Raw genomic sequence first — 83,312 nt, forward strand, 5'->3', positions numbered from 1 at the left:
GAACGAAACGGGGCGGGGTGCGCAGCGTGCTGGCCATGTCAGGAACTCTTTGCGAAGTCGTGCGGCTGGATGGCGTAGCCGCGGTCGGCGTAGTGGCGCCAGCGCGAGCGGCCGACCTGGCGGTCGTTGCCTTCGTCGCTCACGATGTCGATGAGGCGCTCATAGCGCTCGAAGCCGGCCGGCACCTCGAGCCCGAGGTTCACCAGCATCTCGCGGTGCGGCAACGTCGCCACGTCGGCGCCGTCGGAAGAAAGAACGACGGGCGTGCGCGCCAGCACGTGGGCCGGCGCGTCACCGCGGCAATGCGCGACGAAGTCGACCGGCGAGAGCTGCCAGAGCGCGGCATCCACCACGTCGAGCGCGCGCGCGTCACCCACCACCACGACGCGCAGGCCGCGCGCATTGACGGCCTTGCGAACCAGCCGGCAGGCGTAGTTCAGCTTGTCGGGCGCGTTGTAGTGGAAGCCGATTTCCGTCACTTGGCGGACCGGGCCTTCCTGGCCGGCGCCTTGGCCTGCGCGTTAGCGGCGGCACGGCTCGTGAGGTACGACACCAGCAGCCCCACCGGCCGTCCGGTCGAACCCTTGGCCGCCCCGCTCTTCCAGGCCGTGCCCGCGATGTCGAGGTGGGCCCAGGCGAAGTCGCCGGCAAAGCGCTGCAGGAACTTGGCCGCGGTGATGGCACCGCCGGCACGCCCCGCGATGTTGGCCACGTCGGCGAAGTTGCTCTTGAGGCCCTCGGCGTAGTCGTCGTCGAGCGGCAGGCGCCAGCAGCGGTCCTGCGAGGCTTCGCCGGCGGTTTCAAGCGCGGCGGCCAGCGCTTCGTCGCTGGAGAACAGGCCGCTGCGCACGCCGCCCAGCGCCACCACGCAGGCGCCCGTCAACGTGGCGATGTCGATCACCGCGGCGGGATCGAATCTCTTGGCGTAGGTGAGCGCGTCGCACAGGATCAGGCGGCCCTCGGCGTCGGTGTTGAGCACCTCGATGGTCTGGCCGCTCATGCTGGTGACCACGTCGCCCGGCTTGACCGAGCGGCCGTCGTTCATGTTCTCGCACGACGGGATCAGGCCGACGACGTTGATCGCGGGCTGGATGTCGCCGAGCGCGCGGAAAGTGCCCAGCACGCTCGCGGCACCGCACATGTCGAACTTCATCTCGTCCATTTCGGCCGCCGGCTTGAGCGAGACGCCGCCGGTGTCGAAGGTGATGCCCTTGCCCACCAGCACCACGGGGGCCTGGTCCTTGGGGCCGCCCTGGTAGCGCAGCACGATGAAGCGCAGCGGCTCGGCCGAGCCCTGCGCCACGGCCATGAACGAGCCCATTCCGAGCTTCTCGACTTCCTTCGGGCCCAGCACCTCGCACTTGATCTTCGGCAGTTTGGCCAGGTCCTTGGCGGCCTCGCCCAGCAGCGTGGGCGTGGCGTGGTTGGCGGGGCGGTTGCCCCACTCCTTGGCCAGCTCGATGCCCAGCACGGTGGCACGGGCATCGTTGAAAGCGCCGGTAACAGCCGTTGCGTCATTCACGCCGACCGTCAGTTGCCGGATGCTGCGCGGCTCGGCCTTCGACTTGGTGGTGGTGTAGACATAGCTGGCGTCGGCCGCCGCCGTGACGGCGCAAGCCACCGCCGCGCCGTCCGCGGGCTGCGCAAACACCAGGACCACCCGCTTGGGCGCATGGGCCTTGGCCGCATTCACCGCCGCAGCGACGCCGCTGCGCACCGAGCCGGGCTTGCCGTCGCCGATGGCCGCGAGCACCACGCGGGCCGCCACGACGTCGTCCGGACGGTAAAGCGTGAGCAGTTTTCCCGCCTTGTCGGGCAGGTCTCCGGCCTTGCGGGCACTGGCTGCCAGCACGGAAAGCGGGTCTTTGGTGGCGAGGGGAGCGCTGCCGACGAGCACGATCAGGACATCGGATTTCTCGGCTGCAGCCTGGGCGACGGTGAGGGTCTTGAGTTGAAAGTCCATAATCCTTTTTTTCCTCGAACGATGTTATTCCATTCTTCCCTACGCAAGGAGCTGTCCCGCAGCTTCGGAGCGACCCTCGTGGTTCTGGTCACCATCGTGATGACCATGATGCTCATCCGTACCCTCGGGCTCGCGTCCAAGGGCAGTGTGAACCCGCAGGAGGTGTTCCTGGTCATGGCCTACACGGTGCTCGGCTACATGCCGACCATCCTGAGCCTGAGCCTGTTCATCGCCATCGTCGGCACGCTCTCGCGCATGTACCGCGACAGCGAAATGGTGATCTGGTTCTCCAGCGGCCGCGGCCTCATGGACTTCGTGCAGCCGCTGTTCCGCTTCGCCTGGCCGGTGCTGATCCTGATCGCGGTGATGGCGCTGGTCGGCTGGCCGTGGGCCAACTCGCAGACCATCGGCATGCGCAAGCAGTACGAGCAGCGCAGCGACATCGAGCGCGTGGCGCCCGGTGAATTCCGCGAATCCGCGGGCCGGGTGCGGGTGTTCTTCATCGACAAGGAAACGCCGGACAACTCCAAGGCCACCAACGTCTTCATCTGGTCGGTCGAGCGCAACATGCAGATCACCACCTCGGCGCGCAGCGGCAGCATCGAGAACATCGGCGATTCCCGCTACCTGCTGCTCAACAACGGGCAGCGCCTGGAACAGCCGATGGCCAACACCGGCCTGAAGATCAGCGAATTCAAGACGTACGGCACCCGCGCCGGCGGCAGCGACGGCCTCACGAACGACGCCACGCCCTCGCGCGCCCGCACCACGCTGTCGCTGCTGACCGACCCGAGCGACATGAGCAGGGGCGAACTCGCCTGGCGCATCGGCATGCTGCTGACGGCCATCAACTTCGTGCTGCTGGCGCTGAACGTCTCCAGCGCCAATCCGCGTGTCGGGCGCAGCGGCAACCTGCTGCTCGCGCTGTTCGCCTTCGTCATCTACTACAACATGCTCAACCTGGGCCAGAGCTGGATCAGCTCGGGCCGCTTCAGCATGGGCGGCTTCATGCTCGTGCTGCACGGCGGCGTGCTCCTCATCAACCTCGCGTGGTTGAGCGCGCGCCAGAACAACTGGGGCCGCCGCGCCAGGAAGGCCGGCGCCGCCGCGCCCGCGACCACACCCAAGATCGAACCCACCGCGTGAAAACGATACGACGCCTGATCTATGTGGAGGTACTGAAGTCCGTCGCGTTCGTGACGCTCGGCTTCCTGAGCCTCTTTTTCTTCTTCGACTTCGTCGATGAACTGCAGTCCATCGGCAAGCCGGACAGCCTGAACTACGGGCCCTTGCAGGCGCTGATCTACGTCGCCCTGCTGATCCCGAGCCACCTGTACGAGCTGCTGCCCATCACCGTGCTGATCGGCTCCATCTTCGTGATGGCGCGGCTCGCGCAGAGCTCGGAATACACCATCCTGCGCACCAGCGGCCTGGGCCCCTGGCGCGCGCTGCGCACACTGCTGCTGCTGGGCCTGAGCTTCGTGGTGCTGACCTTCGCGGTCGGCGACTACGTGGCGCCGAACTCGGAGCGCACCGGGCAACTGCTCAAGGCGCGCTACCAGGGCACCTATTCGCTGGCGGGCAATACCGGCGCGTGGCTCAAGGAAAAGCGTGGCGATGTCTCGTACGCGGTGAACGTGCTGGCCATCGACCGCGGCGGCGCGCTCAAGAGCCCGCGCATCTTCGAGTTCGACGACAAGGGCTACATCAAGACGCAGACGCTCGCGGCCTCCGCCCGCATCAGCGACGACGGCCACTGGATCCTCTCCGACGTCGACCAGCAGAAGTACGACACGCAGGGCTCGGCCGACCAGGCCCACATCGTCAGCACCAAGCTCCCCGAGCTGAACTGGCCGACCTCGCTGACCGCCGAGATGGTGTCGGTCGCCCTGCTGCGCCCCGACCGCATGAGCACGATCGACCTGTTCGACTACATCCGCCACCTCGACGCCAACGGCCAGACCGCCCAGCGCTACGAGATCGAGTTCTGGCGCAAGGTGTTCTACCCGCTGTCGTGCCTGGTGATGGTGGTGCTCGCCCTGCCCTTCGCCTACCTGCACTTCCGCCAGGCCGGCATCACGACCTACGTGTTCGGCGGCGTGATGATCGGCATCAGCTTCTTCCTGCTGAACAACGTGTTCGGCTACCTGGGCAACCTTGGCAACTGGTCTCCGTGGCTCACGGCGGCGGCGCCTGGGCTGATCTATTCGGTGATGTCGTTGACGGCATTCAGCTGGCTGGTGCTTCGGCGATGACGGCGCAGGCACGAGGAAGGCAGGTCCAGGGCATCGTGCTGCTGGCGCACGGCTCGCGGGACGAGCGCTGGCGCGAACCCATCGAGGCCGTGGCCGCGCGCGTGACCAGCCGCACGCCGGACGCGCTGGTCGCCTGCGCCTACATGGAGCTGGCCGCGCCCGATCTCCCCACCGCGGTGGCGGCCCTGGTGACCGCCGGCGCCACTTCCGTCCGGCTCGTTCCGCTGTTCCTGGGCATGGGCAAGCACGCCCGCGAAGACCTGCCGGTGCAGGTCGAGGCGCTGCGCCAGCGCTGGCCCGCCATCGACATCTCGCTGGCCCGGATCGTGGGCGAAGAGCCTGAACTGGTCGACCTGCTGGCCAAAATTGCTATCAAAAGCTGAATTCCGGCAATTTCGATAGATTCCGAAGGCATAATGAATTCCGCAATAAGACGGAATTTGATATGAATCTGCATCAGTTCAAGTTTGTTCAGGAAGCCGTGCGGCGCAACCTGAACCTCACCGAGGCGGCCAAGGCGCTCCACACCTCGCAGCCCGGTGTCTCCAAGGCCATCATCGAGCTCGAGGAAGAACTGGGCGTTGAAATCTTCGCGCGCCACGGCAAGCGGCTCAAGCGCGTGACCGAGCCGGGCCAGCATGTCATTGCCAGCATCGAGCTCATCATGCGCGAGGTGGGCAACCTCAAGCGCATCGGCGAGCAGTTCAGCGCGCAGGACAGCGGCACCCTTTCCATCGCCACCACCCACACCCAGGCGCGCTACGTGCTGCCGGTGCCCGTGGCCAACCTGCGCGAGGCCTACCCGAAGGTCAACGTGAGCCTGCACCAGGGCTCGCCCGACCAGGTGGCGCGCATGGTGATCGACGAGATCGCGGAAATCGGCATCGCCACCGAATCGCTCGACGGCTATGCCGAACTGGTGACGCTGCCCTGCTACGAATGGCAGCACGTGCTGGTGCTGCCCAAGGACCATCCGCTGGCGGCCAAGGAGCGCATCTCGCTCGAAGACCTGGCCAGCGAGCCGATCATCACCTACCACCCGTCGTTCACCGGCCGCACGCGCATCGACCACGCCTTCGCGCAGAAGAAGCTCACGCCGCGCATCGCGCTCGAAGCCATCGACTCCGACGTGATCAAGACCTACGTGCGCCTCGGCCTTGGCGTGGGCATCGTGGCCGAAATGGCGGTGCGGGACGAGTCGAACGCCGACCTCGTGGTGCGCCCCATGGGCCATGTGTTCGGCCAGAATATTGCCCGCGTCGCCTTCAAGCGCAGCGCCTACCTGCGCAACTTCGTCTTCAAGTTCGCCGAGCTGCTCTCCGACCGCCTCGACCGCAACCTGATCGCCAAAGCCCTAAGCGGCCACCAACAAGACTACGAGCTGTAAACAGGATCACCCCCAGGCTTCGCGCACTTCGTGTCGCTTCGCCATCCCCCTTCCGGGGGCAACACCAGCGGCCCGGCAAAGCCGGTTCCGCGGTGTTTCCGGAAGGGGCAGCGACGAGCAAGTGGCATGCTGAACAACAGTTGAAAAAAATCACGAACATCATGAGCACGTCCCCGCGCACGCCCGAAGTGGGCACCAAGCTGCCCTCCGTCGGCACCACCATCTTCACGGTCATGTCGACGCTGGCGGCCGAGAAGAACGCGGTCAACCTCGGCCAGGGCTTTCCGGATTTCAACTGCGACCCGAAGCTGCTCGAGGACGTGACGGCGGCCATGGCCGCCGGCCACAACCAGTACCCGCCGATGCCGGGCATTCCGGCGCTGCGCGAGGCCATCGCCGCCAAGATCTCTGCCCTCTACGGCCACGGCTACAGCGCGGCCACAGAGATCACCGTCACCGCCGGCGCCACGCAGGCCATCATCACGGCCATCCTGGCCGTGGTGCGCCCGGGCGACGAGGTGATCGTGCTGGAGCCCTGCTACGACAGCTACGTGCCCAACATCGAGCTGGCCGGCGGCAGCGTGGTGCGCGTGCCGCTCATCCCCGGCACCTTCCGCCCCGACTTCGACAAGATCGCCGCCGCGCTCACGCCGCGCACGCGCGCCATCATCATCAACACGCCGCACAACCCGAGCGCCACGGTCTGGACCGCGGCCGAGATGCGCAAGCTCGAGGAACTGCTCGCGCCCACCGACGTGTTCGTGATCAGCGACGAGGTCTACGAGCACATGGTGTTCGACGGCGCGCGCCACGAGAGCGTGGCGCGCTTCCCGGGCCTGGCGGCGCGCAGCTTCATCGTCAGCAGCTTCGGCAAGACCTACCACGTCACCGGCTGGAAGGTCGGCTTCGTGGCGGCGCCCGCGCCGCTGATGGCCGAGTTCCGCAAGGTGCACCAGTTCAACGTATTCACCGTGAACACGCCGATGCAGCATGCGCTCGCGCGCTACATGGCCGAGCCCGCGCCCTACCTCGAGCTGCCCGCCTTCTACCAGCGCAAGCGCGACCTGTTCGCCGCCGGCCTGGCCGAGAAAACCCGCTTCAGGCTGCTGCGCAGCGAGGGCAGCTACTTCCAGTGCGTGGACATCTCGGCGGTGAGCGAGCTTTCGGAGGCCGACTTTTGCCTCTGGCTCACGAGCGAGATCGGCGTGGCGGCGATCCCGCTGTCGGCGTTCTACGGCAACGGCTTCGACCAGCGCGTGGTGCGCTTCTGCTTCGCCAAGAAGGACGAGACGCTGCTCTCGGCCCTGGAGCGGCTCGCGCGACTCTGACGCCTGCAGAGCGCCGACAGCAGCGGTAGGACGTTGGCTGACCACCGAAGGGGCGGCTATCCGGCGCCCCGCGAGACATGGCGGGGTGAGCATGAAGGCTCATCACAACAACGCCCTGGAGAAAACATGTCGCTCTCGTTCATTCTGCTGATCGTCCTGATCCTGATACTGATTGGCGCGCTGCCGAGCTGGGGCTACAGCCGGTCCTGGGGCTATGGTCCCAGCGGCGGCGTAGGCCTGATCGTGCTGATCGTCGTCATCCTCGTGCTCATGGGACGCATATAGGCACGACCGGCCCATGAAGAAAAAGCCCGCATCCGCGGGTTTTTTTTCGTCCACCGCGACGCCCCTCGGCGCTCAGGCCTGCAGCTGCGCCCAGGCCTTGTCCAGCCGCTTCACGCTCACCGGCTGCGGCGTGCGCAGTTCCTGGGCGAAGAAGCTCACGCGCAGTTCCTCCAGCAGCCAGCGGAACTCGAGCATGCGGTCGTCCACCACGCCCTTGCGCTCGGCCACCAGGCGCCAGTAGCGCTGGTCTTGCGGCTTGAGTTCGGCGAGCTTCGCGGCGTCCCGCGCGGGGTCGGCGCGCAGCTTGTCGAGCCGCAGCACGATGGCCTTGAGGTAGCGCGCGAAGTGCTGCAACTGCGTCCACGGCGCATCGGCGATGAAGCGCTTGCCGACCAGCCGCTGCAGCTGCTGCGCAGCGTCCTGCACCGCGTCGGGCTGGATCTTCGTGTCCTTGATCTTGCGCGCCGCGGCGGCGTATTCGACGAGGATGGCCGAGGCCAGCCGCGCCACTTCGTTCGCGATCAGCGTGAGCCGGCCACGCCCTTCGTCGAGCCGCTTCCTGAACGCGAATTCGTCGGTCGGCAGCGGCTCCTGCAGGAAGGCACGGTCGATCGCCACGTCGATGATCTGGGTGCGCAGCTCCTCCGACGTGCCCAGCGGCATGTACGCCACCGACATCTTCTGCAGGTCCGGGATGTTCTTCTCGAGGTACTTGAGCGCGTCTTTCAGCTGCAGCGCGAACAGGCGACGCAGGCCGGCGCGGTGCTTGGCGGCGGCCACGGCCGGCTCGTCGAACACCTCGATGGTCACGGCGTCCCCTTCGTCGCGCAGCGCCGGGAAGCCGATCAGCGACTGCGAGCCGCGCCGCACTTCCATCAGTTCGGGCAGTTCGCCGAAGGTCCAGCCCGTGTAGCGCTGGCCGGCCGGCAACGCGGCGGCGGAGGGTGCGCTGGCAGCCTTGGCTGGGGCCCTGGAGCCCTGGTCCGGCGAGGCTGATTCTTTCTTGTCCGGCGACGCCTTCACGTTCAGCCCCGCCAGCGCCTGGAACGCGCCGCGCGCCTGCGCACCGAGTTCGGCCTTCAGCGCACCAAGATTGCGCCCCATGCCCAACTGCCGCCCGTGCTCGTCGATCACCCGCAGGTTCATGAACAGATGCGGCGGCAGCATGTCGAGCTTGAAGTCGGCGCGCTTGACGTCGATGCTGGTCATGTCGCGCACGCGCTTGAGCAGCACGTCGGTCAGCGAGCCGGTGCCGAACAGCTCCGGCGCGGACAACTCTTCCGCCAGCTTGCCGGCCGATTCGGGCAAAGGCACCAGCCGCGAACGCGGGCGCTGCGGCAGGCTCTTGAGCAGCGCCTGGATCTTGTCCTTGAGCATGCCCGTCACCAGCCACTCGCAGCGCTCCTCGCTCACCTGGTTGAGCACGAACAGCGGCACGCTGACCGTGAGGCCGTCCTTCGCGTCGCCCGGCTCGTGCAGGTAGCTCGCGGCGCAATCCACGCCGCCCAGGCGCAGCGTCGGCGGGAACGACTGGGTCGTGATGCCCGCCGCCTGATGGCGCATCAGCTCGTCGCGCGTCAGGTAAAGCAGGCGCGGCTGCTCCCTGGAGGCGTGGCGATACCAGTTCTCGAAGGTGATGCCGCTCGCCACGTCGGCGGGCAGCTGCGCGTCGTAGAAGGCGAAGATCAGCTCGTCGTCGACCAGCACGTCCTGCCGGCGCGACTTGTGCTCCAGTCCCTCGACCTCGCGCACCAGCTTGCGGTTGGCCGTGAGGAAAGGGAACTTGCTTTCCCACTGCCCGCCCACCAGCGCCTCGCGGATGAATATTTCGCGCGCCGCGACCGGATCGACCTTGGTGAAGTCGACGCGCCGCCCGCTGTAGACCACCAGGCCGTACAGCGTGGCGCGCTCCAGCGCCGAGACCTGCGCGCCCTTCTTCTCCCAGTGCGGGTCGAGCAGCTGCTTCTTCAGCAGATGCCCCGCCACCTGTTCGAGCCACTGCGGCTCGATGTTGGCAATGCCGCGCCCGAAGAGCCGCGTGGTCTCGACCAGTTCGGCCGCCACGATCCAGCGGCCCGGCTTCTTCTTCAGGTGCGCGCCAGGGTGCTTGTAGAACTTGATGCCGCGCGCGCCCAGGTACGCCTCGTCGTCCTCGAGCTTCCAGCCCACGTTGCCCAGCAGGCCGGCGAGCATCGACAGATGCAGCGGCTCGTAGCCCGCGGGCTCGGCGTTGAGGCGCCACTTGTGCTCGGTGACCACCGTGAGCAGCTGCGAGTGGATGTCGCGCCATTCGCGCACGCGGCGGATGTTGATGAAGTTCTGGCGCAACAGCTGCTCGTATTGGCGGTTGCTGAGCTTGTGGGTGTCGCCGTGGCCGCCGCGCACGTCGGCGATCCACTTCCACAGCCGCAGGTAGCCGCTGAACTCGCTTTTCTCGTCGTCGAATTTCGAGTGCGCCTGGTCGGCCTGCTGCTGCGCGTCCATCGGCCGGTCGCGCACGTCCTGCACGCTGAGGGCCGAGGCGATGATCAGCACTTCTTCGAGCGCACCGCGCGCGCGGGCTTCCAGGATCATGCGGCCCACGCGCGGGTCGAGCGGCAGCCGCGACAGCTCGGCGCCGGTGTGCGTGAGTTCGTTGGCGTCGTCGACCGCGCCGAGTTCGTTCAGCAGCTGGTAGCCGTCGGCAATCGCGCGCGGCGACGGCGCCTCGAGGAACGGAAAACGCGCCACGTCGCCCAGCCGCAGCGACTTCATCCGCAGGATGACGCCGGCCAGCGACGAACGCAGGATTTCCGGATCGGTGAAGCGCGGGCGGCCTTCGAAGTCTTTCTCGTCGTACAGGCGGATGCAGATGCCGTTCGCCACCCGCCCGCAGCGCCCCGCGCGCTGGTTGGCGGCGGCCTGACTGATCGGCTCGACCAGCAGCTGCTCGACCTTGCTGCGGAAGCTGTAGCGCTTGACGCGCGCGGTGCCGGTGTCGATCACGTAGCGGATGCCCGGCACCGTGAGCGAGGTCTCGGCCACGTTGGTGGCCAGCACGATGCGCCGCCCGTTGTGGCTTTCGAAGATGCGGTCCTGCTCGGGGCCCGACAGCCGCGCGAACAGCGGCAGCACCTCGGCGCTGCGGAACAGCGGCTGGTGGCTGACGTGGCGGCGCAGGTGGTCGGCGGCCTCGCGGATTTCACGCTCGCCGGGCAGGAAGACCAGGATGTCGCCCGCGTTGTGCGGGTCGCGCCAGAGCTCGTCGACCGCATCGGCGATGGCGTCGTTCAGGTCGTGCTCGCGCGACTCCTCGAACGGGCGGTAGCGCTGCTCCACCGGGAAGGTGCGGCCCGACACCATGATGGTCGGCGCCGGGCCCTTGGCCGAGGCGAAATGCTGGGCGAAGCGGTCGGCGTCGATGGTGGCCGAGGTGACGATCACCTTCAGGTCGGGCCGGCGCGGAAGAATCTCGCGCAGGTAGCCCAGCAGGAAGTCGATGTTCAGCGAGCGCTCGTGCGCCTCGTCGATGATGAGCGTGTCGTAGGCCTTCAGCAGCGGGTCGGTCTGCGTCTCGGCCAGCAAGATGCCGTCGGTCATGAGCTTGACCGAGGCATCGCGCGACAGGCGGTCCTGGAAGCGCACCTTGAAGCCGACCACGTCGCCCAGCGGCGTCTTCAGTTCTTCCGCGATGCGCTTGGCCACCGAACTGGCGGCAATGCGTCGCGGCTGCGTGTGGCCGATCAGCCGGCCCTTGCCGGGCTCGGCGTTGAGCTTGCCGCGCCCCAGGGCGAGCGCGATCTTGGGCAGCTGCGTGGTCTTGCCCGAGCCGGTTTCGCCGCACACGATCACGACCTGGTGCGCCGAGATGGCGGCCATGATCTCGTCGCGCCTGCCCGAGACAGGAAGCGATTCGGGGAATTCGATGCGAAGGGGTGTCGAGGTCGTCAAGGGGAAACAGTCGTCGGAACCGGCGCGGCGGGCAAACCGTCGATTATCGGTGCGAGCGGGGCGTGGCCGCCCGACTTCGGCCAGGTCAGGCAAACGCCTTTTCATGAATGCACAATCACGCCCCATGTCCACCGTCTTCAATTTCACCTTCGTGCCCTGGTTCCGCTCGGTCGCGCCCTACATCCACACGCATCGCGGTAAGACTTTCGTGGTCGGGCTGGCGGGTGAGGCGATCGCGGCGGGCAAGCTGCAGAACATCGCGCAAGACCTCGCGCTGATCCAGAGCATGGGCGTCAAGATCGTGCTGGTGCACGGCTTCCGCCCGCAGGTCAACGAGCAGCTCGCGGCCAAGGGCCACGAGGCAAAGTACTCGCACGGCATCCGCATCACCGACGAGGTGGCGCTCGACTCCGCCCAGGAAGCCGCCGGCCAGTTGCGCTACGAGATCGAGGCCGCCTTCAGCCAGGGCCTGCCGAACACGCCGATGGCCGGCTCGACGGTGCGCGTGATCTCCGGCAACTTCATCACCGCGCGCCCCGTGGGCGTGGTGGACGGCGTCGACTTCAAGCATTCGGGCCTGGTGCGCAAGGTGGACGCGGCGGGCATCCGCCGCACGCTCGACTTCGGCGCGATGGTGCTCATGTCGCCCTTCGGCTTCTCGCCCACCGGCGAGGCCTTCAACCTGACGATGGAAGAAGTCGCCACCAGCGTGGCCATCTCGCTGCAGGCCGACAAGCTGATCTTCCTGACGGAGATCCCGGGCATCCGCATGGACAGCGAGCTGCCAGAAAGCGAAGACAACCCCATCGACACCGAACTGCCGCTGGACGCCGCCGAAAAGCTGCTCGCCTCGCTGCCGCCGCCGCAGAAGCCGACGGACACGGCCTTCTACCTGCAGCACTGCGTGAAAGCCTGCAAGGCCGGCGTGGAGCGCAACCACATCCTGCCGTTCGCGCTCGACGGCTCGCTGCTGCTCGAGGTCTACGTGCACGACGGCGTCGGCACCATGGTGATCGACGAGAAGCTCGAAAGCCTGCGCGAGGCCACGGTGGACGACATCGGCGGCATCCTGCAGCTGATCGAGCCTTTCGAGCGCGACGGCACGCTGGTCAAGCGCGACCGCAACGAGATCGAGCGCGACGTCGGCCACTACACGGTGATCGAGCACGACGGCGTGATCTTCGGCTGCGCGGCGCTCTACCCCTACCCCGAGGAGCGCACCGCCGAGATGGCCGCGCTCACGGTGTCGCCGCATACGCAGTCGCAGGGCGACGGCGAACGCATCCTCAAGCGCATCGAGCACCGCGCCAAGGCCATGGGCCTGGACAGCATCTTCGTGCTCACCACGCGCACCATGCATTGGTTCCTCAAGCGCGGCTTCCAGCAGGTCAACCCCGACTGGCTGCCCGAGGCCCGCAAGCGCAAGTACAACTGGGACCGCAAGAGCCAGGTTCTTGTCAAGAAGATCTGACGCGAAGGAGACCCACGATGACGCTCGCCACCGCCCTGCTGTTCGCCATCGTGGCCTTCGCCGCCATCGCCACGCCCGGCCCCACGGTGCTGCTGGCGCTGAGCAACGGATCGCGGCACGGCGTGCGGCGCGCACTGCCGGGCATGCTCGGCGCGGTGCTTTCCGACTTCGTGCTGGTGGGCGCCGTGGCGCTCGGGCTGGGCGCGCTGCTGGCGGCGTCGGAGTTCTGGTTCTCGATGCTGAAGTGGGTCGGCGCGGCGTACCTGGCATGGCTGGGCCTGCGCATGCTGCGCTCCAAGGGCGGCTTGCACCTGCCCACGGCCGATGCCGCCGCATCGGTGACGGCGGGCGAAAGCCGCCGGATCTTCTTCAAGTCCTTCCTGGTGGCGGTGACCAACCCGAAGGGCTACATCTTCTGCTCGGCGCTGTTGCCGCAGTTCATCGATCCTTCGGCTGCGCAGGCACCGCAGTACCTGATCATTGCGCTGATATTCGCGGGCCTGGACATGGCCGTGATGCTGGCCTATGCCTTCGTCGGCGCCCGCGCGATCCGGCTTCTGACCGTGTCGGCCACCCGCTGGATCGACCGCGCCTGCGGCGGCATGCTGCTGGCGCTGGCCGGCTCGCTGGCCTTCTACCGGCGCAGCGCGGCCTGAGCGCCCCTGCCGCCCCCCCAATGTTCCCGCCTGGCCGGCCCTGCCGGCCAGGCATGTCTGCGCGTTTCTTTTTAACGGAGGAGAAGAAAGAATGAATCACTGGAACTGGAAAACTGCCCTGGGCGCGTCGCTCTTCGCGGCATCGGCACTGCTGGCCGGCTGCGGCGACAAGACGGCACCGGCCGACAGGACAGGCGCGGCCCCGCAGGCCAAAGCCGCGCCCGCCGACACCGAGCAGCAGCAGATCGAGAAATACAACATCTACGTCGACGTATCGAACAACCTGCGCACCTCCTTCCAGCAGGCGCGCGAGGAATACGTCGCGCAACAGGTTCCGCTGCTGCAGGCCAAGGCGCCGCTGACCAGCCTGCGCATCCAGAACGACATCCTGATCGACCGCTCGGCGAAGAAGCTCGACACCGCCGCGGCCATCGGCGCCCCGATGCCCGAGATCGATGAATCGGCCAAGGCGTTTTCCGCCGCGCTCAAGGTGCTTTCGCCGCTGAGCCGCGAGCTCAACAACTATGCCAACTCCAAGGGCTACCTTGCCGACAACGGCGACAAGGCCCGCCAGATGAACACCGACTACCTGGCCGCGCTCACCACCGTCGCGAAGGCCGAGGCCGCGTTCGACGACGGCCTGAGCGCCCGCGACCGGGCGCTGACCAAGGAGGCCTTCGAGAAGGCTCCGAAAGACACCGCCGCCTACTACCGCGCCGGGCTCATCTACCACGGCAAGCTCAACCACGCCGACGCCAATGCGTTGTTCGAATCGCCCAACGACCCCAAGGCGCTGGCTGCCTTCGAGGCTTCGCTGGCGCTGGTGGCGCAGTCGGCCGAGGGCTGGAGCAGGAAGATGGGCGAGCAGTCGGCCAAGAGCGGCAAGGTCTGCGACGGCGGCATGCTGAAGATCAACGAGTTCATCGGCCAGTCGCGCTCGATGGCCAAGGACATCAAGGACGGCGTGTTCAAGCGCAAGGAAAGCGGTGCGATGGCCCGGCTGCCGGCGCACATGCGCAGCTCCAGCATCGTCAACTCGGCCAACCGCTACAACCAGAACTTCGCCAACATGATCGGCCAGTTCAACCACCCGCTCTGCTGAAGCCCTGCCGGCCGCCATCGGCGGCCCGGGCTGTCGCCGATAATCCGGGCCATGAATCCCTTGCTCTCCAGGTTGCAGCCCTATCCCTTCGAGCGGCTGAAGCAACTGTTCGCGGGCGTCACGCCCAACCCCGAATTCCCCGCCATCAGCCTGGGAATCGGCGAACCCAAGCACGCCACGCCGGCGTTCATCAAGGAGGCGCTGAGCAACAGCCTGGGCGCGCTGGCGGCCTACCCGGCCACCGCCGGCGACCTGAAGCTGCGCACCGCCTTCACCGACTGGCTCCAGACCCGCTACAGCCTGGCGCTCGACCCGGCCACCCAGGTGCTGCCGGTCAACGGCTCGCGCGAGGCGCTGTTCTCGCTGGCCCAGACCGTGATCGACGCCACCGTGTCGCCGCAGCCGGTGGTGATCTCGCCCAATCCGTTCTATCAGATCTACGAGGGCGCGGCCCTGCTGTCGGGCGCCGAGCCGTACTACGCGCCGAGCATTCCCGCGCGCAATTTCGCGGTCGACTGGGACAGCGTGCCCGAAGCGGTCTGGGCACGCACCCAGCTGGTGTTCGTGTGCTCGCCGGGCAACCCGACCGGCGCGGTGATGTCGCTCGACGAATGGAAGAAGCTCTTCGCCCTGTCGGACCGCCACGGCTTCGTGATCGCGGCCGACGAGTGCTACAGCGAGATCTACTTCCGCGACGAGCCGCCGCTCAGCGGCCTGGAGGCCTCGGCGAAGCTGGGCCGGCCCGACTTCAGGAACCTGATCGCGCTGACCTCGCTTTCCAAGCGCAGCAACGTGCCCGGCCTGCGCAGCGGCTTCGTGGCCGGCGACGCGGCCATCATCAAGAAGTTCCTGCTCTACCGCACTTACCATGGCAGCGCCATGAGCGGCACCGTGGCGGCGGCCAGCATCGCCGCGTGGGGCGACGAGGCCCACGTGGTCGAGAACCGCGCCATGTACCGCGCCAAGTTCGCGGCCGTCACGCCGCTGCTCGAACCGGTGCTCGACGTGCGGCTGCCCGACGCCAGTTTCTACCTCTGGGCCGGCGTGCCCCAGGTGTGGGCTGGCGACGACGAAGCCTTCGCCCGTGCGCTCTACGCTCAATACAATGTCACGGTTCTGCCGGGCAGCTATCTGGCGCGCGACACCAGCCACAGCGCCAACCCCGGCCGGGGCCGCATCCGCATGGCGCTGGTGGCAGAGACGGCCGAATGCGTCGAGGCCGCCGAGCGCATCGTCCGCTTCTGCAACGACAACACGGCCGGCCGCCGCTGAACCGCGCCCCGGCTCCCATTTTTCACACGAGACCTTCTCCATGACCCAGCAACTGCAACAAATCATCGACGCCGCGTGGGAAGACCGCGCCAACATCTCGCCCTCCGCCTCGTCGGCCGAAGTGCGCGACGCCGTCGATCACGTCATCACCGAACTCAACAACGGCAAGCTGCGCGTGGCCACCCGCGAAGGCGTGGGCCAGTGGACCGTGCACCAGTGGATCAAGAAGGCCGTGCTGCTGTCGTTCCGCCTGAAGGACAACGAGCAGATCCAGGCCGGCTCGCTCGGCTTCTACGACAAGGTGCCGACCAAGTTCTCGCACCTGTCGGCCAGCGAGCTGAAGGAATCGGGCGTGCGCATCGTGCCGCCGGCCGTGGCCCGCCGCGGCAGCTACATCGCCAAGGGCGCGATCCTGATGCCCTCGTACGTGAACATCGGCGCCTACGTGGGCGAGGGCTCCATGGTCGACACCTGGGCCACCGTGGGTTCCTGCGCGCAGGTCGGTGCCAACGTGCACCTGTCGGGCGGCGTGGGCCTGGGCGGCGTGCTCGAGCCCCTGCAGGCCAACCCGACCATCATCGAGGACAACTGCTTCATCGGCGCGCGCTCCGAAGTGGTCGAAGGCGTGATCGTCGAAGAGAACTCGGTGCTCGGCATGGGCGTGTACATCGGCCAGAGCACCCCGATCTTCAACCGCGACACCGGCGAAATCTCCTACGGCCGCGTGCCGAGCGGCAGCGTGGTCATCAGCGGCAACCTGCCCAAGAAGACCAAGTCGGGCCAGGACTACAGCACCTACGCCGCGATCATCGTCAAGACGGTCGACGCGCAGACCCGCTCCAAGACCAGCCTGAACGACCTGCTGCGAGACTGACCGCTCCCCCGGAGCGAGCGCCTTTCCGCCTGAGAGAACAACAGCACCCGAGGAGAGAGACCGATGAACATGATGGAGCGAATCCTTCGCCTGATGGCCGAGCGCAGGGCCTCCGACATCTATCTGTCGGCCCACTCCCCGGTGCTGATCCGCATCAACGGCAACTGCGTGCCCATCAACGCGCAGGTGCTGCCGCCCACGGCGCCGCTGGCGCTGCTGTCCGAGGTGGCGCCTCCCGAGCGCATCCAGGAACTGGAGAGCACCGGCGAGCTCAACATGGCGCTGGCCCTCGAGGGCACCGGCAACTACCGCATCAGCGCCATGCGCCAGCGCGGCTCCTATGCGGTGGTGGTGCGCTACATCAGCCACACCATTCCGCGCTTTGCCGACCTGAACCTGCCCGACATCCTGAAGACGCTCATCATGGAACGCCGCGGGCTGATCCTGATGGTGGGCGCCACGGGCGCGGGCAAGACCACCACGCTGGCCTCGATGCTGGACTACCGCAACGAGAACGCCAGCGGCCACATCATCACGGTCGAAGAGCCGATCGAGTTCACCTTCACCAACAAGAAGTCGGTGGTCAACCAGCGCGACGTGGGCAGCGACACCGCCTCGCTGCATGTCGCGCTGAAGAACGCGCTGCGCCAGGCGCCCGACGTGATCCAGATCGGTGAAATCCGCGACCGCGAGACCATGACGGCCGCCATCGCCTACGCGCAGTCGGGCCACCTGTGCGTGGCCACGCTGCACGCCAGCAACAGCTACCGCGCGCTCAACCGCATCCTGGGCTTCTACCCGGTCGAGGTGCGCGCCACGCTGCTGGGCGACCTGGGCGGCGCGCTGCGCGCCGTGATCTCGCAGCGCCTGCTGCGCACCCAGGCCGGCAGCCGGGTGCCCGCGGTCGAGGTCATGCTCAACACCGCGCTGGTGGCCGAACTCATCGAAAAAGGCGACTTCTCCGGCGTCAAGGAAGCCATGGAGAAGTCGATGGCCGAGGGGTCGCAGACCTTCGAGGAAGACATCGCCCGCCTCATCACCGAAGAGCGCGTGACCCGCGAAGAAGGCCTGGCCCAGGCCGACTCGCCCACCAACCTGCTGTGGCGCCTGCAGAACCGCGCCGCGCCCAAGGCGGCGGCCGACGACCGCAGCCTGACCGACCAGGTCGACGAACCCACCTTCACGGACATCACGCTCGACGTCCGCTTCTAGTTTCAGCGCCCCTCCCTCCGCCCTCCGACATGTCCCGCACCCTCCAGCTCGCCGAACAACTCATCTCGCGTCCCTCGGTCACTCCCGACGACGCGGGCTGCCAGCAGATCCTCGGCGAACGGCTGGCGCAACTGGGCTTCACGCTGGAGACCATCGAGAGCGGCCCGGCGGACTTCCGCGTGACCAACCTCTGGGCCGTGCGCCGCCCGGCCAACGCCGCCGCCGCTACAAAGACGCTGGTGTTCGCCGGCCACACCGACGTGGTGCCCACCGGCCCCGTCGAGCAATGGACCAGCCACCCGTTCACGCCCACGCACCGCGACGGCAAGCTCTACGGCCGCGGCGCCTGCGACATGAAGACCTCGGTGGCCGCATTCGTCACCTCGATCGAAGAATTCCTGCAGGCCGTGCCGCAGCCCCGGCTCACCCTGGCCCTGCTGCTCACCAGCGATGAAGAAGGCCCCGGCGTCGACGGCACGGTCGTCGTCTGCAATGCGCTGGCCGCGCGCGGCGAGGTCATCGACTACTGCATCGTCGGCGAGCCCACGGCCGTGGAGCGCTGCGGCGACATGATCAAGAACGGCCGCCGCGGCACCATGAGCGGCAAGCTCACGGTCAAGGGCGTGCAGGGCCACATCGCCTACCCGCACCTGGCGAAGAACCCGGTGCACGCCGTGGCGCCCGCGCTGGCCGAGCTGGTGGCCATCAACGCCGCCGGCGGCTGGGACGCCGCGAGCAACCCCTACTTCCAGCCGACCAGCTGGCAGATCAGCAACTTCCACGCAGGCACCGGCGCGAGCAACGTGATCCCGGGCAGCGCGGTGATCGACTTCAACTTCCGCTTCTCGACCGAATCCACACCCGAGTCGCTGCAGCAGCGCGTGCAAGCCGTGCTCGACGCGCACCAGGTCGACTGCACCCTGGCCTGGACCATCGGCGGCCTGCCCTTCCTGACGACGCCGGGCGAACTCGTCACGGCCGTGCAGGGCGCCATCCGCGACGAGACCGGCATCGAGACCGAGCTGTCGACCAGCGGCGGCACCAGCGACGCGCGCTTCATCGCCAAGATCTGCAGGCAGGTGGTAGAACTCGGCCCGGTGAACGCCAGCATCCACAAGATCGACGAGCACATCGACGTGGCCGAGATCGAGACGCTGAAGAACATCTACGTGCGCACGCTGAAGCAGCTCGATGCTGCGCTTGCCGCCCTTGCCGCATGACCACCGTCATCGAGCTCATCGAATCGGGCGCTAACCAGCTCGAAGCCGCCGGCGTGGCTTTCGGCCACGGCACCGCCAACGCCTTCGACGAAGCCGCCTGGCTGGTGCTGTGGCGGCTGAAGCTGCCGCTGGACGACATCGACGCCGTGGCCGACAAACCCGTGTCGCCCGCCGACGCCGCCAAGGTGGCCGCGCTGATCGACGAGCGCATCGCCAGCCGCAAGCCCGCCGCCTACCTCACGAAAGAAGCGTGGCTGCAGGGCGTGCCCTTCTACGTGGACGAGCGCGCCATCGTGCCGCGCAGCTTCATCGCCGAGCTGATTGCCGACGGCAACATCGACTACTGGCTGGGCGAACACACCCGGCGCGTGCTCGACCTGTGCACCGGCAACGGCAGCCTGGCGGTGCTGGCCGCCCTCACCTATCCGGACGTGAGCGTGGACGCGGCCGACCTGTCGACCCCGGCGCTGGAGGTGGCGGCCATCAACGTCACCCGCCACCAGCTGGATGCGCGCATCACGCTGATCGAGTCGGACGGCTTGAAGAACCTGCCCGGACCCTACGACCTGGTGCTGTGCAACCCGCCCTACGTCAACAGCGCGAGCATGGCCGCGCTGCCCGCCGAATACCGCGCCGAGCCCGAACTGGCCCTGGCCGGCGGCGCAGACGGCATGGATTTCGTGCGCCAGCTGTTCGCCGACGCGCCTTCGCGCATGAGCGAGCAGGCGGTGCTGGTGCTGGAAATCGGCAACGAGCGCGACTACTTCGAGGCGGCGTTTCCGCAGCTCGAGGTGGTGTGGCTCGAAACCTCCGCAGGCGAAGACCAGGTGCTGCTCGTGACCCGCGCGGCCCTGGCGGCGCTCACCGCGCCATGAGGGCCGGTGCCGGCGTGCGTTAGCTGCGCCAGTCCACGCCCCTTCAGCCGCTTTCTCGCAGCAACTGGCTGCGAATACCCCTTTACCGGGCGATTCCCCCGCGCCCAAGCCCCTTTTCGACGAGCCGGAGGGGCCGGGCGGGATAATCGCCCCTACGGTTCTTTTTCATGATCACTCTCAAAAACGTCATTCTTCGCCGCAGCGCCAAGGTCCTGCTCGACGGCGCCACCGTCACCCTCAACCCCGGTGAAAAGGTCGGCCTGGTGGGGCGCAACGGCGCCGGCAAGTCGACCCTGTTCGCCCTGCTCAACGGCACGCTGCACGAAGACGGCGGCGATTTCTACGTGCCCAAGCAGTGGCGCATGGCCCAGGTGGCGCAGAACATGCCCGAGACGGACGAGTCGGCCACCGACTTCGTGGTCGGCGGCGACACCCGCCTCACCGAGCTGCGCGAGGCGCTCGCCACCATCGAGGCCGCCTACGCCGAGAACCCCGACGACGCCGACATCGGCATGCAGCTGGCCCACGCCTACACCGACCTGGCCGACGCCGGCGAGCACGACGCCGTGCCGCGCGCGCAGGCGCTGATCCTGGGCCTGGGCTTCAAGGCGCACGAGGTCGACGAGCCGGTCAACAGCTTCTCGGGCGGCTGGCGCATGCGCCTGCAGCTGGCCCGCGCGCTGATGTGCCCGAGCGACCTGCTGCTGCTCGACGAACCCACCAATCACCTGGACCTGGACGCCCTGGTCTGGCTCGAAGCCTGGCTGCAGAAGTACCCCGGCACCATGATCGTCATCAGCCACGACCGCGAGTTCCTCGACGCCGTGACCGACGTCACCCTGCACATCGCCAACGCCCAGCTCACGCGCTACGGCGGCAACTACAGCAAGTTCGAGGACATGCGCGCGCTGCAGATGGAGCAGCAGCAGCAGGCCTTCGTGAAGCAGCAGGACAAGATCGCCCACCTGCAGAAGTTCATCGACCGCTTCAAGGCCAAGGCCAGCAAGGCCAAGCAGGCGCAGAGCCGGGTCAAGGCGCTGGAGCGCATGGAGCGCGTGGCGCCGCTGCTGGCCGAAGCCGACTTCACCTTCGAGTTCAAGGAGCCCGGCAACATTCCCAACCCGATGCTGTCGATCACCAACGCGAGCTTCGGCTATGAGATCGAGAACGAAGAGCCCAAGACCATCCTGCGCGGCGTGAGCCGCTCGGTGCTGGCCGGGCAGCGCATCGGCATCCTGGGCGCCAACGGCCAGGGCAAGTCGACGCTGGTGAAGACCATCGCGCGCGAAATGGGCGCGCTGGCCGGCCAGGTGACCGAGGGCAAGGGCCTGAACATCGGCTACTTCGCGCAGCAGGAACTCGACGTGCTGCGCCCGCAGGACACCCCGCTCGAGCACATGGTGCGCATGGCGCGCGAGCTCGGCAGCAATGCCAAGGAAGCCACCGGCGAGCAGGCCCTGCGCGGCTTCCTGGGCAGCTTCAACTTCAGCGGCGACATGGTCAAGCAGCCCGTGGGCACCATGAGCGGCGGCGAAAAAGCCCGCCTCGTGCTCGCGATGATGGTGTGGCAGCGCCCCAACCTGCTGCTGCTGGACGAACCCACCAACCACCTGGACCTGGCCACCCGCGAGGCCCTGGCCGTGGCGCTGAACGAGTTCGAGGGCACGCTGATGCTGGTGAGCCACGACCGCGCGCTGCTGCGCTCGGTGTGCGACGAGTTCTGGCTGGTCGGCCGCGGCGTGGTCGGCGACTTCGACGGCGACCTGGACGACTACCAGCGCTACCTGCTCGACGAAGCCAAGCGCCTGCGCGAAGAAGCCAAGGTCGCCACGCGCGAGGCCGTCTCGGCCGCGGCTGCCGCAGCCGCTGCACCGGTGGCCGCACCCGCCGCGCCGCAGCAGCGCAAGCAGGACGCCCAGGAGCGCCAGCAGCGCAGCGACCAGGCCAAGCCGATCAAGCGCGAGATCGCCCAGATCGACGAACGCTTGGCCGCCGCCGGCACCGAGCGCGCCGCGCTCGAGGCTCGCATGAGCCAGCCGCTGCCTTCCGCCGAGATTGCCGAAGCCGGCAAGCGGCTGAAGGCACTGAACGACGAAATCGGCCGCCTCGAGGAGCGCTGGCTGGCCCTGTCGGACCAGCTCGAGGCGCTCGCGGCCTGACTCAACCTGGAACCTGAAAGGGGCACTGGATGCCGTCTGCCATCGAACTGGCCCGGGGTGACGAGAAGCTCGTCGCCGCCGTGCACCGCGCGCGCCGGCTGATCGGCCGCAAGGCCCTCATGGCGGCCGCGGCCAGCGCCGTGCCCCTGCCCGGCGTCGACTGGATGGCCGACGCGGCGCTGCTCTCGCGGCTGGTGCCGCAGATCAGCGCCGAGTTCGGCCTGTCGGTCACCCAGGTCGAACGGCTCGCGCCGCACCAGCGCGAGCGCATCCAGAAAGCCGCCACCACGGTGGGCGCGCTGCTGGTGGGGCGGCTGGTCACGCGCGACCTGCTGATCCGGCTGGCCAAGCATGCGGGCGTGCGCCTGACGGCCAAGCAGGCGACCAAATACGTTCCCATCGCCGGGCAGATCGTTTCGGCGGCGCTCGGCTATGCCGCGCTGCGCGCGCTGGGCGAGCAGCACATCAAGGACTGCGTGCGCGTCAGGGCCACTCTCGCCTTAACGCCGCCCGAACCGCACGCGAGCGCCTGAGCGCATCGCCGTCCAGCAGCACCATCGCGGCCTGCAGCGCACCGGCCAGGCCGAACACGCCCGCGCCCGAAAAGGCCGGCCTCGCGGCGCACAGCCCGTAGATCAAGGACAAGGCCGACAGCAGCGCCAGCAGCACGCACAACACGCGGTCGAGGCGCGGCCCCGACGGCAATGGAAGGCGGCGCACCGCTTCACTCGCCGGCCCGCTTGCGCGGCGTGTAGACCCGGGCCGGCTGCACGAGCTGGCCCGTCACCTCCTGCTCATAGACCTTCAACAGCGCCAGGTAGTGGCGCGACATCACGTCGCGCACCCGCCCGAGGCCGATCTTGCTGACCGTCGGCTGCGGAATACCTGTTCTCGCCTCGATCTGCTTCTGCGTGAGCCCCATGGCTCTCAGCGCCTGTACCAACTCGCGTGGTTTCACGGCAATTTCCTCCCTGTTTTTCATATTCTAAAGTCCATGCCGAATATTCATTTGAGCTTAAATCCCGGCGCATGGACAGCATTGCCAGCCGCGCCCTTGCAGCGCGCAAATTCGCGAAGATGACGCAGAAGCAGGCGGAAGCCGTGTCGGGCGTCAAGCAGTCGAGCATCTCGAAGATCGAGCGCGGCGACACCAGCCGTTCGATGAGCGTGCTCGCACTGGCGCGCGCCTACCGTGCCGACCCGAACTGGCTCGACACCGGCGACGGCCCCGCGCCCTGGGACGAAGACCAGGTCCGCCCCGCACGCGACCGGGCCAACGAGCCGCCCGGCCCTTACCGCGTGACCCGCACGCCGCCCGCGGGCCCTTCGTACAACCCGCGCACCCCGCAGACCGTGCCGCTCATCGAGTGGACGGATGCCGCACGCTGGGACAGCCGCGAAGTGTCGGACCAGCCCCGGGCCGAGCGCTGGATTCCGTGCATCGCCCACCACAGCCTGCAGACCTACGCGCTGCGCATGCGCGGCGACAGCATGACCGCGCCCAGCGGCCAACTCAAGAGCTACCCCGCCGAGTCGATCATCTTCGTCGACACCCAGCTCAGGACGCCGGCCGACGGCGAGCGCATCGTCGCCAGGCTGGAGGACACCGGCGAAGTCACCTGCAAGGTCTACAAGGAAGAAGACGGGCGCCGCTGGCTGCTGCCGCTGAACCCGAGGCACGAGCCCATACGCACCGCCTTCACCGTGCTGGGCACGGTCATCGGCAAGTGGGAAGACGAGGACTGACCGCGCTGGCCGCCCTGGCCGCCCTGGCCGCCCTGGCCGCGCTGACCGCGCTGACCGCACGAACGGCGGGCAAAAAAAAGCCCGCACGAAGGCGGGCTTCAAGGTGACCTGCTGGAGGAGGGAGGATCAGAGGATTGCAGGCCACAGGGAGAAACTTGAATATCGCTTGCGAACCTGCTTGCAACCTGACCTCGCCGGAATCTAATTGCCGGCTAATTCTTCTCCCGCGCCGCCTTACTTGGGCAGCAGCACCTTGTTCACGACGTGGATCACGCCGTTCGACTGGTAGACGTTGGGGATCGTCACCGTGGCGGTACCGCCCTTTTCGTCGGTGATCATGATCTTGCCGCCCTTTTCCTTGGCCACGAGCACGCCGCCGGCCACGGTCTTCAGCTCGGCGGAGCCCTTGCCGGCCTTGATTTCCTTCTTGAGCTCGGCCGCGTCGAGCTTGCCCGACACCACGTGGTAGGTCAGCACGCCGGTCAGCGCGTCCTTGTTCTCGGGCTTGAGCAGGGTGTCGACGGTGCCGGCCGGCAAGGCGGCGAAGGCCGCGTTAGTGGGAGCGAACACGGTGAACGGGCCCGGGCCCTTGAGCGTGTCGACCAGGCCCGCGGCCTTGACGGCGGCCACCAGCGTGGTGTGGTCCTTCGAATTGACGGCGTTGTCGATGATGTCCTTGGTCGGCAGCATCGGTGCACCGCCCACCATGACCGATGCCGCGATGGCCGAAACGGCACCGGCGGACATGGCGAATGCGAGAGTGACGGCTGCGAGACGATGAAGTTTGCGTTGCATGGAAATGCTCCAGGTTGTTGAATGGACCCCCGTGAAAATCGCGGCGGCTGCGATCAGTACGGCGCCATGTGCACAACAGATTCGGCCCCGGCGATAAAAAAGCCGGCCGCGTCCGCCCGCACTTGACGCCGCGCCGATGCATTTCGCGCCGGGTAATGCCAATTTCGTCGCGCCGGCCTCGCGGCATGAAGCGATTGCTGCGAGATTCACGAAAGAGTCAGGTCTCCCGGCGTTTCCGGGTGTACAACCGCTGCCCCATGCATATCCAAGAAAACAAAGCGTCGGAGGATCACCCCGTCGAGCCGCGCGCGGTTGCCGCCCCCCGGCTCGCCAGGTGGCCCGTTCAAGGTGCCCTGCTCGGCACCGCCCTGCTGCTGGGCGCCTGCGCGGTCGGCCCGGACTTCAAGACCCCGGAGCTGCCCGCCGCCGCCCAGGGGCCTGACTACACGCCCGCGCCGGTGCCCGCGCGCACGGCGCAGGCCGAAGGCCCGGCCGGCCAGGCACAGGAGCTGGTGGCCGGCCGCGACATTCCGGCCCAGTGGTGGGACGTGTTCCGCTCCGAGCCGCTCGACCGGCTGATCCGCGCATCGCTGGCGCAGAGCCCCACGCTCGCGTCGGCCCAGGCCGCGCTGCGCCAGGCCGAGGCCACCTACGAGGCCAGGACCGGCAGCCTGTGGCCGCAGGTCTCGGCCCAGCTCGGCGCGCAGCGCGAGCGCGCTTCCGAAATCACCAGCCAGGTGCCCGGCGGCCAGTTGCTCACGCTGTACAACGCCAGCGTCAACGTCTCCTACAACCTCGACGTGTTCGGCGGCACGCGCCGCCAGATAGAAGGCGCGCAGGCCGCCGTCGACACGCAGCGCTACCAGGTGGAGGCGGTGTACCTCACGCTCACCTCCAACCTGGTGACCACCGCCATCCGCGAAGCCTCTCTGCGCGCGCAGCTGCAGGCCGCGCGCGAAGTGCTGCAGGCGCAGACCGAGCAGCTCAACGTGATCGAAAAGCAGTTCGACACCGGCGCGATCCCCAAGTCGATCGTGCTGCAGCAGCGCACGCAGGTGGCGCAGACCCAGGCCACCCTGCCGCCCATCGAGAAGGCGCTGGCGCAAACCCGCCACCAGCTCGCGGTGTTCGCCGGCCGGCTGCCGTCCGAGGCGGGCCTGCCCGAATTCGACCTCGCCAGCCTCACGCTGCCGCAGGCGCTGCCGCTCTCGCTGCCCTCCGAACTCGCGCGCCAGCGGCCCGACGTGCGCGCCAGCGAAGCGCAGCTGCACCAGGCCAGCGCGGCGGTCGGCGTGGCCACCGCCAACCTCTTTCCGCAGATCCAGCTGAGCGCCAGCTACGGCAACAACGCGCTGCGCGCGCGCGACCTGTTCACCGGCCCGACCACGCTGTGGAGCATCGGCGCCGGGCTCACGCAGCCGATCTTCAACGGCGGTGCACTGCGCGCGCAGCAACGCGCCGCGGTGGCGGCCTACGACTCGGCGGCGGCGCAGTACCGCAACACCGTGCTCGGCGCCTTCCAGAACGTGGCCGACGCGCTGCGCGCGCTGGAGCTCGACGCCATCGCGCTGCAGAACCAGGCCGCGGCCGAATCGCTCGCCAGGCAGTCGCTCGACCTGTCGACCGCGCAGTTCCGCGCCGGCGCGGTGAGCTACGTCACGCTGCTCACCGCGCAGCAGGCCTGGCTGCAGACGCACACCGCGCTGGTGCAGGCGCAGGCCGCGCGCTATGCCGACACCGCCGCGCTCTTCCAGGCGCTGGGCGGCGGCTGGTGGAACCGCGCCGAGCTGGCCAACGCGACCCTGGCGCCGACCGTGCCCGCCACGCCCGCCGCGGCAACCGCGGCCCCGGTCCGCAACTGACCCCATCGACCCCGCGACGGCACCCCACTCCCCTGCCGCCGCGCCCAACCCCTCATCCATAACTCGAAGAGAAGCCTACCCATGACCCGGAGAATGATCATCATGATCGGCTGCGTGCTGCTGCTGGTCGCCGCGCTGGCGCTCGGCAAGTTCCTGCAGATCCGCGCGCTGATTGCGGCCGTGCCCAAGCCGGGTCCGCAGACCGTGTCGACCGCCGAAGTGCAGAAGCTGCAGTGGCAGTCGCAGTTCACCGCCGTCGGCACGCTCAACCCGGTGCGCGGCGCCGACCTGAGCACCGAAGTCGCGGGCCTGGTGCGCACCGTGCACTTCAAGTCGGGCCAGGACGTGAAGGCCGGCGCGCTGCTGGTCGAGCTCAATGCCGACTCCGACATCGCCCTGCTGCATTCCGCCGAAGCCGCCGCCGCGCAGGCCGCCACCGTGCTCAAGCGCGACCAGGCGCAGCTCGCGGTGCAGGCCGTGAGCCAGGCGCAGATCGACGCCGACACCAACGACCTGAAGGCCAAGCGCGCGCAGGTGGAGCAGCAGGCCGCCGTCGTGGCCAAGAAGTCGATCCGCGCGCCCTTCGCGGGCCGCCTGGGCATCAGCGGGCTCAACCCCGGCCAGTACGTGAACGCCGGCGACAAGCTGGTCACGCTGCAGACGCTGGACCCGATCTACGTCGACTTCACGCTGCCGCAGCAGCAGCTCGCAGGACTCGCGGTCGGCCAGGTGGTGAACCTCACGGTCGATACCTTCCCGGGCCAGGGCTTCAGCGGCAAGATCAACGCGATCAGCCCCAAGGTGGACGCCGCCACGCGCAACGTGCAGGTCGAGGCCACCATCGCCAACCCCAGGCAGGTGCTGCTGCCGGGCATGTTCGCGAACGTGAAGATCGACATCGGCGGCATGCAGGAATACCTGACGCTGCCCTCCACCGCCGTGACCTACAACCCCTACGGCTCGACCGTGTACGTGGTGAAGCCGGCCGATCCGCCCAAGGCCGGCGCACCAGGCACGCCCGGCACCCCGGCACCGGCGAGCGCCACCGACGCCTCCGGCAAGCCCCAGCTCGTGGCGCAGCAGATCTTCATCGAGACCGGCCCGACGCGCGGCGACCAGATCGCCATCGTCAAGGGGCTGCAAGCCGGCCAGGTGGTGGTGAGCAGCGGCCAGAACAAGCTGAAGAACGGCACGCCGGTCACGGTGGACAACAGCGTCAAGCCATCCAACGACCCGGCGCCGACGCCGCAGGAAAAGTGAGGCCCCGCGCATGAACTTCACCGACATCTTCATCCGCCGGCCGGTGCTGGCGATGGTGGTGAGCCTGCTGATCGTGGTGCTGGGGCTGCGTGCGCTGGCGGGCCTGCCCGTCAACCAGTACCCCAAGACCGAGAACGGCGTGGTCACCATCAGCACCGCCTACTACGGCGCGGACGCGGCCACGGTCGCGGGCTTCATCACGCAGCCGCTCGAAGCCGCCGTGTCGCAGGCGCAAGGCATCGACTACCTGTCGTCCTCGAGCAGCCTGGGCGTGTCGACCATCACCGCCACCCTGCGGCTGAACTACGACTCCAACCGCGCGCTGACCGAGATCAACACGCAGGTCAATTCCGTGCGCAACCAGCTGCCGCCGCAGGCGCAGCAGCCGGTGCTCACGGTGGCCACGGGCCAGACGACCGACGCGATGTACATCGGCTTCTACAGCGACACGCTGCCCAACAACAACGTGACCGACTTCCTGGTGCGCGTGGTGCAGCCCAAGCTGAACGCCATTGCGGGCGTGCAGACCGCGGAAATCCTGGGTGCGCGCACCTTCGCGCTGCGCGCCTGGCTGGACGCGCAGAAGATGGCCGCCTTCGGCGTGACCGCCACCGACGTGAGCGCGGCGCTCTCGGCCAACAACTACCTGGCCGCCGTCGGCCAGAGCAAGGGCCAGATGGTGAGCGTGCCGCTCACGGCCGGCACCTCGCTGCACAGCGTGGACGAGTTCAAGCAGCTGTCCATCAAGAGCAGCAACGGCGCCATCGTGCGGCTGCAGGACGTGGCCAACGTGACGCTGGGCTCGGAGAACTACGACTTCAACGTGGCGTTCAACGGCGTGCGCTCGGTGTTCATCGGCATCAAGGTAGCACCCGAGGCCAACATCCTGGACGTGGCCAAGCAGGTGCGCACCGTGTTCCCCGACCTGCAGTCGCAGCTGCCCTCGGGGCTGACGGGCAAGATCGTCTATGACTCGACCGACTTCATCAACACCTCCATCAGCGAAGTGATCAAGACGCTGGTCGAGGCGCTGGTGATCGTGACGGTGGTGATCTACCTGTTCCTTGGCAGCTTCCGCGCGGTGGTGGTGCCCGTTATTGCGATGCCGCTGTCGCTCATCGGCACCTTCTTCATCATGCTGGTGCTGGGCTACTCCATCAACCTGCTCACGCTGCTGGCGCTGGTGCTGGCGATCGGGCTGGTGGTGGACGACGCGATCATCGTGGTGGAGAACGTCGACCGGCACATGCGGGAGGGCAAGTCGCCCATGCAGGCCTCGCTGCTCGCGGCGCGGGAGCTGGGCGGGCCCATCCTGGCGATGACGGTGGTGCTGGTCGCGGTTTACGTGCCCATCGGCTTCCAGGGCGGGCTGACCGGCTCGCTCTTCACCGAGTTCGCGTTCACGCTCGCCGGCTCGGTGGTGGTGTCGGGCATCGTGGCGCTCACGCTGTCGCCGATGATGTGCTCGCGCTTCTTCAAGCCCGAGCAGGACAGCGGCAAGTTCGCGATGAAGATCGAGCACATCTTCGAGCGCGTGCACCACCGCTACCAGCTCATCCTGCGCAGCGTGCTCAAGACCTGGCCGGTGATGATCGTCATGGGCGTGATCCTGGTGGCGCTGCTGTTCGTGATGTTCAAGATGTCGAAGTCGGAGCTCGCGCCCGAGGAAGACCAGGGCATCGTGCTGTCGCAGGTCGTGGGCGCGCCCACGGCCACCATCAACCAGATGCAGACGTACGCCGACCAGATCTTCAAGGTCGCGCACGACACCCCCGAATACGCGCAGCTGTTCCAGCTCACCGGCGTGCCCAGCACCAACGCGGGCATTGCCGGCGTGCTGCTCAAGCCCTGGGACGAGCGCACGCGCAGCGCGCACGACATCCAGACCGACCTGCAGAAGCGCTGGAACGGCATTGCCGGCGCCAAGGTGGTGGCCTTCCAGTTCCCGGCGCTGCCGGGCGCCTCGGGCCTGCCGGTGCAGTTCGTCATCAAGACGACCGAGCCGTTCGAGAACCTCAACACCCTCGCGCAGCAGGTCATGGACAAGGCGCGCGCCGACGGCAAGTTCTACTACATCGACGCCGACCTGAAGATCGACCTGCCGCAGGCCACCGTTGTGGTCGACCGCGACAAGATCGCCACGCTGGGCATCACCCAGCAGGACGTGGGCAACGCGATGGGCGCGGCGCTGGGCGGCGGCTACGTCAACTACTTCTCGATCTCGGGGCGCTCCTACAAGGTGATTCCGCAGGTGCAGCAGGTCGACCGGCTCAACCCGTCGGATGTGCTCAACTTCTACATCAAGACGCCCAACGGCGTGGTGCCCGCGAGCACCGTGGCGAGCCTGAAGTACTCGGTGCAGCCGGAAACGGTCAACCACTTCCAGCAGCTCAACTCGGTGACCATCCAGGGCGTGCCCAGCGGCACCCAGGGCGAGACGCTGGAGTACCTGCGCGGCGTGGTGCAGCAGCTGGCGCCCAGCGGCTATTCGGTGGACTACTCGGGCCAGTCGCGCCAATTCGTGCAGGAGTCGGGCAACTTCGCCGTCACCTTCGTGTTCGCGCTGATCATCGTGTTCCTGGCGCTGTCGGCGCAGTTCGAGAGCTTCCGCGACCCGGTGGTGATCCTGGTGTCGGTGCCGCTCGCGCTCTTCGGCGCCATGATCTTCATCTTCTGGGGCTTCGCCTCGATGAACATCTACACGCAGGTGGGCCTGGTGACGCTGATGGGCCTCATCAGCAAGCACGGCATCCTGATCGTCGAAGTGGCCAACCGGCTGCAGAAGCAGGGCCTGAGCAAGCTCGACGCCATCGTCGAGGCGGCAGGCACCCGGCTGCGCCCGATCCTGATGACCACGGCCGCGATGGTGTTCGGCGTGCTGCCGCTGGTGATTGCCTCGGGCGCGGGCGCCGCCGGCCGCAAGGCGATGGGCATCGTGATCTTCAGCGGGCTGTCGATCGGCACGCTGTTCACGCTGTTCGTGGTGCCCGCGATGTACCTGGCCATCGCGGCGCGGCACCAGAAGGAAGACAAGGAAGACGAAAAGAAAGACACCGCCAATGGCGCGCCGGCACTGCCGGGCAGCGTGGCGCCGGAGGCCTGAGCGCCGGGCTCATCCAGTCATCCGGCATGAAGAAGCCCGCGGTCGAGAAGGCCGCGGGCTTTTTTTTGCTTCAGTCGCAGCGGTAGAACACCTCGCCCTCGGAAACGCGCCTGGCCGGGTCTTCCGCTCCCTGGTTGGCCAGGAAGCGCATCGGCGCGCCGAAGTTGCGGCAGTAGTTCTCGGCATCCTGCGCGGTCGGCGACTTGAAGACGCCGTTGCCGAGCGGTGTGTAGCGAGGCGCCGTGCGGGTGACGCAACCTGTGGCCAATGCCGCGGCCAGGACGAGGACGGAAAGAGAAATGGAGGTGCGCATCGGAAAGGTCGGTGGCCGCACGACGAGCCGGCCGGAGATGGGGAACGGGCGACTGTAGCCGCTTCCTCAGCTCGCGTAGCGCTTTTCGAGCGCGTCGAGCTCGGGCTTGCCCACCAGCCGCTGGCGCTCTGTGAAGGGCACGACCAGCGCCGGGTCTTCGTCCACGCGCCTGGTCTCGCGCAGCACCGTCAGCGCCTTCTGCATGCCGGCGACCGCGCCCTGCAGCGCCGCATTGGCGTACAGCACGATGCCGTAGCCCAGGCCGGCCAGTTCCTCGGCGCCGAAGATCGGCGTCTTGCCGCCGATCACCATGTTCATGAGCTGCGGCTTGTTCAGCCGCTTCGGCAGCGAGCGGATTTCGTCGGCCGTGGTCACGGCCTCCACGAACAGGATGTCGGCGCCGGCCTCGCTGAACTTCTGCGCACGCTCGATGGCGGCCTCGAAGCCCAGGGTGGCGGCTGCGTCGGTGCGGGCCATGATGAGCAGGTCGGCGTCGGTGCGCGCATCGACGGCGGCCTTGATCTTGTTCACCGCTTCCTCGGTGGAGATCACGTCCTTGCCCGAGAAATGGCCGCAGCGCTTGGGCGCGACCTGGTCCTCGAGCTGGATGCAGTCGGCGCCCGCGCGCTCGAGCACGCGCACCGTGTGGCGCACGTTGAGCGCATTGCCGAAGCCGGTGTCGGCATCGACGATCAGCGGCAGGCCGACCGCGTCGCGGATGCGCGCCGTGTGGTCGGCGATTTCGTGCAGGCCCATGAAGCCCTGGTCGGGCAGGCCGAACCACATGTTGGTGACGCCCGCGCCGGTGACGTAGATGGCTTCGAAGCCCAGGTCTTCGATCACGCGCGCCGACAGCGCGTTGAAGGCCCCCGGCACCAGCACGCCGCGGCGCGCCTCGGCCAGGGATCGGAGGGTCTTGCGAGTCGACATCGGTTTTTCCTGTGTATGAGTCGATGAAAAAGAAAGGTCAGATGGCGTCGCCGGGCACACGCACCCAGCCTTCCATCAGCACGCGGGCGCTGCGGCTCATGACGGCCTTGGTCACGCGCCATTCGCCGTCGACCATGCTTGCCTGCGCGCCCACGCGCAAGGTGCCCGAAGGGTGACCGAAGCGCACGGCCTCGCGGTCGCCGCCGCTGGCCGCAAGGTTCACCAGCGTGCCCGGAATGGCGGCGGCCGTGCCGATGGCCACGGCCGCAGTGCCCATCATGGCGTGGTGCAGCTTGCCCATGGACAGCGCGCGCACCAGCAGGTCGACATCGCCCGCGCTCACCTGCTTGCCGCTGGAGGCGGTGTAGCCGGCGGGCTTTGCCACGAACGCGACCTTGGGCGTGTGCTGCCGGCCGGCCGCTTCGCCGATGTGCCTGATGAGGCCCATGCGCACCGCGCCGTGGGCGCGGATGGCCTCGAACCTGGCCAGCGCGGCGGGGTCGCCGTTGATCGCGTCCTGCAGTTCGGTGCCGGTGTAGCCGATGGCTTCGGCGTTGACGAAGATGGTCGGGATGCCGGCGTTGATCATCGTTGCCCGCAGCGTGCCGACGCCCGGAACCTCCAGTTCGTCGACCAGCTGGCCGGTGGGGAACATCGCACCGCCAGCGCCCTCTTCTTCCGCCGCCGGGTCCATGAATTCGAGCTGCACTTCGGCCGCCGGGAAGGTCACGCCGTCGAGTTCGAAGCCGCCGGTTTCCTGAACCTCGCCTTCGGTCATGGGCACGCGCGCCACGATGGTCTTGCCGATGTTGGCCTGCCAGATGCGCACCACCGCCACGCCGTTGCGCGGAACCCGCTCTGCGTCGATCAGGCTGTTGCTGATGGCGAAGGGCCCGACGGCGGCCGAGAGGTTGCCGCAGTTGCCGCTCCAGTCGACGAAGGGCTGGTCGATCGACACCTGGCCGAACAGGTAGTCCACGTCGTGGCCCGGCCGCTCGCTCTTCGAGAGGATGACCGTCTTGCTCGTGCTCGATGTGGCGGCGCCCATGCCGTCGATCTGCTTGCCGTAGGGGTCGGGGCTGCCGATGACGCGCAGCAGCAGTGCGTCGCGCGCCTTGCCGGGCACCCGGGCCGCCTCGGGCAGGTCCTGCAGGCGGAAGAACACGCCCTTGCTGGTGCCGCCGCGCATGTAGGTGGCGGGAATCCTGATCTGTGGTGCGGAAGCCATGATGCGTGTGATTGTCGGTTCTGTCGGTTCAGGATGCCGCGGAGGCAGCCTTGGTCGAAGCCAGGAAGTCCTGGGCGAAGCGCTGCAGCACGCCGCCGGCTTCGTAGATCGACACTTCCTCGGCAGTGTCGAGTCGGCAGGTCATGGGCACATCGAGCCGTTGGCCGTTGCGGCGGTGGATGACGAGCAGGAGGTCGGCGCGCGGCTTGCGGTCGCCGCTCACGTCGTAGGTCTCTGTGCCGTCCAGGCCCAGCGTCAGGCGGTTGGTGCCGGGCTTGAACTCCAGCGGCAGCACGCCCATGCCGATCAGGTTGGTGCGGTGGATGCGCTCGAAGCCCTCCGCCGCAATGGCTTCCACGCCCGCCAGCCGCACGCCCTTGGCGGCCCAGTCGCGCGACGAGCCCTGGCCGTAGTCGGCCCCGGCCACGATGATGAGCGGCTGCTTGCGCTGCATGTAGGTCTCGATGGCCTCCCACATGCGCATGACCTGCCCTTCCGGCTCCACGCGCGCCAGCGAGCCGGCCCGCACCGCGCCGTCGGCATTGCGCACCATCTCGTTCCTGAGCGTGGGGTTGGCGAAGGTGGCGCGCTGCGCGGTGAGGTGGTCGCCGCGGTGGGTGGCGTAGGAATTGAAGTCTTCCTCGGGCAGGCCCATCCTGTGCAGGTACTCGCCGGCCGCGCTGTCCATCATGATCGCGTTGGACGGCGACAGGTGGTCGGTGGTGATGTTGTCCGGCAGCACCGCCAGCGGACGCATGCCGCTGAGCGTACGTTGGCCGGCCAGCGCGCCTTCCCAATAAGGCGGGCGGCGGATGTAGGTGGACGCGGCGCGCCAGTCGTACAGCGGCGTCACCTTCTCGCCGGTGTCGGGCCGAATGGCGAACATCGGTTCGTACACCTGGCGGAAGTGCTCAGGCTTGACGCTCGACTTCACGATGGCGTCGATCTCTTCGTCGGCCGGCCAGATGTCCTTCAGGCGAATCTCCTTGCCGTCGACCACCGTCAGCACGTCTTTCTCGATGTCGAAGCGCACCGTGCCGGCAATGGCGTAGGCCACCACCAGCGGCGGCGAGGCAAGGAACGCCTGCTTCGCATACGGGTGGATGCGGCCGTCGAAGTTGCGGTTGCCCGAGAGCACTGCCGTCGCATACAGGTCGCGCTCGACGATCTCCTGCTGGATGACGGGGTCGAGCGCGCCCGACATGCCGTTGCACGAGGTGCAGGCATAGGCCACCACGCCGAAGCCGAGCTTTTCCAGCTCGCCCATGAGGCCCGCTTCCTGCAGGTACAGCGTCACGGCCTTGGAGCCGGGCGCCAGCGACGACTTGACCCAGGGCTTGCGCGTGAGGCCGACGCGGTTGGCGTTGCGCGCCAGCAGGCCGGCGGCGATCACGTTGCGCGGGTTGCTGGTGTTGGTGCAGCTGGTGATGGCCGCGATGATCACCGCGCCGTCGGGCATGCGGCCCGGCTCGTCCTTCCACGGCGCGGCAATGCCACGGGCCGCGAGGTCGGCGGTGGCCACGCGCGCATGCGGGTTCGAAGGGCCGGCCATGTTGCGCACGACCGTGGAAAGGTCGAACTGCAGCACGCGTTCGTACTGCGCGTCTTTCAGCGCGTCGGCCCACAGGCCGGTGTGCCTGGCGTAGGTCTCGACCAGCCGCACCTGCTCGTCGGCACGGCCTGTGAGGCGCAGATAGTCGATGGTCTGCGGGTCGATGGCGAACATGGCCGCGGTGGCGCCGTATTCGGGCGCCATGTTCGAGATGGTCGCGCGGTCGCCGAGCGTGAGGCTCGAGGCGCCCTCGCCATGGAACTCCAGATATGCCCCCACCACCTTCGACTTGCGCAGGAACTCGGTCAGTGCCAGCACCACGTCGGTGGCCGTGATGCCCGGCTGCGGCCGGCCCGAGAGCTTCACGCCGACGATGACGGGCAGGCGCATCCACGAGGCGCGGCCCAGCATCACGTTCTCGGCCTCCAGGCCGCCCACGCCGATGGCGACAACGCCCAGCGCATCGACGTGCGGCGTGTGGCTGTCGGTGCCGACCAGCGTGTCGGGGAAGGCCACGCCGTCCTGCGCATGCACCACGGGCGACATCCGCTCCAGGTTGATCTGATGCATGATCCCGTTCCCCGGCGGTATCACCTCCATGTTCTTGAAGGCCCGCTTCGTCCACTCGATGAAGTGGAAGCGGTCTTCGTTGCGCCGGTCTTCGATGGCGCGGTTCTTCTCGAAGGCATCGGGGTCGAAGCCGCCGCACTCCACCGCCAGCGAATGGTCGACGATGAGCTGCACCGGCACCACCGGGTTCACCTGGGCCGGGTCGCCGCCCTGGCGTGCGATGGCGTCGCGCAGGCCGGCCAGGTCGACCAGCGCGGTCTGGCCGAGGATGTCGTGGCACACCACCCGCGCAGGGAACCACGGGAAATCGTGTTCCCTCTTGCCCTCGACGATCTGCGTCAGGCTCTGCCGGAGGATGGCCGGGTCGCACCGGCGCACGAGGTTCTCGGCATGCACGCGCGAGGTGTAGGGCAGCGTGGCCCAGGCGCCCGGGCGGATGGCCTCGACGGCTTCGCGCGCGTCGAAATAGTCCAGCGAGGTGCCGGGAAGCGGCTTGCGGTATTGCTTGTTCATGGGGCGGCGCTCGGGCCCGCACATCGCGTGCGGACCTGCTTTCTCTCTTGTCTCTTCTTGTATTTTTACTTCCGATCCTGGATCGGCGCGAACTTCAGGTCTTCCGGCCCGTTGTAGTTGGCGCTCGGCCGGATGATCTTGTTGTCGATGCGCTGCTCGATGATGTGCGCGGCCCACCCCGAGGTGCGCGCGATGACGAACAGCGGCGTGAACATGGCCGTGGGCACGCCCATCATGTGGTAGCTCACGGCGCTGAACCAGTCGAGGTTGGGGAACATCTTCTTGACCTCCCACATCACGCCCTCCAGGCGCTCGGCAATGTCGAACATCTTGGTCGAGCCGGCTTCTTCCGACAGCGACTTCGCCACGCCCTTGATGACCACGTTGCGCGGATCGCTCACGGTGTAGACCGGGTGGCCGAAGCCGATCACCACTTCCTTCGCCTCCACGCGGCGGCGGATGTCGGCCTCGGCCTCGTCGGGCGAGTCGTAGCGCTTCTGGATCTCGAAGGCCACCTCGTTGGCGCCGCCATGCTTGGGCCCGCGCAGCGCACCGATGGCGCCGGTGATGGCCGAGTACATGTCGGAGCCGGTGCCGGCCACCACGCGCGCGGTGAAGGTGGAGGCGTTGAACTCGTGCTCGGCGTAGAGGTTGAGCGATGTGTGCATCGCCCGCTCCCAGCTCGCCGAGGGCTTGCACCCGTGCAGCAGGTGCAGGAAGTGCGCGCCGATCGAGTCGTCGTCGGTCTCCACGTCGATGCGCCTGCCCTGCGTCGACCAGTGATACCAGTACAGCAGCATCGAGCCCAGCGACGCCATCAGCCGGTCGGCGATGTCGCGGGCGCCGGGCAGGTTGTGGTCTTCCTTCTCGGGGAGCATGCAGCCCAGCGACGAGACGCCGGTGCGCATCACGTCCATCGGGTGGGCGCCGGCGGGCAGTTGCTCCAGCGCTTCCTTCAGGCTCGCGGGCAGGCCGCGCATCGACTTGAGCCTGGCCTTGTAGGCGCGCAGTTCCGCCGCCGTGGGCAGCTTGCCGTGCACCAGCAGGTGCGCGATTTCCTCGAACTCGCAGACTTGCGCGATGTCGAGGATGTCGTAGCCGCGGTAGTGCAGGTCGTTGCCGGTTCGCCCGACCGTGCACAGCGCGGTGTTGCCGGCGGCCACGCCGGACAGCGCCACGGATTTCTTGGGCTTGAAGCCGGGGGCGGCGAGGGTTGCGGTGTCGTTCATGCTTCTTCCTTTTCCGGATGCGGGTGTGCTGGATATGCCTTGGGTATGCGCGTGGGCCGTCCGCTCTTGTCGACGACGACCATCTCGAAGAAGGAGCGCAGCGCCTCGCGCGCCGGCTGCCCCGGTCGCTCGAAGGTGCCGGTGACGCTGACCGTGAGCGAGCTGCGGCCCTGCCGGCTGACCCACGCGCGCAGCCGCAGCACGCTGCCGACCGGCACGGGTGCGAGGAACTGCGCGTCGCCGCAGCCGGCCATGACCACGTCGGCCTGCGCGAAGGCGCGCGCCGCCAGGAAGGCCGCCTTGGACATCAGCATCAGCGCGTTGCCGCCGAACAGCGTGCCGTAGTGGTTGGCGTGCTCCGGGAACACGATTTCCATGAGTTCGAGCGCCGTGTCCTGGTTTGTCATGGTTCGCAATTTACGCAATTGCGTGGCCATAATGAAGGACTGAATTAGCCAATCATTGCGAATGAAAAAGCCCTGGTTTGCAAATCTTGCGAATACACAGGTTTCGCAAAACGGCGCGCATTCCGAAGGAGCTTCACGATGAGCAAGACATTCATGGGTGTGCGGCTGCGCAAGCTGCGCGCCGAACGCGGCATGACGCAGGTGGCGCTCGCCCAGGCGCTGGGCCTGTCGCCCAGCTACCTCAACCAGCTGGAGCAGAACCAGCGGCCGCTGACCGTGGCCGTGCTGCTGAAGGTCAGCCGCACGCTCGGCGTCGACGTGCAGCAGTTCTCGGAAGACGAGGAAGCCCGGCTCGTCTCGAGCATGCGCGACGCGCTGGCCGACAACCCTGGCGGAGAAGCCGTCGCCCTGCCCGAGTTGCGCGAAGTGGCCTCGCAGATGCCCGCGGTGGCGCGCGCGCTGCTCGCGCTGCACCGCCGCCACCAGGAAGCCATGGAGCGCCTGGAGATCATGGCCGGCGAACTCGGCGACGGCCGGGGCGAACTGACGAATGCACGCCCCATGCCTTTCGAGGCGGTGCGCGATTTCTTCTTCGCGCACCAGAACCATTTCGAGGAACTCGACCTGCTCGCGGAAAAGCTCGCGGACGAGGCGCGCGGCCACGGCGGCTCGCTGTCCGAATGGCTGCAGTCACGGCTCATGGAACAGCACGGCGTGCGCGTGGTGCCCACGGACGACGACGCCATCGACAGCCAGCGCCGCTACGACCCCGCCAGCCGCGTGCTGCGCCTGTCGGGCAGCCTGGAGCCCGGCCAGCAGTCGTTCCAGCTGGCAACCCAGCTGGCGCTGCTGGAGCAGACGACGCTGATCGAATCACTGCTGCAGAGCGCCAGCTTCAACGACGCCCCCACGCATGCGCTGGCCCGCATCGGCCTGGCGAACTACTTCGCCAGCGCCGTGCTGCTGCCCTACGGCGTTTTCCTGAAGGCCGCGGAAACCCTGCGCTACGACATCGACCTGCTGGCGCGCCGCTTCGGTGTCGGCTTCGAGACCATCTGCCATCGCCTGAGCGCCATGCAGCGGCCCGGGGCACCCGGCGTGCCCTTCTTCTTCATTCGCGTGGACCGCGCCGGAAACATCTCCAAGCGGCAGTCGGCCACGCACTTCCACTTCTCGAAGACCGGCGGCACCTGCCCGCTGTGGAACGTGTACGAGGCCTTCGCGCAGCCCGGGCGCGTGCTGCGGCAACTCGCGCGCATGCCCGACGGGCGCACCTACCTGTGGGTGGCGCGCACGGTATCGCACGGGCAGCGCGGCTTCGCCTCGCCCAGCAAGACCTTCGCCATCGGCCTGGGATGCGACATTCGCCATGCGCCGCGCTTGATCTATTCCAAGGGCCTGGACCTGACCGACCAGGACGTGCCCACCCCCATCGGCATGGGCTGCAAGGTGTGCGAGCGCGTCGCCTGCCCGCAGCGGGCGTTTCCGTTCATCGGGCGGCCGCTGGACGTGAACGAGAACGAAAGCCGGTTCACGCCCTACGCAGTGGCGGATGCCTGAACCCCCCAAAAAAAGCAGCCCGCGCGAAGGCGGGCTGAATGGCCCCCATCTCGCAAAGGGCCTGTGGAGGGAGGTGCCCGCCGGAGGAATCGAACGGGCAACGCGATGATCGCGGCCAATCTGGGAGACTTCGTGGAGGACGCCAGCGTCGGCGGGCTCTTCGGGCGGCTATTTGCGGTTCGCGGCTCTTGTCGGCATCGCGACCCGCACTTCAGCCACTGCGGCCACTTCGGCGGCGCGCGCCCTCAGCTGGCCGCAGCCGCCGTCGACATCCTGCCCCGCCGAATTGCGCAGCTTGGTCAGGATGCCGCGCTCGTGCAGCGTGCGAGCCATCTGCTCGCAGCGTTCCCACGACGGCCGGCTGAACGCCACGCCGTCGACCGCGTTGAAGGGAATCATGTTCAGCACGCAGTACTTGCCGGAAAGCAGCCGCACGATGCCGTCGATCTCGTCCTGCCCGTCGTTCACGCCTTCGAGCAGGGTCCACTGGTACTGGATCGGGTAGCCCGTGGCCCGCGCATAGCGTTCGCCTTCGGCGACCAGTTCTTCCGGCGTCATGTTCGGGGCGCGCGGAAGAAGCTTCCGGCGCAGCTCGGCCTTGGTGGTGTGCAGCGAAAGCGCCAGCGCGGGCCTCACGCGCTCCTGCAGCAGCCGCTCGAACACGCGCGGATCGCCCACGGTGGAGAACACCAGGTTCTTGTGGCCCACGTTGCCCACGGTGCCGAGCAGCTCGATGGCTTCCAGCACGTTGTCCAGGTTGTGGGCCGGCTCGCCCATGCCCATGAACACCACCTTGCGCACCGGCCGGCGCATGCGCGCGAGCGCCACCTGGGCAATGATCTCGGCGCTGCCCACCTGGCGCAGCAGGCCGTCGCGGCCCGTCATGCAGAACTGGCACCCGACGGCACAACCGACCTGCGAGGAAACGCAGAGGCCGTCGCGCGGCAGCAGCACGCTTTCGACGGTCTGGCCGTCCGCGAGCGCGACCAGCAGCCGCTCGGAACCGTCGGCGCCCGGGTGGGCCGCATGGATGCGCGCCAGCCCGGCGAGCTCGGCTTCGATGGACGGCAGCGCTTCCATCAGCGACGACGGGAAGAAGCTCGCCGGCAGGCGCCTGCCGCTGTTGCGCGGCAGCGCATGGGACCACAGCCGCAGGATCCGCTGCTCGTGGCTGGGACCCGCGCCGGCTTCCCGGAGTCGTCGTTTCAGTTCGTGGATTCGCATGCAATGTGGGGGCTGTAGCCCCGGATTGTGCCCGCCGGGCGCCGCGCGCCCGTCCGGTGGCAGACAATGCGCAAATGGCCCAAGGCAAACGAATTTCAGTCGATATCGGGGAAGACGCCCTCCAGACCATCAAGGCGCTGGGCGCCGCGGCCAAGCTGGCGCGCACGAGCGCCGGCGAAGGCCAGGCCGCCGCGGGTGCGCGGCTGGGGGTTCATGTGCAGACGATCGCGCGCATCGAATCGGGCGAGCCCGGGGTTTCGGTCGGGCACATGGTGGGGATGCTGGCGCTCTATGGCATTTCGGTGAAGCTGGAGCAGCCCGGGGCGAATGAATCGCAAAAGCCCTAGCGCAAGCCCGCCCCCTCCTCCTTCGACAGCTTGGTGAACGACAGCAGCGACAGCAACGTCATCGCCCCCACCACGCCGAATGCCGGAGAAAAATCTTCCGCCGTGAGCCGATCCGCGCCGCTGCCGTTCCACCACGCGGCCAGCGTGACCAGCGTGGCGCCGAGCGTCACGCCCAGGCTCAGCGACAGCTGCTGCGCCATGCTGTTGAGCGTGGCAGCGTGGCTCATGCGTGGCTTGGGAATCTGCGAAAAGCCGAGGGTCTGCAGCGACACCATCGCCATCGAGTTCACCAGCCCGCCGAACAGCAGCGTGACGAATATCTGCACATGCGGGGTGCTCGGGCGGAAGTGGCCGTAGCTCACGTAGCAAAGGCTGGTCAGGCAGGTCGCGCCGATGAGCAGCGAGCGGAAACCGATCGTGCGGATCGCCTTGGCCATCAGGGTGCGCGTGGCCAGCGAGCCCAGCGCGGTGGCCATCGTCAGGCTGCCCGAGGCCAGCGGCGATAGCCCGAAGCCCAGCTGCAACATCAGCGGCAGCAGGAACGGCGAGGCACCGATGGCGATGCGCAGTGGCGTGCCGCCGATGATCGATGCACGGTACGTCGAGAACCGAAGAATGCCCAGGTCGATCAGCGGGGCTGCCTTGTTGCGGCTTCGCAGGTGATACACCAGCGACACCAGCAAGCCGAAGCCCGCCATCGCCCAGATCGCCTGCACCGGCAGCAGCGACTTGCCGACCATCTCCAGGCTGCCGAGCAGCGACGTCAGGCCCACGGCCAGCAGCACGAAGCCCTCGATGTCGAAGGGCGCCGGCGAGCTGTCCTCGGGCAGGTCGTTGATGAAGCGCAGCGCACCGGCAATCGCCAGCAGGCCGAACGGGATGTTGACGAGGAAGATCCACCGCCACGAAGCCAGCGTGACGATGGCGCCGCCGAACAGCGGACCGGCCAGCCGGCCGAACGCGGGCGGCACGGTGAACCACACCATGGCCGACACCATCTGCGCCGGCGGCACGCTGCGCAGAAGAATCAGCCGTCCCACCGGCAGCATCATCGCGCCGCCCAGCCCCTGCAGCACCCGGAACGCCACCAGCTGCGGCAGCGTCTGCGCGGCGCCGCACAAGGTCGAGCCCAGCGAGAAGAAAGCCACCGCCACGCAGAACACCCGCCGGGGCCCGAAGCGCTCGGCCAGCCAGCCGCTGACGGGAAGAAAAACCGCCAGGCTCAGCAGGTAGGAAGTGATCGCGAGGTTCAGGTGCAGCACGCTCACATCGAGCGCACTCGCGATGGTCGGCAGCGCCGTTGCCATGACCGAGGTGTCGAGGTTCTGCAGGAACAGAGGCGAGGCGACGATGAGGGGAACGATGCGGTGGCGCGGCGGCATGAGGACATTGTCAACGGCGAGCGTTGCCCCTGGCAGGTCTTGTCGGCGTGGGACCACACGGCTGTGCGCCGTGTGTCCTCACGGCGCGGCGTGCGGCGCGCTTACGGTGAGGTCTCTTCCTGATCGCACACATCCATCGCGATCCCATTCTTTAGCTTCACTTTTCTGGAGTTCCGACATGACGACGACCACCAACGACCAAGGCAAGCTCTGGGACCTCATCAAGGACACCCGCTTCGGCATGCTGACCCACCGCCACGGCGACGGCCAGCTGCACAGCCATCCCCTGACCACGCAGAACAAGGACGGCGACGACGTGCGCACGCTCTACTTCTTCGTGCCCAAGAACGGCGACATCGCGCGCCACGTCGCCAGCGACCCGGTGGTGAACATCGCGTATGCGAACACCGACGACGACAGCTACGTCTCGGTGTCGGGCAATGCCGCGCTGCTCGAAGACCAGGCGAAGAAAGAGGCGCTCTTCAACAAGATGGCGCAGGCCTGGTTCCCCAACGGCCCGACCGACCCCAACCTCGGCCTGCTCGCCGTGACCGTGGTCGGTGCGGAATACTGGGACGTGGACGACAGCAAGATGGTGCAGCTGTACAAGATGGCGAAGGCCGCCATCACGGGCGAGCCGCCGAAGGATCTCGGCGAACACAAGAAGGTCGCGATCTGAGCAGAGCGTGGAGGGCCGCGCGCTGTTGATATTGCGAGCTGGCCCGCCGCAAAAAAAAGAGCGCTCGGCCTGTATGGCGAGCGCTCTGGAGTTCTGGTAGGACGTACTGGATTCGAACCAGTGACCAACGGATTAAAAGTCCGCTGCTCTACCAACTGAGCTAACGTCCCGGAACCATTCTTTGCTTCTTGCCGGCGTTGAATCCAGCAAAGCCTAAGATTATAGCGTGAGGTTTGAGGCGATTTTGTCGAGAACCCAACCTGCCGCACATTGGCCGAAAGTCGCGGTCACGCTGACGACCGAACCATAGCCGTGGCAGTTGAGCGAGCCGTCGCCTTCGATCGCGCACGAAGCATCGGGCGGCGCCACGCTCTCGCGGCTGAAGACGCAGGTCACGCCGATCTTGCGGCCTTCGCGCGGAGCGCCATGTTCCTTGCGCAGGCGTTGGCGCAGTTGGGCCAGCAGCGGGTCATGCGTGACGAGCGACAGGTCGTCGATGTCGACCTTGTGTGCCTGCCGCTTGCCGCCCGCCGCGCCCACGGTGATGAAGGCGGCGCGCGATGCGCGTGCCCATGCGGCCATCGTCAGCTTGGCCTTCACCTGGTCGCATGCGTCGACGACGGCAGTCACCGGCCCGTTCGCTGCCTGCGCCGCCTCGAGCACGCTCGACCAGTTGCCCGGCTCCACGAACTCGTCCACCGCGAGCACCCTGCAGTCCGGGTTGATCTGCGCAATGCGGTCGCGCATGGCTTCGACCTTCGCCTGGCCCACGGTCGCATCGAGCGCGTGGATCTGGCGGTTGATGTTCGATTCGGACACGTGGTCCAGGTCGACCAGCGTCAGCCGCCCGACCCCGCTGCGTGCCAGCGCCTCGACCGCCCACGACCCCACCCCGCCGATGCCGACGACCAGCACGTGCGCATTGCGGATGCGTGCCGCACCCGCCACGCCGTACAGGCGCTCCAGTCCGCCGAAGCGGCGCGCATGGTCAGGCGCCGCGGTGTCGATGACGACATCCGCGGCGGCAGGAGGAGTGGTGATCGCGGCAGTGATGATCGCGCTCAAGCGGAAGGCTCCGCCTGCATCAGCGCAAACGCGAAAGGCGTTCGCGGCCGGCTTGCGCGGCTTCCGACTGCGGGTAGGCCTTGGTCAGGTCTTCCAGCGTGCGGCGAGCGGCGCGCGTGTCCTTCAGTTCGATCTGGCAGTTCGCGATCGACAGCACGGCCTCGGGGGCCTTGGCATGGTCGGGCGCGAGCGACAGCATCGAGCGGAAATTCGCGATCGCTTCGTTGTAGTTGCGCGTGGCGTACTGGGCGTTGCCCAGCCAGAACAGCGCCGAGGCGTTGTAGCCGCTCTGCGGGTAGCGCTTGACGAATTCGGCGAACGCGGTCTGCGCCTGCGCGAACTGGCCCGAGCGGAACACACCGAGGGCGGCGTCGAAATCGGCCTTTTCCTTCGGATCGGCGTTGAACTCGCGGCCGTCCACCGACACCTTCGAAGGCTCGCTCTGCTTGAGCTTGTCGTCGAGGGTGGTCTGGCGCGACTGCATTTCGCTCACGGTGCGCGTGAGCTGCTCGTTCTGGCCGGTCATGCGCGCCAGGTCGCCTCGCATCTGCTCGATCTGGTTCTGCAGGTCGAGCAGGCTGCGACGCAATTGGCCGTTCTCGTCGGTCAGTCGCTGGTCGGTTTGCTGGCGCATGGCCTCGACGCGCTGGCGCAAGTCGAGGATGGCGCGGCGAGCCTCGTCATCCTCGAACAGTGCGGCCTGCGACCCCACCGAGACACAAAGCAAGGCGGCAGCCAGCGCCGCGCCTCGCAACACAGCGCGGTGCATCACTGGCGGTACGTGATTTCGGCGCGACGGTTCTGCGCCCAGACTTCTTCACCCGACCCCTGGACGGCAGGCTTTTCCTTGCCGAAGCTCACGGCTTCGATCTGGTTGTCGTTCACGCCCAGCAGGGTCAGTGCACGACGCACGGCTTCGGAGCGCTTCTGGCCCAGTGCCAGGTTGTATTCGCGGCCGCCGCGTTCGTCGGTGTGACCTTCGATCGACACGCGACGCTGCGGGTTGGCCTTGAGGAAACGTGCATGACCGTCGATGGCCGACTGGAACTCGGGCTTGACCGTGTAGCTGTCGTAATCGAAGTAGATGATGCGCGCCACGCCCACCGGACCTTGCGCGGTGCCCGCGTTCGGATCGATGGTCACGGGAGCCACGGCGCTAGCGCCACCTTGCTGGCCGCCGGCGGTGCCGGAGCGGTCGGTCACCGGCGTTTCGTTGAGCTTGGTGCCCGACGAGCAACCGGCAATAAGAGCCACGATGGCCAGCGAATAGATCGTACGTTTCAACATTTGGAACTCCTCAAGTAAACCTAATCATTGCTTTTGAAACGGACCCCAGTCCGGTTCTCTTATGTCTCCCGCCTGCCCAGCCAGTCGTGCCTTTATTTTTCCATCCAAAGTGGTCGTCATCAGGGCCTCGCGGCCTTGCAGCTGCGTGGCGTAGACGATCAATTTGCTGTTCGGGGCAAAACTCGGGCTCTCGTCGGCGGTGGTATCCGTGATGGCGCTGACATTGCCGGTGGCCAACTCCATCACATGGAGTTTGAATGCACCTCCCACACGGGAGATGTAGGCCAACCACCGGCCATCGCCGCTGACAGCCGGAGAAATGTTGTAGGTGCCGCTGAAGGTCACGCGCGTCGGGTTGCCGCCACCAGCGCCCATCTTGTAGATCTGCGGGGCACCGCCACGGTCGCTGACGAAGTAGATGGTGCTGCCGTCGGCCGAGAACGCCGGCTCGGTGTCGATGCTCGAGCTTTGCGTGAGGCGGCGCGGTTCGCCGCCGCCGGCCGGAATGGTGAAGAGCTGCGAGCCGCCGTCACGGCTGAGGGTGACCGCGAGCGAATTGCCGTCGGGTGCCCATGCAGGTGCGCTGTTCGATCCCTTGAAGTTCGCGAGAAGGCGGCGCTGGCCACTGGCCACGTTGTGCACGTAGACGACCGGCTTGCGCGACTCGAAGGACACATACGCCAGTTGCTGGCCGTTGGACGACCAGCAGGGCGAGATGATCGGCTCGGGGCTGGCCAGCGCGGCTTGCGCGTTCTCGCCGTCGGCGTCGGCCACCCACAGCGAATAGCGGCTGCCGGCCTTGGTGACGTAGGCGATGCGGGTCGAGAAGATGCCTTTTTCGCCGGTCAGCTTTTCATAGACGTAGTCAGCGATGCGGTGCGAAGCCAGCCGCAGGTCGCCTTGCGGCACCGTGTAGCTCTGGCCGCCGAGGTCCTGGCCCTTGACCACGTCCCACAGGCGGAAACGCACGTCGAAACGGCCGTCGGCCAGGCGGCTGACGCTGCCCACCACGAGCGAGTCGGCGGTGCGCTGCCGCCACAGCGACAGGTCGGGGCGCGAAGCTTCGTCCAGTGCCTGGCCGGAAGCATCGACGCCACGGAACTGGCCGCTTCGCTCCAGGTCGGCCTGGACGATGTCGGAGATTTTCTGCGGGGAGGATTCCTGGCCCTTGAAGGGAACAAGCGCGATTGGCAGCTGCGTCAGCCCGACGCCCGACACTTCGACCCGGAACTGGGCCAGTGCAGGAAGCATGGGAGTGGCGGCAAGTGCCGCAATGAGGGTGCGGCGTGCAAATAGCGATGAAGAAGGAGTTGGAATTGGAGTTGGCAACGGCTTGTTCATGCGGTTCGGAGAGGTTTCCGGGTAAAAAGTTCTCCCCGGCTTGACGGGCCACATGTTACACACTGGTTTGGAGACGCCGTCACAAAACGTTTATCCAGCGGCGCGGTCCTACAGAATCACTTCAGGAAGCCCGAAACGGGCCCACCCGTAGAATCCGCCGCCATGCAAGCTTCCCCCGGCGGCGAGACTCCTCGCCCTCCCCTGATGCGCCGCCTGGCGCGACTCATGACCTGGTTCGGCGGCTCGCGCCAATGGTGGGCCCTTGGATTGAGCGGGGCGATGCTGGCGGCAATCACCGAGCCGCTCATGGCCGCCCTGCTCAAGCCGCTGCTCGACCGCGGCTTCACGCGCGGCGAGATGCCGCTGTGGTTCGTGCCCGCCGCCGTGCTGCTGCTGTTCGCGGTGCGCGGCATCGCCCAGTTCATTTCCCAGTACGCCCTCTCGCGCATCGCCAACGAGGGCATGCAGAAGCTGCGGCGGGTGATGTTCGAGCGCCTGCTCGGCGCCGAGCTCGCGCTGTTCGCGCGGCAGTCGGCCAGCGCGCTTTCGAACACCGTGGTCTACGAAGTACAGACCGGCGCGATGCTGCTGGTGCAGGCGCTGCTCGGCCTTTCGCGCGACGGCTTCACGCTGATCGCGCTGCTGGGCTATCTGGTCTACCTGAACTGGAAGCTCACTCTCATCGTGGCCTTCCTGGTGCCCAGCATCTCGTGGATCATGAAGGTGTTCTCCAAGCGGCTCTACCGGCTCACGCAGCAGGGCCAGCAGGCCACCGACGAGCTGGCCTACGTGGTCGAGGAAAACGTGCTCGCCCACCGCGTGGTGCGCCTGCACGGGGCCGAAGGCGCGCAGGGCCATCGCTTCGAACAGCTGAGCCAGCGCCTGAACCGCCTGGCCGTGAAATCGACCATCGCCCAGGCCGCGACCACGCCGCTCACGCAGATGATGGCCTCGCTGGCACTGTCGGTGGTGGTGATGATCGCGCTGTGGCAAAGCGGCAAGCAGGGCTTCACCGTGGGCGGCTTCGTTGCCTACATCACGGCCATGCTGATGCTGATCGCGCCCATCCGCCGGCTGGCCGAGGTGGCCGGGCCGATCACGCGCGGACTGGCCGCACTGGAGCGCGGACTGGTGCTGATCGACGAGGTCGCCCCGGAGTCGCAGGGCACGTTCAGCCTCGACCACGCCGATGGCCACATCGAACTGCGCAACGTGCAGGTCAGCTACCGCGGCGACGACGAGCAGCGCGCCCTCGACGGCGTGAGCCTGACCATCCAACCCGGCCAGGTGGTGGCCTTCGTCGGGCCTTCGGGTTCGGGCAAGACCACGCTGGTGAACCTGCTGCCGCGCTTCGTGCAACCCAGCAGCGGCCAGGTGCTGCTCGACGGACACGACACCAGCGAATGGCAGCTGAAGAGCCTGCGCGCGCAGTTCGCGATGGTCAGCCAGGACGTGGTGATGCTCAACGAGACCCTCGCGGCCAACGTGGCGCTGGGCGCGGAAATCGATCGCGAACGCGTGCTGCAGTGCATAGAGGCGGCCAACCTGAGCTCGCACGTGGAGAACCTGCCCCAGGGTATCGACACCGTGCTGGGCCACAACGCCACGCAGCTCTCGGGCGGCCAACGCCAGCGCTTGGCCATCGCCCGTGCGCTCTACAAGAACGCGCCGGTGCTGCTGCTCGACGAGGCCACCTCCGCGCTCGACACCGAATCGGAGCGCCTCGTGCAGGACGCCCTGCAGCGCCTCATGCAGAACCGCACCACGCTGATCGTGGCCCACCGCCTGTCGACCATCCAGCACGCGGACCGCATCATCGTGATGGAGCAAGGCCGCATTGCCGAGCAAGGCAGCCACGAGCAGCTGATGCAGCTCGACGGCCTGTATGCGCGGCTGCAGACGCTGGCGGTGCGCAGCGCGCCGCCGGGGCAAGACCCGACGCTCTGATCAGCGCAAAGCGCTCGGGTCAGAGCAGCACGATGTCGTACTGCCCCTGCCCGATCGCCGGCTCGGACTGCAGCGAAATCGGCTTGCCGATGAAGTCGCTCAGGCCCGCCAGGTGCTGGCTTTCCTCGTCAAGGAACAGTTCGATCACCTGCGGCGACGACACGATGCGGAACTCGCGCGGCGTGAACTGGCGCGCCTCGCGCAATATCTCCCGCATCACGTCGTAGGCCACGCTGCGCGCGGTCTTCACGATGCCCTGTCCGCCGCAGGCCGCGCAGGGTTCGCACAGCATGTGCGCCAGCGATTCGCGCGTGCGCTTGCGCGTCATCTCGACCAGGCCAAGCTGCGAGAAACCGCCAGCTGTCGTCTTCACCCGGTCGCGCGCCAGTTGCTTGCGGAATTCGGCCAGCACCTGCTCGCGGTGGTCGTCGCGCCCCATGTCGATGAAGTCGACGATGATGATCCCGCCCAGGTTGCGCAGCCGCAGCTGCCGCGCAATGGCCTGCGCCGCCTCCAGGTTGGTCTTGAAGATGGTGTCGTCGAAGTTGCGTGCGCCGACGAAGCCGCCGGTGTTCACGTCCACCGTGGTCAGTGCCTCGGTCTGGTCGACCACGAGGTAGCCGCCCGACTTGAGCTCGACGCGCCGCCCCAGCGCCTTGGCGATTTCCTCGTCGACCGAATACAAATCGAAGATCGGCCGCTCGCCCTTGTAGTGCTGCAGCTTGCCCGCCGCCTTGGGCATGAATTCGAGGCCGAACTTCAGCAGCACCTCGAACTGCTCGCGCGAATCGATGCGGATGGTCTGCGTGTCTTCGCCCGTCATGTCGCGCAGCACCCGCTGCAGCAGGCTCAGGTCCTGGTGCAGCAGCGACATCGCCGGCATGCGCATCGAGGCGTCGCGGATGCGCGACCATGTCTTGCGCAGGTAGGCAATGTCTTCGGCCAGCTCGGGGTCGGACGAATCCTCTCCGTTGGTGCGCAGGATGAAGCCGCCGGTGTTCGCCGGCACCACGCCGCCGCTGTCGGCCGCCGCGGCCGCCTCGATCAGCGCCAGCATGCGGTTGCGCAGCGACTCGCGCTGGTCCGAAGGAATCTTCTGCGACACGCCGATATGGTTGTCCTGCGGCAGGAACACCAGCAGCCGCCCGGCGATGCTGATCTGCGTCGACAGCCGCGCGCCCTTGGTGCCGATCGGGTCCTTGATGACCTGCACCAGCAGCGACTGGCCTTCGAACACCTGCTTCTCGATGGGCACCATCGGCCCGCCGTTGCGGTGGTCTCGTTCCGGCGCCGGCGCGCTGGGCCGCGAGCCCGGCGTGAACGGCGCCACGATGTCGGCCACGTGCAGGAAGGCGGTGCGCTCCAGGCCGATGTCGATGAAGGCCGACTGCATGCCCGGCAGCACGCGCGACACCTTGCCGAGGTAGATGTTGCCGACCAGCCCGCGCTCCAGCGTGCGCTCGACGTGCAGCTCTTGCACCGCGCCGTGCTCGACCAGCGCCACACGGGTCTCCTGCGGGGACCAGTTGATCAGGATGTCTTGCATGGAATTCTTGTCAGGTATTGAAACCGGCGCCCCGGAGCAGCTCGGCGGTCTCGAACATGGGAAGTCCCATGATGCCCGAATAGGACCCGCTGATGTGCTCGATGAACGCAGCCGCCGCGCCCTGGATGGCATAGGCCCCGGCCTTGCCGAGCGGCTCGCCGCTTTCGGCGTAGCGGGCAACCTGCGCCTCGGTGATCTTCGCGAAGCGCACGCGCGAGACGCTGAGCGCGGCATGGCGCCGGTCGCCGTCCTGCAGGGCCACGGCCGTCAGCACGCGGTGCGTGGTGCCCGAGAGCATGGCGAGCATGCGCGCGGCATCCGCGGCGTCGTCGGGCTTGCCGAGAATGGTGCGGCCCAGCGCGACGGTGGTGTCGGCGCAGAGCACCGGCGCGTTGGCCAGCCCGCGCCGCCGCAGCCGCGCCACGGCCGCATCGAGCTTGAGGGCGGTCACGCGCTGCACATAGGAGGCCGGCGCCTCGTTCGGCAGCACCGCTTCGAGCGACTCTGCGTCTTCGTCGGCGTCGGCGAGCAGCAATGCATGGCGAATACCGAGCTGGCCCAGCAGCTGCGCACGGCGCGGGCTTTGCGAGGCGAGGTAGATGAAGTCGGACAAGGTTCAGTTCTCCTGCGAAGCTGCTGCCCGCCGCGCCGCAGCCGGCCGGCCTGGTGGATGAAGCCGCGCAGCAGCCGCATCCCGCCCGCCGGGGCGCTTCATTCGCGGTGGTAGGGATGGCCTGCGTTCACCGACCAGGCCCGGTACAGCTGCTCGACCAGCAGAACGCGCGCCATCGCGTGCGGCAGGGTCAGGTCGGACAGCCGGATGCGCTCGTGGGCCGCGGCCTTGAAGGCCGGATCGAGTCCGTCGGGACCGCCGATGACAAGCGCGACATCGTCGCCCTCGCCTTGCCAGGACTGCAGCCGGGCCGCCAGCGCCTTGGTGGTCAGCGCGGTGCCGCGCTCGTCGAGCACGACGATGCGCATGCCGCGCGCAATGGCGCCTTCGATGCGCTCGCGCTCGGCGGCGTACAGGGTTTCGAGTGATTTGGAGCCGCGCGGCTCGGTCTTGACCGCGCGCAACTCGAGCTTGAGTTCCGGCGGAAAGCGCTTGGCGTAGTCGTCCCAGGCAGTCTGTGCCCAATCGGGCATGCGCTGCCCGACGGCAACCACCAGCAGCTTCATGCGCGGCGGGCTGGCGCCTTCTTGGCTGCCGCCTTCTTGGCAGCGGGCTTCTTGGCCGCCGGCTTGCCGACGACCTTGACCGGCACGCGCGCCGTGGTGGCGCCGGCCGTCTTGGCGGGCGCCTTCTTCGCTGCAGTCTTGGCCGTGGTCTTGGAGGCAGCCTTCTTCGCCGGTGCCTTCGCTGCCTTGGCTTCCTGCTCGGCTGCGCGGATCGCGGTCTTGGCGGCGCTCGAGCGGCGCAGCGTGGGCTCCTTGGCGGCGCCCTTCTTCTTGGTTTCCGGCTCGTCCTTGGTGGACGAACTCGTGGACGCTGCGGGCTTGGCACCACCGAGCTTGGCGCGCACCGGCTTGTCGCCCCAGATCTCTTCGAGGTGGTAGTACTGGCGGATGGCCGGCTGCATGATGTGCGCGACCGCGGCGCCGCAGTCCACGATGATCCACTCGCCGTTTTCCTCGCCCTCGATGCGCGGCTTGCCGAAACCGGCTTCGCGCACGGCGTCGCGCACGCTGGCTGCAAGCGCCTTGGTCTGGCGGTTCGAGGTGCCCGACGCGACGATCACGCGCTCGAACAGCGGTGACAGATGCTCCGTGTCGAATACCTGGATGTCCTGCGCCTTGACGTCTTCGAGACCATCGATGATGGCTCGCTGGAGTTTCTGGGTGTCTTTTTTGGCGGCGGCTTCAGTGGTCATCAGGCAGAGCGGTAGAGGTGGTGTTGGTCAATATAGCGTGCAACCGTGGCCGGAACCAGCGAGGAAATGTCCACGCCAAGCGCCGCGCGCCGCCGAATCTCGGTGGCGCTGATGTCCATAGGTGGCAATTCGAGCGCCTCGAAACGCGCACCGGCCGGGAGGCCGGGCAGCATCTTCGGATCAAAACGAGCAGTGTCGCCCGTCGATAATGCGCGATACGCTACAGAAACGATAGCAATGCCGAGTATATCCTGCCAGCCATGCCAGGTCGGCAGCGCGCTTGCCTGGTCGGCTCCCATGATCAGCACGAGCTGCGCGCCGGGCTGCTCTTTCTGCAGTTCGTGCAGGGTGTCGAGCGTGTAGGTGGGACCGTCGCGCAGCACTTCGCGGCTGTCGACGACGACGGTGCCTTTCAGTCCCGCGAAGGCCAGCCGCGTCATCGCGAGGCGGTCTTCCTTCGGCGTGAGCGCCCTGCTCTTGTGCCAGGCCTGCCCGGTGGGAATGACATGCAGCTCGGACAGATCGAGCTGCGCAAGCGCGGCATCGGCCAGCGCCACATGGGCGTTGTGCGGCGGATCGAACGCGCCGCCGAAGACACCGATGCGCGGCACCTTGCCGGAAGAAGAAATCACAGCCAGTCGCGCCGCACGATGAAGTCGCTGTACAGCGCGGCTTCCGGGCTGCCCGGCTCGGGCCGTTGCTGGTAGGCCCAGCTCGCCAGCGGCGGCATCGACAGCAGGATCGATTCCGTGCGCCCACCGGACTGCAGGCCGAAGTGCGTGCCGCGGTCCCACACGAGGTTGAACTCGACATAGCGTCCGCGACGGTAGAGCTGGAAGTTGCGCTCGCGCTCGGTGTAAGGCATGGCGCGGCGGCGCTCGACCACGGGCAGGTAGGCAGGCAGGAAGCCGTCGCCCACCGAGCGCATCAAGGCAAAGCCGTTCTCGAAGCCGCCTTCCGAAAAGTCGTCGAAGAAGATGCCGCCGATGCCGCGCTGCTCGTTGCGGTGCTTCAGGAAGAAATACTCGTCGCACCACGTCTTGAAGCGCGGGTACTTGTCTTCGCCGAAGGGCGCGAGCGCATCGCGGCACACGGTGTGGAAGTGCACCGCGTCTTCCTCGAAGCCGTAGCACGGCGTGAGGTCCATGCCGCCGCCGAACCAGCAGACCGGTTCGCCGCCTTCAGGAAGTGCCGCGAGCATGCGCACATTCATGTGGACGATCGGCACGTAGGGGTTGCGCGGATGGAACACAAGCGACACGCCCATCGCCTCGAAAGGCGCGCCCGACAGCTCGGGCCGGTTCTGCGTGGCCGATGGCGGCAGCCTGGGGCCGCGCACCTGCGAGAAGCCGCAGCCGGCGCGCTCGAACAGTTCCCCGCCTTCGCGGATGCAGGTCAGGCCCTGGCCCTGCAGCGGCTCACCGGGCTCTTTTTGCCAGGCGTCGCGCACGCACGCGCCACCGTCGGCCTTTTCCACCGCTGAAATGATCGACTGCTGCAGACCGCGCAGGTAGTCGCCGACCGCCGCCGGGTTGGTTTGCTGCATCAAGCGTTGGGTGTGTTGCGCGCGTGCACGGCGCGGAATCCGATGTCCTTGCGGTATTGGGCGCCGTCGAAATTGACGCGCGCCGCCACCTCGTAGGCCCGCTGCTGCGCAAGCTTGACGCTGTCGGCCAGCACGGTCACGCAGAGCACGCGGCCGCCGCTGGTCTTGAGCTCGCCGTTTTCCAGCGTGGTGCCGGCGTGGAACACCACGGCATCGGGCGCCTCGGCCGGGATGCCGGTGATGCGGTCGCCCTTGCGCGGCGACAGCGGGTAGCCGTGCGCGGCCATCACCACGCCCAGCGCCACGCGGCGGTCCCACTGCAGCTCGACCTGGTCGAGCGTGCCGTCGGTGGCGTGCCAGAACACCTCGAACAGGTCGGACTTCAGCCGCATCATGATGGGCTGCGTCTCGGGGTCGCCCATGCGGCAGTTGAATTCGAGCGTCTTCGGATGGCCGGCCGCGTCGATCATCAGGCCGGCGTACAGGAAGCCGGTGTAGGGAATGCCGTCTTTTTCCATGCCGCGGATGGTCGGCAGGATGATTTCGCGCATGGCGCGCGCATGCACCTCGGCCGTGACCACCGGCGCGGGCGAATACGCGCCCATGCCGCCGGTATTGGGGCCTTCGTCGTTGTCGAGCAGGCGCTTGTGGTCCTGGCTGGTGGCCAGCGCGGTGACGTTCTTGCCGTCGCACAGCACGATGAAGCTGGCTTCCTCGCCCTGCAGGAATTCTTCGATGACGACGCGCGCGCCGCCCTCGTTGTGCGACACGCCAAACTTGTTGTCGACCAGCATGAAGTCGACCGCCTCGTGCGCTTCCTGCGCGGTCATGGCGACCACCACGCCCTTGCCTGCCGCCAGGCCGTCGGCTTTGACGACGATGGGTGCGCCCTTGGCGTCGATGTAGGCATGCGCCGCGGCGGCATCGGTGAAGGCTTCGTATTCGGCCGTGGGGATCTTGTGGCGCTTCATGAACGCCTTGGAGAACGCCTTGGAGCTCTCGAGCTGCGCGGCAGCCTGCGTCGGCCCGAAGATGCGCAGGCCGTGCGCGCGGAACTCGTCGACCACGCCCGCGGCCAGCGGCGCCTCGGGGCCGACCACGGTCAGCGCGATCTTTTCCTTGATGGCCCATTCGCGCAGCGCGGCGGGCTCGGTGATGTCGATGCAGTCGTAGCGCTCGTCGCTCGCGGTGCCGCCGTTGCCCGGCGCCACGTACACGCGGCTCACCCGGGTGGCCTGCGCCAGGCGCCACGCCAGAGCGTGTTCACGGCCCCCTCCCCCAATTACCAGTACCTTCATTCGCGGGCCTTCATTTCTCGCTGTGATTCAACAAACATTCATTCGTGCCTACTCGGACAAGGAGGCGTTGTGATAAACGTCCTGCACGTCGTCCAGGTCCTCGAGCACGTCGAGCAATTTCTGCATTTTCGCGGCGTCTTCGCCGGTGACTTCGACCGGGTTCTCCGCGCGCATGGTGACTTCGGCCACCTCGGGCTTCAGGCCGGCGGCCTCGAGCGCGTTCTTGACGGCTTCGAAATCGGCGACCGCGGTGAGCACCTCGATGGCGCCGTCGTCGTCGGTGACGACGTCTTCGGCGCCGGCTTCGAGCGCCACTTCCATCACCTTGTCTTCGTCGGTGCCGGGCGCAAAGACGATCTGGCCGCAGTGCTTGAACTGGAAGGCCACCGAGCCTTCGGTGCCCATGTTGCCGCCGTGCTTGGAGAAGGCGTGGCGCACTTCGGCCACGGTGCGCACGCGGTTGTCGGTCATGGTGTCGACGATGATGGCCGCGCCGCCGATGCCGTACCCTTCGTAACGAATTTCTTCGTAGTTGACGCCTTCGAGGTTGCCGGTGGCCTTGTCGATGTTGCGCTTGATGGTGTCGATGGGCAGGTTCACGGCCTTGGCCTTTTCCACCGCCAGCCGCAGCCGGGGGTTGGAGCCGAGGTCAGCGCCGCCTGCGCGTGCCGCCACCGTGATTTCGCGAATGGCACGGGTCCAGAGCTTGCCGCGTTTTTCGTCCTGGCGGCCCTTGCGGTGCTGAATGTTTGCCCATTTGCTATGTCCGGCCATGGCTTTCTATCTCGCTGTCTTGTGTTTTCAAAGCAAGCTCCGAGTTTACTGTCCGGCGCACGCAACGCCCGGCGCCCCCCGGATTTCGCGCCCGGGCTTTTGGTGATAATCGTTCGATGACACCATCGCCTACAGGCGGCCCCGCGACACCCGTCGTCCTGCCGCCACACGCTCCCCTGCCGCTGTACTACAGCAACGAGGCAGAGCACCAGGCGTTCCTGCGTCGAATCTTCGACGACACGGCGGCCGACTACGACCGTATCGAGAGCGTGCTTGCCTTCGGCACCGGCCCCGCCTACCGCCGTGCGGCACTGCAGCAGGCGGGCCTTGCGACCGGCGCCGAGGTGCTCGACGTGGGCATCGGCACCGGGCTGGTGGCGCGCGAGGCGCTGAAGCTCATCGGCCCGGCCGGCAAGCTCGTGGGTGTGGATCCCAGCGCCGGCATGATGGACCAGGTGAAGCTGCCCGGCGTGGAGCTGGTGCAAGGCGTGGCCGAGGCCCTGCCCCGTCCCGACGCCAGCTGCGACTTCGTGAGCATGGGCTACGCCATGCGCCACATCAGCGACGTGGCCGCCGCCTTCGGCGAATTCCATCGCGTGCTGCGCCCCGGCGGGCGCGTGGTGGTGCTTGAAATTACCAAGCCCGAGGGCCGCGTCGCGACGGCGCTGCTCAAGGGCTACATGCGCGCCGTGGTGCCGCTGATCGCCCGCGTGGTCGGTCGCCGGCGGGACACCTCGGAACTGTGGCGCTACTACTGGGACACGATCGAGGCCTGCATTCCGCCCGAGCAGGTGGTGCAGGCGCTGGCCGACGCGGGTTTCCGCGACGTGCGCCGGAATGCCAGCCTCGGCGTGTTCTCTGCCTATACCGCCATCAAACCAGACCACATCGTCGAGGCAAGGTGACAGTGACAGTGCAAGTCCAGGACGCAAGCTCTTCTTCCCATCTGCGCGTGGAGCGCCTTTCGTTGCCCGACAGCCTGGCGCTGGCCGCCGGCGGCAAGGCGCCCTTCGCGGCGCTGGGCTACGGCACGCCGCACGGCGTGGCGTGGATGCCGACGGTCAATGCGCGCGTGCTCTCGCCCAACGGCGCAATGGCCGACGTGTGGCACCTGACGGCCCCGCACATCGAGTCGGGCACCACCGGCATCGCGCGCTGGCGCACCGACGGCCACTGGCTGCTGGGCGCCATCGACCTCGACGAGGCGGCCGAGAAACAAGGCCTGACCGAACTCGCGCGCCGCGCCTACAGCGACCTGTTCAAGACGCTCGACCAGGCCGGCACGCCCCACCTGCAGCGCATCTGGAACTACCTGCCGCAGATCAACGCCGACGGTGGCGGGCTCGAACGCTACCGCCAGTTCAACGCCGGCCGCCAGGAAGCCTTCCTCGAAGCCGGGCGCGCCGCCTTCGAGGGCGCGCCGGCGGCCTGCGCGCTGGGCATCCACCAGGGCGCGCTGTCGATCCGCTTCCTGGCGGGCAAGCAGGCGCCGCTGCCGGTGGAAAACCCGCGGCAGGTCTCCGCCTACCGCTACCCCGAAACCTACGGCCCGCGCTCGCCGACCTTTTCGCGCGCGGCGCTGTCGGACATCGGCGACGGCAACATCGCGCTGTTCATCTCCGGCACCGCGAGCATCGTCGGGCACGAAACCGTCCACCACGGCGACGTGCGCGAGCAGACCCGCGAAACGCTGCGCAACCTGCAGGCCGTGATCACCGCCGCCAATGAGCGCGGCACTGCGAAGTTCGCGCTGGCCGAGCTCGACTGCGTGGTGTACGTGCGGCACCCATCGGACACCGAGGCGGTGCGCGGCATCATCGAGAGCACGCTCGGCGCCGACGCGCCGATGGCGCGCCACGCCGTGTACCTGGAAGCCGACATCTGCCGCAGCGACCTGCTGGTCGAGATCGAGGCGCACACGGTCGCCGCCGGTCGATTGCGGGCCTGAATTGCCGGTGCCCGATCGCCCGACTGACTCAATGACCCGAGTGCTGCGTATTCTCACGTCGATCCCGCTTGCGTTGATGCTTTACGCACTGCTGCTTTTCCTGGGCCTGATCTCGCTGGTCTGGAATTTCGTGGCCATGCTGATCTACCCCGTGATGCCCACGCGGCCGGCCCGCGCGCTGGGCCGCATGACCATCGCGTTCGCCTACCGCATGTTCTGGTGGCTCGCGTCGGTGACGGGCATGATGCGCATCGACTCCACCTGCCTGGACCCGATGCGCAACGAGCCCGGCGTGATCTTCGTGGCCAACCATCCGACCATGCTCGACGCCCTCCTGCTGGTGGCGAGGCTGCCGCGCAGCGCCTGCATCATGAAGGCCGACCTGATGGGCAACATCTTCCTCGGCGCGGGTGCGCGGCTGGCGCGCTACATCAGCAACAAGTCGGCGCGCATGATGGTGCGGCTGGCGGTGAACGACCTGCGCAACGGCGGGCAGCTGGTGATCTTCCCCGAAGGCACGCGCACGGTGACGCCACCGCTCAACCCATTTCGCCCCGGCGTGACGCTGATCGCCAAGCTGGCGCAGGCGCCGATCCAGACGGTGTTCATCGACACCGACTCGCCCTACCTCAGCAAGGGCTGGCCGCTGTGGCGCGTGCCGCCGCTGCCCATCGTCTTCACGCTGCGGCTGGGCAAGCGCTTTGCGGCCACGCAGGACAGCGACGTGCTGCAGGCCGAGCTGGAACACTACTTTCGCCAAAACATGGAACAGCGCGCCACCGACGCGTCCCCCGAATGCCAGACGCCTCGCGCACCCACCTTGTCCTGATTCCCAGCTACAACACGGGAGAACGCGTGTTCTCCACGGTCGAGGCCGCGCGCGCGCAGTGGAACCCGGTGTGGGTGGTGGTCGACGGCAGCGACGACGGCACGGGCGAGCGGCTGCAGCAGATGGCGGCCAACGACCCCGGCCTGCGCGTGTGGGTGTTGCCGCAGAACCAGGGCAAGGGCTCGGCGGTGCTGCATGGGCTGCGCGCCGCGCAGGACGCGGGTTTCACGCATGCGCTGACCATGGACTCCGACGGGCAGCATCCGGCGGACCTGATCCCCGCCTTCATGAAAGCCTCGCTGGAGCGGCCCGAGACGATGGTGCTGGGGCGTCCGGTGTTCGATGCGAGCGCGCCGCTGTTGCGCGTGCGCGGGCGGCGTGTGTCGAACGGGTGGACGCAGCTGGAAACCCTGTTTGCCGGCGTGGGCGATTCGCTCTACGGCTTTCGGGTGTATCCCGTGACCGACCTGATCGCGGTGATGGCGAAGCAGCCGTGGATGCGGCGCTTCGACTTCGACACCGAAGCCGTCGTTCGGCTCGCGTGGCGCGGGGTCAAGCCGGTGAACATCGATGCGCCGGTGAAATACCTGAGCGCCGAGGAAGGCGGGGTTTCGCACTTCCGCTATGGACGCGACAACGTGCTGCTGACGTGGATGCACACGCGGCTGATGGTGGAGTTCGTGCTGCGGCTGCCGGGGTTGGTGTTTCGGAAGCTGGCCGGGAAGCCGCCGTTTCAGGACTGAATCTTCGTTCTTGTTGAGTAGCGCCCGTCGCGAGCAGCGCAGGGAAGCCCGAAGGGCCGGTGACGTCGGCCGCCCAAGGGCACAGCACCCACCGCCGCACCCCAAAAGTCAAAGCGTCAGATCATCCCGCCGTTGACAGAAATCACCTGCCCGGTGATGTACCCGGCCTCATTGCCAGCAAGGAACGCGGCCAACGCAGCCACCTCTTCCGGCGTCCCGGCCCGCTTCACCGGCACCATCTGGTTGATGACCGCCGGATCGAACACCGCGTCAGCCATGGGCGAGGCAATGATCCCAGGCGCGATCGCATTCACCGTCACGCCGCGCGACGCCACCTCGAGCGACAGCGCCTTGGTCGCGCTGTTGAGCGCGCCCTTGGCTGCCGCGTAGTTGACCTGCCCCCGGTTGCCCGCGATGGCGGCGACCGACGAGATGTTCAGGATGCGCCCCCAGCGCGTGCGCATCATCGGCAGCAGCAAGGGCTGCGTGACGCGGAAGAAGCCGTTGAGCGACACGTCGATCACCTTGTGCCACTGCTCGGCGCGCATGCCCGGCAGCACCGCGTCGTCGTGCACGCCCGCGTTGTTGACCAGGATCTGGACCGGGCCGCCTTCCAGGATGCGCGCGCATGCCGCCGCGCAAGCCTCGTCGCTGCGCAGGTCGAACACATGGCATTCGGCCTTGCCGCCTTCAGCCGAGATGGCCGCGGCCAGTTGCTCGACCGCTTCCGGCCGCGAATTGGCGTGCAGCAGCACCGTGGCGCCCTCGCGCGCGAAGCGACGGGCCATGGCCGCGCCGAGCGCGCCGCTCGCGCCGGTGATCAGGGCGCGTTTTCCTTCGAGACTCATGACGATGTGCTTTCTTCCGCGGCCAGCGGCGTGTTCAGGACCACCACGGCACGGCCCTCGGCCAGCGATCGGCCGTCGTCGGCCTTCACCGTGAATTCATAGAGAACCTGGCGGTCGTCGCCCGACAGGCGCTTCGCCCGTACCTGCAACGCGCAGTCGACGTCGTCCAGCCGCGCCACCGCCAGCTTGACGTTGCGCGCACTCGCCAGGAAGCCGGCCGACGGCGTGCTGCCCTCGGCAGCCAGCAGGCCGCCGTGCAGTGCCATCGCCTGCGCGGCGTATTCGATGGCGTTCGGCGCGAGCAGGCCACTCTCGGTGCGCAGCGGGTTGCCGGCCTGCGCGTGCGTGGTGGTGCTGCAATGGATCGCGTCGGCGTCCCAGCTTTCGAGGCGCTCCAGCAGGCACATGCTGCCGCTGTGCGGAATGCGCTGCGCGATGCCGGCGCGGTCGAGCGTCTGTGGTGCGGTCATGCGGCCTGTCTCTGTTCGAGGTCTGCCACCAGCAGCACGTTGGCAAAGGGCGTGCCCTCGCTCATCGGAATGCTGTGCACGCGAAAGCCGAGGCGGTCGAGCAATGCGGTCCATTCCGCCAGCGGCCGGCCCCAGGTCGGCGAGACCTTGTGGCCGCGGATGCGCGTCACGGTGCGGTCGACCCACTGGCTGATCGCAAAGCCGCGGCGGCTCGACGCATCGCCCACGCGCAGCAGCAGGCGCGCCTGCGGGTTGCCGCCGCGGCGCAACGCGTCGCGCACGCGCGTCAGCACGCCCTGTTGCGCTTCGAGGTCCACGTAGTGCAGCACGTCGAGGATCACGACGAGGTCGCAGTCCGGCAGCTCGGCCGAGCACATGTCGGCGCAGACCAGCTTGGGCGTCGGCTGCAGATGGCCGATGGACGCCTCGGCGCGCGCCACGTCCTTGGGCATCAGCTCGATGCCGGTGTAGTCGGCGCTTTCCGGCGTGGCGGACCACGACGCGGGCCAGCGGCCGTTTTTCTGCATCGCGCTCATCGATGCGAGCAGGCTGGCGAACAGGCCCTGCCCGCAGCCGATGTCGACCACGCGACGGTGCTGCGCATCGATCAGCCCGCGCTCGAGCAGGCCGCGGAACACCGGGTCGCGCCCCAGCTTGCCGCGCGCGAAATGCCAGGCGAAGCTGCCGCCCTTCTTGTAGGGAATGGTCGCGGCTTCGTGCAGCTCGCGCCACGCGTTGTCGGTAGCGCCCCGCGAAGGCAGCACCGCACTCATGATTTCATGCCCTCGGGCAAGGTGACAGCGCGCAGTCCATCGGCGCGCAGGCGTTCGAGCAACAAGGGCAATACCTCCAGCAAAACGGGTTGTCCCGCAGCGGTGCGCGCGGCGTTGCCGTCGTGCAGCAACAGGATGTCGCGCGCCTGCAGGTTGCGGTCCAGGCGCGCCATCACCTTGGCGGCGTCGCCTTCGCGCGTGTCGAAGCCGCGCCGCGTCCAGCTCACCAGCGAAAGGCCGAGGCGGTGCAGCACGGGTTCCAGGAAGGGGTTGCGCAGGCCGGCCGGCGCGCGGAAGCAGGTCGGACGCTGGCCGGTCACGTCGCTCAGGATGTCCTGCGCGCGTGCGATTTCGGCGGCGAAGCCGCGCGGCCCGAGGAAGGAGAAGTTGTGCCGGTGCCGCGCCGTGTGGTTCTGGATGCTGTGGCCGCGCGCCACGATCTCGCGCGCCAGGGCGGGCTGCGCCAGCACGCGCTCTGCGATGCAGAAGAAGGTGGCGCGCTGGCCGTGCGCGTCGAGCAGGTCGAGCACGCGCGGCGTGACCTCGGGCTCCGGTCCGTCGTCGATGGTGATCGCCACCTCGCGGCGCGTGCCCGCCGCTTCGGGCAGGCGCGTCATGTTGGGGCCCAGCAGGCTGCTGCGCGGCGTCAGGCCGGCACCGGTGATGAGCGCATGGTTCAGCACGATGGCGCCCACGGCCCACGGCAGCGCGCCCGGCACCAGCACGCCCGCGCCGATGGCGGCCACATGCCATGCCGCACTGGCGCGGATGGCCGGCGGCCAGGGCCAGGATTCACGAGGTGCGGAGGCGGAAGACATGGGCCCGGATTTTCCCCTCATCGACCGCGCGCGGCCTTCGAAGGCCCCACGCTGCGTGCGAATGCCGCCGACAGCAGCAGCGCCAGCAGCGCGCCCGGCGCGACCACGCGACCGATCGAAGACAGCGCGGGAATGTCGGAAATCGCGATCAGCCCGAAGGACACCACCGTCGTCAGGTTGGCCAGCATCAGCGATGCGAGCGTGTCTTCGTCGGCCTGGCCCGTGGTGCGCAACTGGTCGAAGAACAGCGCGTAGTTGGATCCCACCGCCACGATCAGCAGCAACCCCACCAGATGCAGGATGCCCAGCGCAGCCTGCAGCACCGCCATGCCGCCCAGCGTGAGCACCACCGCAAACAGCAGCGGCTGGCACACGGCCAGCAGCCGGCGCCACGAGCGCAGGTAGATGCCCAGCAGCACCACCACCGCCAGCGCGCCCAGCAGCACCTGCACGAAAGCTTCGTGCAGGTAGCGTTGATACAGGCCGGCCAGCTCGCGGCCGACGTCGACCACCTGCACGTCGGGCAGGCCGGCCAGTGCGGTTTCGAGCCGCTTCTGGTCGAACTTGGTGCCCGGATGCAGCACCACCAGCGTGCCCCAGCCGCCGCCCGGGCGCTGGTACATCAGCGTGTTGAGCACCGAGCCCAGCGGACCACCGGCGAGGTCGGCGCGCTGCACGGGTTGCAGCTTGCGCGCCGCCTCCACTTCCTGCACGAAGGGCTCCAGGCGCGACGCCGGCAGCGGCATCCCCTTCGTCGCTTCGGCGAGATTGGCGCGCAGGACGTCGCTGGTCGGCAGGCTGGCGATGCGCGCCGCCTGGGTCTGCGCGCTCGGCAGCACGCGCGTGACGGTCTCGTAGCCCACGAGCTCGCCGCTGTCCACCAGCGCGTCGAGCCGCGCGGCCGCGGCTTCGGTGTTGCGGAGCGCGGCCTGTTCGTCGTCGCCATAGGCCACCACCAGCACGCCGCCGTCGCTGGCGCCGATGTCGTTGCGCAGCATCTCGTCCATCTGCTGGGCTGCCTTGGGCACCGGGCTCATCGCGCCCAGGTCGGCGCGCCACAGGTGGCCGCCCTGCCACAGCACCAGCCCCAGCGCGGCCACGCCGAGCGCGGCCAGCGGCCAGCGCAGGCGCGGCAGGCCGCGCACCAGCGCGCCCGCGAGCTGCGCCATGTAGCGGCGCATGCCCATGCCGGTGGCGCCGTCGGGCGCCAGCATCGGCAGCACGTAGCGCGTGGCCAGCGCGGCCGACACCAGCCCGGCAATGGAGAACACCCCCAGCTGCGCCAGCCCCGGGAAGCCCGAGAACACCAGCGCCGCGAAGCCGCACACCGAAGTCAGCAACCCGAGCCGCACCGTGGGCCAATTGAGGTCGCGCCAGCGCTGCCAGCCGGTGCCGGCCACCGCGGCGCCCCGCGCCTGGATGAGGTAGTAGATGGCGTAGTCGACCGTCTCGCCGATCAGCGTGCTGCCGAAACCCAGTGTCAGGCCGTGCACCGAGCCGAACACCAGGCTCACGCTGGCGGTGCCGACCACCACGCCCGTGGCCACCGGCAGGAAGGCGATGACCAGCGCGCGCGGCGACGCAAAGGCCAGCAGCAGCAGCCCGCCCATCACGATGCCGCCCACCACCGCGAGATGGATGGCTTCGGTCTTGATCTTGTCGCGGCTCATCACCGAGAACACCGGCGGGCCGCTCAGCAGCAGCTTGGGCGCGTCGGCACCCATGCCGCGCGAGGCCGCCTCGTAGGCCGCGTTCACCCGCGCGATGGCCACGGCCTGCGCGTCGAGGTCGCCGCCGGCGGCGCGCGTGGTGGCGATCATCAGCGCGCGCGGCGCGGTGCGCGACATCCATACGCCGTCCTCGCTGCGCGGCGCGCTTGCAGGCACCAGTTCCATCGCGATGCGCTGCGTCTCGCCGGTCGGATCGCGGTCGAGCAGCGGCTTGATGACGTTGCCGGCGGGCGTACCGAGCATCGACAGCGTTTCGTTGATCGCGTCGCGCAGGCCTGCGGCGGTGAACTGACCCGGCACCACGCCCGGCGAGAGCTGGTAGCGATGCTCGAAGACCCAGGTGCCGGAGTCGCTCCAGTCGCTGACGTCGCCGTTCTGCACCAGGTCGAACAGTTGGCTCTCGCGCATGCTTTTGGCCACCGCGCGCGACACCGTGGCGCGCTGCTCGACGCTGCCGCCCTCGATGCCGAGCATCAGCGTGCGCGAGGCCACGCCGCTTTGCAGCTGCTCGATCAGCACGCGCTGGCGCACGTCGGGGCTCTTGGGCAGGAAGGCCGACAGGTCGGCGCCGATCTGCGTGCGCGCGATGACCACGGCGCCGCACACCAGCACCAGCAGCCATGCCAGCAGCACGACCGCCCTGCGCCCCCAGCTGGGCGGCCCGCCCGCCTGCCCGACGGTCACGGCGCGCCGCGGCCTGCCGCGCCAGCAGGCGCCGCGTTGGGCGCGCTCGGCGTGATGTTCATGACCGAGCGGTCACCGCCGATGAATTCCATTTCGAGGCCAAGCACGTCGCTTGCGCGGCCGCTGATGCGCATGCTGCGCACCTGGGCGGCCAGCCGGCTGTCGAGCGGCACGAGGTCGAGCGTCCATTTGCCCGCCGAGCCGGTGACGGTGCTGCGAAAGTAGCGCTGCAGCGTGGCGCCGTCGCCGGTCAGCGTGCCGCGCATGGCTTCGACCAGGCCTTGCAGCTCGGGCATGCTGTCCAGCGCCAGCGTGCGTGTGCGTCCGCCGCGCGAAAGGGTCAGCGTGTTGCCTTCGACCGCCATGGTCTCGACGCGCGGCGACAGGGTTCGGCGCACCAGCTTGTCGGGCGCGTCGAAGTTCAGCGTGCCGCTTGCGTCGAGCGGGCCTTCGAGGCCGTGCACGAAGCGTTGTTCGGTGAAGCGGGCTTCGCCGCTCTTCTGCCTGGCCAGCAGGGTCATCAGCTCGGGCAGGTCGAACGCCGCCCAGGCCGGCACGGCGCAGAAGGCCAGTGCCAGCACGAATACCTTGCAGAGCCGGTCAAGCCGCATCTTCGAGCCAGAAATCATGGAAATTGAACCAGTTGTAGGGGTGGGCGCGGCACAGCGCCTCGAGCCGCGCGACATAGGCCTCCAGCGCGGCGCGGATGCGCGCTTCGCGCTCCGCCATGCCCGACATCGGCCCGCCGAAGTCGGCCAGCGCATCGAACTGCACGTCGTAACGCGCGCCGCCACCGTAGAGGCCCGCCATGAAGAACACCTTGCGGCGCAACAGCGCCGCAAGCCGGAAGGGACCGTCATTGAAGCACGCCGGCTGCCCCAGGAACGGCAGCACGATATTGTTGCCGCGCTGGTGCTGCGCCTGGTCTTCGCTGCCCGGCAGCGTGCGGTCGGCCAGGATGCCGGCAAGGCCGCCGCCGTCGAGCCAGTCGCGCAGCGCCAGCATCGAATGCGGCCGGCCCAGCGCGATGACGTGCGGCCGCAGCTCGGGCACCGCGATGGCGTCGAGCGTGGCGTTGATGCGCCGCGCGTTGTCCGGGTACATCAGCATCGCGACGCGCAGGTCCTGCTGGCGCGTCTGCTGGCGGCAGGCGCCCAGCGCCTCGAAGCTGCCGACGTGGGCGCCGAGCAGGAAGGCGCCGCGGCCTTGGGCGAGCTCGTTGTCGATCGGCGGGGTGCCGTCGATCCTGACCTTGAAGAGATCCATGCGCCCGCGCAGGAAGTACACCCGGTCGAGCACCGTCGAGGCAAAGGCGTGCAGCAGGCGGTAGCCGTCGATCCAGCCGGCGTGCGGGCCGATGGCCCTGAACAGGTAGCGCTTGATGTGCCGCCGCTGCGCAGGCAGGAACAGCAGGAAGTAAAGGCTGATGGGCGGCAGCAGCAGACGCGTGACATGGCGCCCGCACACCACCGCCATGAAGCAGATGAAGCGCAGCGCGAGCATGTTGCTGCGCTCGGGCGCGTGAGCCCAATCGCCGTTTTCGCCCTTTTCACTCTTTTCCCCCTTCGGCGCGGACCGGGGCGCCTGGGCCGCCTCGTTCACGGCGCGCGCTTCGACATCGGTGTGCTTCATCACGCCGACTCTTGCACGGCCGTCCATCGTCCGGTGACAGCCACCACGCCGTCGCAACGCACGTCGAAGCGCACGCCGCGTCCCGCGCCGGCCTCCGGATGCAGCTCTATGGAGAGCGTGCTGCCGGGCCGCACGGGCGCCAGGAACTTGGCGGCGGCCAGCGTCGGGTTGGCGCCGAGCCGGGCGGACAGGGCCGGCACGCGCCGCACGGCCTCCAGCACTTCAGCCAGCAGCAAGGCGCCAGGCACCAGGGGCTGGCCCGGGAAATGGCCGGCAAAGACCGGGTGATCGGCCGGCACCGTGAGGGCCAGCTGCACCGGCGTGTCGTCCTCGGCGAGTTGCGCCAGCGCGAATTCGCGCAGCGCGCGCACCGTGAGCTTGCCCGTGCCCTCGCGCGGGAAGGCCTTGACCTGCAGCACGCGGCGCGGCACGAACACGGCTTCGAGCCGCTGCCGCAGCGCGGCGACGATGTCCCCCGCCGAAAGCGTGGGCGCCACCACGAAGGCCACCGGCCGCACCACGCCGTCGGCCACCTCGTCGGGCAGCCAGAAGGCGCCGTCTTCCACGCCGGGAATGCTGTTGAGGTGGTAGTTGAGGTGCGCCAGCGAGCTGCGCCGGCCCGCCACGTGGATCAGGTCGTTGGCGCGCCCGAACAGGCGGAAGCGGCGCTCGTCGAGCAGTTCGAGCACGTCGGCCATGGGCGTGGGCTCGGGTATGAAGTCGCCGCTGAAGATGAAGCGCTCGGGCCCGCCCTCCTCGCCCGGCTCGGCGTGCACGCGGATGTCGCCGAAGGTTTCCCAGACTTCGCTTTCGGTGGTGCGGCGCGTGGCGACCTGGCCCGATTCGGTGCTGCCGTAGATCTCGAGCAGCACGGCGCCCATGGCCTGCTCGGCCTGCAGCGCGAGCTGCGGCGACAGCGGCGCGGTGGCCGAGAGAATCAGGTCCACCGGCGGCAGCGCGATGCCCGACAGCAGCAGCGTCTTGAGGTGGAACGGCGTGGTCACCAGCGCGCGCGGGCGCGGCACCGAGGCCAGCGTCTGCGCCACGTCGGCGGGAAAGAACGGCCGCCCGCTTTCGAAGGCCGCGCCGCCCAGCATGGCCAGCAGCGCCGACGATTCGATGCCGTAGCTGTGCTGTACCGGCACGGTAGCGACCAGCGTCAGGCCTTCGAGCGAGGAACGCCCGAGCACGCGGCACAGCCGCTTGACCGCCACCGCCACATCGCCCACCAGCGTGCCCCAGGTCTTGGCGTGCGGCTGAGGCACGCCGGTCGAGCCCGAGGTCAGCAGGCTGACGGCGTGCAGGCCGGCCTCTATCCGGGGCACTGCAGCGTTCGGGTTGCCCTCGAGGCTGGAGCGGTCTTCGATCAGCACGCGCCGCATGCCCGGGGTCTGGAGCTTCGGGTCGTCGACGAGCGTGAACAGCCGGGGCCCGCCGGATTCGGCCAGTCGCGCGAGCGTATCGGGCCGGGCATCGGGCGGCAGCAGGCTCGCATGGCCGCGCATCAGCGCGGCGCCCAGGCTCACGGCGAAGGCATAGCGATCGACGCACAGGTTGACCGCGGGGCCGTCGTCCGGCAGTTCCGGGGCGAAGCGGGCCACGTCGGCCAGGAATTGCCGGGCGCTCACGGGCACGCCGGCTCGCCAGGCCAGGGGCGCATCGGGGTCGCGGTCCGCGAGCAGCGGCAGGAGGGAGTTGTCTGTCGTCGTCACGCGGGCAGCGCCTGTGTCATTGGCCGCCGGCGCTGGAATCCACCGACGACGTGCCATAGAACGCACGCACCGCATCGACCAGGCGCGTACGTTCGAATTCGGGATGCAGCCGGTAGCGCACCAGGTGTTCGCCGACGAACAGCACGCCCACCATGATGGGAGACAGCACGTTGGCGAACAGCGACCAGTCGGAGAAAGGCCGCGTCAGGTAGATGGCGATGGACGCCAGCACCACGACCGCGAAGTACGCCGTCCAGATGCGCGTGAGCTGCGTGGTGTAGGCCAGCATGTGGCCCTTGAGCGGGTGCACGCGCTGGGCGAACTGGGTGATCAGCGGCAGGCCGCGGCCGCGCAGCGTGGAGCCGAACCAGCCGCACAGCAGCGCGTTGATGCCCACGTGCTGGAGCACGTAGAGACGGTTCGGGTCGCCGGCCTCACCGAGGAAGACGAGCACGAAGCCGGCAATGCCCAGCGCAACCGCGCCGGCGCAGCCCCAGCCGCCGAAGCGGCTGGCGGCAAAGCCGACGGCGGCAAGCCACAGCGGCCCCAGCAACACCACCACCGCCCACGGCTCGGTGGCGTGGAACAGCGTCATCCAGTGAGAGAGGCCGGCATAAGCGACTCCCATCAGCAGCAGGAGCGCCAATCGCCATCGAGACATGGGGTCAGGTAGCGACGCGGTGCTGGGCGACGTGGGTCGCGAGCGTGCGCAGCGACTGGAAGATCTGCTGGTTGCGCTCGTCGTCCGAGCGCAGCTGGAAACCGTAGCGGCGCGAGACTTCGAGCGCCACTTCGAGGATGTCGATCGAATCGAGTCCCAGGCCTTCGCCGTACAGGGGATCGGTGGGCACGATGTCCTCGGGGGCGATCTCGAGGTTCAACGCATTCACCAGCAACACGGCCAGCTCTTTTTCGATGGGCGACTGTTCAGGCGAATCGCCTACGGCGGAAGAATTGGTTTGGACGGTCGAGGACAACACGTGCTCCGGTTTGCGTTTGAATGAAAATTCACGGCAATTGTAAAGGCGGGGCTTGGATAGACTGCCGCAAGCCAACATTTGGGGACCCCATGACCGAGCCATTGTTAGTCGCACGCCACGAGACTGTCGAGTGCGCCCTCCTCCCCGGCCTGGCCAACCGCCACGGCCTGATCACCGGCGCCACCGGCACCGGCAAGACCGTCACGCTGCAGACCATCGCCGAAAAGCTGTCCGGCATCGGCGTGCCGGTGTTCATGGCCGACGTGAAGGGCGACCTGACCGGCATCAGCCAGAAAGGCAGCATCGGCGCCAAGCTGGCCGCCACGCTGGCCGAGCGCGGCATCGACGTGCCGGAACCCTCCGCCTGCCCCGTCACGCTGTGGGACGTGTTCGGCGAGCAGGGCCACCCGGTGCGCGCCACCATCTCCGACATGGGCCCGCTGCTGCTGAGCCGCATGCTCGACCTGAACGACACCCAGGCCGGCGTGCTGAACCTGGTGTTCAAGATAGCAGACGACAACGGCCTGCTGCTGCTCGACCTGAAGGACCTGCGCGCCATGCTGCAGTACGTGGGCGAGAACGCGAGCCAGTTCACCACGCAGTACGGCAACATCAGCGCCGCCAGCGTGGGCGCCATCCAGCGCGGGCTGGTGCAGATCGAGACCCAGGGCGGCGACAGGTTCTTCGGCGAGCCGATGCTCAACATCGCCGACTTCATGCAAACGGTGGGCGGCAAGGGTGTGATCAACATCCTGGCGGCCGACAAGCTCATGAATTCGCCGCGGCTCTACGCCACCTTCCTGCTCTGGATGCTGTCGGAGCTGTTCGAGCAACTGCCCGAAATCGGCGACCCCGAGCAGCCCAAGCTGGCCTTCTTCTTCGACGAAGCCCACCTGCTGTTCAACGAGGCGCCCAAGGCGCTGGTCGAGCGCATCGAGCTGGTGGTGCGGCTGGTGCGCTCCAAGGGCGTGGGCGTGTATTTCGTCACCCAGAACCCGCTGGACATTCCCGACACGGTGCTCGCCCAGCTCGGCAACCGGGTGCAGCACGCGCTGCGCGCCTTCACTCCGCGCGACCAGAAAGCGGTGAAAGCGGCCGCCAGCACCATGCGGCAGAAGCCGGGGCTGGACATCGAGACCGCCATCACCGAGCTCGCGGTGGGCGAGGCACTGGTCAGCTTCCTCGACGAGAAGGGCCGCCCCAGCGTGACCGAGCGCGTGTTCGTGCTGCCGCCGGGCAGCCAGCTCGGCCCGATCACCGCCGACCAGCGCAAGGCGCTGATCGCCAATTCGCTGGTGGCCGGCGTCTACGAGAAGGCGGTGGACCGCGAGTCGGCCTACGAAAAGCTCAAGGGCCGGGCCGAGAGCGCGCCCGGTGCGCCGCCGGCCACGCCGGCAGGCGGCAAGCCGGCGGCCGAAGCTTCCGGTTCGGGCGTGGGCGGCATGCTCAACGACATGCTCTTCGGCACCACCGGCCCGCGCGGCGCCAAGCACGACGGCCTGGTGCAGACCATGGCCAAGTCGGCGGTGCGCACCATGGGCACGTCGGTGGGCAAGGAGATCCTGCGCGGCGTGCTCGGCGGGATCTTCGGCAGCAAGAAGCGCTGAGCCTGCGCCCCGCGCACCGCGCCTACCAGCGCAGCAGGCGCGGGCCCAGCACGGCGCCCACCAGCACCGGCACCGCAATCCCGCTCACATACCAGACGGCAAGGAACGGCGCGGTCAGCTCCATGCAGTGCAGCGCATAGACCGCGGCGCCGACGCCGCCGGCCAGCGCTCCGGCCGCCGCGCCGGCCAGCGCCGGCCGCGTGGGCGCCAGCCCCCTGAGCGCCACCATCGTGGCCGCGAACACCGGCAGCGCCATCAGCCCGATGCTGACCGCGCAGATCCGCCACGACTGCCCCATGAGCGACGGCATGCGCTCCTGCGCCGGCACGCTGAACCAGGCGATCGCCGCCAGCACCCAGATGCCGGCCACCGGCAGCGCGGCGCCCATCCACGCATGCCGCGCGGGCACGCCGGGCCGCGAGAGGCGCTGCACGGCCACGAAGCCGGCCGCCGCAATGCACAGCGGGAACGTCACCTTGACCCAGAACATCGGCCAGAACATGGCCTGCACGATGTCGCGCCGCATGCCGTATTCGGCGAACAGGATGAAGAGCGACAGCGGCAACCCGGCCAGCACCGCCAGGCCGATGCGCCTGCTCGCGCTGCGGCGCGGCACGGCCACGTCGCCGGCGGACAGCATCGACACGAGGTCGTCGGTCTTCATGCGGCGTCTCCCCAGCGGTTGCCGAAGCGTGCGGCCAGCGCCTTCAGGCCGCGGTGGATACCGACCTTCACCGCCGATTCCGACATGCCCGTGAGGCTCGCAGCCTCGGCCACCGAGAGGCCCTCGATCTTCACGTGCACGATCGGCAAGCGCTGCCGCTCCGGCAGGGTCTGCAGCAGCCCGCCCAGGTCGCGCCGGGCGTCGCTGGCCTCCTCGGCCGACTCGGCGAACACGGCGAGGTCGTCGTCCAGCGGGTCATGCAGATCTTCGCGCACCGACTTGGCACGCAGCAGGTCGATCATCTTGTAGCGGGCAATGGCGTGCACCCAGGCCGTCAGCGGCTGGTCGCTCTGGTAGGTGTGACGCTGGTTGTGCATGGCGAGCAGGCATTCCTGAACAAGGTCTTCCACTTCATCGGGCCAGCCAAAGAGGCGCTTGCCCAGAAAGGCGCGCAAGTGCGCGCTGAGTCGCTGCAGGAAGTCGCGGTAGGCCTTCGCGTCGCCGTCCAGGCCGCGAAGGAACAGGCTGCGCAGCGCCGCTTCCGCGTCGCCCGGGTATGTCCTGCTGCCTGTTGTGTTTCGTGCCATCCGGTCGGCTGGTTACAGCCTCGCCCAAAAAAGTTCCGGCCGATTGTGCCGAAGCCGTCTGCTTGCAAGCACCACGCACCATCGATACATTGTGTTTTTTGAGGGCCCCCAATGTCTGCAGACAGCACAACGATCCCTTCCTCCCCGGGCAGCACCACGCCCATCCCCCCGCTCCACCCTTCGTCGTCGACCGGCCACATACGCCTGACTTCGCATGCCGGCGGCTTCGGCGCGCTGCCCATCCATTGGGGCGCGGCCACACCGGCCGAGCGCGGGCCGGTGGTCGGCACCACCACCAAGCGGGCGCATCGCAACGTCATCGGCACGCACAGCGGCTCCTACAGCGTGTATCGCGCGCTGGCCGTGGCCTCGGGCGCGCTCAAGCGCGAGCACAAGGCCGACCTGACCAACACCTCCCCCACCGACGTGATAGGCCCCTACCCGCAGTGGAGCGAGCCGGGCCGCATCGTGTCGCTCGACCCCTGGGGGGCGCAGGTGGCCGACGTGTTCGCCACCGAGCTGGCGGCCGGCTACGACATCCGCCCGACCATCGCGATCACCAAGGCGCACGTGATCCTGCCCGAGGTGATCGAGGCGCTGCAGAGCGGCCGGCTCAAGGCCGACGGCCACTTCCTCACGTCCGGCGGCGCGGCCATGGTCACCAAGGCCGCGATCGAGCCCGTCTGGTACCTGCCCGAGGTGGCGCGCCGCTTCGGCTGCTCCGAGACCGACCTGCGCCGCACCCTGTTCGAGGAAACCGGCGGCATGTACCCCGAACTGGTCACGCGCTCCGACCTCGAGGTGTTCCTGCCGCCCATCGGCGGGCAGACGCTCTACATCTTCGGCAACCCGCGCGACCTGGCCAACCCCGAGGTCGAGCTCACCGCGCGCATCCACGACGAGTGCAACGGCTCCGACGTGTTTGGCTCCGACATCTGCACCTGCCGGCCCTATCTCACGCACGCCATCGAGGAATGCATCATGGGCGCGCAGCGCGGCGGCGTGGGCCTGATCGCCTACTCGCGCAAGGAAGGCCGGGCGCTCGGCGAAGTGACCAAGTTCCTGGTCTACAACGCCCGCAAGCGGCAGGTGGGCGGCGACACGGCCGACCAGTATTTCGCCCGCACCGAATGCGTGGCCGGCGTGCAGGACATGCGCTTCCAGGAGCTCATGCCCGACGTCTTCCACTGGCTGGGCATCAGGAAGATCCACCGGCTGGTGTCAATGAGCAACATGAAGTTCGACGCGATCACCGGCTCGGGCATCGAGATCGGCGAGCGCGTGAACATTCCCGATGCGCTGATCCCGGCCGACGCCCGCGTCGAGATGGACGCCAAGATGGCCGCCGGCTATTTCACACCCGGCCCGGTGCCGGACGCCGAAGAACTGAAAAAGGCCAAGGGCCGAGGACTCAGCGAATGACGACAAGCCGCAACAGCGATCCCAACATGCCCGTCGACGGCTCCGGCAGCCTGCCGCCCGGCGGCGCGGGCAAGGTCGATCCGTCGATCGAATTCACCGCCGACACCGCCCATCCGGCCGGCGCCGCCAGCCTGCTGCGCACCACCGCGGCCATTCGCCAGCGCGCCGGCGCCCTGCTGGCGCGCGCGCGGCGCGGCGAATCGCAGTGGTTCCGCATCGGCGAGGACGACAAGCTGGAAGACGCGGCGCGCAACGTGGCCGAGGTCACGCGCGAGCGCTACCCCTGGGACACCATTCCGTACCACAGCCGCTGGCGCCACTTCGAGGCCGGCGGCATCAAGCGCATCGAGGAACTCGACACCCTGCTCGGCGAAGCCGACGCGCGGCAGCGCGCCCGCGCGCACATCGACCTGGTGCTGGTGAGCGTGCTGCTGGACGCCGGCGCCGGCCCCGACTGGCACTACACCGAAGCCGCCACCGGCGAACGCTTCACCCGCTCCGAAGGGCTGGCCGTGGCCAGCTACCACGCCTTCATGGCCGGACTGTTCTCGTCCGACCCCGACCACCCTTACCAGGTGGACGCGGCCGGCCTGCGCGGGCTGGTGACCGACCGCCTGGGCGACGCCTTCCAGGTCAGCGAGGCCAACCCGCTGGTCGGGCTGGCGGGCCGCGCCACGCTGCTGCGCCGCCTGGGCGAGGCCATGAACGAGCAGCCCGAGACCTTCGGCGACGAAGGCCGCCCGGGCCGGCTGTTCGACGCGCTGGTCGGCCCCTACGGCCCGGCCGCGCCGCCCACGGCCGAAATCACCGCGCACCAGATCCTGTCGCTGCTGCTTGATACGCTGTCGCGCATCTGGCCCTCAGCCAACTCGGTGGACAGCATCGCGGCCGACGGCAGCGACAGCCCCGGCGGCATCGGGTCGGGCGACCCCGCGCTCGCGCTGGGCGACTGCTGGCGCCACAGCGCCGTGAGCGGGCCCGGGCTCACCAACGGCTGGATGCCCTTCCACAAGCTGTCGCAGTGGCTCACCTACTCGCTGCTCGAACCCTTCGAATGGGCCGGCGTGAAGGTGCGCCACCTCGACGCGCTCACCGCCCTGCCCGAGTACCGCAACGGCGGCCTGCTGATCGACAGCGGCGTGATCGTGCCGAAGGACCCGGCCTTCCTCACCCGCCGATGGAAGGCGGGCGACGAGTTCATCGTCGAATGGCGCGCGCTGACCGTGGCGCTGCTCGACGAGCTTGCCCCCCGGGTGCGCAAGGTGCTCGACCGCACCGAAGACGAATTGCCGCTGGCCTGCGTGCTCGAAGGCGGCACCTGGGCCGCGGGCCGGGCGCTGGCACAGCGGTTGCGCGACGGTGCGCCGCCGCTGTCGATCGAGAGCGACGGCACTGTCTTTTAGACTCCGGTGTTCACCCAGCAACGTCAAACACAATTCCAATGAGCAACGTCCACCTCGTCAACCACCCCCTCGTCCAGCACAAGCTGACGCTGATGCGCCGCAAGGACGCCTCGACCAACAGCTTCCGCCGGCTCCTCAATGAAATCAGCATGCTCATGGCCTACGAGGTCACGCGCGACATGCCGATGCAGGACATCGAGGTCGAAACCCCGCTGGAGACCATGCAGGCCAAGGTCATCGACGGCAAGAAGCTGGTGCTGGTGTCCATTCTTCGCGCCGGCACCGGCATCCTGGACGGCATGCTGACCGTGGTGCCCGGCGCCCGCGTCGGCCATATCGGCCTGTACCGCGACCCCAAGACGCTGACGGCCGTCGAGTACTACTTCAAGATGCCCGGCGAAATGGAGAACCGCGACGTGATCGTGGTCGACCCGATGCTGGCCACCGGCAACTCGGCCGTGGCCGCGGTCGAGCGGCTGAAGGAGCTGAACCCGAAGTCGATCAAGTTCGTCTGCCTGCTGACCTGCCCCGAAGGCGTGAAGACGATGCAGACCGCGCACCCCGACGTGCCGATCTACACCGCCGCCATCGACCGCGAACTCGACAGCCACGGCTACATCCTGCCGGGCCTGGGCGACGCGGGCGACCGCATCTTCGGCACGAAGTAGGGCTCGCCCCCAGGCTTCGCGCACTTCGTGTCGCTACGCCTTCCCCCTGCCGGGGGCAGCACCTGAGGCCCGGCGGAGCCGGTTCCTCGGTGTTCTGGCTAGGAAGGCGCGGTTTTTGCGAGCCTAAGATTTCCATAACTCGAGGAGAAGCATCGTGGCAGCACGCCGTCAATTGATCATCCGTTCCGTCGCCATTGCCGCCGCGCTCGCGGCAGGCGCCCCGGGCCTTGCGCTCGCGCAGCAGGCCAAGCTGAAAGTGGCCGCGGTGTACACCGTGCCTTTCGAGCAGCAATGGGTGGGCCGCATCCACAAGGCGCTGAAGGCGGCCGAGGCGCGCGGCGAGATCGAATACAAGGCCACCGAGAACGTCAGCAACGCCGACTACGAGCGCGTGATGCGCGAGTACGCCACCGGCGGCAACCAGCTGATCCTGGGCGAGGTGTTCGGCGTGGAAGCCGCGGCGCGCAAGGTCGCCAAGGACTTTCCCAAGGTCGCCTTCCTGATGGGCTCGTCGCTCAAGCCGCAGGCGCCCAATTTCAGCGTGTTCGACAACTACATCCAGGAGCCCGCCTACCTGAGCGGCATGGTGGCCGGCGGCATGACCAAGACCAACCGCATCGGCATGGTCGGCGGCTTCCCGATTCCCGAAGTGAACCGGCTGATGAACGCCTTCATGGCGGGCGCCAAGGAAACCAACCCGAAGGTCGAGTTCAGCGTGAGCTTCATCAACAGCTGGTTCGACCCGCCGAAGGCCAAGGAAGCCGCCTTCGCCATGATCGACAAGGGCGCGGACGTGATGTACGCCGAGCGCTTCGGTGTCTCCGACGCGGCCAAGGAAAAGGGCAAGCTCGCCATCGGCAACGTGATCGACACGCAGAGCCAGTACCCCGACACGGTGGTGGCGTCGGCACTGTGGAACTTCGAGCCCGCGGCCGACCGCGCGATCAAGCTGGTCAAGGAAGGCAAGTTCGCGGCCGAGGACTACGGCGTGTACGCGCAGATGAAGCACAAGGGCTCCGAGCTCGCGCCGCTCGGCACCTTCGAGAAGAAAGTGCCGGCCGACATCATCGCCAAGGTGAAGGCCAAGCAGGCCGACATCCTCGCGGGCAAGTTCACCGTGAAGGTGGACGACGGCCAACCCAAGTCCACAGCCAAGTAAACGCCTCCAAGTGCCCATGAATCCTGCGCGATGGCGCACCGCAATCCGGGGCGTGGCGGTTGCGGCGCTGGCCGTCGCCGGACTGGCCGCCTGCCAGCCTGAATCCGCCGGCACGGCGGCGCCCGTGGTGGCTGCACCCGCCGCCCCCGCTGCCGCCGCGGCGCCCGCGCCGGCCGCCGCCGTCCCCGCAGGCATTCCGGCGGCGCTGCAGGAGCGCGCCGACGCCCTGCTCGCCGCCCACCGGCAGATGATCGTGCTGATGACCGGCGAGCGCACGCTCGACGCGGCCGAGAAGCGCGCGGTGGGCGCGGTCGGGCAACTGCTGTTCCACGACATGCAGGAGCGGCAGCAGGCGCTCATCGCGCAGGCGGGCGAGATGGCCGACCCGGCCACCGTGCCGGCGCTGAACGCGCTGCTGGACCGCATCGAAAGCGAACCCAGCTGGTTCGACGCCGACCGCCTCGCATTCAAGGAATTCCTCACCGAGCTGAGCACGCGCTACGCCCAGGCGCAGTCGCTGCCCGGCCTCAAGCTCGGCCGCCGCGCCAGCGAAGACCTGGCCGTGCTCGCCGAGATCGAACAGGCCTACGACCGCGAGCTGAAAGACGTGTTCGGCCGCTTCGCGCAGCGCGGCATCGAGCCCAGGCGCGAGAAGTGGTCCGACTACGTGGCCAAGCTGCAGGGCCTGTATTCGCGCGAGAAGATCCTGAAGGACTTCGGCGCCATCGTTCCGTACACGCAGGCAACCCAGCCCGCCGGCACCGGCGCCAAGGAGAAGGAGGGCGCCGACACCCGGGAGATCTTCGGCACCTCGCTGCCGCCCAGGACCGTGGTGCTGACCTTCGACGACGGCCCGCACGCCAGGCACACCGACGAGATCCTGGAGATCCTCAAGCGCTACGACGCGCCCGCCATCTTCTTCGAGCTGGGCCGCAACCTCGGCAAGCTCGACGCGCAGGGCAAGGCGCAGCTGGGCGCCAACGGCGCGGTGGCCAAGCGCGTGCTGGCCGCCGGCCACGTGCTCGCCAATCACAGCTTCAGCCACGGCGTGATGGCCAAGATGAGCGACGACACGGTGCGCACCGAGGCCTCCGAGACCGAGGCCCTGCTCGACGCCACCGGCCGCCCGCAGTCCACCCTGTTCCGCTTTCCCTACGGCGCGCGCAACGAAGACAAGCTGAGCACGGTCGAGGCGCTCAAGCTGCGCTCGATGCTCTGGACCGTCGACTCCATGGACTGGGCCGACCCGGTGCCCAAGTCGATCGCCGACCGCGTGCTGGCCGAGGTCGACAAGGCCAAGCGCGGCGTGATCCTGTTCCATGACATCCAGGGCCGCACCGTGCAGGCCCTGCCCACGGTGCTCGACCAGCTGGTGGCCGACGGCTACCGCTTCGCCACCTGGCGCGACGGCAAGTTCGTCGTCAACGCGGCCAAGCGGCCCGCGCCCGACGACGGCGTGGCCGCCGCCGGCAGCGGCGACACGCTCTACCGCGACAGCCACGCGCTGGTGATCGGCATCGACAAGTACGCCAAGTGGCCCGGCCTGCACCACGCCGTGCCCGACGCCAGGTCGATGGAGCAACTGCTCGTCACCCGCTTCGGCTTCAAGCCCGAGAACGTCACCTCGCTGTACGACGGCGAGGCCACGCGCGCCAACATCCTGCGCGTGCTGAACGACAAGCTCGCCGACACCAAGCGCGTGAAGCGCGACGACCGCGTGCTGGTGTTCTTCGCCGGCCACGGCAGCACCCGCAAGCTCGCGAGCGGGCGCGACGTGGGCTACATCATCCCGGTCGATGCGGCGCTGGACGACCTGGCCTCCGACGCCATCTCGATGCCGCAATTGCAGGAGGTGGCCGAGGCGCTGTCGGCCAAGCACGTGCTGTTCATGGTGGACGCCTGCTATTCGGGCCTGGGCCTCACGCGCGGCGGTGCGCCGCGCGGCAGCAAGAACTTCCTGAGCGACAACGCGCGCCGGGTCGGCCGCCAGATGATCACCGCCGGCGGCGCCGACCAGCAGGTGGCCGACGACGGCCCCGGCGGGCATTCGGTCTTCACGTGGACCGTGCTGCAGGCGCTGTCGGGCAAGGCCGACCTGAACGGCGACGGCGTCATCACCGGCACCGAGCTTGCTGCCTATGTGGCGCCGGCAGTCTCGGCCATCGCGCGGCAGACGCCGGCGTTCGGCAGCCTGCCGGGCTCGGAGGGCGGCGAGTTCGTGTTCGAGCTGCCCACCGAGCGCGAGGGCCTGAGCGGCGACATCGTGCAGCTCGACGCGGCCGCCAGCCAGGTCAACAAACGCATCGACGAGGCCAACGAGCAGGCCGTGCACACCTCGGCGGCCACACCCAAGACCGGCCCCGCTGCCATCGAGGTGGTGGTGAAGAACCTCGAAGGCGCCGACGCCAGGCTGACCATGCCGGCCGCGGCGCCGGTGTCGCCGCGCGTGGCCGCCCAGCGCGCCAACGACCGCGGCCTGCAGCTGTACCGCGAGCGCCGCTACGACGAAGCCGAAGCCGCCTTCACCGAGGCGCTGAAGCTGCAGCCGCGCTTTGCGCTGGCGGCCAACAACCTGGGCTTCGTGTACTTCAAGCGCGGCAAGCCGGTGGAGGCCGCGCGCTGGTTCGAGCAGGCCATCGAGATGGACGGCAGCCGCGCCCTCGCCTACCTGAACCTGGGCGATGCCTACCTGCAGTCGGGCAACGACGCCAAGGCGCTGGCCGCCTACACCACCTTCGTCGGCCTGGCGCCGAAGCACGCGCGCGTCGCGTCGCTGCAAGCCTGGATCGCCACGCCCGACGCCGCGCACCGCCCGCAACTACCGACGAACTCATGATGAAGAACCACACATCCTCCCTGCTGCGGCGCCTGCGCGCGCCCGTGCTGGCCGCCACGCTCGGGGTGCTGCTGGCGGGCTGCGCCGGCGTCTACAAGTCCGGCGCGGTCAGCATCAACAGCGGCACGCGGCTCGACGACACGCCGCGCATCGCGGTGCTGTCGGCCTTCGAGCCCGAGCTGAAGCTTCTGCTGACCCGGCTGCAGGGCCCGGTGAAGCACAGCGTGAACGGCGTGGAGTTCACCACCGGCACGCTCGAAGGCAAGCCCGTGGTGCTGTTCCTGTCAGGCATCAGCATGACGAACGCGACCATGAACACGCAGCTGGTGCTCAACCGCTTTCGCATCACCAACATCGTGTTCAGCGGCATCGCGGGCGGCGTGAACCCGCAGCTGCACGTGGGCGACGTGACCGTGCCCGCGCAGTGGGGCCAGTACCTCGAAGTGCTGATGGCGCGCGAGACCGCGCCGGGCAGGTACAGCGCGCCGCCCTTCATCACCGACGCCACGCTGCCTAACTTCGGGATGATGTTCCCGCGCCCGGTCGAGGTGCGCTCGGCGGCCAACCCGGAGATCGTGCGCAAGTTCTGGTTCGAGGCCGACCCGAAGATGCTCGAGGTGGCGCGCAGCATCCGCAACGTCGACCTGGCGAACTGCGGCGCCGGCAAGTGCCTGCCGCGCAAGCCGCAGCTGGTGGTGGGCGGCAACGGCGTGTCGGGCCAGGCCTTCATGGACAACAAGGCCTACCGCGAATACACCTACAGGACTTTCCAGGCCAACGTGCTCGACATGGAAACCGCCGCCGTGGGCATGGTCGCCTACAGCAACGGCGTGCCCTTCATCGCCTTCCGCTCGCTCAGCGACCTCGCGGGCGGCGGCGACGGCGAGAACGAAATGGGCACCTTCATGAGCATCGCGGCGGACAACTCCGCCAAGGTGATGCTGGCGTTCCTGGCCGCGTGGAAGTGACGGCGGCGCCCGCTGGTTCCATCCGCCTTGTTCTGCTTCCGGGCATGGACGGCACCGGCGAGCTGTTCGAGCCCCTGGCCCAGGCCATGGGACGGCGAAACGACGCCATCGACGTGGTGCGCTACCCCGGCACCGAGCCGCTGGGCTATGACGAACTCGAACGGCTTGTGCGCGCGCGGCTCCCCGCCGGCCAGCCCTTCGTGCTGCTGGGCGAATCCTTCTCCGGCCCGCTCGCGATCTCCATTGCGGCGACGCCGCCGCCGGGACTGCGCGGGCTGATCCTTTGCTGCAGCTTTGCCCGCAGCCCCAAGCCGGGGCTGGCGCTGCTGCGTGGCGGCCTGCTCGAACTGTCGATGATGTTCATGCACTCCGGCCTGATGCGCGGCCCCATGCGCCGCATGCTGCTGGGCCGCTTTGCCACGCCACGCCTTTCGGCCTTGCTGCAGGGGTCGCTGCGGCAGGTGTCGACCGCCGTCATGACACGCCGCATGAAGGAAGTGCAGCGCGTGAACGTGGTCGACAGGCTCGCGCAGGTGCGCGTGCCGGTGATGTACCTGCAGGCCATCGAGGACCGCATCGTTCCCGGCCAGGCCGCCCGTACCATCCAGCGCGCGCTGTCGGGCCTTCGCATCGTCCGACTGGAAGGCCCGCACGGCCTGCTGCAGGCCGCGCCCGTCGCTGCCGCCCAGGCCATCGAAAACTTTTGCCGCGAGCTCGGCAGCCCCGAGCCCGCCATCCCATGAACCCTCTTGTGCTCCGGCTCACCGGCATCACCAAGCGCTTCGGCGCCCTGGTGGCCAACGACGCGATTTCCCTCGACCTGCAGGGCGGCGAAGTGCTCGCGCTGCTCGGCGAGAACGGCGCGGGCAAGTCGACGCTGATGTCGATCCTGTTCGGCCACTACGTCGCCGACGAAGGCGGCATCGAAGTGTTCGGCGCGCCGCTGCCGCCGGGCAACCCCAAGGCCGCGCTGGCCGCCGGCGTGGGCATGGTGCACCAGCACTTCACGCTGGCCGACAACCTCAGCGTGCTCGACAACGTGATGATGGGCACCGAGCCGCTGTGGCGCCCGGTGTCGCGCCGGGCGGCCGCGCGGGCCAGGCTGCTCGAGGTGGCGCAGCGCTTCGGCCTGCCGGTGCAGCCGGACGCGAAGATCGGCAGCCTGTCGGTCGGCGAGCGCCAGCGGGTGGAAATTCTCAAGGCGCTGTACCGCGGCGCGCGCATCCTGATCCTCGACGAGCCGACCGCCGTGCTCACGCCCCAGGAGAGCGAGGCGCTGTTCGCCACGCTGGCGCAGATGGTGGCGCAGGGCCTGTCGGTCATCTTCATCAGCCACAAGCTCGGCGAGGTGCTGCGCGTGTCGCACCGCGTGGCGGTGCTGCGCGGCGGCAAGCTGGTGGCGCAGGCGCGCACGGCCGACACCACGCAGGCGCAGCTCGCGCTGTGGATGGTGGGCCATGCCGTCGAGGCACCGCAGCGCCGGCCCGCCAAGTCGGTGGGCGACGCGGTCTGCGTGCTCGACCATGTGAGCACCGCCGCCGGCAAGGACGGCGGGCAGGACCATTCGGCCGGCCTTCGCGAGGTGTCGCTGACGCTGCGCGCCGGCGAAATCACTGCCATCGCGGGCGTGTCCGGCAACGGGCAGGTCGCGCTGGCCGAACTGCTGTGCGGCACGCGCCGGGTTTCGTCCGGCTCCGCGCAGCTGATGGGCCGCGCCTTGCCGCCCTCGCCTGCCCGGCTGGTGCAGCGCGGCGTCGCGCGCATTCCCGAAGACCGGCACGCGGTAGGCGTGGTCGGCGACCTGCCGGTGTGGGAGAACGCGGTGTCGGAGCGGCTGCGCAGCCCGGTGTTCTCGCGCTGGTCGTTCATCGTGAAGCGCGCCGCCGCGCGGCTGCATGCGCGCCGCATAGAAAAGGCGTTCGACGTGCGCGGCGCCGGGCTGATGGCGCCGGCCCGGTCGCTCTCCGGCGGGAACATGCAGAAGCTGATCCTGGGCCGCGCCCTGCTCTCGCCCGAGCAGCCCGAAACGGCCAAGGGCGACGACAACAGGAAGTATCCGAACCGCGCGCCGCGCCTCATCGTCGCGCACCAGCCGACCTGGGGCCTGGACATCGGCGCGGTCGCCTATGTGCAGCAGCAGCTCATCGCCGCGCGCGACGCTGGCGCGGCCGTGCTGGTGATTTCGGACGACCTCGACGAAGTGCTGGCGCTCGGCGACCGGGTGGCCGTGATGCACGGCGGCCATCTGGGCGAGGCGCGCCCCGCCGCCGCATGGACGCGCGAGGCCATCGGCCTGGCCATGGCCGGCGCAACCACGGCGCCGCAGCGCAACGGAGCGTCCTCATGATGCGGCTCGAGAAACGCCACCAGGCCTCCCGCGCCGCGCTGGTGCTGGCACCCGTGGGCGCGGTCGTGTTCACCATGCTCGTCAGCGCCCTGCTGGTGCTGTGGGCCGGCGCGCCGGTCGGCCGCACCTATGCGCTGCTGCTGCAGGGCGGTTTCGGCTCGGTGTTCGCCTGGAGCGAAACGCTGACGCGCGCCATTCCGCTGATCCTCACCGGGCTGGCGGCCACGGTCGCCTTCAAGGCGCGGCTCTTCAACATCGGCGCCGAGGGGCAGCTCTACGCGGGTGCGCTGGCGGCCGTCGCCGTGGGCGGCATGCATGGCGGCACGGGCTTCGAGCTGTCGCCCTGGCTGCTGTTCCCGCTGATGATGCTGGCCGCCGCCGTGGCCGACGCGCTGATGCTGCTGGGCCCGGCGCTCATGAAGAACAAGCTGGGCGTGGACGAGGTCGTGACCACGCTGCTGATCAATTTCATCGTGCTGCTGGGCGTGTCTGCGCTGCTCGACGGGCCGATGAAAGACCCGACCGCCATGGGCTGGCCGCAGAGCGTGTCGCTGCAGTCCGACCTGGAGCTGGGCAAGCTGGTCGCGCAGACGCGGGTGCACACCGGGCTCTTGTGGGCGGTGTCGCTCGCGGTGATGGTGTGGGCCGTCTTCAAGTACACGGTGCTGGGCTTCGACATCCGCGCGGTGGGCGCCAATGCGCGCGCCGCCGCCTTCGCGGGCGTGCCGGTGACGCGCACCGTGGTCATGGTGGCGCTGCTTTCCGGCGCGCTGGCCGGGCTGGCGGGCGCCATCGAGGTGGCGGGCCGCACCAGCTACGTCACGCTCGACATGTCGCCGGGCTACGGCTACACCGGCATCGTGATCGCCATGCTGGCCGGCCTCCACCCGCTGGGCGTGATCGCGGCCGGCGTGTTCGTGGCGGGCGTGCTGGTGGGGGCCGACACCATGAGCCGCGCCGTGGGCGTGCCGACCTATATCGCCGACGTGATCGTCGCGGCCTCGCTGATCGCGGTGCTGGTGGCGACCTTGCTGACGCAGTACCGGGTGAGGATGAAGAAATGATCTTGGCCCTGGCTTCTTCTTTCTTGCTCCTTCCCCCGCTGGGGGAAGGCCGGGAT

General features: G+C 68.3%; 76 protein-coding genes and 1 tRNA gene. 38 read left to right on the forward strand and 39 right to left on the reverse strand.

Translation table 11 applies throughout. The features are described 5' to 3' along the window. Nucleotides 1-38: 38 nt before the first annotated feature. Nucleotides 39-479: a DNA polymerase III subunit chi gene (locus tag AC1RVW_RS14405; RefSeq protein ID WP_081270535.1), complete on the reverse strand. Its 441-nt coding sequence runs from the start codon at nt 477-479 to the stop codon at nt 39-41. After that, nucleotides 476-1,963, reverse strand: a complete 1,488-nt coding sequence (locus tag AC1RVW_RS14410; RefSeq protein WP_285410264.1) for a leucyl aminopeptidase — start codon at nt 1,961-1,963, stop codon at nt 476-478. Before AC1RVW_RS14410 ends, AC1RVW_RS14405 begins: the two co-directional genes overlap by 4 nt. A 21-nt stretch (nt 1,964-1,984) precedes the next feature. Between AC1RVW_RS14410 and lptF the strand changes: the two genes are divergently transcribed. The 6 genes from lptF (at nt 1,985) to AC1RVW_RS14440 (ending at nt 7,218) form a co-directional block, all read left to right on the forward strand. Next, nucleotides 1,985-3,109: an LPS export ABC transporter permease LptF gene (gene lptF / locus AC1RVW_RS14415; RefSeq protein WP_106934620.1), complete on the forward strand. Its 1,125-nt coding sequence runs from the start codon at nt 1,985-1,987 to the stop codon at nt 3,107-3,109. Then, complete coding sequence (gene lptG / locus AC1RVW_RS14420) at nt 3,106-4,218, forward strand: LPS export ABC transporter permease LptG (RefSeq protein ID WP_081270532.1); 1,113 nt, start codon at nt 3,106-3,108, stop codon at nt 4,216-4,218. The genes lptF and lptG overlap by 4 nt, the downstream gene beginning before the upstream one ends. Then, nucleotides 4,215-4,601, forward strand: coding sequence for a sirohydrochlorin chelatase (locus tag AC1RVW_RS14425; RefSeq protein WP_493200647.1), 387 nt, complete (start codon nt 4,215-4,217; stop codon nt 4,599-4,601). Before lptG ends, AC1RVW_RS14425 begins: the two co-directional genes overlap by 4 nt. Nucleotides 4,602-4,663: 62 nt before the next feature. Continuing rightward, nucleotides 4,664-5,605 carry a CysB family HTH-type transcriptional regulator gene (locus AC1RVW_RS14430; RefSeq protein ID WP_007832298.1) on the forward strand — a complete coding sequence of 314 codons (942 nt, stop codon included), beginning with the start codon at nt 4,664-4,666 and terminating at the stop codon, nt 5,603-5,605. A 161-nt stretch (nt 5,606-5,766) separates the two neighbouring features. Further along, nucleotides 5,767-6,933 (forward strand): pyridoxal phosphate-dependent aminotransferase, encoded by a 1,167-nt coding sequence (locus tag AC1RVW_RS14435; RefSeq protein ID WP_493200649.1) that lies wholly within the window; start codon nt 5,767-5,769, stop codon nt 6,931-6,933. Between the two features lie 126 nt (nt 6,934-7,059). After that, the gene (locus AC1RVW_RS14440) at nt 7,060-7,218 is read left to right on the forward strand and encodes a DUF3309 family protein (protein ID WP_013541242.1); all 159 of its coding nucleotides are present in this window, start codon (nt 7,060-7,062) and stop codon (nt 7,216-7,218) included. Between the two features lie 72 nt (nt 7,219-7,290). Here AC1RVW_RS14440 and hrpA read toward each other — a convergent pair whose 3' ends face one another. After that, nucleotides 7,291-11,274: an ATP-dependent RNA helicase HrpA gene (gene hrpA / locus AC1RVW_RS14445; RefSeq protein WP_493200651.1), complete on the reverse strand. Its 3,984-nt coding sequence runs from the start codon at nt 11,272-11,274 to the stop codon at nt 7,291-7,293. On the opposite strand from hrpA, the gene argA reads away from it, so the two are divergent. The 10 genes from argA to AC1RVW_RS14495 all read left to right on the forward strand — a co-directional run bounded on the left by argA (nt 11,273) and on the right by AC1RVW_RS14495 (nt 22,522). Next, nucleotides 11,273-12,619, forward strand: a complete 1,347-nt coding sequence (gene argA / locus AC1RVW_RS14450; RefSeq protein ID WP_081270528.1) for an amino-acid N-acetyltransferase — start codon at nt 11,273-11,275, stop codon at nt 12,617-12,619. The two genes, hrpA and argA, sit on opposite strands and share 2 nt — an antisense overlap. A gap of 17 nt (nt 12,620-12,636) precedes the next feature. Continuing rightward, nucleotides 12,637-13,275 carry a LysE family translocator gene (locus AC1RVW_RS14455; protein WP_106934624.1) on the forward strand — a complete coding sequence of 213 codons (639 nt, stop codon included), beginning with the start codon at nt 12,637-12,639 and terminating at the stop codon, nt 13,273-13,275. 91 nt (nt 13,276-13,366) lie between these two features. After that, nucleotides 13,367-14,377: a DUF3829 domain-containing protein gene (locus AC1RVW_RS14460; protein ID WP_493200654.1), complete on the forward strand. Its 1,011-nt coding sequence runs from the start codon at nt 13,367-13,369 to the stop codon at nt 14,375-14,377. Nucleotides 14,378-14,428: 51 nt separating this feature from the next. Continuing rightward, entirely contained in the window at nt 14,429-15,649 is a 1,221-nt protein-coding gene (dapC, locus tag AC1RVW_RS14465) for a succinyldiaminopimelate transaminase (protein ID WP_409195413.1), read from the forward strand. Between the two features lie 40 nt (nt 15,650-15,689). Further along, nucleotides 15,690-16,523 (forward strand): 2,3,4,5-tetrahydropyridine-2,6-dicarboxylate N-succinyltransferase, encoded by an 834-nt coding sequence (gene dapD / locus AC1RVW_RS14470; RefSeq protein ID WP_081270524.1) that lies wholly within the window; start codon nt 15,690-15,692, stop codon nt 16,521-16,523. Between the two features lie 63 nt (nt 16,524-16,586). Beyond that, complete coding sequence (locus AC1RVW_RS14475) at nt 16,587-17,735, forward strand: PilT/PilU family type 4a pilus ATPase (protein WP_285410251.1); 1,149 nt, start codon at nt 16,587-16,589, stop codon at nt 17,733-17,735. Nucleotides 17,736-17,764: 29 nt separating this feature from the next. Beyond that, nucleotides 17,765-18,955, forward strand: a complete 1,191-nt coding sequence (gene dapE, locus AC1RVW_RS14480) for a succinyl-diaminopimelate desuccinylase (protein ID WP_493200657.1) — start codon at nt 17,765-17,767, stop codon at nt 18,953-18,955. After that, nucleotides 18,952-19,830: a 50S ribosomal protein L3 N(5)-glutamine methyltransferase gene (prmB, locus tag AC1RVW_RS14485; RefSeq protein ID WP_493200659.1), complete on the forward strand. Its 879-nt coding sequence runs from the start codon at nt 18,952-18,954 to the stop codon at nt 19,828-19,830. Before dapE ends, prmB begins: the two co-directional genes overlap by 4 nt. Before the next feature lie 167 nt (nt 19,831-19,997). Then, on the forward strand, nt 19,998-21,989 hold the full coding sequence (locus AC1RVW_RS14490; RefSeq protein ID WP_106934630.1) for an ABC-F family ATP-binding cassette domain-containing protein: 1,992 nt from the start codon (nt 19,998-20,000) through the stop codon (nt 21,987-21,989). Nucleotides 21,990-22,018: 29 nt separating this feature from the next. Continuing rightward, a complete protein-coding gene (locus AC1RVW_RS14495; RefSeq protein WP_493200661.1) occupies nt 22,019-22,522 on the forward strand; it encodes a hypothetical protein in 504 nt (167 codons plus the stop codon). On the opposite strand, the gene AC1RVW_RS14500 is transcribed toward AC1RVW_RS14495, so the two are convergent. Both AC1RVW_RS14500 and AC1RVW_RS14505 read right to left on the reverse strand, forming a co-directional pair. Then, complete coding sequence (locus AC1RVW_RS14500) at nt 22,473-22,709, reverse strand: hypothetical protein (protein WP_493200663.1); 237 nt, start codon at nt 22,707-22,709, stop codon at nt 22,473-22,475. The genes AC1RVW_RS14495 and AC1RVW_RS14500 overlap by 50 nt on opposite strands. Before the next feature lie 4 nt (nt 22,710-22,713). After that, entirely contained in the window at nt 22,714-22,947 is a 234-nt protein-coding gene (locus AC1RVW_RS14505) for a helix-turn-helix domain-containing protein (protein WP_081270613.1), read from the reverse strand. Between the two features lie 71 nt (nt 22,948-23,018). Between AC1RVW_RS14505 and AC1RVW_RS14510 the strand changes: the two genes are divergently transcribed. Further along, nucleotides 23,019-23,735: a helix-turn-helix domain-containing protein gene (locus AC1RVW_RS14510; RefSeq protein WP_493200664.1), complete on the forward strand. Its 717-nt coding sequence runs from the start codon at nt 23,019-23,021 to the stop codon at nt 23,733-23,735. Nucleotides 23,736-23,969: 234 nt separating this feature from the next. Here the strand turns inward: AC1RVW_RS14510 and AC1RVW_RS14515 are convergent, their stop codons facing one another. Continuing rightward, on the reverse strand, nt 23,970-24,530 hold the full coding sequence (locus AC1RVW_RS14515) for a fasciclin domain-containing protein (RefSeq protein ID WP_081270516.1): 561 nt from the start codon (nt 24,528-24,530) through the stop codon (nt 23,970-23,972). Nucleotides 24,531-24,787: 257 nt separating this feature from the next. On the opposite strand from AC1RVW_RS14515, the gene AC1RVW_RS14520 reads away from it, so the two are divergent. The 3 genes from AC1RVW_RS14520 (at nt 24,788) to AC1RVW_RS14530 (ending at nt 30,755) form a co-directional block, all read left to right on the forward strand. Further along, entirely contained in the window at nt 24,788-26,392 is a 1,605-nt protein-coding gene (locus AC1RVW_RS14520) for an efflux transporter outer membrane subunit (protein ID WP_493200666.1), read from the forward strand. Nucleotides 26,393-26,473: 81 nt separating this feature from the next. Further along, entirely contained in the window at nt 26,474-27,652 is a 1,179-nt protein-coding gene (locus tag AC1RVW_RS14525) for an efflux RND transporter periplasmic adaptor subunit (protein ID WP_081270515.1), read from the forward strand. A gap of 10 nt (nt 27,653-27,662) precedes the next feature. Beyond that, on the forward strand, nt 27,663-30,755 hold the full coding sequence (locus AC1RVW_RS14530; RefSeq protein ID WP_493200668.1) for an efflux RND transporter permease subunit: 3,093 nt from the start codon (nt 27,663-27,665) through the stop codon (nt 30,753-30,755). Nucleotides 30,756-30,825: 70 nt separating this feature from the next. On the opposite strand, the gene AC1RVW_RS14535 is transcribed toward AC1RVW_RS14530, so the two are convergent. The 6 genes from AC1RVW_RS14535 to AC1RVW_RS14560 all read right to left on the reverse strand — a co-directional run bounded on the left by AC1RVW_RS14535 (nt 30,826) and on the right by AC1RVW_RS14560 (nt 37,497). Continuing rightward, entirely contained in the window at nt 30,826-31,068 is a 243-nt protein-coding gene (locus AC1RVW_RS14535; protein WP_493200670.1) for a hypothetical protein, read from the reverse strand. Nucleotides 31,069-31,134: 66 nt separating this feature from the next. Beyond that, complete coding sequence (locus AC1RVW_RS14540) at nt 31,135-31,998, reverse strand: isocitrate lyase/PEP mutase family protein (RefSeq protein ID WP_493200672.1); 864 nt, start codon at nt 31,996-31,998, stop codon at nt 31,135-31,137. A 37-nt stretch (nt 31,999-32,035) separates the two neighbouring features. Beyond that, on the reverse strand, nt 32,036-33,226 hold the full coding sequence (prpF, locus tag AC1RVW_RS14545; RefSeq protein ID WP_493200674.1) for a 2-methylaconitate cis-trans isomerase PrpF: 1,191 nt from the start codon (nt 33,224-33,226) through the stop codon (nt 32,036-32,038). Nucleotides 33,227-33,254: 28 nt separating this feature from the next. Further along, the gene (gene acnD, locus AC1RVW_RS14550; protein ID WP_493200676.1) at nt 33,255-35,861 is read right to left on the reverse strand and encodes a Fe/S-dependent 2-methylisocitrate dehydratase AcnD; all 2,607 of its coding nucleotides are present in this window, start codon (nt 35,859-35,861) and stop codon (nt 33,255-33,257) included. A gap of 65 nt (nt 35,862-35,926) precedes the next feature. Then, nucleotides 35,927-37,090, reverse strand: a complete 1,164-nt coding sequence (prpC, locus tag AC1RVW_RS14555) for a bifunctional 2-methylcitrate synthase/citrate synthase (protein WP_493200678.1) — start codon at nt 37,088-37,090, stop codon at nt 35,927-35,929. After that, nucleotides 37,087-37,497, reverse strand: coding sequence for an acyl-CoA thioesterase (locus tag AC1RVW_RS14560; protein WP_493200680.1), 411 nt, complete (start codon nt 37,495-37,497; stop codon nt 37,087-37,089). Before AC1RVW_RS14560 ends, prpC begins: the two co-directional genes overlap by 4 nt. A gap of 138 nt (nt 37,498-37,635) precedes the next feature. Between AC1RVW_RS14560 and AC1RVW_RS14565 the strand changes: the two genes are divergently transcribed. Beyond that, nucleotides 37,636-39,057 (forward strand): short-chain fatty acyl-CoA regulator family protein, encoded by a 1,422-nt coding sequence (locus AC1RVW_RS14565; RefSeq protein ID WP_493200682.1) that lies wholly within the window; start codon nt 37,636-37,638, stop codon nt 39,055-39,057. A 168-nt stretch (nt 39,058-39,225) separates the two neighbouring features. Here the strand turns inward: AC1RVW_RS14565 and AC1RVW_RS14570 are convergent, their stop codons facing one another. Beyond that, on the reverse strand, nt 39,226-40,281 hold the full coding sequence (locus AC1RVW_RS14570) for an RNA methyltransferase (RefSeq protein WP_493200684.1): 1,056 nt from the start codon (nt 40,279-40,281) through the stop codon (nt 39,226-39,228). 56 nt (nt 40,282-40,337) lie between these two features. Between AC1RVW_RS14570 and AC1RVW_RS14575 the strand changes: the two genes are divergently transcribed. Beyond that, complete coding sequence (locus AC1RVW_RS14575) at nt 40,338-40,628, forward strand: helix-turn-helix domain-containing protein (protein WP_493200686.1); 291 nt, start codon at nt 40,338-40,340, stop codon at nt 40,626-40,628. Here the strand turns inward: AC1RVW_RS14575 and AC1RVW_RS14580 are convergent. Then, nucleotides 40,625-42,010 (reverse strand): MFS transporter, encoded by a 1,386-nt coding sequence (locus AC1RVW_RS14580; protein WP_081270504.1) that lies wholly within the window; start codon nt 42,008-42,010, stop codon nt 40,625-40,627. The two genes, AC1RVW_RS14575 and AC1RVW_RS14580, sit on opposite strands and share 4 nt — an antisense overlap. A 178-nt stretch (nt 42,011-42,188) precedes the next feature. Between AC1RVW_RS14580 and AC1RVW_RS14585 the strand changes: the two genes are divergently transcribed. Beyond that, nucleotides 42,189-42,689, forward strand: coding sequence for a pyridoxamine 5'-phosphate oxidase family protein (locus tag AC1RVW_RS14585; protein ID WP_493200689.1), 501 nt, complete (start codon nt 42,189-42,191; stop codon nt 42,687-42,689). Between the two features lie 94 nt (nt 42,690-42,783). Here the strand turns inward: AC1RVW_RS14585 and AC1RVW_RS14590 are convergent. From AC1RVW_RS14590 to tolB, 5 genes are all read right to left on the reverse strand, one after another. Then, nucleotides 42,784-42,859: transfer RNA gene (locus AC1RVW_RS14590), tRNA-Lys, on the reverse strand. 49 nt (nt 42,860-42,908) lie between these two features. Then, nucleotides 42,909-43,754 carry a tRNA threonylcarbamoyladenosine dehydratase gene (locus AC1RVW_RS14595; protein WP_493200691.1) on the reverse strand — a complete coding sequence of 282 codons (846 nt, stop codon included), beginning with the start codon at nt 43,752-43,754 and terminating at the stop codon, nt 42,909-42,911. Between the two features lie 19 nt (nt 43,755-43,773). Beyond that, nucleotides 43,774-44,523 (reverse strand): tol-pal system protein YbgF, encoded by a 750-nt coding sequence (ybgF, locus tag AC1RVW_RS14600; RefSeq protein WP_081270502.1) that lies wholly within the window; start codon nt 44,521-44,523, stop codon nt 43,774-43,776. Then, nucleotides 44,523-45,041, reverse strand: coding sequence for a peptidoglycan-associated lipoprotein Pal (pal, locus tag AC1RVW_RS14605; protein ID WP_106934644.1), 519 nt, complete (start codon nt 45,039-45,041; stop codon nt 44,523-44,525). The genes ybgF and pal overlap by 1 nt, the downstream gene beginning before the upstream one ends. 24 nt (nt 45,042-45,065) lie before the next feature. Further along, entirely contained in the window at nt 45,066-46,382 is a 1,317-nt protein-coding gene (gene tolB / locus AC1RVW_RS14610; RefSeq protein ID WP_081270500.1) for a Tol-Pal system beta propeller repeat protein TolB, read from the reverse strand. A gap of 162 nt (nt 46,383-46,544) precedes the next feature. Between tolB and msbA the strand changes: the two genes are divergently transcribed. Next, a complete protein-coding gene (gene msbA, locus AC1RVW_RS14615; protein WP_493200694.1) occupies nt 46,545-48,329 on the forward strand; it encodes a lipid A export permease/ATP-binding protein MsbA in 1,785 nt (594 codons plus the stop codon). A gap of 19 nt (nt 48,330-48,348) precedes the next feature. On the opposite strand, the gene rng is transcribed toward msbA, so the two are convergent. The 8 genes from rng to AC1RVW_RS14655 form a co-directional block, all read right to left on the reverse strand. Beyond that, nucleotides 48,349-49,875, reverse strand: a complete 1,527-nt coding sequence (rng, locus tag AC1RVW_RS14620) for a ribonuclease G (protein ID WP_081270498.1) — start codon at nt 49,873-49,875, stop codon at nt 48,349-48,351. 10 nt (nt 49,876-49,885) lie between these two features. After that, nucleotides 49,886-50,488: a Maf family protein gene (locus AC1RVW_RS14625; RefSeq protein ID WP_493200697.1), complete on the reverse strand. Its 603-nt coding sequence runs from the start codon at nt 50,486-50,488 to the stop codon at nt 49,886-49,888. A gap of 98 nt (nt 50,489-50,586) precedes the next feature. After that, nucleotides 50,587-51,054 carry a 23S rRNA (pseudouridine(1915)-N(3))-methyltransferase RlmH gene (gene rlmH, locus AC1RVW_RS14630; protein WP_081270496.1) on the reverse strand — a complete coding sequence of 156 codons (468 nt, stop codon included), beginning with the start codon at nt 51,052-51,054 and terminating at the stop codon, nt 50,587-50,589. Continuing rightward, complete coding sequence (gene rsfS, locus AC1RVW_RS14635; protein ID WP_493200699.1) at nt 51,051-51,746, reverse strand: ribosome silencing factor; 696 nt, start codon at nt 51,744-51,746, stop codon at nt 51,051-51,053. The genes rlmH and rsfS overlap by 4 nt, the downstream gene beginning before the upstream one ends. Next, nucleotides 51,746-52,375: a nicotinate-nucleotide adenylyltransferase gene (gene nadD / locus AC1RVW_RS14640; protein WP_409196349.1), complete on the reverse strand. Its 630-nt coding sequence runs from the start codon at nt 52,373-52,375 to the stop codon at nt 51,746-51,748. The genes rsfS and nadD overlap by 1 nt, the downstream gene beginning before the upstream one ends. After that, nucleotides 52,375-53,292, reverse strand: a complete 918-nt coding sequence (gene hemF, locus AC1RVW_RS14645; protein ID WP_493200701.1) for an oxygen-dependent coproporphyrinogen oxidase — start codon at nt 53,290-53,292, stop codon at nt 52,375-52,377. The genes nadD and hemF overlap by 1 nt, the downstream gene beginning before the upstream one ends. Beyond that, nucleotides 53,292-54,590 carry a phosphoribosylamine--glycine ligase gene (gene purD / locus AC1RVW_RS14650; RefSeq protein ID WP_081270493.1) on the reverse strand — a complete coding sequence of 433 codons (1,299 nt, stop codon included), beginning with the start codon at nt 54,588-54,590 and terminating at the stop codon, nt 53,292-53,294. Before purD ends, hemF begins: the two co-directional genes overlap by 1 nt. A 48-nt stretch (nt 54,591-54,638) precedes the next feature. Then, nucleotides 54,639-55,364 carry a YebC/PmpR family DNA-binding transcriptional regulator gene (locus AC1RVW_RS14655; RefSeq protein ID WP_081270492.1) on the reverse strand — a complete coding sequence of 242 codons (726 nt, stop codon included), beginning with the start codon at nt 55,362-55,364 and terminating at the stop codon, nt 54,639-54,641. A 116-nt stretch (nt 55,365-55,480) separates the two neighbouring features. Between AC1RVW_RS14655 and AC1RVW_RS14660 the strand changes: the two genes are divergently transcribed. Genes AC1RVW_RS14660 through AC1RVW_RS14675 form a run of 4 tightly spaced genes read left to right on the forward strand, consistent with a single transcriptional unit; the run spans nt 55,481 to nt 58,884 of the window. Continuing rightward, nucleotides 55,481-56,269, forward strand: coding sequence for a class I SAM-dependent methyltransferase (locus tag AC1RVW_RS14660; protein WP_081270491.1), 789 nt, complete (start codon nt 55,481-55,483; stop codon nt 56,267-56,269). An 8-nt stretch (nt 56,270-56,277) separates the two neighbouring features. Further along, nucleotides 56,278-57,312 (forward strand): chorismate transformation FkbO/Hyg5 family protein, encoded by a 1,035-nt coding sequence (locus AC1RVW_RS14665; protein ID WP_493200732.1) that lies wholly within the window; start codon nt 56,278-56,280, stop codon nt 57,310-57,312. 31 nt (nt 57,313-57,343) lie between these two features. Next, entirely contained in the window at nt 57,344-58,141 is a 798-nt protein-coding gene (locus tag AC1RVW_RS14670; RefSeq protein WP_081270489.1) for a lysophospholipid acyltransferase family protein, read from the forward strand. Continuing rightward, entirely contained in the window at nt 58,108-58,884 is a 777-nt protein-coding gene (locus AC1RVW_RS14675; protein WP_081270488.1) for a glycosyltransferase family 2 protein, read from the forward strand. Before AC1RVW_RS14670 ends, AC1RVW_RS14675 begins: the two co-directional genes overlap by 34 nt. A gap of 116 nt (nt 58,885-59,000) precedes the next feature. On the opposite strand, the gene fabG is transcribed toward AC1RVW_RS14675, so the two are convergent. The 10 genes from fabG to AC1RVW_RS14725 are packed head-to-tail and all read right to left on the reverse strand — an operon-like array spanning nt 59,001 to nt 68,528. Further along, nucleotides 59,001-59,732 carry a 3-oxoacyl-ACP reductase FabG gene (gene fabG, locus AC1RVW_RS14680; RefSeq protein WP_493200704.1) on the reverse strand — a complete coding sequence of 244 codons (732 nt, stop codon included), beginning with the start codon at nt 59,730-59,732 and terminating at the stop codon, nt 59,001-59,003. Further along, nucleotides 59,729-60,202, reverse strand: a complete 474-nt coding sequence (locus tag AC1RVW_RS14685) for a hotdog family protein (RefSeq protein ID WP_493200706.1) — start codon at nt 60,200-60,202, stop codon at nt 59,729-59,731. Before AC1RVW_RS14685 ends, fabG begins: the two co-directional genes overlap by 4 nt. Further along, a complete protein-coding gene (locus tag AC1RVW_RS14690; RefSeq protein WP_493200708.1) occupies nt 60,199-60,975 on the reverse strand; it encodes a class I SAM-dependent methyltransferase in 777 nt (258 codons plus the stop codon). Before AC1RVW_RS14690 ends, AC1RVW_RS14685 begins: the two co-directional genes overlap by 4 nt. Next, the gene (locus AC1RVW_RS14695; RefSeq protein ID WP_285410201.1) at nt 60,972-61,793 is read right to left on the reverse strand and encodes a polysaccharide deacetylase family protein; all 822 of its coding nucleotides are present in this window, start codon (nt 61,791-61,793) and stop codon (nt 60,972-60,974) included. The genes AC1RVW_RS14690 and AC1RVW_RS14695 overlap by 4 nt, the downstream gene beginning before the upstream one ends. Before the next feature lie 17 nt (nt 61,794-61,810). Continuing rightward, a complete protein-coding gene (locus AC1RVW_RS14700; RefSeq protein ID WP_493200711.1) occupies nt 61,811-64,207 on the reverse strand; it encodes an MMPL family transporter in 2,397 nt (798 codons plus the stop codon). Then, entirely contained in the window at nt 64,204-64,836 is a 633-nt protein-coding gene (locus AC1RVW_RS14705) for a LolA-related protein (protein ID WP_106934655.1), read from the reverse strand. Before AC1RVW_RS14705 ends, AC1RVW_RS14700 begins: the two co-directional genes overlap by 4 nt. Continuing rightward, a complete protein-coding gene (locus tag AC1RVW_RS14710; protein WP_493200713.1) occupies nt 64,808-65,839 on the reverse strand; it encodes a lysophospholipid acyltransferase family protein in 1,032 nt (343 codons plus the stop codon). Before AC1RVW_RS14710 ends, AC1RVW_RS14705 begins: the two co-directional genes overlap by 29 nt. Further along, entirely contained in the window at nt 65,839-67,551 is a 1,713-nt protein-coding gene (locus tag AC1RVW_RS14715) for an ApeI family dehydratase (protein ID WP_493200715.1), read from the reverse strand. Before AC1RVW_RS14715 ends, AC1RVW_RS14710 begins: the two co-directional genes overlap by 1 nt. A gap of 16 nt (nt 67,552-67,567) precedes the next feature. Then, nucleotides 67,568-68,212, reverse strand: coding sequence for a COG4648 family protein (locus AC1RVW_RS14720; protein WP_285410193.1), 645 nt, complete (start codon nt 68,210-68,212; stop codon nt 67,568-67,570). 4 nt (nt 68,213-68,216) lie between these two features. Beyond that, nucleotides 68,217-68,528, reverse strand: coding sequence for a phosphopantetheine-binding protein (locus tag AC1RVW_RS14725; protein ID WP_081271696.1), 312 nt, complete (start codon nt 68,526-68,528; stop codon nt 68,217-68,219). Between the two features lie 92 nt (nt 68,529-68,620). Between AC1RVW_RS14725 and AC1RVW_RS14730 the strand changes: the two genes are divergently transcribed. Continuing rightward, nucleotides 68,621-70,138, forward strand: coding sequence for a helicase HerA-like domain-containing protein (locus tag AC1RVW_RS14730; RefSeq protein WP_493200717.1), 1,518 nt, complete (start codon nt 68,621-68,623; stop codon nt 70,136-70,138). Nucleotides 70,139-70,160: 22 nt separating this feature from the next. Here AC1RVW_RS14730 and AC1RVW_RS14735 read toward each other — a convergent pair whose 3' ends face one another. Beyond that, nucleotides 70,161-70,802, reverse strand: coding sequence for a DUF1109 domain-containing protein (locus tag AC1RVW_RS14735; RefSeq protein ID WP_493200719.1), 642 nt, complete (start codon nt 70,800-70,802; stop codon nt 70,161-70,163). Next, complete coding sequence (locus tag AC1RVW_RS14740; protein WP_493200721.1) at nt 70,799-71,389, reverse strand: sigma-70 family RNA polymerase sigma factor; 591 nt, start codon at nt 71,387-71,389, stop codon at nt 70,799-70,801. The genes AC1RVW_RS14735 and AC1RVW_RS14740 overlap by 4 nt, the downstream gene beginning before the upstream one ends. A 111-nt stretch (nt 71,390-71,500) precedes the next feature. On the opposite strand from AC1RVW_RS14740, the gene AC1RVW_RS14745 reads away from it, so the two are divergent. The 9 genes from AC1RVW_RS14745 to AC1RVW_RS14785 all read left to right on the forward strand — a co-directional run bounded on the left by AC1RVW_RS14745 (nt 71,501) and on the right by AC1RVW_RS14785 (nt 83,256). After that, nucleotides 71,501-72,811, forward strand: a complete 1,311-nt coding sequence (locus AC1RVW_RS14745) for a GTP cyclohydrolase II (RefSeq protein WP_081265874.1) — start codon at nt 71,501-71,503, stop codon at nt 72,809-72,811. Next, the gene (locus tag AC1RVW_RS14750; RefSeq protein WP_285410183.1) at nt 72,808-74,214 is read left to right on the forward strand and encodes a URC4/urg3 family protein; all 1,407 of its coding nucleotides are present in this window, start codon (nt 72,808-72,810) and stop codon (nt 74,212-74,214) included. The genes AC1RVW_RS14745 and AC1RVW_RS14750 overlap by 4 nt, the downstream gene beginning before the upstream one ends. A gap of 38 nt (nt 74,215-74,252) precedes the next feature. Beyond that, nucleotides 74,253-74,882, forward strand: coding sequence for a uracil phosphoribosyltransferase (upp, locus tag AC1RVW_RS14755; RefSeq protein ID WP_081265876.1), 630 nt, complete (start codon nt 74,253-74,255; stop codon nt 74,880-74,882). A gap of 154 nt (nt 74,883-75,036) precedes the next feature. Then, nucleotides 75,037-76,041 carry a BMP family protein gene (locus AC1RVW_RS14760; protein WP_081265877.1) on the forward strand — a complete coding sequence of 335 codons (1,005 nt, stop codon included), beginning with the start codon at nt 75,037-75,039 and terminating at the stop codon, nt 76,039-76,041. Between the two features lie 16 nt (nt 76,042-76,057). Further along, complete coding sequence (locus AC1RVW_RS14765) at nt 76,058-78,877, forward strand: polysaccharide deacetylase family protein (protein WP_493200725.1); 2,820 nt, start codon at nt 76,058-76,060, stop codon at nt 78,875-78,877. Further along, the gene (locus AC1RVW_RS14770; RefSeq protein WP_493200726.1) at nt 78,877-79,845 is read left to right on the forward strand and encodes a 5'-methylthioadenosine/S-adenosylhomocysteine nucleosidase; all 969 of its coding nucleotides are present in this window, start codon (nt 78,877-78,879) and stop codon (nt 79,843-79,845) included. The genes AC1RVW_RS14765 and AC1RVW_RS14770 overlap by 1 nt, the downstream gene beginning before the upstream one ends. 44 nt (nt 79,846-79,889) lie before the next feature. Then, a complete protein-coding gene (locus AC1RVW_RS14775) occupies nt 79,890-80,588 on the forward strand; it encodes an alpha/beta fold hydrolase (protein WP_493200728.1) in 699 nt (232 codons plus the stop codon). Continuing rightward, a complete protein-coding gene (locus AC1RVW_RS14780) occupies nt 80,585-82,192 on the forward strand; it encodes an ABC transporter ATP-binding protein (protein ID WP_493200730.1) in 1,608 nt (535 codons plus the stop codon). Before AC1RVW_RS14775 ends, AC1RVW_RS14780 begins: the two co-directional genes overlap by 4 nt. Further along, nucleotides 82,192-83,256: an ABC transporter permease gene (locus AC1RVW_RS14785; protein ID WP_493200734.1), complete on the forward strand. Its 1,065-nt coding sequence runs from the start codon at nt 82,192-82,194 to the stop codon at nt 83,254-83,256. The genes AC1RVW_RS14780 and AC1RVW_RS14785 overlap by 1 nt, the downstream gene beginning before the upstream one ends. Nucleotides 83,257-83,312: the final 56 nt, after the last annotated feature.

The sequence above is a fragment of the Variovorax sp. MPBD4-3 genome (genome assembly GCF_058809745.1).

Excerpts from the sequence above, each read along its gene's own strand:
- AC1RVW_RS14410 (WP_285410264.1), bottom strand. The coding sequence starts at position 1,963 with ATGGACTTTCAACTCAAGACCCTCACCGTCGCCCAGGCTGCAGCCGAG.
- lptF (WP_106934620.1), top strand. The coding sequence starts at position 1,985 with ATGTTATTCCATTCTTCCCTACGCAAGGAGCTGTCCCGCAGCTTCGGA.
- AC1RVW_RS14425 (WP_493200647.1), top strand. The coding sequence starts at position 4,215 with ATGACGGCGCAGGCACGAGGAAGGCAGGTCCAGGGCATCGTGCTGCTG.
- AC1RVW_RS14430 (WP_007832298.1), top strand. The coding sequence starts at position 4,664 with ATGAATCTGCATCAGTTCAAGTTTGTTCAGGAAGCCGTGCGGCGCAAC.
- AC1RVW_RS14435 (WP_493200649.1), top strand. The coding sequence starts at position 5,767 with ATGAGCACGTCCCCGCGCACGCCCGAAGTGGGCACCAAGCTGCCCTCC.
- AC1RVW_RS14440 (WP_013541242.1), top strand. The coding sequence starts at position 7,060 with ATGTCGCTCTCGTTCATTCTGCTGATCGTCCTGATCCTGATACTGATT.
- argA (WP_081270528.1), top strand. The coding sequence starts at position 11,273 with ATGTCCACCGTCTTCAATTTCACCTTCGTGCCCTGGTTCCGCTCGGTC.
- hrpA (WP_493200651.1), bottom strand. The coding sequence starts at position 11,274 with ATGGGGCGTGATTGTGCATTCATGAAAAGGCGTTTGCCTGACCTGGCC.
- AC1RVW_RS14455 (WP_106934624.1), top strand. The coding sequence starts at position 12,637 with ATGACGCTCGCCACCGCCCTGCTGTTCGCCATCGTGGCCTTCGCCGCC.
- AC1RVW_RS14460 (WP_493200654.1), top strand. The coding sequence starts at position 13,367 with ATGAATCACTGGAACTGGAAAACTGCCCTGGGCGCGTCGCTCTTCGCG.
- dapC (WP_409195413.1), top strand. The coding sequence starts at position 14,429 with ATGAATCCCTTGCTCTCCAGGTTGCAGCCCTATCCCTTCGAGCGGCTG.
- dapD (WP_081270524.1), top strand. The coding sequence starts at position 15,690 with ATGACCCAGCAACTGCAACAAATCATCGACGCCGCGTGGGAAGACCGC.
- AC1RVW_RS14475 (WP_285410251.1), top strand. The coding sequence starts at position 16,587 with ATGAACATGATGGAGCGAATCCTTCGCCTGATGGCCGAGCGCAGGGCC.
- dapE (WP_493200657.1), top strand. The coding sequence starts at position 17,765 with ATGTCCCGCACCCTCCAGCTCGCCGAACAACTCATCTCGCGTCCCTCG.
- prmB (WP_493200659.1), top strand. The coding sequence starts at position 18,952 with ATGACCACCGTCATCGAGCTCATCGAATCGGGCGCTAACCAGCTCGAA.
- AC1RVW_RS14490 (WP_106934630.1), top strand. The coding sequence starts at position 19,998 with ATGATCACTCTCAAAAACGTCATTCTTCGCCGCAGCGCCAAGGTCCTG.
- AC1RVW_RS14495 (WP_493200661.1), top strand. The coding sequence starts at position 22,019 with ATGCCGTCTGCCATCGAACTGGCCCGGGGTGACGAGAAGCTCGTCGCC.
- AC1RVW_RS14510 (WP_493200664.1), top strand. The coding sequence starts at position 23,019 with ATGGACAGCATTGCCAGCCGCGCCCTTGCAGCGCGCAAATTCGCGAAG.
- AC1RVW_RS14515 (WP_081270516.1), bottom strand. The coding sequence starts at position 24,530 with ATGCAACGCAAACTTCATCGTCTCGCAGCCGTCACTCTCGCATTCGCC.
- AC1RVW_RS14520 (WP_493200666.1), top strand. The coding sequence starts at position 24,788 with ATGCATATCCAAGAAAACAAAGCGTCGGAGGATCACCCCGTCGAGCCG.
- AC1RVW_RS14525 (WP_081270515.1), top strand. The coding sequence starts at position 26,474 with ATGACCCGGAGAATGATCATCATGATCGGCTGCGTGCTGCTGCTGGTC.
- AC1RVW_RS14530 (WP_493200668.1), top strand. The coding sequence starts at position 27,663 with ATGAACTTCACCGACATCTTCATCCGCCGGCCGGTGCTGGCGATGGTG.
- AC1RVW_RS14535 (WP_493200670.1), bottom strand. The coding sequence starts at position 31,068 with ATGCGCACCTCCATTTCTCTTTCCGTCCTCGTCCTGGCCGCGGCATTG.
- AC1RVW_RS14540 (WP_493200672.1), bottom strand. The coding sequence starts at position 31,998 with ATGTCGACTCGCAAGACCCTCCGATCCCTGGCCGAGGCGCGCCGCGGC.
- prpF (WP_493200674.1), bottom strand. The coding sequence starts at position 33,226 with ATGGCTTCCGCACCACAGATCAGGATTCCCGCCACCTACATGCGCGGC.
- acnD (WP_493200676.1), bottom strand. The coding sequence starts at position 35,861 with ATGAACAAGCAATACCGCAAGCCGCTTCCCGGCACCTCGCTGGACTAT.
- prpC (WP_493200678.1), bottom strand. The coding sequence starts at position 37,090 with ATGAACGACACCGCAACCCTCGCCGCCCCCGGCTTCAAGCCCAAGAAA.
- AC1RVW_RS14560 (WP_493200680.1), bottom strand. The coding sequence starts at position 37,497 with ATGACAAACCAGGACACGGCGCTCGAACTCATGGAAATCGTGTTCCCG.
- AC1RVW_RS14565 (WP_493200682.1), top strand. The coding sequence starts at position 37,636 with ATGAGCAAGACATTCATGGGTGTGCGGCTGCGCAAGCTGCGCGCCGAA.
- AC1RVW_RS14570 (WP_493200684.1), bottom strand. The coding sequence starts at position 40,281 with ATGCGAATCCACGAACTGAAACGACGACTCCGGGAAGCCGGCGCGGGT.
- AC1RVW_RS14580 (WP_081270504.1), bottom strand. The coding sequence starts at position 42,010 with ATGCCGCCGCGCCACCGCATCGTTCCCCTCATCGTCGCCTCGCCTCTG.
- AC1RVW_RS14585 (WP_493200689.1), top strand. The coding sequence starts at position 42,189 with ATGACGACGACCACCAACGACCAAGGCAAGCTCTGGGACCTCATCAAG.
- ybgF (WP_081270502.1), bottom strand. The coding sequence starts at position 44,523 with ATGCACCGCGCTGTGTTGCGAGGCGCGGCGCTGGCTGCCGCCTTGCTT.
- pal (WP_106934644.1), bottom strand. The coding sequence starts at position 45,041 with ATGTTGAAACGTACGATCTATTCGCTGGCCATCGTGGCTCTTATTGCC.
- tolB (WP_081270500.1), bottom strand. The coding sequence starts at position 46,382 with ATGAACAAGCCGTTGCCAACTCCAATTCCAACTCCTTCTTCATCGCTA.
- msbA (WP_493200694.1), top strand. The coding sequence starts at position 46,545 with ATGCAAGCTTCCCCCGGCGGCGAGACTCCTCGCCCTCCCCTGATGCGC.
- rng (WP_081270498.1), bottom strand. The coding sequence starts at position 49,875 with ATGCAAGACATCCTGATCAACTGGTCCCCGCAGGAGACCCGTGTGGCG.
- rlmH (WP_081270496.1), bottom strand. The coding sequence starts at position 51,054 with ATGAAGCTGCTGGTGGTTGCCGTCGGGCAGCGCATGCCCGATTGGGCA.
- rsfS (WP_493200699.1), bottom strand. The coding sequence starts at position 51,746 with ATGACCACTGAAGCCGCCGCCAAAAAAGACACCCAGAAACTCCAGCGA.
- hemF (WP_493200701.1), bottom strand. The coding sequence starts at position 53,292 with ATGCAGCAAACCAACCCGGCGGCGGTCGGCGACTACCTGCGCGGTCTG.
- purD (WP_081270493.1), bottom strand. The coding sequence starts at position 54,590 with ATGAAGGTACTGGTAATTGGGGGAGGGGGCCGTGAACACGCTCTGGCG.
- AC1RVW_RS14655 (WP_081270492.1), bottom strand. The coding sequence starts at position 55,364 with ATGGCCGGACATAGCAAATGGGCAAACATTCAGCACCGCAAGGGCCGC.
- AC1RVW_RS14660 (WP_081270491.1), top strand. The coding sequence starts at position 55,481 with ATGACACCATCGCCTACAGGCGGCCCCGCGACACCCGTCGTCCTGCCG.
- AC1RVW_RS14670 (WP_081270489.1), top strand. The coding sequence starts at position 57,344 with ATGACCCGAGTGCTGCGTATTCTCACGTCGATCCCGCTTGCGTTGATG.
- AC1RVW_RS14675 (WP_081270488.1), top strand. The coding sequence starts at position 58,108 with ATGCCAGACGCCTCGCGCACCCACCTTGTCCTGATTCCCAGCTACAAC.
- fabG (WP_493200704.1), bottom strand. The coding sequence starts at position 59,732 with ATGAGTCTCGAAGGAAAACGCGCCCTGATCACCGGCGCGAGCGGCGCG.
- AC1RVW_RS14685 (WP_493200706.1), bottom strand. The coding sequence starts at position 60,202 with ATGACCGCACCACAGACGCTCGACCGCGCCGGCATCGCGCAGCGCATT.
- AC1RVW_RS14690 (WP_493200708.1), bottom strand. The coding sequence starts at position 60,975 with ATGAGTGCGGTGCTGCCTTCGCGGGGCGCTACCGACAACGCGTGGCGC.
- AC1RVW_RS14695 (WP_285410201.1), bottom strand. The coding sequence starts at position 61,793 with ATGTCTTCCGCCTCCGCACCTCGTGAATCCTGGCCCTGGCCGCCGGCC.
- AC1RVW_RS14705 (WP_106934655.1), bottom strand. The coding sequence starts at position 64,836 with ATGATTTCTGGCTCGAAGATGCGGCTTGACCGGCTCTGCAAGGTATTC.
- AC1RVW_RS14710 (WP_493200713.1), bottom strand. The coding sequence starts at position 65,839 with ATGAAGCACACCGATGTCGAAGCGCGCGCCGTGAACGAGGCGGCCCAG.
- AC1RVW_RS14720 (WP_285410193.1), bottom strand. The coding sequence starts at position 68,212 with ATGTCTCGATGGCGATTGGCGCTCCTGCTGCTGATGGGAGTCGCTTAT.
- AC1RVW_RS14730 (WP_493200717.1), top strand. The coding sequence starts at position 68,621 with ATGACCGAGCCATTGTTAGTCGCACGCCACGAGACTGTCGAGTGCGCC.
- AC1RVW_RS14735 (WP_493200719.1), bottom strand. The coding sequence starts at position 70,802 with ATGAAGACCGACGACCTCGTGTCGATGCTGTCCGCCGGCGACGTGGCC.
- AC1RVW_RS14740 (WP_493200721.1), bottom strand. The coding sequence starts at position 71,389 with ATGGCACGAAACACAACAGGCAGCAGGACATACCCGGGCGACGCGGAA.
- AC1RVW_RS14745 (WP_081265874.1), top strand. The coding sequence starts at position 71,501 with ATGTCTGCAGACAGCACAACGATCCCTTCCTCCCCGGGCAGCACCACG.
- AC1RVW_RS14750 (WP_285410183.1), top strand. The coding sequence starts at position 72,808 with ATGACGACAAGCCGCAACAGCGATCCCAACATGCCCGTCGACGGCTCC.
- upp (WP_081265876.1), top strand. The coding sequence starts at position 74,253 with ATGAGCAACGTCCACCTCGTCAACCACCCCCTCGTCCAGCACAAGCTG.
- AC1RVW_RS14765 (WP_493200725.1), top strand. The coding sequence starts at position 76,058 with ATGAATCCTGCGCGATGGCGCACCGCAATCCGGGGCGTGGCGGTTGCG.
- AC1RVW_RS14770 (WP_493200726.1), top strand. The coding sequence starts at position 78,877 with ATGAAGAACCACACATCCTCCCTGCTGCGGCGCCTGCGCGCGCCCGTG.
- AC1RVW_RS14775 (WP_493200728.1), top strand. The coding sequence starts at position 79,890 with ATGGACGGCACCGGCGAGCTGTTCGAGCCCCTGGCCCAGGCCATGGGA.
- AC1RVW_RS14780 (WP_493200730.1), top strand. The coding sequence starts at position 80,585 with ATGAACCCTCTTGTGCTCCGGCTCACCGGCATCACCAAGCGCTTCGGC.
- AC1RVW_RS14785 (WP_493200734.1), top strand. The coding sequence starts at position 82,192 with ATGCGGCTCGAGAAACGCCACCAGGCCTCCCGCGCCGCGCTGGTGCTG.